The sequence below is a fragment of the Pseudomonas sp. GW458-11-26-14-LB4 genome (assembly GCF_059423925.1).
This window is the reverse complement of sequence record NZ_JBWKYU010000023.1, coordinates 1-114,306: the sequence shown is the minus strand read 5'-3', so window position 1 is coordinate 114,306 and position 114,306 is coordinate 1. Positions and strand designations below refer to the sequence as shown.

The window sequence follows — 114,306 nt, the reverse complement described above, 5'->3', positions numbered from 1 at the left end:
CAGCCTGGCCCGCCTTGACGGTGTCGCCTTCCTTGACCAGCACGTCGACGATGTTGCCCGGCATGGTGGTGCTGACGTGGCCCGGGGCCGAAGCCTGCTTGCGCTTGCTGCTGCCGCCGCCGACGAATTCGTTGAGCGGCTCGAACACCACTTCTTCCGGCATGCCGTCGATGGACAGGTAGAAGTGACGCTTGCCCTCAGCCTTGACGCCGACACCGGTGATGTCCACACGGTAGGTTTCGCCATGCACGTCGATGACGAACTCGGTCGGTACGCCTTCGCCGCCGGCCGAAGCCACCTTGCCCGCTTCCGGGATCGGCAGCAGCACTTCCGGAGTGAGGGTGCCGGCGGCACGCTCTTCGAGGAACTTGCGACCGATGTCCGGGAACATGGCGAATGTCAGCACGTCTTCTTCGGACTTGGCCAGTGCGCCGATATCGGCACGCAGCTTGGTCATTTCCGGCTTGAGCAGATCGGCCGGACGTACGTCGATCACCTCTTCGCTGCCGATGGCCTGGCGACGCAGCTTCTCGTTCACGGTGCCCGGCGCCTTGCCGTAGCCGCCTTGCAGGTAGAGCTTCACCTCGTTGGTAATGGTCTTGTAGCGCTCGCCGGCCAGCACGTTGAAGAACGCCTGGGTGCCGACGATCTGCGAAGTCGGGGTCACCAGCGGCGGGAAGCCAAGGTCTTCACGCACGCGCGGAATCTCCGCCAGCACTTCGCCCATGCGGTTCAGAGCGCCCTGCTCTTTCAACTGGTTGGCCAGGTTGGAAATCATCCCGCCCGGCACCTGGTTCACTTGAACACGGGTATCGACGGCGGTGAATTCGCTTTCAAACTGGTGGTACTTCTTGCGCACGGCGTAGAAGTACAGGCCGATTTCCTGCAACAGCTCCAGGTTCAGACCGGTATCGAACTCGGTGCCTTTGAGTGCAGCGACCATCGATTCGGTGCCAGGGTGGCTGGTGCCCGAAGCGAAGCTGGAGATGGCGGTGTCGATGTGGTCGGCACCGTTTTCAATTGCCTTGAGCTGGCACATGGCTGCCAGGCCGGCGGTGTCGTGGGAGTGGATAAACACTGGCAGCGACTGCTCGGCTTTCAGTGCACGCACCAGCTCACCGGTCGCGTATGGGGTCAGCAGACCGGCCATGTCCTTGATCGCCACCGAGTCGCAACCCATGGCTTCCATTTGCTTGGCCTGGGCGACGAACGCGTCGATGGTATGCACCGGGCTGGTGGTGTAGGCGATGGTGCCCTGGGCGTGTTTGCCGGCAGCCTTCACCGCTTCGATCGCCACGCGCAGGTTACGCACGTCGTTCATCGCGTCGAAGATGCGGAACACGTCGATGCCGTTGACTGCGGCCTTGGCGACGAACGCTTTGACCACGTCATCGCTGTAGTGGCGGTAGCCCAGCAGGTTCTGGCCGCGCAGGAGCATTTGCAGGCGGGTGTTGGGCAACGCAGCGCGCAGTTGGCGCAGACGCTCCCACGGGTCTTCTTTCAGGAAACGCACGCAAGCGTCGAAGGTCGCGCCGCCCCAGCATTCCAGCGACCAGTAGCCGACTTTGTCGAGCTTGTCGCAGATCGGCAGCATGTCTTCGGTGCGCATGCGGGTGGCGAGCAGCGATTGGTGAGCGTCGCGCAGGATGGTGTCGGTTACGAAAATCTTTTTAGTCATTGTTCTATTCCTCACAGGCCTGCGTGGGCGGCGATGGCGGCGGCGATGGCCAGGGCCAGCTCTTCGGGTTTGCGCTTGATCGAGTAGTTGGTCAGTTCAGGGTGGCTTTCAACGAAGCTGGTATTGAACTGGCCGCTACGGAATTCCGGGTTGCGCAGGATTTCCTGGTAATACGCGGCGGTGGTCTTCACGCCTTGCAGACGCATGTCGTCGAGGGCGCGCAGGCCACGGTCCATCGCCTCTTCCCAGGTCAGCGCCCACACCACCAGTTTCAGGCACATCGAGTCGTAGAACGGCGGGATGGTGTAGCCGGTGTAGATCGCCGTGTCGGTACGCACTCCAGGGCCGCCGGGGGCGTAGTAGCGCGTGATCTTGCCGAAGCTCGGCAGGAAGTTGTTTTTCGGGTCTTCGGCGTTGATCCGGAATTGCAGGGCAAAACCGCGGTGCTGGATGTCCTCCTGCTTCACCGACAGCGGCAGGCCGGAGGCGATGCGGATCTGTTCGCGGACGATGTCGATCCCGGTGATTTCTTCGGTGATGGTGTGTTCCACCTGCACCCGAGTGTTCATCTCCATGAAGTACACCTCGCCCTCGGCGAGCAGGAACTCCACGGTGCCGGCGTTCTCGTAGCCTACGGCCTTGGCTGCACGCACCGACAGGTCGCCGATGTAGGCGCGCTGTTCCGGGGTCAGTTGCGGGCTCGGGGCGATTTCGATCAGCTTCTGGTTGCGGCGCTGGATCGAGCAGTCACGTTCGAACAGATGCACGACGTTGCCGAAGCTGTCGCCGAGGATCTGCGCTTCGATGTGTTTCGGATTGACGATGCATTTTTCCAGGAACACTTCCGCCGAACCGAAGGCCTTGGTGGCTTCGGAAATGACCCGGGGGAAATTCTGTTCGAGTTCTTCGCGGCTGTTGCAGCGACGGATACCGCGACCGCCACCACCGGAAGTGGCCTTGAGCATCACCGGGTAACCGATGCGGTCGCCCTCGCTCAATGCTTCCTCGATGCCCGAAACGTTGCCTTCGGTGCCCGGCGTGACCGGTACGCCGGCCTTGATCATGCTGCGGCGCGCTTCGGTCTTGTCGCCCATGCGGCGGATGACTTCCGCCGACGGGCCGATGAATTTGATTCCGCGTTCGGCGCAGATGTCTGCCAGCTCGGCGTTTTCCGAGAGGAAACCGTAGCCGGGGTGCAGCGCATCGCAGCCGGTTTCCACGGCCAGGTTCACCAGCTTGCGCGGGTTCAGGTAACCGGCCAGCGGCTCGGCACCAATGCTGTGGGCCTCGTCCGCACGCTTCACATGCAAGGCATGCCGGTCGGCGTCGGAATAGATCGCGACCGAACGGATGCCCATCTCGGCGCAGGCACGCACGATTCGTACGGCAATCTCACCACGGTTGGCGATCAGGATCTTTGTTATCACTTGGAGGTTCCCTTGAGCCGGTGGCACCACGACCTGCTAGACCCAGGTCGGCACGTGACCAAATGTTTCAATCTGGTCTCGGCTCCACACTAGCGCTGACAAGGGATTAACAAAAATGAATAAAAATTGGGTCAGGCATAAGTAAAGACTTATAGTCAGTGCATCAGCCAATGGCCAGAGTCAGTAGAAAATGCGTAAGTCCCTGATGCGTATGACATTGCGTCAATTGCAGATCTTCAACGAAGTGTGCGATTTGCGCTCCTACAGCCGTGCCGCCGAGGAAATGTCGCTCACACAACCGGCCGTCAGCCTACAGATTCGTCAGCTCGAAGAGCTGATCGGCCAGCCATTATTCGATTACGTGGGCAAAAAACTCTACATGACCGAAGCGGCCGAAGCACTTCAGCGCGCCAGCCGGGACATCTTCGGCCGGTTGGAAAACCTCGACATGCAGCTCTCGGACATGCAGGGCTCGCTGCAGGGCCAGTTGAAGCTGGCGGTGGAATCCAGCGCCAAATACTTCGTGCCGCATCTGTTCGCGGCGTTCAAGCGTCAGCATCCGGAAGTAAATCTGCAACTGACGGTGGTCAACCGTGGCCAGGTGATCCGCCGGCTCTCCGACAACCGCGACGATCTGGTGATCATGTCGATGGTGCCCCAGGACATGGGCCTGGAATTCCTGCCGTTCCTCAACAACCCGATCGTTGCCGTGGCGCGGCCGGATCATCCGCTGGCGCACATGGGCCCACTGCGCTTGCAGGACCTTGAGCCGTACACCCTGCTGATCCGCGAACCCGGCTCGGGCACGCGACTGGCCTGCGAGGAGTATTTCAAGGAGAAGCGCGTGCACTTCACCCAGACCCAGGAAGTGGCGTCGGCCGAAGCCCAGCGTGAATGCGTGGTAGCGGGTCTGGGCCTGGCGCTGTTGACGCGCCACGCCCTGAACCTGGAGCTGGCGACCGGCGGCCTGGTCGAGCTGCCGGTCGAAGAATTGCCGCTGTTTCGCAGCTGGTGCCTGGTGCAAGCCAAAGCCAAGCGGCTGTCACCGGTGGCGCACGCCTTCCTGGCGTTTATCCGCAGCGAACGGGTGCAGATCAGCGCGCTGGTTGAGCGCTTCGACGGGAAGCTGCCGGTGCTGCCTGCCAGTGATTGATATCCTCGGGAAAATCGCCGATTTCGGCCTGAAGCTGGCGAAGTTCGAAGCGATCTTCGATGGCGCGGCGAAACTCCATGCGGCGCTGGTCTTCCTGCTGACGACGGGTTTTCGCGGCGCTGTTGCGTTCTTCGTAAGGCTGAGCCATTTCGAGTCTCCCAAGGCGTTTACGGGAGTTTCACGATAGGCGCGGTGGATGACGATTTGGCTGCGTCGGGGTTACAGGCAGATGAAGATTGCCATCACCCCACCACAATCAATCATCCAGCGCTTTCACCGATTTTGGCGACAGCCGCAAGCTGCGCAGGCTGCGCTTGACGCTCTTGAGGTGGTTGACCAGGCTCGGCCCGCGCGCCATGGCCACGCCCATCGCCAGTACGTCGATCACCACCAGGTGAGCGATACGCGAAGTCAGCGGCGTGTAGATTTCGGTGTCTTCGTGAACGTCGATCGCCAGGTTGACGGTCGACAGCTCGGCCAGCGGTGTCTGGCTCGGGCACAAGGTGATCAGCGACGCACCGCTCTCGCGAACGAGGTTGGCGGTGATCAGCAAGTCTTTGGAACGGCCGGACTGGGAAATGCAGATCGCCACGTCTGTCGGCTTCAGCGTCACCGCCGACATCGCCTGCATATGCGGGTCGGAATACGCCGCGGCGGTCAGCAGCAGACGGAAGAACTTGTGCTGCGCATCCGCCGCCACCGCGCCCGACGCACCGAAACCGTAGAACTCGACGCGCTGGGCCTGGGACATCAGCGTCACCGCGCGTTGCAGCTCCAGAGGATCGAGCTTCTCGCGAACCTCCATCAGCGTGTGCAACGTGGTGTCGAAAATCTTCAGGCTGTAGTCGGCGACGGAGTCGTCTTCATGGATCGCGAACTGACCGAAGCTGGCGCCGGCAGCGAGGCTTTGCGCGAGCTTGAGTTTCAGATCCTGGAAACCGGAACAACCGATGGCCCGGCAGAAGCGCACGATGGTCGGCTCGCTGATGCCGACGCTGTGAGCCAGGTCGGCCATGGAACTGTGCATCACTGCCGCAGGGTCAAGCAGCACGTGGTCGGCGACCTTGAGCTCCGACTTGCGTAACAGGTGACGTGACTGGGCGATGTGTTGCAGCAGATTCAAGGGGCTGGACTCTTGTTATGGAAAGATGTGCTTTGGCCAGATGCCGGGGATGTAGCAAGTTTGTAGTTATACTACATGAATCGGCTTTTTGCCTGCTCAATGCGTAACTCGATCCCCCCGGATCAGGCGACATGCGCTGCATGTAGCCCTTTACAGCGGTTTTTCCTGTTCACGCAGCAACGCGGCAAGGCCGACCGCCTCCACCGGACGGCTGATCAGATAGCCCTGCACCTCGTCGCAACCTTCAGCTTTCAGAAACGCCAGCTGCTCGGATCGCTCGACACCTTCGGCGACAACTTTCAGTGACAGCCCGTGAGCCATCGCAATGATCGCCCGGGTGATCGCCGCGTCCTCGCTGCCCTCGCCCAACCCGCGAATAAAGGCCTGATCGATCTTCACGTAGTCCACCGGAATCCGCTTCAGATAGCTCAGCGATGAATAGCCGGTGCCGAAATCGTCGATCGCCAGTTTCACCCCCAGATCCCGCAACTGCTGGAACGTGGCGATGATGTGTTCGACGCTGTCGAGCAGCTGGCTTTCGGTCAGTTCCAGTTCGAGGTAGTGCGGTGCCAGGCCGGTTTCCTCCAGCACCTGACGCACCAGACTGACCAGTTTGCCCTGGCGCAGTTGATGCACCGACAGGTTCACCGAAACCCGGATCGGCGCCAGCCCCTGACGCTGCCATTCACACGCCTGCCAGCAGGCCTGACGCAGGACGAATTCGCCGATCGGCCCGATCAGCCCTGTTTCTTCGGCCAGACCGATGAAATCCCCCGGCGGTACCCGGCCCATGGTCGGGTGATCCCAGCGCACCAGCGCTTCCGCCGCGTTGAGACGCCCGGTCGCCAGGCACAGTTTCGGTTGATAGAAGACGTTGAGCTGCTTTTCCTCGATGGCTTTGCGCAGCTGGTTTTCCAGTTGCAGGCGCTCCAGCGTGCTGGCCTGCAGACTGTCGGTGTAGAACTGGAAGTTGTTGCCACCCAGGTGTTTGGCATGTTGCATGGCCATATTCGACTGGCTGACCAGCGCGGAAATCTCCCGGGCGTTGTCCGGCAGCATGCTGATGCCCATCGAGGCGCTGACTACCAGCTCATGCCCTTCCACGGTCAACGGCAGGCGCAGCTTGCTCGACAGTCGCGTGGCGACCCGCGCCAGGCTCGACAGGTTGCCGTAGGCGTCGAACAGTACCGCGAACTCATCGCCGGACAGCCGGGCGATGGTGTCGGCTTCCGGCAGAGCATTGACCAGCCGCCGCGACATCTTTTGCAGCAACTGGTCGGCGATCTCATGACCGAGGCTGTCGTTGAGCAGCTTGAAGCGATCCAGATTGATATGCAGCAGCGCCAGACTCCGGCGCCCGCCCTGCCGCACGCGCTGATGGGCTTCGTGCAGGCGTTCGCGGAACAGCGAGCGGTTGGCCAGACCCGTGAGTTCGTCGTAGTGGGTCAGGTAGCGCATGCGCTCTTCGGATTCGCGGCGCGCCGACAGATCGGCGAAGAAGCCGACGATATGACTGACATTTCCCCGACTGTCGCGCACGGCATTCAATTGCAGCCATTGCGGATACAGCTCGCCGTTCTTGCGGGTTTCCACCAATTCGCCCTGCCAACTGCCGTGCTGCTCCAGCGCGTGGCGGATCGCGACGTAGTGTCGACGGGCGTCGCGGCTGCACGGCAGTTCGACGACGTTGCGCCCGAGCATGTCGTCGATGTCATACCCGGTGACCCGGCTGAAGGCCTGGTTGATGGCGATCAGCGAATAATTCGGGTCGAGAATCACGATGCCTTCGCTGGCGGCCTCGAACACCGTCGCCGCCAATTGCTGTTGGGCTTCCAGGCTTTTGCTGACGCTGATGTCACGGCGGGTGCCGACCATGCGGATGACCCGCCCGTTGTCGTCGCGCTCCACCGCTCGCCCACGGTCTTCGATCCAGACCCAGTGGCCGTCGCCGTGGCGCACGCGGTACTCGATCTGATAATCCTCGGTGCGCCCCTTCAAGTGCTCAATCAGTGCTCGTTTGAGCGGTGGCACATCTTCCGGGTGCAGGCGTGGCCGCAGATGCCTGAGCAGCCCGGTGACGTATTCCGGGTCAAGGCCAAACAATTCCTGAATCTGCGTGTGGTGAACTTCGTCGGTCTGCAGGTTCCAGTCCCACAGCCCCAGCTCACTGGCTTTCAACGCCAGGGCCAGGCGCGCCTCGCTTTTGCTCAAAGCCTGGTTGGCGACGTCCAGTTCCCGGCTGCGCTGGGCGACCCGGTCCTCCAGTTCAACTTGGGCTTCACGCAGTTTGCCCTCGGCGCAGCGCCGGTGTTCGATTTCCTTCGCCAGCTCCTGATTGAGCTGTTCGCTGCGGGTTTGCGCTTGTTGCAGGTGTTCGATCAGGTGCTGGTTCTGGAAGCGCCGCAGCAAACCGCGATCGATCAGCCGATTGACCTGCCACGCCACCACGCTCAGGGAGCCGAGCAGAATCAGCCCGAGCCAGCCCCAGCCGCGCGCCAGTTCGTCACCGCCCCAGAACAGATAACCGATGGCCGGCAGCAGGCACGGCAAGGTAAAGGAGAGAAAGGCCGGAATGCTCACGGCGTAGGCCACGCTGGCCGACAGGGTCGCGGCACCGATCAGGCCGAACACCCAGGCTTGCTGCATGAAGTTGTCGGCGGGGACCAACGCGATGCCGGCACCGGCCAGGGTCAGGCCGGTCATGGTCGAGCCGAGCAGGAACATCCGCCCCCAGATCGGCTGGGCCTGGCGATCGGGAATCGCCGAATCGAAGGCCGCGACCTGAATCACCCGCAACGCCACCAGCGACAGCAGCCACACCAGCCAGACGCTGACCACGAAGTAACGCTGCGGACTCCAGAGCAGACCGGCGCAGACCAGACCATTGATCAACATGAACAGGGTTGGCAACAGCGAACCCTGATAAAGAAGGCGCGTGCGCTCGACCGCCATCTGGGTGGCGTAAAGCTTGCGGATCACCCGAGGCTCCACGGAGGGGCCCGACAGGTCGAAGCTGAGGGTCATAGGCAACGTTCTTGTTCTTATAAGTGTGAGCATGCGCCCGGAAACGTGGACGGAGCATACACAAGCCGAACCACTTGCCAAACTGCCCCAGATCATAATTTCACCGAAACTTTTCAGCCTCCCGACACCCGCAAAAGCCCCCAAGCGAGGCGGGCCAACGCCTGTAGCCGGTGACCGACCGGTCGTCATCGGCAGGACTTTCATCGGCTAATGCAAAGCTCGGTTTGCCCGGGCCTGCGGCGCACCCTAGAATGCCCCGATGCGCGATGATCTCTCCCTTCTGCTGAACTCCCTCAACGATGCCCAACGCCAGGCCGTAGCGGCTCCCGTTGGTCGTCAATTGGTCCTGGCCGGTGCCGGCTCCGGCAAAACCCGAGTGCTGGTGCACCGTATCGCCTGGTTGATCCAGGTCGAGAACGCCTCGCCCCACTCGATTCTGTCGGTGACCTTCACCAATAAAGCCGCTGCAGAGATGCGTCACCGCATCGAGCAATTGCTGGGCATCAACCCGGCCGGCATGTGGGTCGGCACCTTCCACGGCCTGGCGCACCGCCTGCTGCGGGCGCACTGGCAGGAAGCCGGGCTGAGCCAGACTTTCCAGATTCTCGACAGCGACGACCAGCAACGGCTGGTCAAGCGGGTGATCCGCGAGCTGGGGCTGGACGAGCAACGCTGGCCAGCCCGTCAGGCCCAGTGGTTCATCAACGGGCAGAAAGACGAAGGTCTGCGTCCGCAACACATTCAAGCCAGCGGCGATCTGTTCCTGGCCACCATGCGCGGCATTTATGAAGCGTACGAGGCGGCGTGCCAGCGTGCCGGCGTCATCGATTTCTCCGAACTTCTGCTGCGCGCCCTCGACCTGTGGCGCGACCACCCGGGCCTGCTGGCGCACTACCAGAAGCGTTTCCGACATATTCTGGTGGACGAATTCCAGGACACCAACGCCGTGCAGTACGCCTGGTTGCGTCTGCTGGGCAAGGGTGGCGACAGCCTGATGGTGGTTGGCGACGACGACCAGTCGATCTACGGCTGGCGCGGCGCGAAAATCGAGAACATCCACCAGTACTCTTCTGACTTTCCGGATTCGGTGACCATCCGTCTGGAGCAGAACTACCGCTCCACGGCCGGCATCCTGAAGGCCGCCAACGCCCTGATCGCCAACAACACCGGACGTCTCGGCAAAGAGCTGTGGACCGATGGTGGCGACGGCGAAGCAATCAACCTTTACGCCGCCTTCAACGAACACGATGAAGCGCGCTACGTTGTCGAAACCATCGAAAGTGCGCTGAAAACCGGCCTGGCTCGCAGCGATATCGCGATTCTCTACCGCTCCAACGCCCAATCGCGCGTTCTGGAAGAAGCCTTGCTGCGCGAACGCATTCCGTACCGCATCTATGGCGGCCAGCGCTTCTTCGAACGGGCGGAAATCAAGAACGCCATGGCTTACCTGCGTTTGCTGGAAGGTCGCGGCAACGATGCGGCCCTGGAGCGGGTGATCAACGTCCCGGCTCGCGGCATCGGCGAGAAAACCGTCGAAGCGATCCGCGACCATGCGCGCCACAGCGATGTGTCGATGTGGGAAGCCATGCGCCAGCTGGTGGCCAACAAAGGTCTGACCGGTCGCGCCGCCGGTGCGCTGGGCGCATTTATCGAACTGATCGAAAACCTCGCCGCCAAGTGCGCCGAGATGCCGTTGCACCTGATGACCCAGACCGTTATCGAGCAATCCGGACTGATCGCCTACCACGAAGCGGAAAAAGGCGAGAAAGGCCAGGCCCGGGTGGAAAACCTTGAGGAACTGGTCAGCGCCGCGCGCAACTTCGAGAACACCGAAGAAGACGAAGAGCTGACGCCGCTGGCGGCGTTCCTCGGTCACGCTTCGCTGGAGGCCGGCGACACCCAGGCCGACGAGCACGAAGACAGCATTCAGTTGATGACCCTGCACAGCGCCAAGGGCCTGGAATTCCCTTACGTGTTCCTGGTGGGCATGGAAGAAGGCCTGTTCCCGCACAAGATGAGCCTGGAAGAACCGGGGCGCCTTGAGGAGGAGCGGCGACTGGCCTATGTCGGCATTACCCGGGCGATGCAGAATCTGGTGATGACCTACGCTGAAACCCGACGCCTGTACGGCAGCGAAACCTATAACAAGGTGTCGCGTTTCGTACGGGAAGTACCGAAAGGCCTGATTCAGGAAGTACGCCTGTCCAACAGCGTCAGCCGACCGTTCGGCGGCAACCAGTCGATGGGTGGCAGCAACCTGTTCAGCGGCAGCGAGATTCCGGAAACCGGCCTGAGCCTTGGCCAGGCTGTCCGTCACTCGATCTTCGGCGACGGCGTGATCCTCAATTTCGAGGGCGCCGGCGCCCAGGCGCGGGTGCAGGTGAACTTCGCCGAAGGCAGCAAGTGGCTGATGCTCGGGTACGCGAAGCTGGAAGCCATATAAGTCACCGTTCGTTTCCGCGCCCAACGCGGGAACGGGCACTGGAGGCAACATCGATGGGCTCGGGCTTCTTTTCTTCCTGGACGTTCTGGGCCCTGCTCTCGGCGACTTTCGCCGCGCTGACGGCCATCTTCGCCAAGATCGGCATCGAAAACGTCAACTCCGACTTCGCTACCCTACTGCGCACAATCGTCGTATTGGTCAGTCTGGCCTTGATTTTGTACGCCACGGGCCAATATCAGTCCTTGGGATCGATCTCCGCCAAAAGCTACCTGTTCCTGCTGTTGTCGGGCCTGGGAACCGGCGCTTCGTGGCTGTGTTACTTCCGGGCGTTGAAAGTCGGACCGGCATCGCTGGTCGCCCCGGTGGACAAGCTCAGCGTGGTCTTCGTGGCGGTGCTCGGTGTGATCCTGCTGGGCGAGAAACTCGACCTGCGCCAGTGGGGCGGCATCGGCCTGATCACCGCCGGTGTGGTGATGCTGGCCTTGCGGCGCTGATCCATTTCCTGCTGAACCTATCGCCTTTTCCTACAGACAAAAGTAAATGGCCTTATTGCCTCGACCGAGCTGAACGTAACCTGTCAGGCAAAAGCCCGAAACACTCTCTCGCTAGCCAGTAACACTTCAGCTGTGCAACATGGCGCGCGTGTCTCCACAAACGGGAATTCCCTTTATGAAACGTTTTCTTAGCATCGCCATGGCGTTGTGCATCGGCCTGACGATGAGCCTCGACGCCAACGCCAAGCGCTTTGGTGGTGGCAAAAGCGCCGGCGCTGCGCCGACGCACCAGACCAGCCAGATGGCTCCTTCTTCCCCAGGCATGGGCGGCGCTGCGGCGACCGCTGGTGCTGCCGGTGCCGCGGGCGCTGCGGCCAAGGCCGGCGGTGCTTCGAAATGGCTCGGCCCTCTGGCCGGCATCGCGGCCGGTGGCCTGCTCGCTTCCATGTTCATGGGCGGTGGCTTCGAAGGCATGCAGTTCTTCGACATCCTGATCATGGCCGTGATCGCGTTCGTGATCTTCCGCTTCATCGCCGCCCGTCGTCGCAAGCAGCAGGAGCAGTTCGCTCCGGCCGGCGCGCCGATGCAGCGTGAAGTGTTTGAACAGAAACCAGCAGCCATGGGTTCGATCTTCGGTGGTTCGGCCGCGCCTGCTGCCGCCCGTCCGGTGATCAACGCGCCGGCCTGGTTCAACGAACAGCGCTTCCTTGAAGCCGCCCGCAGCCACTTCCAGGCGCTGCAGCAGCACTGGGACGCCAACGAAATGGACAAGATCGCCGAGTTCGTGACTCCGCAAATGTTCGAGTTCCTCAAGCGCGAGCGTGCGGAACTGGGTGATGCGTTCCAGTCCACCTACATCGACAATCTCCAGGTGCAACTGGATGGCGTGGATGACCGTGCGGACAAGACCATTGCCACGCTGACCTTCAGCGGCGTGTCGAAGACTTCGCGTTTCGACCAGCAGGGCGAAGTGTTCAGCGAAAGCTGGAACATGGAACGTCCACAGGGCGACAACCAGCCTTGGCTGGTCGCCGGTATCCGCCAGAACGGCTGATCACCTCCGACGTTTTACCCGCAGTAATGAAAACCCCGGCCTCGGCCGGGGTTTTCTATTTCGCGGTTGCATCTATAGCGAGCTACTGTATAAACCGCCCCATATAAACCGCGCCATTCAAGCAAGAGGATCCCGGACGTGGAAGAAATCATCGAACAACTGCGCGAAGCCAACGAACCCGTACCGGTTCCCCTGGAGTTGCCCGACGAAGACCAGTTGGTGGAAATCGAAGAAGAGCTCTTCATCAACATCCCGTTCGTCTTCAAAGAGTTTCTGCTGACCGTCAGCGACGTGGTTTACGGCAGCCTGGAGCCGGTGACCGTCACCGACCCGCAATCCCACACCTACCTGCCGGACGTTGCCGCCAACGCCTGGGATGCCGGCGTGCCGCGCGACCTGATTCCGATCTGCCAGGACGGTGATGACTACTACTGCGTCGAAGAAGACGGCACCGTGGTGCTGTGGTCGGGCGAAGAAGAACTGATCACCGAAGAGTCCTGGGAATCGGTCTGGCACTGGGCTCGGGACGTCTGGCTGGAAAGCTGAAACGCCCCTCCCCATGGGTGGTCAGTGCCCCGACGGCTCCTTGTGGTTGTCGAGGGTTTCCAGCAAGGCCACCTGCATCCGCGTGTGCACCCGGATGAACCAGCGCCAGAGCAGCGCCGCCACGGCGGCCGCGACCACGGCGATCAGCACCAGCAACTTGTTGGTCGGCAAGATACTGGCCGACAAGGCTGCCAACAGCAGGAAAATCACCAGCAGCGAGATGATCGGGATCACTTCGGCGATCACCCGGCGCACTCGCTGCGTGTGACGCCCGGCCATTTCCGGCTTCACGCCCATCTCCGCCAGCAGCATCGACAGCGCCTTGAGCTTGCGATAGGCCGCGATCAGGAACGGCAACGACACCAGCAACGCCCCGCCCCAGATCAACGCCTTCTGCCAGCTAGGATCGCTGATCCAGTCCTGCATCCAGATCGAGAGGCGTCCGGCAAAGAAAGCGCCAGCAAAGAAAATCGCGATCACCAGCGCCAGATTGACCCCGACCTGCAGCAGGATCCGCCGGATCATCGACGCCAGCATCGCGCCCTCACCCTGCGGCTGAATGCTGCGCAGCCATTCGCCGTACATTCCGAACACTCGACCGAGGCGCTGCGGCATCGCGGCGGACAGCTTGATCGACAGCGGATCGGCAGCCCGGATCAGGTACGGCGTCAGCAACGTGGTAATCACCGAAACCGCCACGGCCACCGGATACAGGAAGTTGCTGGTGACCTGCAGGGTCATCCCCAGCGCCGCGATGATGAAAGAAAATTCGCCAATCTGCGAAAGCCCCATCCCGACCCGCAGTGATGTGCGTCCGTCATTCCCCGCGATAAACGCCCCGAGGCCGCAGGACAGCATCTTGCCCAGCACCACGGCCACAGTGATCACCGCAATCGGCCACGCGTACTGCAGAAGGATCATCGGATCGAGCATCAGGCCGATGGCGACGAAGAAGATCGCACTGAACAGGTCGCGAACCGGCTCGATCAGGCGCTCGATTTTCAGCAGTTGCCGCGACTCGGCCATGATCGCGCCGATCAGGAACGCCCCGAGCACCATGCTGTACTCGAGTTTGACCACCAGCAGGCAGAAGCCGAAGCACAGCCCGAGCACGGTGATCAGCAGCATCTCGTTGCTTTCGAATTTCGCCACGTAGGCCAACAGTCGCGGCACCAGCAGAATGCCGATTACCAGCGCGACGATCATGAACAGCGAGAGCTTGCCGACCGTGGAAAACACTTCGCCGGAGCTCACCGTGCCGCTGACCGCGATGCTCGACAGCAAGGCGATGATGCCGATGCCGAGAATGTCCTCGACGATCAGCACGCCGAAGATCAGCTGCGCGAAGCGCTCATTTTTCATCTTCAGATCGTTGAGCGCCTTGACGATGATGGTGGTCGAGGAAATCGCCAGGATCGCGCCGAGGAACAGCGAATCCATGGTGTTCCACTCGAACCAACGGCCGATTTCGTAGCCGATCCAGATCATCAGGACAATTTCGAGGAACGCCGCGATGAAGGCCGTGGCGCCGACCTTGAACAGCTTGCGCAGGCTGAACTCCAGGCCCAGGCAGAACATCAGGAAAATCACCCCCAGCTCGGCGAGGGTCTTGATGGTTTCTTCGTCGTGGATCAGGCCGAATGGCGGTGTGTGCGGGCCGATGATGAAACCGGCGACGATGTAGCCGAGTACTACCGGCTGCTTGAAGCGGTGGAACAGCACGGTCACCACACCTGCGACCAACATGATCACCGCCAGATCCTGAATAAAGCTGATGGCATGCATGGTGTGGGCTCCTTGAATGACGAGGCTCACGCAGGCATGGGAAATGTCTGGGCGAGCTGAGTAAAAATCCGCTTTGGGTGTAGGAATCGCCCTTGGGAAGGCGCTTTTGCAGGGTAACACCGCGACTTCCGGCTGAAAGGCGGTGCAATATATGGAAACAGATCGATTCGGGCGTGACGGCGGCCAGTTGCCTGGCGTCCCGATAACGGTGCTTTTGAAAAGCGACCAGGCACCCGCAGAGGTGTTTCTTCCAGCAACCCTGCCTTGACCCGTGAGAACGTTATGGAACCCGGAAACGCCCAGCTGTCGATGACGGTACTGATGACCCCCGACATGGCCAACTTCTCTGGCAATGTCCATGGCGGCACCCTGCTCAAATACCTCGACGAAGTGGCCTACGCCTGCGCCAGCCGTTATGCCGGCCGCTACGTGGTGACCCTGTCGGTGGATCAGGTGATTTTCCGCGAGCCGATCCATGTCGGCGAACTGGTGACCTTCCTGGCGTCGGTGAACTACACCGGCAACACCTCGATGGAAGTCGGCATCAAAGTGGTGACCGAGAACATCCGCGAGCGCTCGGTACGCCACACCAACAGCTGCTTCTTCACCATGGTCGCGGTAGACGATCAGCGCAAACCCGCCGCCGTACCGCCGCTGCAACCGCAGAACAGCGAAGACAAGCGCCGCTACATGCAGGCGCAACAACGCCGGCAGATCCGTCAGGAGCTGGAAAAGCGCTATCAGGAAATCAAGGGCGACGCCTGAGATTTTAGCGATCTGACGACCGCTATCGCGAGCACGCTCGCTCCCACAGGTGATGTTTTATCCGTGGGAGCGAGCCTGCTCGCGATTGAAGCCGACGCGGTATCAGAGGCTGATCGGCGTGGCTTCGAACTTCACCCGCGGATGCGCAATCCGGTCTTGCGCCCGCACCAGTTGCAGTTCGTAACTGGCGCAGGCCTGGGTTTCCAGCAGCACTTCATGCACCGCTGCTGCGGTGAATTCAAACGCCGCCACCAGGCTATCCCCGAGCAGCACGCGCGCCAGAAACAGTCCGGACGTCAGATCGCCCACTCCCACCGGCTGACGCGGAAACGCCAGCAGCGGACGCCGCAGATGCCAGCTGCCCTCGGCGGTCACCAGCAACATTTCAAAGCCATCCGCCGGTTTGCCCGGATAATCCAGATGTTTGACCAGCACCGCTTTCGGCCCACGAGCCAGCAGCGCCCGCGCCATCGCCAGGCAATCGAACAGCGACTGCGGCTTGCGTCCGGAGAAGCTGTCCAGCTCCAACTGGTTCGGGCACATGAAATCCGCAACGGCAGCGGCTTCGTCCAACAGAAAATCACTGACTTCAGCAGGAACGCTGCAGCCCTTTTCCGGATGCCCCATCACCGGGTCGCACAGATAAAGGGCTTTCGGGTTGGCTGCCTTGATCCGCTCGATGCCACTGAGAATCGCCCGCCCCTGCGCCGCACTGCCGAGATAGCCGGACAGCACCGCGTCGCAATTGCCCAGCTCACCGATCGCGGCGATGCCTTCGACCAGTTCGGGGATCCGCTGCGGCGCCAGCACTTCGCCGGCCCACTGGCCGTACTGGGTGTGGTTGGAGAACTGCACCGTATTGAGCGGCCAGACATTTACCCCGACCCGCTGCATCGGAAAAACCGCAGCGCTGTTGCCGGCGTGGCCGAACACCACATGGGACTGGATGGCGAGCAGATGAGGCGTACGTTTCATTCGGGTTTTTCCGTAAAACGATTGAAATTCAAGCCGCGCAGTATGCGACGAAACGCAGCCTGTACGACAGACCGGCGACGCAGTTAAGCTGACGCCATCATTTGGAGTTTCGTGTTGATGCTCACCCTGGAAAACATTTTCGTGCTGATGCTGTTCGCCGTCGCCGGTGCGTGGCTCTGGCACAACCACGGCTTGCGCGAGCGGGCGCTGGAGCGGGTCAAACAGCATTGCGTGAATGTCGGCGTCGAGTTGCTCGACGGTAACGTGGCGCTGAAGAAGATCGGTCTGATCAAGGACGCCAGTGGTCGGCGACGTCTGGCCCGGGTCTACAATTTCGAATTTACCGTGACTGGCGAAACCCGGCACAACGGCACCATCACCCAGTTCGGTGCGCACAGCGCGCAGATTGAACTGGCGCCCTACCCGGCGCCATTTGATGACACGCCGCCCGTAGTGGAAGTGACCAAGCCGCGTGGTGAAGTGATCGAGCTGAGCCAGTGGCGTCAGGAACACACCAAGTGGAAGCCTTGAATCAGCTCGCCTGAAGCCGACACCGGGCCAGTCCGGCCTGTAGTTCACCGACCGACTGCGGTTCATCGAAAATCAGCTCGATCCGGGAATCCTTGCACCATTCACTGGGCAGCCAGCTGGGCTCGGCATTGTCCAGGGCATTGGCTGACTGCCAGCCGTCCGGGCTGTGAATCACCAGTTTGGCCCGGCGCCAGTTCAGGCTTTTCAGCCATTGAGTTATTCCCGACACATCGAACACCTGGCTCGGATGCCAGCGCCAACCGATGCTCCAGCCACCCTCCTGGGCCTGACTCAGGCAGATCGGCAACGCCGGATCGCTCCAGATGGCCGGCATCTGCGCCAGCCCTTGGGGCACGATCAACTTATCCACACCTGCTTGCGCCTGCACCGCCAAACCCGGCAACTCGCTGAGCGGCAACGTCGCCTGCTGCGTCCAGATCAGCCGGACAGGCGGCAACTGTCGGATGATTCGCTCACGCGTAGGCTCGTCGAGGTTTTCTGCCTTGTTCAACAGCAGCAGGCCTGCGCTGGACAAGGTTTCCTGCTGCGCGTCCGGCAGCGGTTTGCCCGCGACGAGGGCCTGGGCGTCCAGCACCAGCACGCAAGGTTGTACGGCGAGAACGCCTTGCCACGGCGCCTCGCTCAGCTGCTTCAGCAACTGCGCCGGATGCCCGAGCCCCGAGGGCTCAATGAACAACCGGTCCGGCTGTGCCTTGCGCAACAAACGCCCCAGACCAATCTGGAACGGCGCACCATTCACGCAACACAAACAGCCCCCGGCCACTTCGCCCAGTGCGATACCATCGGCGTCGCGGGTCAGCAGCGCAGCGTCGAGCCCGATCTGGCCGAACTCGTTGATCAGCACCGCCCAGCGCTCACCCGCCGGTCGCTGGGCCATGAGCTGGCGGATCAGGCTGGTCTTGCCCGCGCCCAAGGGGCCGGCGATGACGTGGGTGGGAATGTTCTGCAACATGATCAAGGTTTTCTGGAGGTCGAAGATGCGGTGGACGGGATGGTCGTTGCTGCTGGCGCTGATGTCGGGCGAGGCGCTGGCACAGGCCTGCGTGGTGCGCAGCCAGGCGGAGCGGCTTGACGTGAAAGTCTGCCAGCAGAACCGCAACATCCCGGAAAAACTGTTCAACGACGGCTTCTGTCAGCCGACCCTGGCCGGGCAGAAAGTCGAGGTTCAATACGTCGACCAGTGCCCCGCCGGCGCATTCGGCGTGTGCAGCAACGCGCAAGTCGCCAATATGCCTTATCGCCAGGATATCCACTATTACGGCGTGGCCACCGATGCGGCGTATTTGCAGCCCTATTGCGAGGCCCAAAGCCAGGGGAAATGGCTCAAGCCCTGAGGCGCTATCCGAGCCAGTCGAGGGTCAGCATCAGCCGCCGCTCTCCCGGCGCCGGTTGCGGCGAGCGATGAATCAGGCCGAAACCTTCGTTGCCGTGCCATTTTTCGCCCTTGAGCAATGCCACTTCGCCGCGATTCAATTGCTGAATCCGTGACGCTTCCTGCGGCTCGGCTTGCGGCTGTCCCAGTTGCCGACGATCCATCTGCCCTTCCCTTAACCATTCACTGCCGACACCTGCGTATGTCGTGATCAACCGCACCGGCACATGATCGACGTGAAAACGCGGACACATGGCCTTGTCCAATACCCGCAGGCGCAAGCCGATCCGCCGCGCGCCCAGCAAGCAGGCGAAGGCACTGACCAGCCATTTCAGGTCGGCGATAAATCCTTCGTAGCCTTCCAGATCGCGAAAGCCGCTGGCCAGCCCCGTGAGATCCGGTTCTGCGTCTTCGTCCGGCAATTCCAGGCACAGCGCCTCGGCGTAAGGCTCGTTCAGAGACAACAATAAGTCCGCGAATTCGGCAATGTGCAGCGGAAGCTGTCGTTGCCAGACCGCAAGGTTGGTCTCGTCGTCAAGAATGCTCGCCAGCGCCTGCGGGGTCTGGCCGAATGACTGATGACGTGTGCTGCCTGGCAGCGGTTTCAGGGCAAGCATCAGGCGACCTCATCGTGCCAGGAGCCAAACGGATCTCGCAGTTGTAGCCAGCCTTGAGTACCGAGCGCCATTTCGTCATCGGTCAGCAGGCAATTATCGAGTTCCGACGACAGCTGTGCGAAATCGATGTTCTGCCCGATAAACACCAGCTCCTGGCGACAATCGCCTACGCTGGCGATCCAGTTTTCCATGATCGCGGCGGTACTTTCCTGATCCTGCGGCCACTGTTCCTTTGGCACGAAGCGCCACCAGCGCCCGGCGAAACCGTGGCGCATCAGGCCACCTGCCTGGGACCAGCTACCGGCGTCGGTGGGTTTGCTGGCCAGCCAGAAAAAGCCTTTGGAGCGCAGCAATTTGCCGTTTACCCAAGGACGATCGATGAAGTCGAAGAAACGCTGTGGATGAAAGGGCCGGCGCGCCCGATAAGCCGTCGATGCGATGCCGTACTCCTCGGTTTCTGGCACATGTTCGCCACGCAGTTCCTGTAGCCAGCCCGGGGCCTGGGCGGCCTTTTCGAAGTCGAAGCGACCGGTACTGAGAATCTTCGCCAGCGGTACTTCACCCATGACCATCGGGATGATCTCAGCCTGAGCATTGAGGCGTCTGAGAATGGCCATCAACTCCTCCCGCTCGCGGCTGCTGATCAAGTCGATCTTGCTGATCAACAGGACGTCGGCGAACTCGATCTGTTCGATCAGCAGATCGGTGATCGAGCGCTCATCTTCTTCACCGAGGAATTCACCACGAGAGGCGAGATTTTCAGCGGCCTGGTAGTCCGGCAGGAAATTCATACCGTCGACTACAGTGACCATGGTATCGAGCCGAGCGATGTCGGCGAGGCTTTGCCCCTCCTCATCACGAAAGGTGAATGTCTCGGCCACGGGTAACGGCTCGGAGATTCCCGTGGATTCGATCAACAAGTAATCGAAACGGCCTTCACGAGCCAGCTGGCTGACCTCTTCAAGCAGGTCTTCGCGTAACGTACAGCAGATACAGCCATTGCTCATCTCGACGAGCTTCTCTTCTGCACGATTCAGGCTGACATCACGCTGGACTTCGCCGCCATCGATGTTGATCTCGCTCATATCGTTAACGATAACGGCCACGCGCAGATCGTCTCTGTTACGTAGTACGTAATTCAAAAGTGTACTTTTTCCGGCGCCGAGAAAGCCGGACAAAACGGTCACGGGAAGTCGGGAAGACATTGGATAAACCTCATCAGACGGTCGCTAAACAGCGCTGGAGGCTCTCGGGGACCTGCGTTCTTGGGCTTCGATGAGATCACCAGGGAAGCGGACGCTTGAAATGGAAGCCACGGAAAGCCTTGTCCGATTAATGTTATAGTATAACAACAAAATCAATCCACTCTCTTCTTGCCCAAAGTGACAAAGGGCCCGAAGCTGTAATCAGATCGCCGCCGAGTTACGTCATGAAAACCGCGTTGAAATACTCGTTTATCTGCCTGGCATTGCTGACGCTGACTGCCGAAGCACAAGTGCCGGGGCTCGCCAATTGCACGCGCAGCGCGAACCTTCTGGCGTGCATCGATGGCAACGGCAACGCCTATAGCGTCAACACGGTCGGCAGCACGATTTACCTGCGCGGATTCGAGAAAGCGGGCAACCGCTATTGGGCACAAACCAACAGCCGCTACGGGCAACTGACGTTCTTCACCGGCATCGCTTCCGATGGGGAAGCCTGGGTTGGCTACAACCGGCGAGTGGGCTGGATGACGATCAATCGGTTCTCCAGCTCAGGCGGCAGCAGTGCGAAGTTCACCTGCAGCCGGATCACTGGCTGCTAAACCGGCGATCCTTTCTGCTCTTGTTGCCAGGCCATGTAGCTGTCGACAGGCGGATTCTTCTGGAAGTAGCGCTGCAAGCCCTCAAACAAACCGTCTGCCACGGCTTGCTGATGACGCGCCGTCACTAGGCGCTGACTGTCCCGTGCGTTGGAAATGAAACCGGTTTCCACCAGGATTGACGGCACATCCGGCGATTTCAGAACGGCAAATCCAGCCTGTTCCACGCGCTTTTGGTGCAGCGTGGTGATGCCGGCCAGGCTGCCCAGCACTGTGCTTCCGAGTTGCAAACTGGCAGCAATGGTTGCGTTCATCGACATGTCGAGGATCACGCCAGCGAGCATCGGATCCTTGTCCTTGAGATTGAGCAGGCTGGTCGCGCCGAGCAGACCCACACCGTTCTCACGCTGCGCCATGAACCGCGCTGTGGCGGATGTAGCGCCGCCCTCGGACAGGCAATACACCGACGCCCCAGAAGCCGTCAGACGCGGTGCAGCATCGGCGTGCACCGAGATGAACATATCGGCCTTGTGCTGACGCGCAATCTCCACACGCTTGCGCAACGGGACGAAGAAATCGTCGTTACGAACCAGCTTCACATCAAATCCTTTCTCTCGTTTAAGCCGACGTGCGAGTAGTTGTGCAATAGACAAAACCACATCTTTTTCCCGCTCGCCTTTGGCGCCGATTGCACCCGGATCTTTTCCGCCATGACCAGGGTCGACCACCACCATGATGTCGCGCTTGGGGTGGGATTTTTCCTGGGGTGTTTCACGTGGAACGCTCGGAGGCAGCCCCGATGATGCGCTCATCAAGTCCAAAACCAGGCGATGTCCTTGCCCATCTTGAGGCGCCAACAAAAATGAGTTGAGCTGAACCGGGCTGCTTAGATCCAGCACGATCCGGGTGTTCCCTTGGCCAAAATGGCCGGAGCGGATCGAATGAATAGGGGTGCCGGATAACGCTAACTGGCTGAAATCCCCACTCAGGCTGGCGCCGCTCAAATCGATGATCAACCGCTCCGGCGCACTCAAGGTGAAGGTCTTGTAGCTCACAGGACCACTCAGATCGAACACCAGCCGAAGCTTGTCATCCGAACGCCAAAGCCGCGCATTGCGTATCTGCGTGGCGGACGCCGAAAAAGGCAAAACAAAGGCCGCGCTGGCCAGCATCAGGTTGAGCAAGTGGCGTCTGTGCATATGAAAGCCTGTTCATGAAAAAGGCATCGTGGTTTGAATTGTTATAATGTAACATTAAATTCAATCACCATGATGGAACTGCTCATGAACGCGCTGACTTTGCCGGATGTTGCGGCTCAAGCCGCCCGCCAGGCCCTGCCTCTCGAATGGGTGGGGATGTGCGGCATCGCCTTACCTGTATTTATCGAAGGCCAACGTCTGGCTGCCAGAGCGGATGCAGGCGTCAGCCTGGATAATGGAGACGCACGCGGCATTCACATGTCGCGGCTTTATCTGGGGCTGGAAACGCTGGAGCAGCAGAATCTTTCTCCCGCTCTACTACACCGAGTTCTGCAGCGCTTTCTCGACAGCCACGAAGATCTGTCTGATGCCGCCTATCTCAATATCCACGCCGATTTACTCTTGAGAAGGCCCGCGTTGGTCAGTCCTCTGGCGGGATGGAAAACCTATCCCGTCACTGTTTCAGCCCAGCTAAAAAACAAAGTGTTCCACGTGGAACTGAAAATCGACGTCGCGTATTCCTCAACCTGCCCGTGTTCTGCGGCATTGGCGAGGCAGTTGATCCAGCAACAATTCGTCGACGACTTTGCCAACAAACCACTGCAACACGCCGACGTGTTGGCGTGGTTGAGTTCAACACAAGGCATCGTGGCTACACCTCACAGCCAGCGCAGTACCGCCCAGCTACATTTGCACCTGGATGAATTCGTCGACGAACTACCGCTGACATCCATCATCAACGACGCCGAAGCAGCCCTCGGCACCGCCGTGCAAACCGCTGTGAAACGCGCCGACGAACAAGCCTTCGCCCTCGCCAATGGCCAGAACCTGATGTTCTGCGAAGACGCCGCCCGACGCCTGAACCTGGCACTGCGCCGCTCACCCGGTGTCAGCGAATTCCACGTACGAGTCATCCACGCCGAAAGCCTTCATGCTCACGACGCCGTCGCCGAGAGTCATTGGCGCCGGGAGCAGCCATGATTCGCTGCCACAACCTGAGCTGGGGAATACCCGGCCAACCGCTCACTGCACCGCTCAACCTGAGGTTGGAAAGCGGCAGCCTGACGGCAATCATCGGCGTCAACGGCAGCGGCAAAAGCAGCCTGCTTAAAGTCATCGCCGGTCTACAGCGACCGCTGGCCGGCAAGGTCGAGTTGGGTGTTCCACGCCAAAGCGGTTTGTCCTTCCTGCCTCAGCAACAGCATCTGGATCGACAGTTCCCGATCAGTCTTCAAGAGTTGGTGGCCGCCGGTTTCTGGGGACGTCGACTGTCCTCGCAACTGAGAGCCCAACGTCTCGAATCCGCACTGGAAGACTGGCACCTGAGCGGACTGGAACATCGCCCCCTGATGGCCCTCTCCGGCGGGGAACTGCAACGCGCCCTGCTCGCCCGATTGAGTCTGGCCGACACACCGTTGCTGCTGCTCGACGAACCCCATGCCGCGCTCGACGAAATGGGACAGACACTGTTGTGGCAACACCTGCACGCCTGGCACGAACAAGGAAGAACCCTGGTCGTGGTTTGCCATGACCTTGCCGCCGTGCGCCAACACATTCCACAGACCTTGCTGATCAAACCGAGCGGCTGCGCATTCGGCAGCAGCGTCGACCTTATCCAGCAAACACCTCACACGCAGGTGGCCTGATGCTCACGCTGAGCCATTTATGGCAACCGTTCCACGAGTTCGTTTTCATGCGCCGGGCCCTGCTCGGCGGTCTGGTCCTGGCGTGCAGCACGGCACCACTGGGCGTGTTTCTGATCCTGCGCCGAATGAGCCTGATTGGTGACGCCGTTGCCCACGGCATCCTCCCCGGCGCCGCGTTGGGGTTCTGGTTCGCCGGGTTGAGTCTGCCGGCGCTGACCCTCGGTGGACTCGGTGCCGGTCTGAGCATGGCCGGACTCGCCGCGTGGATCACCCGACGCACCGGCCTGCGCGAAGACGCCAGCCTCGCAGCCATCTATCCCATCTCGCTGGCCAGCGGCGTGCTGATTCTGGGAATCGCGGGCAAGCGACTCGATTTGCTCCACCTGCTATTCGGCTCCGCACTGGCGGTTGACGGCCCGACCCTCAACGGCATGTTGTGGGTATCGGCGCTCAGCCTGATGGCCATGGCGCTGATCTATAAACCGTTGCTGCTCGACACCCTCGATCCGTTCTTCCTGCGCACAGTCAGCCGACTCGGCCCCGTCGCCCATGGCGTGTTCCTGACGCTGGTGGTGCTCAATCTGGTGATCGGTTTCCAGGCCATCGGCGCCTTGATGGTGGTCGGACTGATGATGCTGCCCGCCGCCGCTTCACGCTTCTGGAGCCGACGCCTGCCAATCCTGATCGCCATCGCCGCGCTCATCGGTTGCGCATCGGTATGGCTCGGCCTGTTGCTGTCGTTCTACTACTCGCTGCCCAGCGGCCCGGCCATCGTGCTGGTCGCCGGTGGCAGTTACCTGTTGTCCGTGGTGTTCGGACCGGTTCACGGTCTGTTGCGCCGCCCGCCTTTGCTCACATCCCAATGAGGTGTTTCCCGATGCGCGCTCTACTCGTGCTGTTCAGCCTGATGCTGTCGATGTCGTTATCGGCGGCGGAAAAACTGCCGGTGGTCACCAGCTTCAGCATCCTTGCCGACATGGTGCATCAGGTCGGCGGCGAGCATATCCAGATCACCAACATGGTCGGCCCTGACGCCGATGCCCACACTTACGAACCGACGCCGGATGACGCCAAGGCCCTGCTCAAGGCGAAACTGATCGTAAAGAACGGGCTGGGTTTCGAGCCCTGGCTGGATCGGCTGGTCGCCAGCACCGATACCAGGGCCACCGTGATCAGCGCCAGTCGCGGCGTGATTCCGCGCTCGCTGGATGAGGACGGCGAAACCGTCCCCGACCCACACGCCTGGCACAACCTGGCGAACGCCGAGCTGTACGTCGCCAATATCACCAAGGCGCTGATCGCCGCTGATCCTGCAAACAAAGCCGACTACGAGCGCAACAGCCAGGCCTACCTGAAACAGATCTACGCCCTCCTCGCCCAAGCGAAAGCCAAGCTCGGTTCACTGCCGCCGGGCAACCGCAAGATCGTCACCAGTCACGATGCCTTCGGTTATCTCGGTCAGGCCTACGGCATCGACTTCATGGCGCCACAAGGTCTGTCCACCGAGCGCGAACCTTCCGCTGCCGAAGTCGCCGCGCTGATCACCCAGATTCGCCAGGCCAAGGTCAAAGCGGTGTTCATGGAAAACATCAAGGACGCGCGCCTGCTGAAACAGATTGCCGACGAAAGCGGCGCACACATCGGCGGCACGCTGTACTCCGACGCCCTCGCCGCCAGTGGCCCGGCCAGCACCTTCACCGGGCTGTTCGAATACAACCTCAACACTCTTTACCAAGCCCTGAGCCAACCATGATCCGTAAAAATCCTTCCGGTGATTTGCCGCAGATTGCCGAGTCTGCCTACGTCGATAAAACCGCGATCATCTGCGGCAAAGTGGTGATCGGCGAAAACGTGTTCGTCGGCCCGTACGCGGTGATCCGCGCTGATGAAGTGGACGCCACGGGCGAGATGGAACCGATCACCATCGGCGCCAATTCGAACATCCAGGACGGCGTGGTGATCCACTCCAAATCCGGCGCGGCGGTGACCATCGGCGAATTCAGCTCCATCGCCCACCGCTCGATCGTGCATGGCCCGTGCACGGTCGGCGACCGGGTGTTCATCGGTTTCAACAGCGTGCTGTTCAATTGCGTCGTGGGCAACGGTTGTGTGGTGCGGCACAACTCGGTGGTCGACGGCCGAGATCTGCCGGACGCGTTCTACGTGCCCTCCACGACACGCATCGGCCCGGGCACCGACCTCTCGCAATTCCCGCCGGTGAGCGTCAGCGCTTCGGAGTTTTCCGAAGACGTGGCGCGTACCAACGTCGACCTGGTGCGCGGCTACAAAGCCCTGCAGAACGAGTTCTGAACCATGAGCAGTGTGCTGATTCGCAATGCGCGGCTGGTGAACGAGGGGCGTGAGTTCGACGCCGATCTGTTGGTCAGCAACGGGCGCATCGTCAAGATCGCCGGCAGCATCGAAGGTGAAAACGCGACCCGTGAAATCGACGCCACCGGCCAATGGCTGCTGCCGGGAATGATTGACGACCAGGTGCATTTCCGTGAGCCGGGTGCGCCGGCCAAGGGCAGTATCCACACCGAATCCCGTGCAGCCGTGGCCGGGGGCATCACCAGTTTCATGGACATGCCGAACACCAACCCTGCCACCCTGACCCTTGACGCGCTGGCCGACAAAAAGCGCCGGGCAGCGATCAATTCGGTGGCCAACTACGGTTTTCACTTTGGTGTCAGTCACGACAATCTGGACATTGTCGCGGCGCTCAATCCGAGCGAAGTGGCCGGTGTAAAAGTGTTCATGGGCGCGTCCACCGGCAACATGCTGGTGGACGACCCTCACACCCTCGAGCGCCTGTTCGCTGAAGTGCCGACGATTCTGCTGGCCCACTGTGAACACACGCCGAGCATCGAAACGAATGCCGCAAACCTTCGCGAACGCTTCGGCAACCAACTGCCACCCGACGCCCATGCGCAGATCCGCAATGCCGACACCTGCTTTCGCTCATCGTCGCTGGCGGTGGATCTGGCCAGACGTCACGGCACTCGTCTGCACGTCCTGCACCTGACCACGGCGCGCGAGCTGGCCCTGTTCGAAGATAAACCGCTGACGCAAAAACGCATCACCGCCGAAGTCTGCCTGCACCATTTACTGTTCGATGACCGTGACTATCCGAACCTCGGCAACCTGATCAAATGCAACCCGGCGATCAAGTCCCAGAGCGATCGTGACGCCCTGCGCCAGGCGCTGCTGAGCAATCGACTGGACGTTATCGGCAGCGATCACGCGCCGCACACCTGGGCGGAAAAACAGCAAGCGTATGAACAGGCACCGTCCGGGCTGCCACTGGTGCAGCACGCACTGCCGGCGTTACTGGAACTGGTGGCGGATGGCGTGCTGCCGATCACCACGCTGGTGGCGAAGACCAGTCACCGGGTGGCGGATCTGTTTGCCATTCCGGATCGCGGTTACTTGCGTGAGGGGTATTGGGCGGATCTGGTGTTGATTCAACCGGAGCCCAAGGGTGTCGCGGTGTCACGTCAGCCGGTTCTGTCGCAATGCGGCTGGACGCCCTTCGCTCAGCGCAGCTTTCGGCATCGGGTCAGCACGACGATGGTGTCTGGGCAGATCGCGTGGCATGACCATCGGATCCATGACAACTGCCAGGGATTGCCGCTGCGGTTCATGCGCTGAAAAAACCGCCTCCACTCGATGTGGAGGCGGTTTCGATGGTGACGTTACGCTCGCGGTTTGACCGTGCCGCAATCCTGACCCAGCCAGACTGCCCGGGTTTCCAGACTGCCCTTCTGGTTGATCCCGATGGCATTGAAGGTGCCATTGGCGACGGTGGTGAACTCACGGTCACTGAGGAACGTCGCGACGCCAGTGCCCTGGGCTTTCGGGCAACTGAAGCGGAATTTCCACTGGTTGCCGACACGCTCGGTGATCTGCTGTTTGCAGCCCGACTGCGGGTCCGCCAGCGGAATATCGTTGGTCGCCACCTGCTGCGGCGTCAGGCAGGCGCGGATGCCCTTGCCACCGATGTTGATCCCCTGCTTCTCCAGTTCCGCCCGCTGTTGCGGGGTGATCTGGCCTTGAATCTGACCGAGGATCGATTGCACATCCATCACCTGATCGTCGACCTTCACATTGCTCGACGTCATTTCCCATAACCCCGGCTGCAGCATTTGCGCCTGAGCAACCACCGGCAAGGCCAAACCCAGGCCCAGCGCCAAACCCAGCAGACGAACGTTCATTGAAAAACTCCTGATCAGTAGTGGCCGTTAGACGCCGGCCGCCTGTTTCGGTTCATGGCGGGCGCTGGCGGCTTGAAAACAAATAGCGACAATCGCCATGGAACATGGTCTGTTAAGCATTGAATCTTCAGGAGCAAGGTTGCCCCATGGATTATTTCGGACCGCACATTTTCGGTTATCTGATCGCCCTGATACACACCCTCGGCTCGATCGCCGCGATCCATGCCGTATTGACCGTACGCACCGCCCAAGGCTCGATCGCCTGGGCGCTGTCGTTGATCTTCATTCCCTATCTCACCCTCATCCCGTATCTGGTGTTCGGCCGCAGCACCTTCGATGGCTACATCAAGGCCCGCCGCCAGGCCAACGAACAGATGCGCCAGGCGATTTCCGAACTCAACTGGCGCCCGTGGGTGGAAGAAGCCCTGACCGCCCGCGCCTCGAATGCCTATGACTCGTTGCGCGCGATGCCGAAGCTGGGACGCATGCCGTGCCTGGCGAACAATGAAGTGCGATTGCTGATCAACGGCGCGGCCACCTTCGAGGCGATTTTCCACGCAATCGACCAGGCACGGGAAGCGGTGCTGATCCAGTTTTTCATCATTCACGACGATCGTCTCGGTCAACGCCTGCGTGACCTGCTGCTGAAGAAAGCGGCCGAAGGCGTGGTGATTCATTTGCTCTACGACCGCATCGGCAGCCACGCCCTGCCCCACAGTTATGTGCAGGCGCTGCGCGACGGCGGTGTCGAGGTAAAAGCATTCGCCACCCGCAGCGGCTGGCTCAATCGGTTCCAGGTGAATTTCCGCAACCACCGCAAGATCGTGGTGGTAGACGGGCTGATCGGGTTTGTCGGCGGCCACAACGTCGGCGACGAATACATGGGTGAAAAACCACCACTGGCACCGTGGCGCGACACTCACGTTCAGGTGCGCGGCCCGGTGGTGGCGTGCATGCAGGAGTCATTTGCCGAAGACTGGTTCTGGGCCGCGCGTTCATTGCCGCCGCTGATCCTGCCGGACGCGTACCCGGAGGACGGCGTGCTTTGCCAATTGCTCGCCAGTGGCCCGGCGGATGCCTACGAAACCTGCTCGCTGTTCTTCGTCGAAGCCATCCACGCGGCCACCGAGCGCGTGTGGATCACCAGCCCCTACTTCATTCCCGACGAAGCCGTGTTCGCAGCATTACGCCTCGCGGTGCTGCGCGGGGTCGATGTGCGCCTGCTGCTGCCTTCGCGTCCCGACCACCGCATCGTCTACGCCGCTTCCAGCCTGTACGCGTTCGAAGCGGTGCGTGCCGGCGTGCGGGTATTCCGCTACGAACCGGGCTTCCTGCATCAGAAGGTGGTGTTGATCGACAGCGAAATCAGCGCGATCGGCAGCGCCAATCTGGACAACCGTTCGTTCCGGCTGAATTTCGAAGTGATGCTGCTGACCGTCGACAGCGAGTTCGCCGCCAGTGTGGAACAGATGCTCAACGATGACTTCGCCCAAGCCTATGAAGTCGCCAAAGAAGAAAGCCGGGAGATCCACCGCCTGCAACAGGTCGGCATGCGGATCGCCCGGCTGATTTCACCGATTCTCTAGATTCAAGGGTGGTAGATGTCGTCCCTCGTCCACGGCAGTTCATGGCTGCCGTCGGCATGGGCCTTCACGGCGAGGATCTGGTGCAGGTTGATCCAGCCGCGAGCGAATGCATAAGCGCAGCCTGCCAGGTACAGACGCCAGATACGCAGCGCCTGGTCCGGCACCAGTTTCGCGGCGGCTTCAAGGTTGTCCTCCAGCCGTTCGCTCCAGTGGTCCAGGGTGCGCGCGTAGTGCAGGCGCAGACTCTCGACGTCGACAATCTCCAGACCCGCTTCGCTGATCTCGGCCGAGATCATCGCCAGGTGCGGCAGTTCGCCGTTGGGGAACACGTACTTCTCGATGAAATCCCCGGCACCGCGTCCCACCGGACGGCCATCGGTGTGCTTGGCAGTGATGCCGTGGTTCATCACCAGACCGCCCTCTTTCACCGCGCCGAACAGGGTTTTGCAGTATTCGGCGAGGTTGGCGTGGCCGACGTGTTCGAACATGCCGACGCTGACCACTTTGTCGAAACGCCCGTCCTGGGGCAGATCGCGGTAATCGAGCAGTTGCAGTTCGATCTGATCCTCCAGACCTTCGGCTTTGACTCGCTCGCGGGCCAGGGCCAGTTGTTCTTTGCTCAGAGTGATACCGAAGACCTTGGCGCCAAATTCGCGGGCGGCATAACGCGCCAATCCGCCCCAGCCGCAACCGACGTCCAGCAGATAGTCGCCGGGCTGCAAACGCAGCTTGCGGCACAGGTGCCGGAACTTGGCTTGCTGGGCTTGCTCCAGGGATTCACTGCCGGTTTCGAAATACGCGCAGGAATACGCCATGTCGCTGTCCAGCCACAGCTGGTAGAACGCGTTCGATAGGTCATAGTGATAGGAGATGGCTTTGGCGTCGGTTTCCTTGTCGTGGAGCGTGCGCACCGGCTGACTGTCATCGTCTTCATCGAGCAGCGCGGAGCTCAGCTCATCGCACACCCGGATGACTTCGCTGATCGAGCCCTCCAGTTCGAGCTTGCCCTCGACGAACGCCGCCCCCAGCGCGTCGAGACTTGGATGAGTCAACTGGGACACCATCAATGGGTCCTTGACCACAATGGTGACGCTGGGCGTCGGGCCCAGATTGAATTCATGGCCGTCCCAGAGTCGCAGGCGAAGCGGAAGCTGCAGATTCTGTAAGGCCGGTGGAAGTTGCGCGAGCATGGAATATCCCCCTGGTTTCAGACGTCTGATCTGAGGGTAGACCATCCTTGAAAATTAGCAGGCTATCGATTTGATAGTCGCCGACTATCAGCCACATCGGCTGTCACCGCGCTGTCATCCCTGTTTCAGTGCGCCTTTTCAAATGACTGCGAGAGCGGCGCACAGTTCGAAAAATGATCAATCCGACGCTTTCAGCTTCAGCAGTGGCTCTTGAAAACGGAGCAGGCGACCGGCATTGCCGAGCACCAGCAACGTGCTCAGGTTGTGCAGCAACGCAGCGATCATCGCCCCCGCAGCACCGAGCCAGCCGAAGGCCGCGAATACCACGATGGCCAGCGTCCAGCCCAGGCCGATGATCACGTTCACTTGCAAGGTGCGTCGGCACTGACGACTCAGGCGCACGCAGGTGCCGAGCCGACGCAGGTCACTGCCGATCAGCACGATGTCGGCGGAGGCCAGCGCGATATCTGCACCGCCCGCTCCCATCGCGACGCCCACGACGCCCGCTTTAAGCGCCAGCGAATCGTTGATCCCGTCGCCGACCACCATCGGCCGGAAGCCGTTGTCGATTTCCTTGAGCACTCGGTTCAGTTTGTCTTCGGGCAACGCCTGGGCTTCGACTTCGTGCAGGCCGACATCCTTGGCCAGAGTTTGTGCGACGCTTTGCCGGTCACCGGTCAACAGCAGTTGCCGCCCCAGCCCGAGGTCACGCAGTTCACTCAGGGCAAATCGCGCTTCCGGTTTGACAGTGTCGGCCAGTAACAGCCAGGCGAGGAATTCGCCGTTCAACGCCAGCCCGGCAATCGGGCCGTCGTGTTCGGGGATCGCCGTGGTCGGGATGCCCAACTGCGCAAACAGCTCCGGGCGCCCGAGCGCGGCCTCGCCTTGCGCGGTCTTGGCCACAACGCCCAACCCCTGCCGCTCATGGATATCGGTCAGCACCAACACCTCTTCCGCGCTGACCAGTCCGGCCAGCGCGCGGCTGACCGGATGGCTGCTCGCCGCCCCCAGGCTTGCAGCCAGCGCCATCACCGAACCGTGATCCGCTCGCGGGCTGTTGATCGACTGCAAGCGCAGCGTGCCGTAAGTCAGGGTGCCGGTCTTGTCGACGACCAGCGAGGTGAGATCGGCCAGCTCCTCAAGGAACGCCGAACTGCGGATCAGAATCCCGTGCCGCGCCGCCACCGCCACCCCGGCAATCGCCGTGGCCGGTGCCGACAACACCAGCGCGCATGGGCATGCCGCCACCAGCACCGCGAGCATCGCCTGTGCATCGTTGGTAATGAACCAGGTCACCGCCGCGAGCAACAACACCAGCACCATGTAACTGCCGGCATAGCGTTCGAGCAAACGAGTGATCGGTGGCTTGGAGCGTTCGGCGTTTTGCATCAGCGCGATGACTTTGCCGAGGGTGGATTCATCCCCGGTACGGGTCACTTCGATTCGCAGCAAACCGTCGAGGTTGATCGCACCTCCGAACACCGCCATGCCAACGCCCGCTTCCACCGGCACCGACTCACCGGTGATCGACGCCGTATCGAGGCTGGCCTGGCCGGACAAAACCCGACCGTCCGCCGGCACCCGATCACCGGCGCGCACTTCGACTTTGTCGCCGGCCTTGAGCGTGCCGTTGTCGACTTCGATGATCGAACCGTCCGCCTGCACTTTGCGTGCATGGCTGCGCGTGAGTTGGCCGAGGGCATGAATCGCTTCCTGGGAACCGATCACACTGCGCTCTTCCAGCACATGGCCAAAGATCATGATGATCGGCAACAACGCCGCGGTGAGCAGATCGCCCGTGGCCCAGGCCCCGATCATCGCCAGGGCGATCAACTGATCGGTGATGCCGTGCAGGCTCGGATAACGCAGGCTGAACCACGCCGAACGCATCACCGGCACCGCGACTAATAAAGAAGCGAATCCGAGCAACAGCTGACTGACGCCCGTCTGTTCCGGCATCAACCAGCGCCAGATCAGCCCCAGACCGAGCAAGCCGAGGGCGAGCATCGCCAGGGTCAACTGGCGGGCGGCGCGGCGTTGTTCGGCCGAGGACAACAGGCTCGGAGATGAGGTGGTAGCAGTCATTTGCTGGCTCCCTGAATGATCAGGCGTGAATCGTCTTTCGGATCGACCGTGGTCACCGAACCGGCCTGACCGAGAATCTTCGGCATGCGCTCGCGGTACAGACGCAGCAGCATTTGCGGGTCCGTGCCCTGCTGTTGCGCCTTGGCCAGGCTCAACACCGTCGCCGTGTCGGCGGAGGCTTTGGCCAGGCGCTCACCCGCCTGGGCATGAGCGACTTGCAGCGTGCGGTCAGCCTGTTCATTGGCGGACTGGGTAAGTTTCTCGGCCTCGGTGCGGGCATTGGCGACCGCTTTGTCGGCCTGCTGGCTGGCGGTAAGGACAGCGTTAAACGCACTGACCGCCGGCTCCGGCAGACTCGATTGCACATCGACCCGAGCCACTTCGATGCCGATGCCCTGACCGCTCGCCTTCAACTCGGCGAGACGTCGGTTGATGCCTTGCACCAGATCGCCGCGCAACCGTTCACGACGTTCGGCGGCCTGATTATCAGCGCCGATCAACTCCGGCCGCGCCACCAGAATCGTGTCCAGATCCCGCGCCGCCGTCAGCGCCACCGCGCTTCGCGTCACTAATCGATCCAGCGCCGGCAACACATGCTCGCCCTGCAGTACGAAGTCATACGGGTCGGTGACCTTGTAGAACACCCGCACATCCAGTTGCACCACTCCGGCATCACCCGTGAGCAGATAGCCGGAGCCGGCCAGCGCATCACTCAGCGGCGTGGCGAAGGTCGCGACGCGATCCGCCTGCAAGGCCTGATCACTGCGCAGCAGATTTTCTACCCTGCGTTCGATGACACGATCTGCCGCCGGCAACAAAACCACCTGCTCGAACGGCTGCGGCCAGGCCAATAACAACCCGGCATTCTGAATGCGATCCAGCGCTCCGAAATGCAAAACCACCGCGCGATTTTGCGGGTCGATCTGCCGGACATTGGAAAACGCCCAGGCCAATGCCGCGAGCACGGTTACCGCATACAGCGCGAAAAACGCCAGACGTCCCGCTTGAATCCATGGACTGTTCAGCGAATGTGTTCCACGTGGAACTTCATTCATGGCTGCGATCCGCTTTTGCTGTCGAGATTCGGCGGACCGTCGACCAACACCCGGAACGGCGCGGCGTCGGTGCGCAGGATCAGTTTGGTATCCGGCGAAACAATGGTGCCGAGGGTGTCCAGCGAGCGCAGCAAGTTGTACAGCTGCGGCGAACCGGCATAAGCGCGTCCGTAAATCTGCGCCGCTTCCACTCGCGATTGGGCTTCGATATCGGCGGCCTTCACCGTGGCATCGGCTTGCACGATGCGCGCATCGCGTTCGGCGGCGGAGCGGATTTGCGCTGCTTCACGTTTGCCAATGGCGGTGCGTTCGGTGGCGATGGTTTCACGCTCGGCACGCATCCGGTCAACCGTTGCGGTGAGGGTCACCGATGGCAAGGTCAGCCGTTCGATGCCCACTTGCACCACGCGCACGCCGTAAGTGGCGAGCAGCTGCTGATCGATTTGCTGACGCAACTGCGCTTCAAAATCGGCGATGCGAACCTGGCTGGCATCGGTGTTCACCAGATTGGCCAGATCGAAACTGCTGGCGGTTGTTTCCAGTGCCGAGCCGACAAACGTGCGAATCTGCCGGGCCGCTTCGTCCGGCTGGTTCTGCACAGCGCGCATGAAGCGCTGCACGTTGTCAGGATCGCCCTGCACCTGCCAGGCCACGTAAGCCTGAACGATGATGCGCAAACCGTCGCGGGTGCCGACGTCCTGCAAGCCGCTGGAGGTCGTGCGCAAACGCAGATCCACCGGAATCGCCGCTTCGAACGGCGCCGGCCAGCGCCAGCTCAGACCCGGATCCAGCAACACGCGGGATGGATTGCCGAACCGGGTGATGACAGTGGCTTCACCGGAGCGCACTTGCACCAGGCTCGCCGCCGCGATGGCGAACGCCACCAGTAGCGCTGCCCAGCCCATGCGTTTCCAAGGAAAAGGCCCCGCCTCTTCCGGCGCACCGTGGTGATGGTGATGATGCCCGTGATGGTGATGACCGCCGCCATGAGCATGATCATGGCCGCTGTGGTCATGGTGATCGTGAGTGTGCGACTGGCTCAATGGGTGGCTCCTGGCTGAGCGGTGGTGCGCGCCGGATCTGCCGGCAGCGTGAACGTACGCAGGTCGATGGTCGGTGCGTTACTGCTGCCGCCCAGACGATGGTCGAGTACCAGCAGTTTGGCTTTGCTCAAACCCTGGCTGAGTTGGCTGAGGTATTGCTCCAGCACGAAGGCCTGGCCGGCGCTGGCGTAGGCTTTTTGTTCGGCGCTGAATTTCAGATCCGCCGCCCGGGCCGTGGCGTTGATTTCGTGGGCGTTGGCACTGGCCTGGTCCCGCGCGAGGCTAGCCTGCAACTGCGCCTGATTACTCGCTTCGGCAGCGGCACCGCGCTCGCGGGAGATCAACGCCTGAGCACCGATCTGCGCCGCTTGCACGCTGTGATAGGCATTGGCCGCCCCGGCTGGCGGGTGTATCGCTTCGACCACTGTGGCGAGGATTTCCACGCCGCTGTCGAGTTTCTGCAGATCGCTTTGCACGGCGCGGCCGATTTCTTCGGCGAGCCCGGTCCTGTCCTCGCCAAGCAAACCGTCGAGTGTGCGCGAGGCAAAGTCATGCACCAGAATCCGGCTGGCGGTGCTGCGGATCAGCGTCGGCACATCGGCGCTGTTGTAAGTAGCGGCCAACGCCGCTTGATCGCTCAGGCCGATGCGATAGACGAAGCGCACGTCCATGTTGACGATCTGAAAGCTCTGCTGATCGCCCCGGCTGCTGGCGATAACCTGGGATTTGTCATTGACGTGGCTGGCATCCCACAAACGGTTGGCAGTAAATGGCGCCGGGCCTTCTGCCGGATCCAACTGCACGGCTGCCGGGTTCTCGCCGACACTGGTTGCCAGTTCATGCACCACACCGTTTTCAACGTTCAGCACACGCCCCAACGGCCAGGGCAAACCAGCGTGCAAACCCGGACCGAACACCTGCACCGGTTTGCCGAAGCGCTCGTAGATGCCACGGCTTTGCATCGGTATTTCGTGAAGGCCGGTGAGCAACCAGCCCACCGCTGCCACCAACACCAACACCGGCAAGAAGGCGCGGCGCATGTAACTGAAGGCCCAGATCTGACGCAGATCGATGCCGAAGCGGTTATGCAATTCATGCTGCAACGCGAGCAGAGGTTGTGGCGGCCAGCGCAGCAGATCGGCGACGAAACTGCGCGCCAGCAGCACCGGTTCGAGCTGTTCGCGGCGCGGGCTGAACAGCGACAGCAAGGCACGCAGCAGCAATTCCACAGCGACCAAACCCGGCAGAATGCCAATCAGCACAGCCAGCCGCACCGGCCAGATTGCACTGTCACTGGCGAACAACAGGCACAACGCGCCCAGCACCAGACTGATGATTGCCACCCGCGTCAGTTGCGCCAGCGCTCCGGCCTCGGGCCATTGCGCCGGGTTTTCCTGCGCCAGTTGCCGCTCCAGCACCAGCAGAGCGAACGCCAGCAGCAACGCGATGGCCGCGCCGACCGTGGCGGACAACCCCACTCCCGCCGCCGGCAGCGTCAGGCTCCACATTTGCTCGATGCTTAACAGCACCAGCAACGACCACCCGCCCAGCCACAATGTGGCCGCGCCGATCTGCCCTAGCAGGTGCAGACTGCGTTGACTCATGCGTTCCAGCAGTCGCTCGTACCAGCCATCCGGCGCAGGTTCTTCAGCAACCGTTACCGGCACCACGGGATTGATCACCCGCGCCCGCCATTGCGTCACCCACCACGCCGATTGCAGCCCCGTCACCAGCACCAGCAGCGCCGCGCTTTGATTGACCAGCAGCGCGGACCACAGCGATTGCGGCGCAAACAGCCCGACAAAAAATGCCAGCACCCACCCTGCACCGGCCAACGCAGCCAGACCGATCGCCAGGCGACGCAAGCGCCGGCCTTGCGCTGCCGCTTGCTGAAAGCGCGGCAACCCGGTGACCGGCGTGCCTTCATCCAGATCGACTTGCATATCCCCCCAAAACCCTTGGCTCACTGCACATATCGTTACGATATAACGAAAGTCGTGAAATATTTGTACTCATTTGCATCATTCAAAGATGCGCAACCTGTCGCTTGCCTGAAGCCTTGACCGAAATGTCGGGAAACGCTCATATTACGTTCGTAATTTTTAGCACGAACTACTTTTACTGATCCGCATCCTTCAGCCAGGAGCAAGAGCATGAGCAACTATGACGTGGTGATTCTGGGCGGTGGCCCCGGCGGTTATAACGCAGCGATCCGCGCCGGCCAACTGGGTCTCAAGGCCGCGTGTGTCGAAGGCCGCGCCACGCTGGGTGGCACCTGCCTGAACGTCGGCTGCATGCCGTCCAAGGCGCTTTTGCATGCGTCCGAGCTCTACGAAGCGGCCCTGGGAGCGGAGTTCGCCAACCTCGGCATCGAGGTCAAACCCACGCTCAACCTTGCGCAAATGATGAAGCAGAAAGACGAAAGCGTGAGCGGCCTGACCAAAGGCATCGAGTTCCTGTTTCGCAAAAACAAGGTCGACTGGATCAAGGGCTGGGGCCACATCGACGGCCCTGGAAAAGTCAGCGTGACTGGCGATCAGGGCAGCCGGATCGAACTGACTGCCAAGGACATCGTCATCGCCACCGGCTCCGAGCCCACTCCCCTGCCCGGCGTGGAAATAGACAATAAGCGCATCCTCGACTCGACCGGTGCGCTGTCCTTGAGCGAAGTACCCAAGCATCTTGTTGTGATCGGCGCAGGCGTAATTGGCCTCGAACTCGGCTCGGTCTGGCGCCGGCTCGGCGCGCAGGTGACGGTGGTGGAATACCTCGACCGCATCTGCCCCGGCGTCGACGGCGAAGCCGGTAAGACTCTGCAACGCTCGCTGAGCAAACAGGGGATCAGCTTCAAGCTGAGCTCGAAAGTGACCAGTGCCACTTCTTCGGCCACTGGCGTACAGCTCAGCGTCGAACCCGCCGCTGGCGGCAGCGCGGAAATCCTTGAAGCCGACTACGTGCTGGTGGCCATCGGGCGTCGTCCGTACACCCAGGGCCTGGGCCTGGAAAACGTCGGCCTGAGCACCGACAAACGCGGCATGCTCGCCAACAAACAGCATCGCACCGAAGCACCCGGCGTGTGGGTAATTGGTGACGTGACGTCCGGGCCGATGCTCGCGCACAAGGCCGAAGACGAAGCCATGGCCTGCATCGAACAGATCGTCGGCAAGGCCGGCGAGGTCAATTACGACCTGATTCCCAACGTGATCTACACCCGGCCAGAGCTGGCCAGCGTCGGCAAGACCGAAGAGCAGCTGAAAGCCGAAGGCCGGGCGTACAAGGTCGGCAAATTCCCGTTCACCGCCAACAGCCGGGCGAAGATCAATCACGAGACCGAAGGTTTTGCCAAAGTCATCGCTGACGAGCGCACCGACGAAGTCCTCGGTGTGCACCTGGTCGGCCCGAGCGTCAGCGAAATGATCGGCGAATTCTGCGTGGCCATGGAGTTCAGCGCCTCGGCCGAGGACATCGCGCTGACCTGTCACCCGCATCCAACCCGCTCCGAAGCGCTTCGTCAGGCAGCAATGAATGTCGAGGGGATGGCGACGCAGATGTAAGCACTGTGCGAATACTTCCCGCGCAATGCGGGAAGTATCAGGACGGCAGATGCCCCAGCGGCAACACGCCGGGCGTCTTTACCGTGTGGATCGCAAAATTGCTGCGGATGTCGCTTACCCCCGGCAGCTTCAACAGGCAACCGGTGAGAAAGCGGTCATAGGCGCGTAGATCCGGCACCACCACTTGCAGCAGAAAGTCCGACTCCCCGGACACCAGAAACGCTGAAATCACCTCCGGCAACGCCGTCACCGCCCGGTGGAACGCCTCGGCTTGTTCGTCGTTGTGCCGCTCGACCTTGACCCCGACAAACACCGTCAGACCCAACCCCACTTCATCGCGATCCAGATTGGCCTGATAACCGCGAATCACCCCAGCCTCTTCGAGCATCCGCACCCGGCGCAGACACGGCGATGCCGACAGACCGATCTCGTCGGCCAACTGCACATTGCTCAAGCGCCCGTCCCTTTGCAGCGCGGCGAGAATCTTGCGGTCGAAGGCGTCCAGTTTCATGGTTGGCAGATCCTGATGGTTTGAGCGGTGAAAGAGCGCAGGTTATGCCAATTCAGAGGCCTTTAGAAGCTGACTACGCAACCACCTGCCCTGCCCTTCGGCCCTAGACTGAGGCGACCGAATCGACAACGAAAGGGGTGCGACATGGCGAGTCTCTGGCTGTTTTTCCTGGCGCTGGCAGTGGTCTTTCTGTTGCCCGGCCCGGACATGATCCTGCTGCTGCAGACCGGCGCTCGCCAGGGGCGCGGTGCAGCGCTGGCCACGGCGGTGGGTCTGGCCATCGCCCGAGGCTGTCATGTAGCGCTCGCGGCGTTGGGGCTGGCGGCGCTGTTCAAGGCGGCGCCGTGGACGTTCGATGCCGTGCGGATCGCCGGGGCGGCGTACTTGCTGTGGATCGGCATTCAGTGCCTGCGCACCACGCTGCTGCCGGATCTGAACGCCGGCACCATCACGGACAGTCATGCGCAGTGCTACGCCGCCATCCGTCGCGGCCTGTTGACCAACCTGCTCAACCCGAAAGCGTTGCTGTTCTGCTCGGTGTTGCTGCCGCAGTTCATCGTGGCAAATGGCGCACCGGTGCTGACGCAGTTTGCGCTGCTCGGCGCGATGCTGGTGGGCGCCGGCCTGCTGTTCGACAGCGCCTACGCCCTGACCGGCGCCGCGCTGGGCCGCTGGCTGAAACACAGCCCGACGGCCCAACGGGTGCAACAGTGGCTGTTCGGCAGCCTGTTGATCGGCTTTGCGGTGCGCCTGACCTTCGTCCAGCAGGCTTAGGTTTTGCGGGCCTTGCGTTGGCGGCGGGTAATGATCACCAGCGCAATCACGGTTAACCCGACAATGGTTCCGATCTGCACCGCACGCTTGTAGGGTCGCAACACTCCGCGTACAGCATCGACAACCTGGGTGACGTAGCGTTTGTCTGCGTTGGCGAAATCCGGAGAAGGGCATTGCTGACCGAAATAGCCGCCCCAGCCCATGTACGGACCTTCTTTCACATATCGCTGATACAGCGCGCTTTGCTCTTGCAGGCTGCTATTGAAACCGGCTGCCGAGCACAACACAGCGGCGAACGCCTGACTGGTGTGCGGCAAGTTATCCGCCGCACGGCTGGCCAGCGCTGTGGCAACAAACCGATAGTGATAGCGCTCATCCGGCTGCGCTTCACTGGCCTTCTGGCGCTGCACTTCAGCCTCGCTCACCAAAGGCCCAACTTTCAGTTCGGTGGTTTCCAGGCTGTAGTTGCCGCCGAAGGTCGCGTAATCCGGGGCCATTTCGTAGCCCAGGATGTCCATGCCCCACTCACGGGCTGTCCACGCAGCATTGAACAGTGCGCTGGCACGTTTGGTCGGCCACCATGCCGAATCGGCTTTGAGGCGTTGCTCACCATAGAGCCGCGCCTTGTTCTGCAGATCCGCGCTGTCGAAATAGCCAACCGCTTCTTCGTAGTGCCCCTCACGCAACAAACGTCGCCCCAGCAGATTACGCAGACTGGCGGCCACCGGCAGCGGCACGTAATTGTCACGATCCTGCTGGCTCAGCGCGGGCGGTGCCGGGACATTGGTATCGACATAGTTTTTCAATTCTTCGACCGTCAGCACTCGCTCGGCCACGGTCGCCGCGTCGAACCAGTAAATGGTCTGGCTGCGATACAACTGGTCGAAGGCCTGCAGGTACTCGCCACGTTGCAACGCCAGAATCGCGCTTTCACCCTCGACCCGGCACTTGGGCTGCACGCTTTCGAGATTCCAGTCGGCAGTGCGCCGCTCGCCCCAGGATTCGTCCTGCGGGAACGCTCGCGCGGCTTTCGCATAAGCCGCAGCCGCCGCGTTCCTGTCGCCATCGCGCACCGCCAGTTTCGCTCGCAGCCACCACGCCAGACCGCTGTCGCCAGCGTGTTCGAGGAACGCCTTGGCGCTGGCGTAATCGCCCTGTTGATAATTCATCGCCGCCAGACGATCAGCGTTATCGGGGCTGCCGCGGGTGCTCGCTTGCAGGGCCTTGACCAGCTTCTTCTCGTTCGGCGGCTCATCACCGAACGACCAGCCGATCCGGCTGATCAGCGAGGCGGTCACCAGTTGCTGCACCGCTTCGCCGCGCAGCAATTTCGCCAGCCGGTCTTCGGGCTCCTCGGCCAGTTCGTTCATCAACTGCTTCAGAGAGGTGTAACCGACGTTCGAGCCGTGCAGGTTCTGCGCGGCATAGAGTTCGATGGCCTTGTCCCAACTGCCCGCCGTGCGCAGCGCTCGCGCCTCTTCGCCAAGGCTGGCCACGCCCAGTTCCAGCGGATCACTGAAACCGTCGATGCTCAGCTGCCGCGTCTGGCGGAAAGCTTCAATTGCGTTTTCCAACGCTTCAAGCGCGTCGCCCGCTTCGCTGCTCATGGCAAAGAACGCCCGGCCCAGCGAATAAGCGGCCCAGGTGCTGCGCAACGCCCGCTGATCGGCCGGCAACGCCAGCAACTGGTGGAAATACTCGACAGCCAATTGATGGTCACCGGCACCGAACGCCACGGCGCCCGCCACATACAGGCGCAGTTCCGCTGGCAGGCTCGCGCCCTGCACCTCGACCTGACGCGCGTCGGTCAGGCTGCGCAGTTGTTTGACCAGCGCTTGCTGTTCAGGCGTCAGGCCGATCTGCTCGGCCTTGTCGCGCACCTCGGCGGGTTCTGGGGCGTCGGCGTAGATGTCATCCGGATTGTGGGTGGCGGCGGTGACGTTCTTCAGCCCGGCAATGGTTTTGCCGAGGCGACTGATCTCGAACCTGAAGTTGCCCTCCGGCAGCTCCGCCAGCGATTGCCCGCGATCGTCGAGCAGACGCATCGGGAAATCCGGTCCGCAGGCCAGCGCCGAGCCCAGCGGCAGGCTGAGGCTCAGGCAAAGCAGATGGCGCGGCCAGTTACGGGTCAACATGCGAACCTCCTTGATCAATATTTGCGCAGCGTGCCCAACCGATCGCACGCTGCCCGTTCGCCGGCAATCGGCCGTCGCGCAGGCGGGTGAAGGTAAGCAGATCCGCCGTCTGTTGCAACGCATAACCGGCGAGCGCATCGGCACCTTCGCAGCCCCGGGCCTTGAGGGTGATGCGGGCGGGCCAGGCGCTGTCGAGGTTACCGACGTTACGCAGGGCGATGTCTTGCAGGCCGTTCTGTTCGGTGAACGTCAGTCCGAGCTGGCTGCTCAATGCATCGCCTCGGGCGACCGCACGTAGCGTGCTCAGGCTCCAGGCTCTGCGGTCGTTGGCCAACGGCAGGCGAAACCAGATCAGACCGGCCAGATGCGCCGGGCGATCCTCGCGTAACTCATTGGCCAGCCGGCCCAGTTGTTGCGGATCGGCGAGCAATTCGCGTCGCTGGCCACCGCGCTCGAGCGGCACTTCGCTTTCCACCACCGGGGCGCCGTCGGCAGCCGCCAACAACGCCACGCCATAGGCCGGCAATGCCAGATAAAACGGTTTGTCGGTCACCCGCCCCCAGGCCTTGGCCCAGCGCTGGGTCAGCTCGGGATCGAACAGACCGCGACGCGGATCGCTGACGGCATGCACCTGCAACACGCTGCTGTCGACGGTCGCCAGCAGCGCCGGCAATTGCGGGCTGTCGAGCCAGGCGGGCAACGCGGTGATGCTCAGGGGCAGATTGGCCGGCAATGCGCCGCGCAACTGAGTGAGAAATTCAGTGTAAGCAGGCAGTCGGGCATTGCCGGCGTCATGATCGATCTCGACGCCGCTCAGGTTCAGCCCCTGGCCTTGCCAGTCAGCGAGCACTTGAAGGATTTGCGCCGTGACCGCTTGCGTATCGAGCGCCTTGAGCTGGCCGTCGAGGCGAATCACCGCAATCAACGGCCGCGCATCGTGTTTCAGCAGCGCGAAATCGACGCGTGCGAGACTCCAGCCGTCATTCGGGAAAGCCTGCAACGCCAATACCCGCAACGTCGAAAAGTCGTTGCGACTGTCGTTCAAGGCACGTTCATGGGCTGGCGTCCATTGCCGTTGCCAGACGTAAAGCTGCTGATCGAGCGGCACCGCGTCCTGTCGTTCACAAGCACACAGCAACAACACAGCCACCAGGGCCAACCACCCGATGATAAAGCGCATACCTTGCAGATCCCTGAGACATCAAGCTGCAAGGTTACACAAAAGCGTTCAGGGCTTGCGGGCAATGATTACCTGACTCTTGGCCACCACCGCATCCAGCGCCTGCTTGATCTGCGCGCCGCGCGGCGAGTCGAGCACCGCTTGCCAGGTCTCGGCCCAATGGTTTAGCAACGGGTGATCCGGGTTGCTGAAATCGACCTTGGCCTCCCAGAACAGCAACATCCACATCGACCAGTAAAAGCCGTACTGGCTATGGCTGATGATCTCGAGTCCCGCCTCGCTGACCATCGCCTTGAACTGCTCTTCACTGATGATGCGAATGTGGTTGGGCTTCTGGAAATACTCCGGCGCGGCGATATCTTTCTGCAGGTCTTCGGAGCTCGGATGCGGCACGCTCAACAGGTACAGCGCGCCCGACTGACCGACGCGCACCAGCTCGGCAAGGAACTGCGCCGGGTCGTCGACGTGCTCGATGACTTCGGTGGACACCACACGAGTGGCGGTGCCATCGGCGATCGGCAGCGGATTGCAGTCGGTGACATGGCATTCGACCCCACGCGCCGGGGTATCGCTCAGGCGCTGGCGGGTCGCCTCGACCTTGGCGCCGTCGATGTCGGCAATGATGATCTTCGCCCCGCGCATGCCGCAGAAATGCACGTTGCCACCGTCGCCGCAGCCAACGTCCAGCAAGGTGTCATCGGCGGTCACCGGGAAGCCTTTGAACAGCTCACCGGTTTCCTGGTTGAACCAGCCGCTGAGCATCGCGTCGTGCAGGCCGAGCATGTACGAATCGACCTTCCCGGCAGCTGGCTGCTCGGGCATCAGTGCAGGCGTCGACGCCGTGAGTTTCTTCAAAAGGCTCAGCATGAGGTGGCTCCAGAGGATGGGACGGCGATTCGCGATGTACCGAGGCGCCGCACCAGGGCAGCGCCTCGATTGCGCATCGGCATTTCGATGAGACGGTAATTGAGCTCGCTGAGCAGCACGATCAGACCGAACGCCAGCAACAGCGTGATGATCGGGTGACCGGCAGGGCTGGACATTCCCGCCTCCTGCAAGCGGAAGATCAGCTCACGCACCAGTTGGTAAGCCGGAATGTGGATGAGGTAGATCCCGTAGGAACGGCTGCCGACCCATGCCATCAACTGTTGCAGCCTGCCGGCAGGCAGCAGGTAATCGCGGTTGTACGAAGCGATCCACACCAGCAGCGCACCGAGCACGGCAATCGAGCCGATGCGGTAAGAAACAAAGGTGAAACGGTCGGTGGCCATGTAGCTCAGCAGCAGCGCCAGCACGATCAGCGCGCCCACTCCGGCCCACGGGCGGCGCAGGAAAGTCGGCTCCCACCGGCGATAGCCCGGCTGCATGCTCCACATCGCCAGCAACACACCCAGGGCCAGCGCATCGGTACGGATGACCATCAGTATCGGCGTGCGCAGGGTGAACAATTGCACCGCAACCAGTGCCAGCAGCGCCCAGACCAGATGCTTGCGGCACACCAGAATCAGCAGCGGGAACAGCAGATAGAACTGCTCCTCCAGCGCCAGGCTCCAATACACGAAACTGCTGCCGTACTCGTAATGAAAGAAACTGTCGGCAAAACGGAAGTTAGCGTACTGCAACACGCCCGCCAGCGTCGCCTGCAGGTTGGCGTGCAGCGTACCGAACGCTCCGGAGCGATTGAGAAACAGGCACGCCAGCAACATCAGCGCCAGCCACAGCCACGCCGACGGCAGCAGACGAAAGACCCGGCGCAACCAGAAGTTGCGCGTCTGCTCCCAGTATTCCTGACGGGTCGTGCAACCTCGCAACGCCGGGATCAGGCTGCGGGCTATGACGAATCCGGAGATCGCGAAAAACAGATCGACGCCCCACCACGGCTGCGCCCAGGCGTGGATTTTTTCCAGCAGGGGTACCGGGTCGGTGAACAGGCTGCCCTGCAAATGATGAAACAGCACACCGAGCACCGCGATCGCCCGCAGCACTTCGATGTCCAGGATTCGTTTGTCACTCATGCCTGGGGCACCTCGGTGCCCGCGGATGCCTGATGCTCGAACAGTTGCGCGAGAAAAACCTGCAACCGCTGCTCCGCCACTGCCTGACTGCAGAAACCCTGCAGACTGCTGACGGCCCGGGCCGCCATGTGTGCGTAACGCTGCGGATCGTGTTTCGCCACTTCGTAGCTGTCGCGGTAGGCCACGCAGACCGACGCCCAGTTGGTCATGTAGCGCAGGGTACGGAAAGCCCTGCGCGGATCGTGAGGCCAGGCGGTAAGTTCATCGGAGGACTCGACCAGGAATGCGTTCTCGGCACTCAGGTAATCGATCATCGCCGTGGTCCGCGGCGCCACGGCCGGCTTGCCGCAGGACATGAATTCCATCAACGGCAGGCACTGGCCCTCACCGTAAGAAGTATTCACCACGTAACGCGTGGCCTGTACCAGACGCTCGTAGTCCGCGTCCGCGAGGTAGCCATAAATCAGCACGATGCGACAGCGATAGGACTGGTTCTTATACAGGTGATGAAGAATGTCGCTGAGCGCTTCCTCGGCATCGTGGTGCGTGAGCTTGAGTACCAGCGTCGCGTCTTCGATGTCGCGAAACGTCACGCAGAATGCGCTCAGCATGTCTTCCCAGTTCTTGCGGCCGTCACCGGGATTGAACACCGACGTGTAGACGACCCCGTCCAGCAACAACTCTTGCTCGCACACCGGTGCCTGGAAATCGATGCCCTCACCACGGCGCAAATGTTCCGGGCCGAAGGCGTCGAGGTCGAGCTGGCGACTGTCGGCGACCAGTCCCTTGATCGTCAGTCGCACCGGTCCGGTCGGAGACTGACCCTGAAGCTGCGCGCCTCGGGCTGCGAAGCGATCCCATACCGGCGCCGGGACCGCGACAATCGGGTAATCGGCGCCCATGGCCTCGCGCACGGCATTGACCGTGTAACCGGAATGGGTGATCGCCGCACCGCAGGCCCGGAGCACCGTGCGCCAGTCGTTGCGCGGCTCGTTGTCGAAGGGTTCGTTGGGGATGGTGCTGAATTCCCAGGCGAATACCGGCAGTGTCGGGCACGCGAGGTGGATCGGCGTGCGGTGCGGCGGCGAGAACGACAGAAACACGCAGGGCTCGCCACGGGCCAGGCATTCCAGATACAACGCATCGACTTCGCGAGCCGGATCAACGACTTCCACCACACGCCCAAGGCGTTCGAGCACCGGCCGGTACTCCTTGAGTACGAAGTAGTAGCTGTACTCCGAACGGCCGAGGTTTTGCGCGATGGTGTGCTGGTTGGTTTCCGAATGAATGATGATCAGCATGAGGCGTTGTCCGTCACAGGGGCGGCATCGGCGGCCAGTGGCTCGAGGCCGAAAAAGTCCGCCATGCGCCGTTGCACCGGGGCGAACGCGCAATACTCGTGCATGCGTTCGACAGCGGCGGCAGACATGCGCGCGTACTCCTGCGGCTGCGCCCTGGCCATCCGGTAGCTGTTCTCATAGGCGCTTTTGAGCGAAGCCCAGTCCGGCCGATAGCGCAGCGTGCGATAAATTATCCGGGTGTCCTGGGGCCAGATCGTCAGTTCTTCGCTGGACCGGACGACGAAGGCCACCGTGTCGTCGATATAGTCTTCCATGGCCGTATGGTCCGGGGCGATCACCGGTTTGCCGCTGGACATGAACTCCATCAGCGGAAGGCACAGGCCTTCGCAGCGTGAGGCGTTTACGTAAAAACTCGCAGCCTGGTAGAGCCGCGCGTATTGCGCGTCGTCCAGGTAACCGTGCATCACCAGCACCCGGCAGGCGAACGGTGTCAGTTGCGCGAGCAGGGTCATCAGTTCGCTGTAGTAGGACGCCAGATCGTTCTGGGTAATCTTCAGTACCAGCGTCGCGTCAGGCGTTTCGCGAAAGGCCCAGCAAAACGCGGTGATCAGGTGGTGCCAGTTCTTGCGGCCGTCTTTGGGGTTGAACACGGTGACGTAGATCACGCCTTCCACCGCGGTCTCGACCACCGAGGAGGTGTCCGGCAAATCCAGCGGGGGTGGCTCGACCACCGCCACCGCATGCGGAGCGGCGATGGCCGGGAAACGTTTTTCAAGCCAGGCGTGTGCGCTGTCCGACAGCAGATCCTGCACACCTTCCCAGTACCAGTGGTGCAGGAATTTCACCCGTTCTTCACCCGCGCCCAGCCTCCACAGACGCAGATAGTGACGGGCAATGACCAGGCGTCGTTTGACCGTCAGCGGTGGCGGGCGCAGTGCCTCGATTTCAGCCAGTTGTTCGGCGGTCAGCGGTTTGGGCAGCAAATCATCGGCAGACAGTCCCAGCGTGCGGCTGTCGAAAATGCAGCCCTTGATCGCCAGGGTCGCGCCTGGATTGATCGGCGCACTGACGTGCTGCTCACGAATGGCGGCGAAGTTTTCCCACAAGGGCGTCGGCAGCACGAGTACCGGAAAGTCCTCGCCCATGGCGCGGCGAATCGCGCGGGCGGTGTGGCTCGACAGCGTGATGACCCGTCCCTGTCGTGCGAGCATCTGCGTCCAGTCGTGGCGCGGATCATCGTTCCACGACTCGTCCGGGATCGAATCGAACTCCCATGCGATCACGCAGATCGTCGGGCATTCAAGATCGCTCGGGGTATTTTGCGGCGGAGTAAAAGACAGAAACACGCTGGACTCGCCGGCAGCAAGCAGCCGTCGATAGAGCGGATCGACCTCGGCGGTGGTGGACACCACATGCACCTGCCCGAGGCTTTCAAGCACCGGGCGATAGGCCTTGAGCACGAAGTAATAGCTGTATTCGGGACGCCCGAGACTCTGGCTGATGGAGCGGTCGTTGACGTCCGAGTAGAGAATGAAATTCATGGCATCCCACGGTGAAACCGCCATCCCGGCAACTTCACGCTATGACGGCCTGGCCATTGGATCGAGTCGGCAGGGCCGATGCTCGTCCAGTGTTCCGGGACACGTCTTCGTTCTTGTTTTAGTGGTCAGATTCACCCGGTTGCACACCCACTCCGGCAGCGTTCGGGGAACCGTGACGAGGGGCATTCTAAACACATCCGTTGAAGGTTCGGGAACCGCCCGACGAGAAAAACGCGACTACGCTGACGAGAACTGACCGGTCACGGTTTGGCCGGTTGAAATTGCTGCGCAATTGGCACAGATTGGCAGCCAAACAACTACAACAATGACTTCACCTGCCGTTCTGCCCGGTTTTACCAGGGGGCTGACAGACATTCCCTTAAAGCCTGTGGGAAGAGGTGAAAGTTAAAGACCAAGGGGTCGCTGTTTGAATAAAAGTCTGTTCATCACGGGCCTCAGTGGGTTCGTAGGACAACACATCCAGTCACGTCTGCAAGGGGAAGACGCGTCGTGGCAGCTGCTGCCTGCCGCCTCGGCCTACGACCTGACAAAACCGGACAGCCTTATCGATCTGTGGCCGCAGCTGCCCGATGCGATCATTCACCTGGCTGGACAAACCTTCGTCCCCGAAGCTTTCCGCGACCCGGCACGTACTCTCGACATCAACCTGCTCGGCACTCTGAACCTGTTGCAGGCCCTCAAGGCCCGCGGCTTCAAGGGCACGTTCCTGTATGTCAGCTCGGGCGACGTCTATGGCCAGGTCGAAGAACCCGCGCTGCCGATCACCGAACAACAACCACCCTGCCCGCGCAATCCCTATGCAGTCAGCAAGCTGTCGGCGGAGTTCCTCAGCCTGCAATGGGGGCTGAGCGAAGGTTGGCCGGTACTGGTCGCGCGTCCGTTCAACCACATCGGCACCGGGCAGAAAGACAGTTTTGTCATCGCCAGCGCCGCGCGGCAGATCAACCGTATCAAGCAAGGCCTGCAGGCGCCGCAACTGGAAGTCGGTGACATTGATGTCACCCGCGATTTCCTCGACGTCGGCGATGTGGTCTCGGCCTATTTCGCGCTGCTGGAAAAAGGCACGCCGGGGCAGGTGTACAACATTTGCTCAGGCCATGAGCAAAGCATCCGCAGCCTCATCGAACAGATGGGCGACCTGGCCCAGGTCAAGCTGCAACTGGTTCAGGATCCGGCACGTATGCGCCGCGCGGATCAGCGTCGCGTCTGCGGCAGCCACCGACGGCTGGCCCGGATCACAGGATGGACGCCGCAAATCACTACACAACAATCCCTGCGGGCGATCCTGTCCGACTGGGAGACGCGAGTACGACAAGAATGACAAAAAGTGCATTGATCACAGGGATCACCGGCCAGGATGGCGCGTATCTGGCCAGACTGTTGCTCGACAAGGGTTACAAGGTTCACGGCCTCGTGGCACGGCGCAGCAGCGACTCGCGCTGGCGTCTGCGCGAGATGGGCGTTGAAGCCGACATCGTTTACCTGGACGGCGACATGGCCGACGCCTGCTCGGTGCAGCGCGCGGTGATCAAGTCGGCGCCGGACGAGGTGTATAACCTGGCGGCCCAGAGCTTCGTTGCCGCCTCCTGGGACCAACCGGTAACCACCGGCATCGTCGACGGCCTGGGCGTGACTCACTTGCTCGAAGCGATCCGTCAGTTCAGCCCGCACACGCGTTTCTATCAGGCGTCCACCAGCGAAATGTTCGGTCTGATCCAGGCCGAGCAACAGGACGAGAACACCCCGTTCTACCCGCGCAGCCCGTACGGCGTGGCCAAACTCTATGGCCACTGGATCACCGTCAACTACCGCGAAAGCTTCAACCTGCACGCCAGCAGCGGCATTTTGTTCAATCATGAATCGCCCCTGCGCGGTATCGAGTTCGTCACCCGCAAGGTCACCGACGCTGCGGCCCGGATCAAGCAGGGCAAACAGCAGGAGCTGGCCCTAGGCAACATCGATGCCAAGCGCGACTGGGGCTTCGCCGGTGACTACGTCGAGGCCATGTGGCTGATGCTGCAACAGGACAAGCCCGACGATTTCGTGGTCGCCACCGGCGTCACCACCACCGTGCGCGAGATGTGCCGCATCGCCTTCGATCACGTCGGCCTCAACTATCGGGATTACGTGAAGATCGACCCGGCGTTTTTCCGCCCTGCGGAAGTCGAAGTGCTGCTCGGCAATCCGGCCAAGGCCCAGCGCGTGCTGGGCTGGAAACCGAAAACCGACCTCGACACCCTGATCCGCATGATGATGGATGCGGACATGAAACGCGTCGCCAAGGAGTAGGCCATGCTGATCCCCGTGATTCTGTCCGGCGGTGCCGGCACCCGTTTGTGGCCGGTGTCCCGGGAGGGCCATCCCAAGCCGTTCATGACCCTGCCCGACGGCCAGTCGCTGCTGGGCAAGACCTACCGGCGCGCCGCCGCGCTGCTGGACGGCTGGGGCGACATTGTCACGGTGACCAACCGCGAGTACTACTTCCAGAGCAAGGATCACTATCAGGCCGCGCGCCTTTCACGCCATCGCGGGCACTTTCTGCTCGAACCCACCGGGCGCAACACCGCGCCGGCCATCGCGGCGGCAGCGCTGTCGCTGCAAGCCCTGCACGGTGATGCAGCGATCATGGTGGTGATGCCTGCCGACCATCTGATCGTCAACGAAGACGCGCTCAAGAGCGCGGTCGAACATGCAGTCAATCTGGCAAAAGACGGTTATCTGGTGACCTTCGGTGTGGTGCCGACCGCCCCGGAAACCGGATTCGGCTACATCGAAACCGGCGCGCCACTGGACGCAAACGGCGCAGCCAAGGTGCAGCGCTTCGTGGAAAAGCCCGACCTGCAAACCGCGACCCATTATCTGGAGAGCGGCAACTTCCTGTGGAACTCGGGGATGTTCTGTTTCACCACCGCGACCCTGATCGCCGAGTTGGCGCTGCACGCCCCCGAGTTGCTGGAACAGACCCGCGCCTGCATGGCCGCCAGCGAACCGGTGGAAACCGTCGGCTGCCTGCAACAGGAACTGTCGCCGCAGCTGTTCGCCGAGATCACCGACATTTCCATCGACTACGCGTTGATGGAGCGTTCGGAGAAAGTCGTGGTGGTGCCCGCCGGTTTCGACTGGAGCGACATCGGTTCGTGGGGTGCCGTAGCGGCGCTGGTGCCGGCCGACGCTGACAACAACCGTGCGAGCGGCGAGGCGATCTTCATCGACAGCCGCAACAACTTCGTTCAAAGCGAAGGCCGGCTGGTGGCCGCCGTCGGTGTGGAAGACCTGATCATCATCGACACCGCCGACGCCGTGCTGGTGGCCCACGCCGACCGTGCTCAGGATGTGCGGCGCGTGGCCAAGCAGCTCAAGGACAAATCCCACGAAGCCTATCGCCTGCATCGTACGGTCAGCCGTCCGTGGGGCACCTACACCGTGCTCGAGGAAGGCCCGCGCTTCAAGATTAAGCGCATCGTGGTCAAGCCCGGCGGCAAGCTGTCGTTGCAGATGCACCATCACCGCAATGAACACTGGGTGGTGGTCGAAGGCATGGCCAAGGTCACCAACAACGGCAGCGGCACGACCCTGGTGGCGAAGAACGAATCGACGTTCATCGCCGCCGGTCACAAGCACCGTCTGGAGAACCCCGGCGTGATCGACCTGGTGATCATCGAAGTGCAAAGTGGCGAATACCTGGGAGAGGACGACATCGTCCGCTTCGAAGACCAGTACGGCAGGACGGTTTAAATGCTGCTTTCCCTGTATCGCTCGCTGCATGACTATCGAGGTTTCATTCTCGGCAGCGTGCAGCGAGAGTTTCAATCGCGCTATCGCAATTCACTGCTCGGTGCCTTGTGGCCCGTGTTCAACCCGCTGTCGATGATCATCGTCTACACCGTGATCTTTTCCCACATCATGCGCGCACGCCTGCCGGGCGTGGATGACAGCATGGCCTACAGCGTCTACCTCTGCGCCGGTCTGCTGGCCTGGGGGCTGTTCTCTGAAATCACCCTGCGCAGCCAGACCATGTTTCTGGACAACGCCAACCTGCTGAAGAAAATCAGCTTCCCCAGAATCTGCCTGCCGGTGATTGTGCTCTGCAACGCGGCAATCAACTTCGCCATCATCATCGGCCTGTTCCTCGGTTTTCTGCTGATCACCGGGCGCTGGCCGGGCATGGCGCTGCTGGCGCTGATCCCCCTGATCGCGCTGCAAATGATGTTCTGCGCCGGGCTGGGCATGATCCTCGGCGTATTGAATGTGTTCTTTCGCGATGTCGGTCAGCTCTTCGCCATCTGCCTGCAGTTCTGGTTCTGGCTGACGCCGATCGTGTACCCGATGAGCATCCTGCCGGAGTGGGTTCAGCGCCTGCTGCAACTCAACCCGTTGACCAACCTGATCGGCAGCTATCAGAACCTGTTCCTGTATGGGCAGTGGCCCGTCTGGAGTTCGCTGCTGCCGGTGTTCATCACCGCGCTGGTGATGTGCCTGATCGGCCTGCGGCTGTTTCGCAGGCGTGTCGGTGAAATGGTGGATGAACTCTGATGGGACATATTCGCGTCACCGGCCTGGGCAAGGCCTATAAGCAGTATCCCAATCGCTGGAGTCGCCTGGCGGAATGGCTGATCCCGTTTTCGCCCCTGCGCCACCACCAGCACTGGGTGCTGCAGGATGTCGCTTTCGAAATCGCTTCCGGCGAGGCGGTGGGCATCGTCGGCGCCAACGGTGCGGGTAAAAGCACCTTGCTGAAGATGATCACCGGCACCACTCAACCCACGTGCGGCAAGATTGAAATTGAAGGTCGCGTCGCCGCATTGCTGGAATTGGGCATGGGCTTTCACCCGGACTTTACCGGCCGCCAGAACGCAATCATGGCCGGGCAACTGCTGGGGCTGCAGGTCGACGAAATCGAAGCGATGATGCCCGAGATCGAACATTTCGCCGAAATCGGCGAGGCCATCGACCATCCGGTCCGCACCTACTCCAGCGGCATGCAGATGCGCCTGGCCTTCAGCGTCGCCACCGCACGGCGACCGGACATCCTGATCGTCGACGAAGCACTGTCGGTGGGTGACGCCTACTTTCAGCACAAGAGCTTCGATCGCATCCGCAGCTTCCGCAAGGCGGGCACGACATTGCTGATCGTGTCCCACGACCGCTCGGCGATCCAGTCGATCTGCGACTCGGCGATCCTGCTCAAGGACGGCCACATGGCCATGTACGACAAGCCGGAAGTGGTGCTCGATTACTACAACGCCCTGATGGCCGAACGCGAAGGCCAGATCGTGCGTCAGGAAATGCTCGCCGGCGGCGAAGTACGGACCGTGTCGGGCACAGGAGAAGCCGTCATCCTCGGGGTGCGCCTGCTGGATGAACAGGAGCGCTCCATCGAAGCAGCGGAGGTCGGTCAGCCGGTGGTATTGGAAGTACAGGTTGAGGTGCGCAGCGACATCGAACGAATGGTGCTCGGCTTTCTCATCAAGGACCGCCTGGGCCAGATGATGTATGGCATCAATACCCATCGCCTCGACAAAGCCCTGACGGATCTGCACGCCGGAGAACGTTTCACCTATCGCTTTGCCTTCGTGATGGGACTGGGCAAGGGCAATTACTCGGTATCGCTGAGCCTGTCGCGACTGGACTCTCATATGGATCGAAACTTCGAGTGGCGCGACTATGGCCTGGTGTTTCATGTGATCAACGGCCGGCAGGAAAATTTTGTCGGCTGCTCGTGGCTCGACGCCAAGGCTTCGATAACCCGCCATACCGCCGCTGCGCTGACTGAGCGCGCGCCATGACCCGGCTGCTGGTCGAATGCACCCACGTGTTCAAACACCCGAAGGTCAATTCGGGGATTCAGCGGGTGGTGCGCAACGTCATCAAACAGCTGCCGCCGAGCGCCGAAGGGGTCGAATGCGTGCCGGTGATCCTGCTCAAGGGCAGGCTGTACCGTGTGACGCGTCTGGCGCCGCTGGACTCACCGCTGTTCAATACCATCGCCACGCTTGGCGAACGCCTGGAACGACTGGCCCACCGCTTCTGGCAAGTGCATCAGCGGCTGGACACACGCTGCCGCACAAAACTGGCACGACGCCTGTTTTACGTCGGCTATCGCCTCACGTCGTTCGGTGTATTCGGGATACCACTGCGGTTGGTCGAGCAGATCAATCGCTATCAACTGGATCGACGCTGTGAGCCGCTGCAACACCAGCCCGGCGATCATCTGGTGTTGCTGGACTCGTCCTGGCATTCGGACTTTTTTCTGCACGCCGAGCGCCTCAAGCATGAAGGTCTGGGCATCGTCGCGGTGATCTACGACCTGATTCCCCTGTCCCACCCGCAGTTTTACGACACGCGGCTGGTCGAGGTGTACAGCGAGTGGTTCGACTGGATCGCCCACAACGCCGACGGTTTCATGGCGATTTCCGCCACCGTGCGCGATCAGGTGCGTGCAGAACTGCAACGTCGCCTCGGATCGGAACAGACCGGCAAACGCTGGTTCGACTATTTTCACCTCGGTTCCGAGCTGGATCTGCAGAGCGTTGAAGCTGCCGTCGAACCGCGTCTGCAACGGCTGTTCGCCACACCGGAGCCGGTGTTCCTGATGGTCAGTACCATCGAGCCGCGCAAGAACCACGACTATCTGTTGGATGCCTTCGACCATGCGTGGGCGAACGGCTCGAAAGCCCGGTTGTGCATCGCCGGGCGCATCGGTTGGAAGTGCGACGCGCTGCTTGCCCGGATTCGCCATCACCCCGAGCTCAACCGGCGCCTGTTCATGTTCAACGACTTGAGCGACACCAGCCTCGAACACGCCTACGCCCATGCCGGCGCGCTGGTGTTTCCATCGTTCGTCGAAGGTTTCGGCCTGCCGCTGGTGGAAGCCATGCAACGCGGGCTGCCGGCGATGGGCAGCGACATCCCGGTGTTCCGCGAGATTGGCGGTGAATTCATGGCGTATTTCGACCTGCAGTCGCCGCAAAGCCTCGCCGATCTGGTGCAGAGCTTTGAGCGCAGCGGTCGATTCCCCGCCGCCCGGGATGTCAGCGACTGGCAATGGATCGGCTGGCGCGAAGCCAGCGCGCAACTGGCCGAGCGTACCGCACGCCATGTGCTGGAGGCGCCTCAGGTGCCAGCGAGGCAACATGCGCATAGCCCTTAACGCCCGGATTCTCCAGGCACCGCGCACCGGCATCGGCCATTACGTCGCCGAGCTGGTAAATGCCTTGCACGCGGACACCGATATCGACGTGGCGCTCTTCCATGGCTGGGGCTGGAGTTCGCAGCTGCCGGAAGCAGCGATGCCCGGTTATTCGCGTCTGACGCCATTGCTGCGGCAGATCCCCGGCGCCTATCAGGCCCGCCGCTGGCTGGAGCAGAAACGCTTCGATCAGGGCCCGGCGCACCCGGTCGATCTGTATCACGAACCGAGCCTGTGGCCGCTGGCCTTCGATGGCCCGACCGTGATCACCCTGCACGATCTGACGCACCTGCATTTCCCCGAGACCCAGCCGCCGGCACGGCTGCGGGAAATCGAGCGACGACTCGCCGACGGCGTACGCCGGGCACGGATCATCCTGACAGACTCGCAAGCCATCGCTGACGAGGCACGGGAATATTTCGGACTGCCTGCCGAGCGTTTCGTGGTCGCGCCGCTGGGTGTTGCCGAGCGTTTCCATCCGCGCGAGCCGGAAGACATCGACACGGTGCTCAAGGCCCATGCGGTCGAGTTCCGGGAGTATTTCCTCTGCGTCGGCACTCTGGAGCCACGCAAGAACCTGAACCTGGCTCTGCGCGCCCACGCGCTGTTGCCGGATCTGGTACGCCAGCGTTTTCCGCTGTTGATCGTCGGCATGGCCGGCTGGCAGCGCGACCAGTTCAGTGATGAATTGCAGCAGGCGCTGGCTTGCGGGCACGTGTGCCTGCTCGGCTACTTGCCCGATGAGCAAGTCGCGCAATTGCTGTCCGGCGCCCGGGCGCTGATTTTTCCGTCGCTGTATGAAGGTTTCGGCCTGCCGGTGCTGGAAGCGATGGCCAGCGGCACGCCGGTGGTGCTCACCCGCTCTTCGGCCATGCCGGAAGTGGCGGGAGACGCCGGCAACTATATTGAAGCTGACGATGCAGACGGCTTGCGTGATGCGATGAGCCGACTGATCGAAGATCAAGCGCACTGGCAGGCATGCCGGAAAGCCGGATTGCAGCAGGCACGGCTTTTTTCCTGGAAGCGTTGCGCGCAGGCCACGGCCGGCGCCTACCTCCAGGCCATGGGAGGTTGAATGCGGGTTCTGCATTTTTTCAAGACGTACCTGCCTGACTCGGTCGGCGGTATCGAACAAGTGATCTTTCAACTCTGCGAGAGCGGCGCCCAGCACGGCATCGACGGCCAGGTGCTGACCCTTAGCGCCAATCCAGAGCCTGCTGTGGTGCGTCTCGGCCAGCACGAAGTGCATCGGGCAAAACTGGATATCCAGTTCGCCTCCACCGGTTTTTCCTGGAGCGTGTTCAAGCAGTTTCGCGAACTGGCCGCCGAAGCCGACGTGATCAACTACCACTTCCCGTGGCCGTTCATGGATCTGGTGCACTTCGCCAGCGGCGTGAACAAACCGACGGTGGTGACGTACCACTCGGACATCATTCGCCAGAAGCACCTGCTCAAACTCTATCGCCCGCTGATGAACCGCTTCCTCGCCAGCGCCGACCGGATTGTCGCGGCCTCGCCTAACTATCTGCACACCAGCGATGTGTTGCAGCAATTCCAGGACAAGACCCGCGTCATCCCTTATGGCTTGAACAAGGCAGGTTATCCACAGGCCGATGTCGAGCGCATGAACCGCTGGCGCCAGCAGCTTGGGGATAAGTTTTTCCTGTTTGTCGGGGTGATGCGCTATTACAAAGGCCTGCACATCCTGCTTGATGCCTTGAAGGACGTTGACTACCCGGTGGTGATCGTCGGCGCGGGCCCGCTGGAGCAGGAGCTGCACGCCCAGGCCGCCGCGCTTGGCCTGAAAAACATTCATTTCCTCGGCCGTCTGAGCGATGAAGACAAGGTCGCCCTGCTGCAACTGAGCTACGCCATCGTCTTCCCGTCGCACCTGCGCTCGGAAGCGTTCGGCATTTCTCTGCTCGAAGGCGCGATGTACGGCAAACCGATGATTTCCAGCGAGATCGGCACCGGCACCAGCTACATCAATATCCACAACGAAACCGGGCTGGTGGTGCCACCGAGTCATCCCCAGGCGTTTCGCGAAGCGATGCGCACCCTGTGGGAAAACCCGGCCCGCGCCGCCGAAATGGGCCTCAAGGCAGAGGCCCGCTATCGGCAGTTATTCACAGCCGACGAAATGGGCCGCAAGTGGACCGAGTTGTATCAGGAGCTGCTGGAGGAAAAGGCGTTGTCCTACGCCTGATCCCTTACAGATCCAGCACCAGCGGCTGGGCACTCTGCGCCGGCACCGCGCAGCAAATCAGCACCTGCCCCTCCTCCGGCACTTCAGCCGGAGGCTGTGGATAATTCACCGCGCCGCTGATCAGCCGGGTCTTGCAGGTGCCGCACGAACCACCGCGGCAACTGAATTCCGGACGCAGGCCACGGCTTTCCGCCAGCTCCAGCAAACTGCCGCCATCGGGCTGCCAGCGCGCTTCCTTGGCTGAACGTTCGAACACCACCGGCACCGACGTGGTCGCGGCCGGCGGTTGTTCCATCACGATCGCATCCGGATCGGGTTGGCGCTTGAGGGTCGAAGGGCCGAAGGTTTCGGCATGGATCTGCCCGTCCCGCACATCCAGTTCGCGCAAAGTGTCGTAGATGCCCTGGGTAAAACCGCCGGGGCCGCAGAGTACAAAGTCGACCTGATCGAAGTCCTCGTCGGTCAGCAGATTGCGCAATAGATCGCCATCGATACGGCCACGAATATCGTAATCCTCGCCTTGCACCAGATCGTCCTCCGGCTGGCTGAGCACTCGCAACACCTTCACGGCATCACCGGCGTCCTCCAGCAACCGATCCACCTCTGCGCGGAACGGCTGGTCGGCGAGGCTGCGGGAGCTTTGAACAAACAGGGTCGGACGAATCCGCCGCGTCCGCAGGCCCTGATACACCACCTCACGCAGCATCGAAAGCAATGGCGTGATGCCGACGCCCGCAGCCAGCAGCACCAATGGACGGCGTTCCAGCGCCGCTACAGTGAAATGCCCCTGGGGCAATCGCGCCTCCAGCACGTCGCCGACGCGAATCTTTTCGTGAAGGTGGGTCGATACCCGCCCTTCGCGTTTCACGCTGATCCGGAAGAAATCATCCGACGGCGCGCCCGACAGGCTGTAAGTACGGATGTGCACGTCACCGTCGAGGTTGAACCGAAGCGGCAGATGCTGGCCCGCCAAAAACACCGGCAGACCCGCGCCATCGTTCGGTTCCAGGTAAATCGAGCGAATGTGGCGGCTTTCCATTTCGATCCTTGCCACTCGCAATGGACGCCAGCTGTCACCCAATGCCTTGGCCTGCAACCGTGCATCGGCCTGGGCCCAGTTGCCGGTCAGCAGGCTGGTGGGCGACATGCCGTCGAAGCGCCAGCGCAGAGCCAATGCCGCCGGACGTCGAACCAGTTTCTCCACCTCGAAGGTCCACAACCGTTCGGCGCCCTGAAAGGCTTCGATCTGTGGTGCCTCGAGAATCACCTCGGTGCGACCGCTGAGCTGCAATACGTCGCCTGTGGAAAAGTCGATGAACAGCAACCCCGCCAAGGGATTGAGCAACAGATTGCCGAGGGTGTTGAAATGCAGGTTGCCGGCAAAATCCGGGATCGTCAGGCGATTGCCTTCGATCCGTACGAAACCAGGCTGGCCGCCGCGGTGGGAGACATCCACCGAACGCTCACCGTCGACATCGACGTAACTGGCGACGAAGAAAGTGTCGGCGCTTTCGATCAGTGCAATCGCGGCGTCATCGAGACTGTCACGGTGTTCGGCTTTGCGGGTCTGCGGATCCGTCAGGGGCACCCGTTGGAACTGGCGCAGCTGTATGTACTGCGGACAGTTGCCGAAGGACTGATCCACCGTCAGCGCAAAACCATCCGCCCCAAGGCTGCTGATGTGACCATTGAGCCGATTTCGCCGACGGGTGTGCAGCTCGATACCGAGCAGGCCGATCGCGGCGCCAGCCTTTAACTGTGCAGGATCATCAGCAGCCGGCAGACTTGCGAACTGCAGTTGCGTCGGCTCGGGAGAGTGAGCAAAGCCCGGCTCGCCCTCCAGCACACTGGCCCAGGGGCGACCTTCGGCATCCACCGCGCCGTACAGCATGAATGGCAATTGCTGATAGAACTGGCGGTGTTGATCCGGCATCCAGGTGCGAATCACCTTACGACCGAATTCCTCCATGCGCTCGGCAACGCCGACATGGGCCTGCAACTGTTGCTCGCCAGCGTGCCACGGTGAACGTTCCATCACGGTCTCTCCCCTGCGCCGTCGGCGCAGATTGAATGTCAGACGGTGGTTTGCAGGCCGGCAACGGTGCGTGGCATGCCGACAAAACCGGGCAGCGCCTCAATCCGCGAAAGCCAGGCGCGAACGTTAGCGTAGTCGTCCAGCGACACATTGCCTTCCGGCGCATGGGCGATGTAACTGTAGGCCGAGACATCGGCAATGGTCGGCTCAGTGCCGGTCAGGTACGGGGTTTTGCCCAGTTCCGCATCCATCACCTTGAGAAAATTGTGCGCACGGGTGATGACCTCCTCGGCGTTGAACTTCGCCCCGAACACCGTGATCAAGCGTGCGGCAGCGGGCCCGAAAGCAATCGGCCCGGCGGCGGCCGACAACCAGCGCTGCACGTGCGCGGCGCCGACCGGATCACTTGGCAGCCAGCGGCCATTGCCGTATTTCTGTGCCAGGTAGACAAGAATCGCGTTGGAGTCCGCGAGCACCACACCATTGTCATCAATGGCCGGAACCTGGCCGAAGCTGTTGATGGCCAGATATGCCGCCTGTTTATGTTCGCCCTTGGCCAGATCGACGAAGATCAGCTCGGTCGGCAGTTGCAACAGTGACAACATCAGCTCGACGCGATGGGCGTGGCCGGAACGCGGGAAGTTGTAGAGTTTGATCGCTTGCATGGTCGACTCCGCTGGATGATGGCGCCGTTCAGGATGGACGGTGGCCGTAGGAGCCATCTTCCCCTGATCGCGAAAACAACAGAATCACCAGCAAATGCAATCCATTATTTCTCTGGATGAAATAACGCAGCGTTTTTCAGCGCCGGATGCTCGCGCAGCGCCTGCACGATGAAGTCGACAAAACTGCGTATCCGCGCCGGTGCCTTGCGCCCGCCCTGATACACCACATGGATCGGCAGAGCAGGCAGTTCAAACTCGGCGAGGACGATTTCCAGTTCGCCGGAAGCCACCTTGCCGGCCACCTGATAAGACAGCACCCGGGTCAACCCCAGACCCAACGACGCCGCTGTGATCGCAGCTTGATTGGCGGTAACCACCAGACGCGGCTCCGGTTTTACGCCAATGAGCTCACCGTTTTCCATGAATGGCCAACTGCGCTGCTGGCCGATGGCCGACGTCGCCACCACCGGTGCCCCGGCCAGGGCCTGTGGATGAGTCGGCCGGCCATGAACCGCAAAGTACTCCGGCGAACCACAAATCACCCGCCGTACTTCGCCGACCCTGATCGCATGCTGATTGCTGTCCGGCAACTCGCCAATGCGCACCGCAACATCGACCCCCTCCTCGACCATGCTCACCACCCGGTCGAGCAACAGGGCGTTGATGGAAACGTCCGGGTATTGCGTCAGATAACGCGCCATTACCGGCGTGACGAACTGTTCTCCGAATAAAACTGGCGCCGTCACCGTCAACTGCCCACGGGGCTGGGTATGACTGCCGGCAGCGGAATCCTCCGCCTCCTGCACCTCGGCGAGAATTCTCCGACAGTCTTCCAGATAACGCAGACCCGCTTCGCTCAAATGCACGCTGCGGGTGGTACGGATCAACAACTGCGTACCAATTCGCTGCTCCAGCCCCGCCACCGCCCGGGTCACGCTGGCTGCCGACAAACCCAGGCGCCGCGCGGCAGCGGAGAAGCCCTGCTCCTGGGCGACGATGGCGAAGACCTGCATTTCCTGGAAGCGATCCATGGTGCCCTCGATCCGGATAAAAAAATCGCAGCCGAAGCTGCGATTTTATGGGGGTGATTCAACTGTGGATAACTTATTCCACCGTTACCGACTTCGCCAGGTTACGCGGCTGATCAACGTCAGTGCCCTTGAGCACAGCAACGTAGTACGACAGCAATTGCAGCGGAATGGTGTAGAGGATCGGCGACAGGATGTCGTGGATGTGCGGCATCTGCACCACGTGGGTGCCTTCGCCGTTGGTCATCCCGGCTTTCTCGTCAGCGAACACGATCAGTTCGCCGCCGCGGGCGCGGACTTCCTGCAGGTTGGACTTGAGCTTCTCCAGCAGTTCGTTGTTCGGTGCGACGGTGACCACCGGCATGTCGTTATCCACAAGCGCCAGCGGGCCGTGTTTCAGTTCGCCAGCCGGATAGGCTTCGGCGTGGATGTACGAGATTTCCTTGAGCTTCAAGGCCCCTTCCATCGCCACCGGGAATTGCGCGCCACGGCCCAGGAACAGGGTGTGGTTTTTCTCGGCAAACAGCTCTGCGATTTTTTCCACCGTGCTGTCCATGGCCAGCGCTTCGCCCAGGCGGGTTGGCAGACGACGCAGTTCTTCGACCAGCGTGGCTTCAACGCCTTTGCCCAATGTACCGCGCACCTGACCGAGAGACAGGGTCAGCAGCAGCAGACCAACCAATTGTGTGGTGAACGCCTTGGTCGAGGCCACGCCGATTTCACGACCAGCTTGGGTCAGCAGGGTCAGGTCGGATTCGCGTACCAGCGAGCTGATGCCGACGTTGCAGATCGCCAGGCTACCGAGGAAGCCCAGTTCCTTGGCGTTGCGCAGCGCAGCCAGGGTGTCGGCGGTTTCGCCGGACTGGGAAATGGTGACGAACAGGGTGTCCGGCTGCACCACTACCTTGCGGTAGCGGAACTCGCTGGCGACCTCGACCTGGCATGGAATGCCGGCCAGTTCTTCGAGCCAGTAACGGGCAACCATGCCGGCGTGGTAGCTGGTGCCGCACGCCACGATCTGCACGTTGCGCACTTTGGCGAACAGTTCGGCCGCTTGCGGGCCAAACGCCTGCACCAGCACCTGATCCGAACTCAATCGACCTTCCAGGGTGCGCTGCACCACGGATGGCTGCTCGTGGATTTCCTTGAGCATGTAGTGACGGAACTCGCCTTTGTCGGCGGCTTCGGCGCCATCGGTGTACTGGACGGTCTGGCGCTCGACGGCTTTGCCGCTCACGTCCCAGATCTGCACCTTGTCACGCTGGATTTCGGCGATATCGCCCTCTTCCAGGTACATGAAACGGTCGGTGACCTGACGCAGGGCCAGTTGGTCGGAAGCGAGGAAGTTCTCGCCCAGGCCCAGACCGATCACCAGCGGGCTGCCGCTGCGGGCTGCGACCAGTCGATCCGGCTGCTGTGCGTGGATAACCGCCAGACCGTAGGCGCCATGCAGTTCCTTGACCGCGGCCTTCAGGGCGTCGGTCAGGTCCGGCAGATTTTTGAGCTTTTCAGTCAGCAGGTGGGCGATGACTTCGGTGTCGGTGTCCGAGGTGAACACGTAGCCCAGCGCCTTGAGTTGTTCACGCAGCGCCTCATGGTTTTCGATGATGCCGTTGTGCACGACGGCAACGTCACCGGAGAAATGCGGGTGGGCATTGCGCTCGCTCGGCGCACCGTGAGTGGCCCAACGGGTGTGGGCAATGCCGAGACGGCCTACCAGCGGATGTTCGGCGAGCGCCGCGTCGAGTTCGCTGACCTTGCCCACACGACGGGTGCGTTCCAGAGTGCCGTCATTGGTGTACACCGCCACACCGGCGCTGTCATAACCCCGGTATTCGAGGCGCTTGAGGCCTTCGACCAGAATGGCGGTGATGTTACGTTCAGCTACCGCACCGACAATTCCACACATGCTTATTTCTCCTGACTGACAGTCGCGCAAATCAAGTTGATACCGCGAGCCTGAATCTGAGCGCGTGCCTCAAGGGGCAGGCGATCATCGGTAATTAGGGTATGGACGCTGCTCCATGGCAGCTCCAGGTTGGGAATCTTGCGGCCGATCTTGTCGGCCTCGACCATCACGATCACTTCCCGCGCCACTTCCGCCATCACCCGGCTCAGGCCGAGCAGCTCATTGAAAGTGGTGGTGCCGCGCACCAGGTCGATGCCATCGGCACCAATAAACAACTGATCGAAGTCGTAAGAGCGTAGTACCTGCTCGGCGACCTGGCCCTGAAAGGATTCCGAGTGGGGATCCCACGTACCGCCGGTCATCAGCAGTACCGGCTCGTGTTCGAGCTCGCTCAGGGCGTTGGCCACGTGCAGGGAATTGGTCATCACCACCAGGCCTGGCTGCTGGCCAAGCTCGGGAATCATGGCGGCGGTGGTGCTGCCGCTGTCGATGATGATGCGGGCGTGCTCGCGGATGCGTGTAACCGCGGCGCGGGCAATCGCCTGTTTGTATTTGGAAACGTTCTGACTGACGTCTGCCACCAACTCTTGAGGCATGGTGATCGCTCCCCCGTAACGGCGCAGCAACAGGCCATGACTTTCCAGGGCGGCGAGATCCTTGCGAATCGTAACTTCCGAAGTTTCGAAGCGCTTGGCCAGTTCGTCCACACTCACTTCGCCCTGCTCATTAAGCAAAGCCAGAATGTTGTGACGACGCTGAGGTGTATTGCGTTTCGACATGGGCTACTAAGTTTCGATTCGAAAGATAACGGAAGCAATCAAAACCTATCAGCTGCAAATCGTCAAGACGTGCCCAATAAAAAAGACCGCCGGCGGCGGTCTTTTTCATACATCGAGCATTGTGGATAACTCAGCTCTTCTTGATCTTCTCAGGCCGCTTCCAGCCATCGATGTTCTTCTGCCGTGCCCGACCAACCGCCAACTGCGCGTTATCCACATTCTGGGTAATGGTCGAACCGGCCGCAGTGGTTGCACCGGCGGAGATATCCACAGGCGCTACCAGCGAGTTGTTGGAGCCGATGAATACATCTTCGCCCAACACGGTTTTCCACTTGTTGGCGCCATCGTAGTTGCAGGTGATGGTGCCGGCGCCGATATTGGTGCGCGCACCAATCTCGGCGTCACCAAGGTATGTCAGGTGTCCGGCCTTGGCGCCCTCGCCCAAGCGGGCATTTTTCAGTTCGACGAAGTTACCCACATGGGCGCGGGCCTCCAGCACAGTGCCCGGACGCAGACGGGCAAACGGGCCGGCATCGCTGCCTTCACCCAACACTGCGCCTTCAATATGACTGTTGGCCTTGATCACCACGCCTTTGCGCAGGGTGCTGTCCTTGATCACGCAGTTCGGGCCGATGACCACGTCGTCCTCAATGACGACCTTGCCTTCGAGAATCACGTTGATATCGATCAGCACGTCGCGACCGACGGTCACTTCGCCACGTACATCAAACCGGGCAGGATCGCGAAGAGTGACACCCTGAGCCATCAGGCGACGACCGGCGCGCAACTGATAATGACGCTCCAGCTCGGAAAGCTGTTTGCGATCGTTGGCGCCCTGCACTTCCATCGGGTCGTGCGGTTGTTCGGTGGCGACAGTCAGGCCGTCGTTGACTGCCATCTCGATCACGTCGGTCAAGTAATACTCGCCCTGCGCGTTGTTGTTCGACAGGCGACTCATCCAGTCCGCCAGGCGATTGGCCGGCACAGCTAGGATGCCGGTATTGCCTTCGGTGATCGCCCGTTGTGCTTCGCTGGCGTCTTTGTGCTCAACGATGGCGGCCACCTTGCCGTCGGCGTCGCGCACGATGCGGCCATAACCCGTGGGGTCGTCCAGTTCGACGGTGAGCAGACCCATTTGCCCCGGTACAACGTGCTTGAGCAGACGCTGCAAGGTCTCGACCTCGATCAACGGCACGTCACCGTAGAGAATCAGTACGGTATCGGCCGTAATGAACGGAACAGCCTGGGCCGTGGCGTGGCCGGTGCCCAGCTGCTTGTCCTGCAACACGAAGTTCAGGTCGTCTGCGGCCAGACGTTCGCGTACTACATCCGCACCATGGCCGATGACGACATGGATGCGCTGTGGATTAAGTTGACGGGCGCTGTGGATAACATGACCGAGCATGGAGTCGCCGGCAATCGGGTGCAGCACTTTTGGCAGCGCGGAACGCATGCGGGTGCCTTGACCGGCCGCGAGGATAACGATTTCAAGAGACATGACTGGCTACCAATCCTGGGTGGTCAGCAACTGCGACCGGGGTTTCGGGAATTCTGAAAAGAAAAAAGGGTAGCCGAGGCTACCCTTTTTTATCAATCGCACAACAAGTGGCTGACGGATTAACCGCCAAACTTCTTGCGGATCTGCTGGACGGTGCGCAGCTGAGCTGCAGCCTCGGCCAGACGTGCGGATGCAGCTCCGTAGTCGAAATCTGCGCTCTTCTCATGCAGAGCAGCTTCGGCAGCCTTGAGAGCTGCTTGAGCCTGAGCTTCATCCAGGTCGGCGGCACGTTGCACGGTATCGGCAAGCACCTTGACCATGTTCGGCTGAACCTCGAGGAAACCACCGGAGATGTAGAACACCTCGGCTTCCCCGCCTTGCTTGATCAGGCGGATCGGACCTGGCTTCAGATTAGTGATCAGCGGCGCGTGGCCCAGAGCGATACCAAGATCACCCAGAGCACCGTGCGCAATCACCATCTCGACCAGGCCGGAAAAGATTTCTCCTTCCGCGCTGACGATGTCGCAATGGACTGTCATAGCCATCTGATTGCCTCAACCTAAATTAGCGCCCGTTGCCGGGCGCCTGGATTACAGTTTCTTGGCTTTCTCGATCGCTTCTTCGATGCCGCCGACCATGTAGAACGCTTGTTCTGGCAGGTGGTCGTAGTCACCGTTGAGGATGCCTTTGAAGCCAGCAATGGTGTCTTTCAGGGAAACGTATTTACCCGAAGCACCGGTGAAGACTTCAGCCACGAAGAACGGCTGCGACAAGAAGCGCTGGATCTTACGAGCACGGTTTACCAACTGCTTGTCGGCTTCCGACAGCTCGTCCATACCCAGGATCGCGATGATGTCCTTCAGCTCTTTGTAACGCTGCAGCACGTACTGAACACCACGAGCGGTCTCGTAGTGATCGTTGCCGATCACGTTCGGGTCCAGCTGACGCGAAGTCGAGTCCAGTGGGTCTACCGCCGGGTAGATACCCAGGGAAGCGATGTCACGGGACAGAACGACGGTGGCGTCCAGGTGAGCAAACGTGGTCGCTGGCGACGGGTCAGTCAAGTCGTCCGCTGGTACGTATACGGCCTGGATCGAAGTAATCGAACCTTGCTTGGTCGAAGTGATGCGCTCTTGCAGCACGCCCATCTCTTCTGCCAGGGTCGGCTGGTAACCTACTGCCGAAGGCATACGGCCCAGCAGTGCGGATACTTCGGTACCGGCCAGGGTGTAACGATAGATGTTGTCGACGAACAACAGAACGTCGTTACCTTCGTCACGGAACTTCTCGGCCATGGTCAGACCGGTCAGCGCTACGCGCAGACGGTTTCCCGGTGGCTCGTTCATCTGACCGTAGACCAGGGCTACCTTGTCGAGAACGTTGGAGTCCTTCATCTCGTGGTAGAAGTCGTTACCCTCACGAGTACGCTCACCCACACCGGCGAACACGGAATAACCGCTGTGCTCGATGGCGATGTTACGGATCAGTTCCATCATGTTTACGGTCTTGCCTACACCGGCACCACCGAACAGACCGACTTTACCGCCCTTGGCGAACGGGCAAACCAGGTCGATAACCTTGATGCCTGTTTCCAGCAGCTCGTTGCCACCGGCCTGTTCAGCGAAGGAAGGAGCGGCGCGGTGGATACCCCAGCGCTCTTCTTCGCCGATCGGGCCAGCTTCGTCGATCGGGTTGCCCAGTACGTCCATGATCCGGCCCAGAGTCGCTTTACCGACCGGTACGGAGATGGCTGCGCCAGTGTTGTTGACGTCCAGACCGCGCTTCAAGCCTTCGGTGGAGCCCATCGCAATGGTACGAACCACGCCGTCGCCCAGCTGCTGCTGAACTTCCAGAGTGGTTTCGGCGCCTTGAACCTTCAAGGCGTCGTAGATGCTCGGTACGCTGTCGCGTGGAAATTCCACGTCGATAACGGCGCCGATGATTTGAACGATACGTCCGCTACTCATAGCTGGATCCTCTGAATATTTGAACCGTTAAACCGCGGCAGCGCCGCCGACGATTTCCGAGATCTCTTGGGTGATCGCAGCCTGACGCGCCTTGTTGTAGATCAGCTGCAAATCGCTGATCAAATCACCGGCGTTGTCGGTAGCGTTCTTCATCGCGATCATCCGCGCAGCCTGTTCAGCCGCGTTGTTCTCGACCACCGCCTGGTACACCTGCGACTCCACGTAACGCACCATCAAGCCGTCAAGCAGCTCTTTGGCGTCTGGTTCGTAGAGGTAGTCCCAGTGGTGCTTGAGTTCCTGATCCGGGGTCGCCACCAGTGGAATCAACTGCTCCACGGTAGGCTGTTGCGTCATGGTGTTGATGAACTTGTTGGATACCACGGACAGGCGGTCAATACGGCCGTCCAGGTAGGCATCCAGCATCACCTTGACGCTGCCGATCAGATCATTGATCGACGGCTCTTCACCCAGGTGGCTGATAGCTGCAACGACGTTACCGCCGAAGTTGCGGAAAAAGGCCGCCCCCTTGCTACCAACGACACACAGATCGATCTCGACGCCGTTTTCGCGGTTTACCGCCATGTCCTTGACCAGGGCCTTGAACAGGTTGGTGTTCAAGCCGCCGCACAGACCACGGTCACTGCTCACGACGACATAACCGACGCGCTTTACTTCGCGATCGATCATGAACGGGTGGCGGTATTCCGGGTTGGCGTTGGCCAGATGCCCAATTACCTGGCGGATACGCTCCGCATAAGGACGGCTAGCAGCCATGCGCATTTGTGCCTTGCGCATTTTGCTGACCGCCACTTTTTCCATGGCGCTGGTAATTTTTTGCGTGCTTTTGATGCTCGCAATCTTACTGCGAATCTCTTTTGCGCCTGCCATGTAACACCTATCAGGTTAGCAAGCGGGAGCCTTGCGGCTCCCGCTGCGGCTTACCAGGTTTGGGTGGCCTTGAACTTCTCGATACCAGCCTTCAGGCCAGCGTCGATTTCGTCATTGAAGTCACCTTTAACGTTGATCTTCGCCATCAAGTCGGCGTGATCGCGGTTGAAGAAAGCAATCAGCGCTTGTTCGAAGCTGCCGATCTTGGCGATTTCAATGTCAGTCAGGAACCCACGCTCAGCGGCATACAGCGACAGCGCCATGTCAGCGATCGACATCGGTGCGTATTGCTTCTGCTTCATCAGCTCGGTAACGCGCTGACCATGCTCAAGTTGCTTGCGGGTCGCTTCGTCCAGGTCAGAAGCGAACTGGGCGAATGCCGCCAGTTCACGGTACTGAGCCAGAGCGGTACGGATACCACCGGACAGCTTCTTGATGATCTTGGTCTGAGCGGCACCACCCACACGGGATACCGAAACACCGGCGTTCACTGCAGGGCGGATGCCCGAGTTGAACATGGCCGATTCCAGGAAGATCTGACCGTCGGTGATGGAAATCACGTTGGTCGGAACAAACGCGGAAACGTCGCCAGCCTGGGTTTCGATGATCGGCAGTGCGGTCAGGGAACCGGTTTTGCCGGTCACTGCGCCGTTGGTGAACTTCTCTACGTACTCTTCCGAAACGCGGGATGCGCGCTCCAGCAGACGGGAGTGGAGATAGAACACGTCGCCTGGGTAAGCTTCACGGCCTGGTGGACGGCGCAGCAGCAGGGAAATCTGGCGGTAAGCCACTGCTTGCTTGGACAGATCGTCATAAACGATCAGCGCGTCTTCACCGCGGTCGCGGAAGAATTCACCCATGGTGCAACCGGAGTACGGAGCCAGGAATTGCAGTGCTGCAGATTCCGAAGCGCTCGCTGCAACGATGATGGTGTTAGCCAGTGCACCGTTTTCTTCCAGCTTGCGAACCACGTTGGCGATGGTCGATTGCTTCTGACCGATTGCCACGTAGACGCAGAAAATGCCGCTGTCTTTCTGGTTGATGATCGCGTCGATCGCCAGAGCGGTTTTACCGATCTGACGGTCACCGATGATCAGCTCACGCTGGCCACGGCCGACAGGGATCATGGCATCGACAGCCTTGTAGCCAGTCTGTACAGGCTGGTCTACCGACTTACGCCAGATCACGCCCGGAGCAACTTTCTCGACCGCGTCGGTCTCGGTGTTGCCCAGTGGACCTTTGCCGTCAACAGGGTTACCCAGTGCGTCGACAACGCGACCCAGCAGTTCCTTACCAACCGGAACTTCGAGGATGCGGCCGGTGCACTTGGCGCTCATGCCTTCAGCCAGACTGGTGTATGCGCCCAGTACAACGGCACCTACGGAGTCTTGCTCCAGGTTGAGGGCCATACCGTAGACGCCGCCCGGAAACTCGATCATCTCGCCGTACATGACGTCGGCCAGACCGTGAATCCGCACGATACCGTCAGATACGCTGACGACAGTGCCTTCGTTACGGGCTTGGGAGGTCACATCGAGCTTTTCGATGCGGCCCTTGATAATTTCACTTATTTCGGAAGGATTGAGTTGCTGCATTGCTCTGCTGCCCCTTCAAACTCAAGATTTCAATGCTTCGGCAAGTTTCGCGATTTTGCCGCGAATCGAGCCATCGATAACCAGGTCGCCGGCGCGGATGACCACCCCCCCGATAAGGGAGCTGTCTTCCTCGACTTGCAGGCGCACTTCCCGGTTGAGTCGTGCACTGAGAACCTTGGCGAGTTTGTCTTGCTGTTCTTGGTTCAATGCAAAAGCACTGGTCACTTCAACGTCTACCGATTTCTCTTGCTCGGCCTTGTACAGGTCAAACAGAGCGGCGATCTCCGGCAGAAGCGGGAGACGGTCGTTTTCGGCAACGACATTGATGAAGTTCTGTGCCTTGGCATCAAACTTGTCGCCGCACACGTCAATGAACGTGGCGGCCTTTTCTGCGCTCGTCAGTCGCGGGGCCTTGAGCACGCGCTGCATGGTGTCATCTTGTGACACCGCTGCTGCCAGGCCGAGCATGGCTGACCAATTGGCCAGTTGCTGGTGGGCCTGAGCGTGCTCGAAGGCCGCCTTAGCGTAAGGTCGGGCCAACGTGGTCAGTTCTGCCATGATCGCCCTCGCTTAGATTTCAGCAGCCAGTTGGTTAACCAGCTCTGCGTGCGCGTTTTGATCGATTGTGGCACCCAGGATCTTCTCGGCGCCGCCGACAGCCAGCAAGCCCACTTGGGCGCGCAGCTTGTCTTTGACGCTGTTCAGTTCCTGTTCGATCTCGGCTTGAGCCTGAACCTTCACACGGTCAGCGTCGATGCGGGCCTTTTCAACGGCCTCTTCGACAATCTGGTTACCGCGTTTCTTGGCTTGCTCGATGATTTCAGCTGCCTGAGCTTTCGCTTCGCGCAGTTGCTGACCCGCTTTTTCTTGGGCCAACTCCAGGTCGCGAGCTGCACGGCTGGCAGCGTCCAGACCATCAGCGATCTTCTTTTGACGTTCGTGCAGAGCTGCGATGACCGGAGGCCATACGAACTTCATGCAGAACAGTACAAAAATCAGGAACGCAACGGACTGGCCAATCAGGGTCGCATTAATGTTCACGCCAACACCTCGCAGTTACGTTGTCCATCACACCAAATCACTCGGAGATCCGAATGATTAGCCAGCGATCTGACCAACGAACGGGTTCGCAAAGGTGAAGAACAGAGCGATACCAACACCGATCATGGTTACGGCGTCGAGCAGACCGGCAACGATGAACATTTTAACTTGCAGCATTGGAACCATTTCTGGCTGACGCGCTGCGCCTTCCAGGAACTTGCCGCCCAGCAGGCCGAAACCAATTGCGGTACCCAGTGCGCCCAGGCCGATCAACAGTGCAACAGCGATAGCGGTTAGACCAACTACAGTTTCCATCTTTCCTCCCGACTTTTACGTCGTATGGTTTAGGTTTTTTAGATTAAAGCGGTAAAACAAATCGTTTCATGGTGCCCCGTGAGGAGCCCCTTCCCGTTTGACCGGGAAGGACATCAGACTAGTCGAGACTGGTCTTAATGGTTTTCTTCGTGCGCCATCGACAGGTAGACGATGGTCAGCATCATGAAGATGAACGCCTGCAGGGTGATGATCAGGATGTGGAACACAGCCCACGCCCACTGCAGGACAACACCCAGGCCGCTCAGCCAGAGCAGGCCGCTGCCGAACATCACAGCGATCAGGATGAACACCAGCTCGCCGGCATACATGTTGCCGAACAGACGCAGAGCCAGAGAGATCGGTTTGGCGATCAGGGTCACGAATTCCAGCAGGAAGTTCACCGGGATCAGCAGGGCCTGAACGAAGATGTTCTTGCTGCCGAACGGGTGCAGGGTCAGCTCGCCGATGAAGCCGCCGAGGCCCTTGACCTTGATGCTATAGAAAATGATCAGTGCGAAAACCGAGAACGCCATGCCCAGGGTCGCGTTCGGGTCGGTGGTCGACACGGCGCGGAACGGGATGTGGTGGTCGCCGGAGATCAGGATGGCCAGCTGAGGAATCCAGTCGACCGGTACCAAGTCGACGGCGTTCATCAGGAACACCCAGACGAAGATGGTCAGTGCCAGCGGTGCGATCACCGGGCTACGGCCATGGAAGCTGTCTTTCACGCTGCCATCGACGAATTCGACCAGGACTTCAACGAAGTTCTGCAATGCACCCGGCTGACCGGAAGTCGCCTTCTTGGCCGCCATGCGGAAAAGAAGAACGAAGATCAGACCCAGCGCGACCGACCAGCCGAGGGTATCGACGTGGAAAGCCCAGAAGCCCATTTCCTTGGCCTCTGCTGCGGTGTGGGCAAAGCCCCAGCCGCCGTTGGGTAGCTGACCGAAGGTCAGGTTCTGCAAGTGGTGCTGGATATAGCCCGAAGCGGTTGTTTCTGCCATGGTTGCCTCAAACGCCCTAAGGTCTCGAAAGTCTTGTTCTCATCAGCAGGGGAGCGAACCAGCTGACCGACTGAGTCAGCACGAAGGCGCCGAATACAGCGATCGGCGCCAGTGGCTTCACACCTGCAAACACCAGTGCAAACAGCACTGCCGTCAAAATCAGTTTGCCTGCCTCGCCGGCATAGAAAGACCGGACGATGGACTGGGCTGCTCGGGCGCCGGAAAACCGAAATGCCTTGTGAGCGAAATAAACATTGGGCAGCAAGGCTATCAGGCCTCCGCAAAGTCCCGAGTATCCGGCAACGACTCCGTGCCATTGCCAGAGCGCCAAAGCGGCAATGAGCAAAATGACAAATTGAGCCATCAACACCGGAAAAACCGCCAGGCGATGGAACGGCAGGCGGTTTGGCTTGCGGGTTTCCATCACTATTGCTCTCCAATGGTCGGCTGCCGAAATTCAATAACTTGGCATAATTTGTGCCGACAAAATGCGCGCAGAGTATAGGGGCGGTTCTGCCCCTATTCAACTGTCAGGTAGTGATTTCCGACTGCGCGCTACAAGAGGAATTGTTTCAGCGGATGTGTGCGAGCACACCTTGAAGCTCGTCGAGGGAGTTGTAACCGATCACCAACTGACCCTTTCCCTTCTTGCCGTGGCGGATCTGCACCGCAGAGCCTAGGCGCTCGGCCAGACGTTGCTCGAGCCGGGCGATATCCGGGTCGGGTTTGGACGGTTCGACCGGCTCCGGTTTGCCACTCAACCACTGACGAACCAGTGCCTCGGTTTGGCGCACGGTGAGGCCGCGTGCGACAACATGTCGCGCCCCTTCCACCTGCTGATTGTCCGGCAGACCGAGCAATGCACGGGCATGACCCATTTCCAGGTCACCGTGGGACAGCATGGTCTTGATGACTTCCGGCAATGCAATCAGGCGCAACAGGTTGGCTACCGTGACCCGGGACTTACCCACAGCCTCGGCGACCTGTTGCTGGGTGAGCTGGAATTCCTGCTGCAAGCGCTGCAGGGCCACCGCTTCTTCAATCGGGTTCAGGTCTTCGCGCTGGATGTTCTCGATCAGCGCGATGGCGATCGCGGTTTCATCCGGCACGTCGCGGACCATCGCAGGAATGGTTTCCTGGCCGGCCTGCTGACTGGCGCGCCAGCGGCGCTCGCCGGCGATGATTTCAAAACGACCACCGCCAATCGGGCGAACCACGATCGGCTGCATCACGCCCTGGGCCTTGATCGACTGCGCCAGCTCTTCCAGCGCCTGCGGATCCATGTCCCGGCGTGGCTGATACTTGCCGCGCTGCAGCAAGTCCAACGGCAGGTGCTGCAACTCACGGCTGTCAGCCTGCGCCGCTTGTTCTTCCAGCGAGCTGACAGTCGGACCGCTCAGCAGTGCATCCAGTCCTCGTCCGAGACCTCGTTTCTTGACGGCCATGGGGATTCCTTAAGTTGGCTGGGCAGCGGCGATGCGTGAATTTTTGCGCTGACGGCGAACCATCTCGCCCGCCAGGGCCAGATAGGCCAGCGCGCCACGCGATTGCTTGTCGTAGGCCAGCGCCGGCATGCCGTAGCTCGGGGCTTCAGCCAGTCGGATGTTGCGCGGGATCACCGTGTCGTACAGCTGATCACCGAAGTGTTCCTTGAGCTGGGCCGATACATCGTTCATCAGGCTCAGGCGCGGGTCATACATGGTCCGCAGCAGGCCTTCGACTTTCAGGTTCGGGTTCAGCAGTTTGGCGATGCGCTTGATGTTATCCACAAGGTCGCTCAAACCTTCGAGCGCAAAGTATTCGCACTGCATGGGGATAATCACCCCGTCAGCAGCGACCAGTGCGTTCAGTGTGAGCATCGACAGCGACGGCGGGCAGTCGATCAGGATGTAATCGTAGTTTTCACGAATCGGCGCCAGCGCGCTGCGCAGGCGACTTTCCTTCATCTGCATTTCCAGCAGCACCACTTCGGCCGCCGTCAGGTCGCGGTTGGCCGGCAGCAGTTGATAACCGCCGTGTTCGGAGTAGTGCATGGCCTGGGCCAGATCGCATTCGCCGATCAGCAGGTCGTAGACCGAGTTTTCCAGGCCATGTTTATCCACACCGCTACCCATGGTGGCGTTGCCCTGTGGATCGAGATCGATCAACAGCACCCGGCGCTTGGTCGCGACCAGGGATGCTGCGAGGTTGATGCAGGTGGTGGTCTTGCCCACACCACCCTTCTGGTTCGCTATCGCGAATACCTTAGCCATTCTTGCTTGTGTTCCCAATCATGCCGTGCGGCGCAGTATCAGCAGATGGCGTTGGCCTTGGCAACCGGGTACGGCCAGGGCGTGTTCGCTATCGAGTTTGAAGTCTGCCGGCAATGCTACCAGCTCATCGGCCGGATGGACGCCCTTCATTGCCAGCCAGCGCGTATCGGCGTCGCCGAGGTGGCGAGTCCAGTTGGTGAAGTTCTCCATGCTGCTGAAGGCCCGGGAAATGATCCCGTTGAACGGCTGTGCAGGCTGGAATGCTTCGACGCGGCTGTGGATAACTTGGAGGTTATCCAGTTTGAGTTCGAGTTTGACCTGAGTCAGGAAGCGCGTTTTCTTGCCGTTGCTGTCCAGGCAGGTCACTTGCGAGTCCGGATAAAGGATTGCCAAAGGGATCCCCGGCATGCCGCCGCCGCTGCCGACATCCAGCCAGCGACAGTTTTCGATGAACGACATCACGCTGAGACTATCGAGCAGGTGACGGGAAACCATTTCGTCCGGATCGCGAACGGCGGTCAGGTTGTAGGCCTGGTTCCATTTGATCAACAGGGCCAGATAACCCAGCAGCAATTCGTGCTGGGTTTCAGTGAGATTGACACCGAGCTCGCGGGCTCCTGTGGATAACTCTTCGGCGTGTTGCGAAGTGACCTTAGAACTCAAGCGCTTTGCTCCAACTGACGGCCCGCGCCGCGTTTTTTCAAATGAATCATCAACAGCGAAATCGCCGCCGGAGTCACACCGGGGATCCGCGAAGCCTGGCCAAGCGTCTCGGGACGCGTGGCGCCCAGCTTGCTCTGGATCTCCTTGGAGAGACCGGAAATGTTGGTGTAATCGATATCCACAGGCAGCTTCGTGTCTTCACTGGCGCGCAGACGGGCGATTTCGTCCTGTTGACGGTCGATGTAACCGGCGTATTTGGTCTTGATCTCGACTTGTTCGGCGACCTGTGGATCTTCGGCGCCCTGCCCGGTCACTTCGACCAGACCAGCGTAGTCGATTTCCGGACGGCTCAAGAGATTGAGCAGGTTGTATTCGTGAGTCAGCGGCGTACCGAATTTCTTGGCAATCGCATCGCCCTGCGGAGTGCCCGGGCGAACCCAGGTGCTTTTCAGACGCTGCTCTTCGAGTTCGATGCTTTCGCGTTTCTTGCAGAACGCCGCCCAGCGCGCGTCATCGACCAGACCCAGTTCGCGACCTTTTTCGGTCAGACGCAGGTCCGCGTTGTCCTCACGCAGGATCAGGCGGTACTCGGCACGGGAAGTGAACATGCGGTACGGCTCTTGGGTACCGAGGGTGATCAGGTCGTCGACCAATACCCCGATGTACGCCTCATCACGACGCGGGCACCAGGCTTCTTTGCCTTTCGCGCGCAGTGCGGCGTTCGCGCCAGCCAGCAAACCCTGGGCGCCGGCTTCTTCGTAACCGGTGGTGCCGTTGATCTGGCCAGCGAAGAACAGACCGCCGATGACTTTGGTTTCGAGGCTGTACTTCAGGTCGCGCGGATCGAAGTAGTCGTACTCGATTGCATAACCCGGACGCACGATGTGCGCGTTTTCCATGCCGCGGATCGATTGCACGATCTGCAATTGCACGTCGAACGGCAGGCTTGTGGATATCCCGTTCGGATAAAGCTCATGGGTGGTCAGGCCTTCCGGCTCGATGAACACCTGATGGCTTTCCTTGTCGGCAAAGCGGTGAATCTTGTCTTCGATCGACGGGCAATAACGCGGGCCGATGCCTTCGATTTCGCCGGCAGCGGAATACATCGGCGAACGATCAAGGTTTGCGGCAATGATTTCGTGGGTGCGGGCGTTGGTGTGGGTGATCCAGCAACTGACTTGCCGTGGATGTTGTTCCTTGTTGCCCATGAACGACATCACCGGGATCGGCGTATCGCCTGGCTGCTCGGTCATCACCGAGAAATCCACCGACTTGCCGTCGATACGCGGTGGCGTACCGGTTTTCAGGCGACCGACACGCAGCGGCAGTTCACGCAGACGATGCGCCAGGGCGATCGATGGTGGATCACCGGCGCGACCACCGGAAAAATTCTGCAAGCCGATGTGGATAAGTCCGCCCAGGAACGTACCGGTGGTCAACACCACGGAATCGGCGAAGAAACGCAGACCCATTTGCGTGACGACACCGCGTACTTGTTCCTGCTCGACGATCAGGTCGTCAGCAGCTTGTTGAAATATCCACAGGTTCGGCTGGTTTTCCAGAATTTCGCGGACAGCGGCCTTGTACAAAATCCGGTCGGCTTGCGCACGGGTTGCACGTACGGCTGGGCCTTTGCGGCTGTTCAACACGCGAAACTGGATACCGCCCAGATCGGTGGCCATGGCCATCGCGCCGCCGAGGGCGTCGATTTCCTTGACCAGATGGCTTTTGCCAATGCCGCCAATGGCCGGGTTGCAACTCATGGCACCGAGGGTTTCCACGTTGTGCGTCAGCAGAAGGGTTTTTGCACCCATGCGTGCTGAGGCCAGTGCTGCCTCGGTACCGGCATGACCGCCGCCGATGACGATCACTTCAAAACGGGAAGGGAAATCCACCACGCACCTCGTGCCTGCTTAAGTAGGTAATTCAGGAATAGTTTGAGATCAGGTTTCTGGACCTGGTCGGCAAGTATAGGGACTTCGCCCTTCCTAAAGAACCCTTTGCACAAAATTTAACCAGCTGTGGAGAACTCGCGGTTAAAAGAATAAAAAAGAGAGAAATTTATAAAACCTTTGTTTTAAAGCTTATTCTTACTGCCCATGGTTTCTGTGGATAGATTTCTGCAGGCCTTTATTTTCAATGTGTACAGAGATTCAAAACCCTGTGGCCATGTCGCCATGAGGCCCTTGGATAACCGGTGTAAGCCTGTGGATGAATGAGGTGGTTATCCACAGTGGCAGTTATGTTCAGTTTTCAGGCCCTGTTATCAACTGCCCTCAGCGGCAGTTATTCACAGGGCTTAATCCACAGAAATCGGACGAATGAAGGAATCGCGGACACGGGAAATCCGCTCAGGAACAGAAATCTGTCCGGCACTGGAGGAAGGAAAAACGAGGAAGGAGGACAGACAGGTCGCGAACGGACCTGTCTGTGGACAACGGGAGGTTTATTTACCGATGCAGAAGCTGGAAAAGATCCGTCCCAGCAGATCATCGGAGCTGAAGGCGCCGGTGATTTCCCCGAGAGACTGCTGGGCCTGACGCAGGTCTTCGGCCAACAGCTCACCAGCACCCGCCAAGGTCAGTTGGGCACGTCCATGTGCCAGGGCATCACTGGCATGACGCAGGGCTTCGAGGTGCCGGCGGCGTGCGCTGAAGCTGCTTTCCGATGTTTGTTCGTAGCCCATGCAGGCTTTGAGGTGATCACGTAGCAGGTCCAGACCTTCACCGGCAGACTTGGCGCTCAGGCTGATCGTCACGTGGCCATCGTCACTGACTTCCAGGGCAATGGGTTCACCGGTGAGATCAGCCTTGTTACGAATCAGAGTGACCTTCGCCGGATCTGGCCGGGTTTCAAGGAATTCCGGCCACAAGGCGAACGGATCGGCGGCCTCTGGCGCAGTGGCATCGACGACCAGCAGCACTCGGTCAGCTTCGCCTATGGCTTTCAACGCTCGTTCAACGCCGATCTTTTCCACATGGTCATCGGTATCACGCAGACCGGCGGTGTCCACAACATGCAGCGGCATGCCGTCGATGTGGATATGTTCACGCAGGATATCCCGAGTGGTGCCGGCGATTTCGGTCACGATCGCGGCTTCACGACCGGCCAGTGCGTTCAGCAGGCTGGATTTGCCGGCATTCGGACGACCGGCAATCACCACGGTCATGCCGTCACGCAGTAACGCACCCTGCCCGGCTTCGCGCAATACGGTGGATAACTCGTTACGAACCTTGTCGAGCATGCTCAGCACATGGCCGTCGGCGAGGAAGTCGATTTCTTCTTCCGGGAAGTCGATCGCCGCTTCGACATAGATCCGCAGGCCGATCAGCTGTTCGGTGAGGTTATGCACACGTTGGGAGAAGGCCCCTTGCAAGGAGCGCAAGGCATTGCGCGCGGCCTGTGCAGAACTGGCTTCGATCAGATCGGCGATGGCCTCGGCCTGCGCCAGATCCAGTTTGTCGTTGAGGAACGCTCTTTCGCTGAACTCACCGGGACGAGCCAGACGGCAGCCCAGTTCCAGACAACGCTTTAGCAACATGTCGAGGACGATCGGGCCACCGTGGCCCTGCAGTTCCAATACGTCTTCGCCGGTGAACGAGTTCGGCCCGGGGAAATACAGCGCCAGACCTTCATCCAGCACCTGTTGATCGTCACTGAAGAACGGGCCGTAGTGGGCAAACCGTGGTTTCAGCTCGCGGCCGCTGATGGCTTTGGCCGCAACGCTGGCCAGCGGCCCGGAAATTCGAACGATGCCCACGCCGCCACGGCCCTGGGCGGTAGCGACGGCTGCGATGGTTTCACGAGGTGCGCTCATAAACCGGTATCCAGACAAAAATGGCAGATAGCAAAACGCCCCACTAGGGGGCGTTTTGAGTGGTGTTATCCACAGAGTAAGTTACGCCTCGGCTTTTTTCGTCGCCGCTTCGATCTTACGCGTGATGTACCACTGTTGGGCAATCGACAGGCAGTTGTTCACAACCCAGTACAGCACCAGACCCGCCGGGAACCACAGGAAGAAGAAGGTGAAGATGATTGGCATCATTTTCATCACCTTGGCCTGCATCGGATCCGGAGGTGTAGGGTTCAGACGCTGCTGGATGAACATGGTCGCACCCATGATGATCGGCAGGATGAAGAACGGATCCTTGATCGACAGGTCGGTAATCCACAGCATGAACGGCGCCTGGCGCATTTCCACGCTTTCCAGCAGAACCCAGTACAGGGAAAGGAAAACCGGCATCTGCACCAGGATCGGCAAGCAGCCGCCCAGCGGATTGATCTTCTCTTTCTTGTACAGCTCCATCATGGCTTGCGACATTTTCTGCCGGTCATCGCCATGTTGCTCTTTCAGTGCAGCCAGTTTCGGAGCCACGGCGCGCATGCGGGCCATCGACTTGTAGCTGGCGGCCGACAGAGGGAAGAAGATCCCTTTGATCAGCATGGTCAGGAAGATGATCGACCAGCCCCAGTTGCCGACGATGCTGTGGATATGTTGCAGCAGCCAGAAGATTGGCTGGGCAATGAACCACAGAATGCCGTAGTCGACAGTCAGTTCCAGACCTGGGGACAACTCTTTCAGCACAGCCTGGCTTTTCGGACCGGCGTACAGAACAGCGCTGGTTTCGACTTTCGCACCCGGTGCAGCGGTCAGCGAAGGACCGGTGTAACCGATGATGTAGTTGCCTTTGCTGTCTTTACGGGTCTGGACGATGTTGTTTTCGCCCTTCGGAGCAACCCATGCAGTCACGAAGTAGTGTTGCAGCCAGGCTACCCAACCACCGGTGACAGTTTCCTTGAGCTGAGCTTTGTCCATGTCCTTCATGGACACTTTCTTGTACGGCTCGGAACTTGTCCACAGGGCGGCGCCCAGGTAAGTCGCGGTACCGGTAGCAGTGGTCGACGAAGGATCAGCGCTTGCATCGCGTTTCAGCTGAGCAAACATCGAACCGGACCAAGGCTGAGCGCTCTGGTTGTCGATCAGATAGGTCACGGTCACGTCATACAGGCCACGTTTCAAGGTGAAACGCTTGATGTAATTGACGCCGTCCTTGCTGAACTTCAGGTCGACGACCAGTTGGTTCTGACCGTCAGCCAGTTGATAAGTCTTCTTCTCCGAGGAGTAGACCGGACGACCGGCCGGGTTTGCATCCGGACCGTTGGTGCCAATCAGACCGCTCTGTGCCAGATAGGTACGTTCGCCACCGTTGTCGAACAGCTGGAACGGAACGTCCGGACGATCCTGACGACGTGGATACAGCGGCAAGGTCAGCTGGGCAACATCGCCACCTTGTGGATCGATCGCGAGATCGAGCACATCGGTTTTGATCTGGATCAGATCCTTGCTGACGGCGACCGGCGTTTCGGCAGGTGCGCTGGTATCGCTTGCGGCGCGCGGAATATCGTCACTGGCAGCAGCATTATTGCCAGTGGCGGTGTCCGGCAAACCGGATGTAGTCGTACTGGAAGCAACATTCTGAGTCGGCAGGGCAGCCTGGCCATAGTCCTGGTTCCATTTAAGGACCATGACGTAGGACACGATTGCCAGGGCGACGATCAGGATCGTGCGTTTGATATCCATGATTACTCGGCCATCGAAGAAGAACGGGAGGTAGGGATAGGTGGAACCGGGTCATAACCACCGGGATTCCACGGATGACAGCGACCTAAACGACGAAAGGTCAGCCAGCCACCGCGCAGAAGGCCATGATTTTCGATGGCTTCATACGCGTAGCAAGAACAACTGGGGTAGAAACGACAGTGACTGGCCATCAGGGGACTAATGGCGTAGCGATAAAACTGGATCGGAACGAGCGCCAGTTTACGCATCTGGACTGTCTACCCCTACAGTTTCGGTTTTGACTGCTGGTACCGGCTTGTTGCGTGCCAGACGTTTCCAGAGTTTGCCGAAATGCTGAATCAATTCGGGGTTTTCTACGTCACCCAAACCTTTGCGCGCGACGATAACGATGTCCCAGCCGACCAGTGAATCCTGGTGCAGGCGAAACGATTCGCGCATAAGACGTTTGAGGCGATTGCGCTCGACGGAGAGCTTGACGCTCTTTTTCCCGATAACCAGCCCGAGACGGGGGTGATCGAGATCGTTGTTGCGCGCAAGGAGCAGGAGATTTTTCCCCGGAACCTTGCCGGTAGGGGAGTCAAAGACTGCCTTGAAATGCCGGGGAGTAAGCAGACGCTTTTCCCGACTGAAGTCCTGACTCACCTCCAGTGCCGGATTATCAAACTGCCAGACGTGCGCGGCCTTTGGCGCGACGACGCGACAGTACGGCACGACCGTTCTTGGTAGCCATGCGAGCACGGAAACCGTGGGTACGAGCGCGTTTGATAGTGCTTGGTTGGAAAGTACGTTTCATGTCGTGTTACCTGGTTCGTCCACAACGGGCCGGAATGGCCCCCGTTTTAAGAGACCGGGGATTCTAGAGAAAGCAAGCCAATAGGTCAATTTCCAACCAACGTTTCCTTATAAATAGATCTTCGGAGCCGCCAGGACCTGTTTACCCGGTTTGCCAAAGATAAAAATAAAGAAGGGAATTATTTAAAGCTTTTCTGTAAAGCTTGTAAAAGCTAGGTACACCGTTATCTGTGGATAACTGGCTCAAGGCCTTGTTTCAAGCGATGTACAGAGAATGACAACTACAGTGGAAAACCGTGTTCAGCCTGTGCTGCGCTGTCGGATAACCTGTGTGTGGAATAGGTGGTTATCCACAGGCTGGTTATCCACCGACTTTCGCCCCCAGTTGTCCAGTGTGCTCAGATAGGGTTATCCACAGAGCTTATGCACACACCGTCGGTCGCCTTTTTCGCGTTTAACGCATTGATAAATCATGTCCACCGGGCAACCTGCATGTGGATAAGTGGACGACTGGCCGCTACAATGGCCGCTTGTTTTTGCCTCACCGGCTTTCAACTTAGGGGATATCCGTGTCAGTGGAACTTTGGCAGCAGTGCGTGGAGCTTTTGCGCGAAGAGCTGCCTGCCCAACAATTCAACACCTGGATCCGTCCACTACAGGTCGAAGCCGAAGGCGACGAGTTGCGCGTCTACGCACCGAACCGTTTTGTTCTGGACTGGGTCAACGAAAAGTACCTGGGGCGCGTCCTTGAACTGCTGGATGAGCATGGCAACGGTCTCGCACCGTCGCTCTCCTTATTAATAGGCAGCAAGCGCAGTTCGGCTCCTCGTGCCGCACCGAACGCACCGTTGGCTGCTGCGCAAGTGTCCCAGGCTCAGGCCAATGCCGCGCCGGCCAGTGCGCCAGCACCAGCTCCGACGCCTGCGCCGACCAAGCGCACAACGCAGAAAACAGAAGAGATCAGTGAAGAGCCGTCCCGCGACAGCTTCGATCCGATGGCTGGTGCCGCTTCGCAACAGGCCCCGGTTCGCGCAGAACAGCGCACCGTGCAGGTCGAAGGCGCGCTCAAGCACACCAGCTACCTGAACCGCACCTTTACCTTTGAAAACTTTGTCGAAGGTAAATCCAACCAGCTCGCCCGTGCGGCGGCCTGGCAGGTGGCAGACAACCCGAAGCACGGCTACAACCCGCTCTTCCTTTATGGCGGCGTAGGTCTTGGTAAGACGCACTTGATGCACGCGGTGGGTAACCATCTCTTAAAGAAGAACCCGAATGCCAAGGTCGTGTACCTGCATTCCGAGCGTTTCGTTGCCGACATGGTCAAGGCACTGCAACTGAACGCGATCAACGAGTTCAAGCGTTTCTACCGTTCGGTGGACGCCCTGCTGATTGACGACATTCAGTTCTTCGCCCGCAAGGAACGTTCCCAGGAAGAGTTTTTCCACACCTTCAACGCCCTGCTTGAAGGTGGTCAGCAGGTCATTCTCACCAGTGACCGCTACCCGAAAGAAATCGAAGGCCTTGAAGAGCGCCTCAAATCCCGCTTTGGCTGGGGCCTGACGGTTGCCGTCGAGCCGCCGGAACTGGAAACCCGCGTCGCCATCTTGATGAAGAAGGCCGACCAGGCCAAAGTCGAGTTGCCACACGATGCGGCGTTCTTCATTGCCCAGCGCATTCGCTCCAACGTCCGTGAGCTGGAAGGCGCGCTGAAACGCGTGATCGCCCACTCGCACTTCATGGGCCGCGACATCACCATCGAGTTGATTCGCGAATCCCTGAAAGATCTGTTGGCGTTGCAGGACAAACTGGTCTCTGTGGATAACATTCAGCGCACCGTCGCCGAGTACTACAAGATCAAGATCTCCGACCTGCTGTCCAAACGCCGTTCGCGTTCGGTCGCTCGTCCGCGTCAGGTGGCCATGGCATTGTCCAAGGAACTGACCAACCACAGCCTGCCGGAAATCGGCGATGTGTTTGGCGGCCGGGATCACACAACCGTGTTGCACGCCTGCCGCAAGATCAACGAACTTAAGGAATCCGACGCGGACATCCGCGAGGACTACAAGAACCTGCTGCGTACACTGACCACTTGATGAACACCAGCGCAGCTTATTAAGGCAAGGGACTAGACCATGCATTTCACCATTCAACGCGAAGCCCTGTTGAAACCCCTGCAACTGGTCGCAGGCGTCGTCGAGCGCCGACAGACCTTGCCGGTACTGTCCAACGTGCTGCTGGTTGTCGATGGCCAGCAACTGTCGCTGACCGGTACCGACCTGGAAGTCGAGCTGGTCGGTCGCGTGCAACTCGAGGAGCCGGCTGAAACAGGTTCCATCACCGTGCCTGCGCGCAAGCTGATGGACATCTGCAAGAGCCTGCCGAACGATGCGCTGATCGATATCAAGGTCGACGAGCAGAAGCTGGTGGTGAAAGCCGGCCGTAGCCGTTTCACCCTGTCGACCCTGCCGGCCAACGATTTCCCGACTGTGGAAGAAGGCCCGGGTTCGCTGACCACCAGCCTGGAACAGAGCAAGCTGCGTCGCCTGATCGAACGCACCAGTTTCGCGATGGCCCAGCAGGACGTGCGTTACTACCTCAACGGTATGTTGCTGGAAGTCTCGACCGGTGTGATCCGTGCTGTCGCCACCGACGGCCACCGTCTGGCCATGTGCTCGATGCAGGCCGATATCGGTCAGCAGGAACGCCACCAAGTGATCGTGCCGCGTAAAGGCATTCTCGAACTGGCGCGTCTGCTCACCGAGCCGGACGGTAACGTCAGCATCGTCTTGGGCCAGCACCACATCCGTGCGACCACCGGCGAATTCACCTTCACCTCGAAACTGGTCGACGGCAAGTTCCCGGACTACGAGCGCGTTCTGCCAAAAGGTGGCGACAAGCTGGTACTGGGCGATCGTCAGGCGCTGCGTGAAGCGTTCAGCCGTACCGCGATTCTGTCCAACGAGAAGTACCGCGGTATCCGTCTGCAACTGGCCAGCGGTCAATTGAAGATCCAGGCCAACAACCCGGAGCAGGAAGAAGCGGAAGAAGAAGTAGGCGTGGAATACAACGGCGGCTCCCTGGAAATCGGCTTCAACGTCAGCTATCTGCTGGACGTGCTGGGCGTGATGACCACCGAGCAGGTTCGTCTGATCCTGTCCGACTCCAACAGCAGTGCGCTGGTGCAAGAGTCCGACAATGACGATTCGGCTTACGTTGTCATGCCGATGCGTCTGTAATCAGCTGACTCTGGATGTCTTTAAGTCGCGTCTCGGTCACCGCGGTGCGCAATCTGCACCCGGTGACCTTCTCCCCCTCCCCCCGAATCAACATTCTTTACGGCGCCAACGGCAGCGGCAAAACCAGTGTTCTGGAAGCCATTCATCTGCTGGGGCTTGCCCGTTCGTTTCGTAGCACGCGACTGTTGCCGGTCATCCAATATGAGCAACTCGCTTGCACCGTATTCGGTCAGGTCGAACTCGCCGAGGGTGGCCACAGCGCATTGGGGATATCCCGCGACCGTCAGGGCGAGTTCCAGATTCGCATCGATGGTCAGAATGCTCGTAGCGCTGCACAACTGGCGGAAATCCTGCCGCTGCAGTTGATCAACCCCGACAGCTTTCGCCTGCTGGAAGGCGCGCCGAAGATTCGCCGGCAGTTCCTCGACTGGGGTGTGTTCCACGTCGAGCCGCGGTTCATGTCCACCTGGCAGCGTTTGCAGAAGGCCTTGCGCCAGAGAAACTCCTGGCTGCGGCATGGTACACTTGACGCCGTTTCGCAAGCGGTTTGGGACAGGGAACTGTGCCAGGCCAGCGCTGAAATCGATGAATACCGCCGCGCTTACATCAAAGCCTTGAAACCGGTCTTTGAACAAACCTTGAGCGAACTGGTTGAGCTCGAAGGTTTGACGCTCAGCTATTACCGAGGCTGGGACAAGGACCGGGAATTGAGCGCCGTACTTGCCGGATCCGTGCAACGGGATCAGCAAATGGGTCATACCCAGGCCGGGCCACAACGGGCTGACTTGCGTCTTAGATTGGGCGCACACAATGCCGCGGACATCTTGTCCCGGGGTCAGCAGAAGTTGGTCGTCTGTGCATTGCGGATTGCCCAGGGGCATCTGGTGAGCCAGGCCCGACGCGGCCAGTGTATTTATCTGGTGGATGACTTGCCGTCCGAACTGGACGAGAGCCACCGTCGCGCGCTGTGCCGCTTGCTGGAAGACTTACGCTGCCAGGTTTTTATCACCTGTGTAGATCACGAATTATTGAGGGAAAGCTGGCAGACGGAAACGCCAGTCGCTCTGTTCCACGTGGAACAGGGCCGTATCACCCAGACCCACGACCATCGGGAGTGAAGGCATTGAGCGAAGAAAATACGTACGACTCATCGAGCATTAAAGTGCTGAAAGGCCTGGATGCCGTGCGCAAACGTCCCGGTATGTACATTGGTGACACCGACGATGGCAGCGGTCTGCACCACATGGTGTTCGAGGTGGTCGACAACTCGATCGACGAAGCCCTCGCCGGCCACTGCGACGACATCAGCATCATCATCCACCCGGATGAGTCCATCACCGTTAAAGACAACGGCCGTGGCATCCCGGTAGACGTGCACAAAGAGGAAGGCGTTTCCGCCGCCGAGGTCATCATGACCGTCCTCCACGCTGGCGGTAAGTTCGACGACAACTCCTACAAGGTATCCGGCGGTCTGCACGGTGTAGGTGTTTCGGTTGTGAACGCGCTGTCCGAAGAGCTGGTACTGACCGTTCGCCGCAGCGGCAAGATCTGGGAACAGACCTACGTTCACGGCGTGCCTCAGGCACCGATGGCGATCGTTGGCGACAGCGAAACCACCGGTACCCAGATTCACTTCAAGGCTTCCAGCGAAACCTTCAAGAACATTCACTTCAGCTGGGACATCCTGGCCAAGCGCATTCGTGAACTGTCCTTCCTCAACTCCGGTGTCGGCATCGTCCTCAAGGATGAGCGCAGCGGAAAGGAAGAGCTGTTCAAGTACGAAGGCGGCCTGCGTGCGTTCGTTGAATACCTGAACACCAACAAGACTGCGGTCAACCAGGTGTTCCACTTCAACATCCAGCGTGAAGACGGCATCGGCGTGGAAATCGCCCTGCAGTGGAACGACAGTTTCAACGAGAACCTGTTGTGCTTCACCAACAACATTCCGCAGCGCGACGGCGGCACCCACCTGGTGGGCTTCCGTTCCGCACTGACGCGTAACCTGAACAACTATATCGAGCAGGAAGGTCTGGCGAAGAAGCACAAAGTCGCCACCACCGGTGACGATGCCCGTGAAGGCCTGACCGCGATCATCTCGGTGAAGGTGCCGGATCCGAAGTTCAGCTCCCAGACCAAAGACAAGCTGGTGTCTTCCGAAGTGAAGACCGCGGTCGAACAGGAAATGGGCAAGTACTTCTCCGACTTCCTGCTGGAAAACCCGAACGAAGCCAAACTGGTCGTCGGCAAGATGATCGACGCCGCCCGTGCCCGTGAAGCGGCGCGCAAGGCTCGTGAAATGACCCGCCGCAAAGGCGCGCTGGACATCGCCGGTCTGCCGGGCAAACTCGCTGACTGCCAGGAGAAAGACCCGGCGCTGTCCGAACTGTACCTCGTGGAAGGTGACTCCGCGGGCGGCTCTGCCAAGCAGGGACGTAACCGCAAGACCCAGGCCATCCTGCCGCTGAAGGGCAAGATCCTCAACGTCGAGAAAGCCCGTTTCGACAAGATGATCTCGTCCCAGGAAGTGGGCACCCTGATCACCGCGCTGGGCTGCGGCATCGGTCGCGAAGAGTACAACATCGACAAGCTGCGCTATCACAACATCATCATCATGACCGATGCTGACGTCGACGGTTCGCACATCCGTACCCTGCTGCTGACCTTCTTCTTCCGTCAGTTGCCTGAACTGATCGAGCGCGGTTACATCTACATCGCCCAGCCGCCGCTGTACAAAGTCAAGAAAGGCAAGCAAGAGCAATACATCAAAGACGACGACGCCATGGAAGAGTACATGACGCAGTCGGCCCTGGAAGATGCGAGCCTGCACCTGAACGAAGACGCCCCGGGCATTTCCGGCGAAGCGCTGGAACGACTGGTGAACGACTTCCGCATGGTGATGAAGACCCTCAAGCGTCTGTCGCGCCTGTACCCGCAGGAGCTGACCGAGCACTTCATCTACCTGCCGGCCGTGAGCCTGGAAATGCTCGGCGACCACGCCAAGATGCAAGACTGGCTGGCCCAGTACGAAGTCCGTCTGCGCACCGTCGAGAAGTCGGGCCTGGTCTACAAGGCCAGCCTGCGTGAAGACCGTGAACGTGGCGTGTGGCTGCCAGAGGTCGAACTGATCTCCCACGGCCTGTCGAACTACGTCACCTTCAACCGTGACTTCTTCGGCAGCAACGACTACAAGACCGTCGTCACCCTCGGCGCTCAACTGAGCACCCTGCTCGACGAAGGCGCGTACATCCAGCGTGGCGAGCGCAAGAAAGCGGTCACCGAGTTCAAGGAAGCCCTGGACTGGCTGATGGCCGAAAGTACCAAGCGCCACACCATTCAGCGATACAAAGGTCTGGGCGAAATGAACCCGGATCAGCTGTGGGAAACCACCATGGACCCAAGCGTGCGCCGCATGCTGAAAGTCACTATCGAAGACGCCATTGGCGCAGACCAGATCTTCAACACCCTGATGGGTGATGCGGTCGAACCTCGCCGTGACTTCATCGAGAGCAACGCTCTGGCGGTTTCCAACCTGGATTTCTGATCCCGGTCGGCGCTAACGAAAAGGCCAACGCACAAGCGTTGGCCTTTTTTATTGCCTGCGATTCACTCCCCTGCCGCCACACTCTCCAACCGATACCCATACCCATAAATCGTCAGCAACTGCCAACCCCGATCCGCCGTCAGCCCGAGCTTGTTGCGCAGGCGATAGATATGGGTGTCCAGCGGTCGCGATGTGGACATCTCTTCGTGGGGCCAGAATCGTTCGTACAGGTAATCCCGTGAAAGCGGTCGGCCAAGATTGCTGAACAGACAATGGGCGAGACGATACTCACGTTCAGTCATGACGATCGGTTTCCCGTCGCGGGTGACGGTCAGTTCGGCATCGTCGAACACCAGGTCATTGAAACGCAGAACCTCGGCCGGGGCGCTTCGTTGCAGGCTGTGCCGACGCAATACCGCCGCCACGCGGGCCTTCAGTTCATTGGGCCGAAACGGTTTGCTGACGTAATCGTCGGCCCCGGCATTCAGGGCCTGGACGATATCGCTTTCACCGTCGCGGCTGGTGAGCATGATGGCCGCCGGGGGGGCTTCCATGTGTTCGCGGGTCCAGCGCAGCAGCGCGAGGCCGGTGAGGTCAGGCAATTGCCAATCGAGGATCAGCAGGTCGAAGGTTTCCCGGCGCAACTGTCGCAGCAGGTCTTCACCACTTTCGAAGCTGTGCAGTGACCAGGGCTGTCCTCCGGCCTCGGCCATTTGTTGCAGGGTCTGCTCGACCCGGCGCAGTTCGGCGGGTTCATCGTCCAGTATCGCAACGCGCATACGCGGTGGTTCCTTGTCGCTCGGGCAATGGGTGCCGACCGGATCGGCTCACTCCATGCAGTGAAAGTAAGCGGCACGCCGTGGGGTGAGCCGCTATGATTCTTCGGGTCTACGTCCTCAGACCGGCCGCCTATGAAACCATTCAACCCACCCTGCCCTGTTTCCCATGAATAACCACCGCCGACACGAAAGCCGCGTCCCCAGCCAGGTTCAGCGTTTGTTCCGGCAACTGGTGCGCGAGTGGGTGTGGATAAGTCTAGTGCTGTTGCCGCTGACTGCACTGCTTTCCTGGCGTGCGCAGATCAATTTGCATGATCCGGCGCCGTTGATGGGCGCGGGACTTTCAGTTGCCTTGGTCGCGTGCGTACTTGGGTTGCTGCTGTGGCGCCCGCGTCTGGCACTCTGGCTGACATTGGGCGGGATGGCCTGCGTGCTGCTGACCAGTGCGGGGCTGGCGGAGATGAGGCGTTGGTGGTCACCCACGCCTGCGGTGCTGGGCATGTTGTTCGGTTATCTGATCTGGAACTGGCGACGCCTGAGTGTGGTGCTGACCTATTTCGGCTGGGAGCTGGCGCGGCTGGACAGTGAACCGAAAGTCTTTCCCGAACGGCGTCGGGCGCAGTTTCCCAGCGCCGACCGCTTGCAGGGGCAGATCATGGCGCTTGAGCAAGCCATGAGCCGCACCCGCGATACCCGCCGATTCATTGCCGACGGGCTGGAGTATCTGCCGGTCGCAACGCTGATCAGCGATCCACGGGGACAAGTCTTGTTGGGCAACCGCAAGGCCCGGAACCTGTTCGATCACAATCTGGTGGGCGAGGATGTGCTCGATCAACTCGCGAGCCTGGGCTATCCGGAGTTGTCCACAGAGTCGCGTCCGCCGCTATCCGAGCTTCCTCTGCTGGAATTTCGTGACCACAAGGAGCGTAGCCTGCGTCTGGAGCGCGCCGCTTTATTGCCGGTCGATGGCGACTTGCCGATCGGCTGGCTCCTGAGCCTCACTGACCTGAGCGCCGAACGCGCCGCCGAGGAACAGCGCGGTGTGTTGCTGCGCTTCCTTTCCCATGACCTGCGTGCCCCTCATTCGGCGATTCTTGCCCTGCTCGAGGTACACCGGCATCAGACGGGAACGGATTCGCCGCTGTTCGAACAGATTGAGCGCCAGGTACGCCGGGCGCTGGAGCTCACCGACGGCTTCGTTCTGCTGGCACGGGCCGAATCCGAGACGTATCAGTTTCAACCGAGCCTGTTCGGGATGCTGGTCATGGACGTGCTGGATCAGGCCTTGCCCATCGCCCAGCAAAAACGCATTGAGCTTTTGAGCGACATGGACGAACAATCACACGAGCGCCTGATCCTGGCCGATCAGGGCTTGCTGACCCGCGCACTGTTCAACCTGCTGGAAAATGCAATCAAGTACAGCCCGGCCGGATCAACCGTCGATCTGCGTGTCAGTTGCCACGACGACTGGCTGCGTTGTGAACTGACCGATCAAGGCAAAGGCATCGCTGCAGAGGAGCTTCCCGACCTGTTCAGCCAGTACCGGCGCTTTTCTTCTGCACAGGGCATCGACGGCGTGGGCCTGGGGTTGTCGATGGTCAAAGCCGTGGTCGATCACCATGGCGGTCGGATCGAGTGCCTGAGCGTGGTCGATCAAGGCACGACGTTCCGCCTGGAGCTGCCGCTGATCGCCGAAGAGCAGGCATAAAAAAACCGGCTATATCAGCCGGTTTCCTTACTTCCGAAAAAAACTTATGCACCTTTTACGGTGTTTTATCAGATTCGGAAATATATAAGTAAATCAGTAACTTAATCAGATAATTCGGGACTTTTCGAACAAACCGTACACAGGTTATCCACAAATCTCAGACAGCGATCTGATCGTTCGCAGCCGGTGCCTCAGGGGCCGGAGGCAGCGAGCCCATTTCTCGTTGCGTTTTCTCGTTCCACGCCTGCACCCGGTCATTCAGATCGGCGATGGCGCGCGGGCCGCTGCCCTCGGCGTACATCGGCTCACCGATGACCACGGTAATCACACCCTGCTTTTTACCCCAACCGATTTTCGGCCAGAACTTGCCGGCATTGTGCGCAATCGGCAGCACCGGAAGCGCCGCATTCACCGCCAACGCGCTGCCACTGCGGGAGAACTTGCCGATGGTGCCGTGGGGAACGCGAGTGCCTTCAGGGAAGATCAGCACCCAGACATTATCCTTGAGCAGCTCGTCACCCTTCGCAGCCACTTGCTTGAGGGCGGCTTTCGGGTTGTCGCGGTCAATCGCGATCGGCCGCAGCATGGCCATCGCCCAGCCGAAGAACGGCACGTACAGCAGTTCGCGCTTGAGCACCTGGCTCAAGGGCGAGAAATAAGCGGAGAGAAAAAACGTCTCCCACGTGCTCTGGTGGTTCGATTGAATCACGCAGGGCCGGTCAGGGACGTTTTCCGCGCCTTTGACTTCGTAACGGATACCGAGAAACACCTTGGTCAACCACAAGGCGCAGCGGCACCAGTACACGTTGATGAAACGATAGCGCGCCTTGAACGGCAGAAAGGGCGCGATAAAAAAGCTCAGGCTGCACCACAGCAGAGCGGTGGTGCCCAGCAGCAGGTAAAAGAGGAAGATTCTGATGGCCTGCAGTATCGACATGGCGACGTTTACCGTTACGGGCGATGCCCGACTGTTCAAGCGCACTCCCGATCAATCCCTGGTCAGGAACTTCAGAAGCACTCTAGTTGTGGATAAGTTCTGCGGCAATCGCCGCGAGATCGTCAAAAATCAGGGTGCCCACCGGCAAGGTCTTGGCCTGAGTCTTTTCGCCTTTCCCGGTCTTTACCAAAACGGGCTGTGAATCGACGGCTTTGGCGGCCTCCAGGTCACCAAGGCTGTCGCCGACGAACCAGACATTCGTCAGCGCGACGTCGTAATGCTGCGCGATGGTTTTCAACATCCCCGGTTTCGGCTTGCGGCAGTCGCAACCCTCGTCCGGCCCATGCGGGCAGTACACGATCAACCCGACTTCACCGCCCTGCTCCGCCACCAGTTCGCGCAGACGCGCGTGCATGGCATCGAGGGTGGCGAGGTCGTAGTAGCCGCGAGCAATGCCCGACTGGTTGGTGGCGACCGCCACCGTCCAGCCGGCCTTGCTCAACTGCGCAATCGCTTCGATCGAGCCGGGCAGCGGAATCCACTCCTCCACCGACTTGATGTAAGCGTCGGAGTCGTAATTGATCACTCCGTCCCGATCGAGAATCAGCAGTTTCAACAGCAATCCCTCAACCCAGCAGCGAAATGTCGGCAACGCCCAGGAACAGGCCACGCAGACGCGCCAGCAGCGCGTAACGGTTGGCCCGTACATTGGCGTCTTCGGCATTGACCATCACCGCGTCGAAGAACGCGTCGACCGGCTCGCGCAGGGCGGCCAGACGTGCCAGCGATTCGTTGTACTGACGCGCCGCGGCCATTGGCTGTACAGCCTGGTCCGCCTGCTGGATCGCCGAGTACAGTGAGAACTCGTTGGCGTTGTCGAAGTACTTGGCCTGAACGTCGGTCGGCACCGAGCCTTCGACTTTACTCAGCAGGTTCGAAACACGCTTGTTCACCGCCGCCAGCGCTGCCGCTTCCGGCAGTTTGCGGAAGGCCTGCACCGCTTGCACACGCTGGTCGAAGTCCAGCGCCGAACCCGGCTTCAGGGCACGTACCGACAGGTAAGTGGCAACATCCACGCCTTCGTCTTCGTAACGCGCACGCAGACGATCGAAGATGAACTCCAGCACCGCGTCGTTCAGGCCGGCAGCCTTGACCTTGGCACCAAACGCATTCACGGCGAACGCCACGGCGTCGTTCAGGTCCAGATCCAGTTGTTTCTCGATCAGGATCCGCAGCACGCCCAGTGCCGCACGGCGCAGGGCATACGGGTCTTTGCTGCCGGTCGGCAACATGCCGATGCCGAAGATGCCGACCAGGGTGTCGAGCTTGTCGGCGATGGCCACGGCCGCACCGGTCAGGGTGGCTGGCAGTTCAGCGCCGGCACCGCGCGGCATGTACTGCTCGTTCAGCGCCAGGGCGACGTCTTCCGGCTCGCCGTCATTGAGGGCGTAGTAGTAACCGGCGACACCTTGCATCTCCGGGAACTCGCCGACCATTTCGGTGGCCAGGTCGCACTTCGACAGCAACCCTGCACGGGCAGCCCACGAAGCGTTGCCACCGATGCGAGCGGCGATGTACGCGGCCAGTTTCGATACGCGCTCGGCCTTGTCGTAGACGCTGCCGAGTTTTTCCTGGAACACCACGTTCTGCAGGCGATCGTTGAACGCTTCGAGCTTCTGCTTCTTGTCCTGCTTGAAGAAGAACTCGGCGTCGGTCAGACGTGGGCGAACCACTTTCTCGTTACCGGCGATGATCTGCTGCGGGTCTTTGGATTCGATGTTGGCCACGGTGATGAAACGCGGCAGCAACTTGCCATCGGCATCCAGCAGGCAGAAGTACTTCTGGTTGTCCTGCATGGTGGTGATCAGCGCTTCCTGCGGCACGTCCAGGAAACGTTCCTCGAACGAGCACACCAGCGGCACCGGCCACTCGACCAGCGCAGTCACTTCGTCGAGCAGCGCCGGTGGCACGATCGCGGTGCCTTCCTGACGGGTCGCCAGCTCTTCGGTGCGCTTGCTGATGATTTCGCGACGCTCGTTGGCGTCGGCCAGCACGTAGGCGGCACGCAGGTCTGCCAGATAGCTCGACGGCGAACCGATGCGCACGCTTTCCGGGTGGTGGAAACGGTGGCCACGGGATTCACGACCAGCCTTTTGGGCAAGGATCGTGCAGTCGATGACCTGGTCGCCGAGCAGCATCACCAGCCACTGGGTCGGACGCACGAACTCTTCCTTGCGCGCACCCCAACGCATGCGTTTCGGGATCGGCAGATCGTTCAGCGAGTCTTCGACGATGGTCGGCAGCAGGCTGGCGGTCGGCTTGCCGGCGATGTTCTGGCTGTAGCGCAGTTTAGGACCGCTCTGGTCGATTTCACTCAGATCGACGCCGCACTTCTTGGCAAAGCCCAGTGCCGCTTGAGTCGGGTTGCCTTCGGCATCGAAAGCGGCCTGACGCGGCGGGCCGTCGAGGTTGATGCTGCGATCCGGCTGCTGGGTGGCCAGCGCGGTGATCAGCACAGCCAGACGGCGCGGCGCGGCGTAGACGGTTTTGGTCTCGTAATTCAGGCCGGCAGCTTGCAGGCCCTTGTCGATACCGGCCAGGAACGCTTCGGCCAGGGTGTTCAGGGCTTTGGGTGGCAGTTCTTCGGTGCCCAGTTCAACCAGAAAATCTTGAGCACTCATTGTGCAGCCTCCAGCTTGGCCAGTACTTCGTCACGCAGGTCCGGGGTTGCCATCGGGAAGCCCAGCTTGGCGCGGGCCAGCAGGTAGGCTTGGGCGACGGAACGCGCCAGGGTGCGAACGCGCAGAATGTATTGCTGACGCGCAGTCACCGAGATCGCCCGGCGCGCATCCAGCAGGTTGAAGGTGTGCGAGGCCTTCAGAACCATTTCGTAGCTTGGCAACGGCAGCGGCTGGTCGAGTTCGATCAGGCGCTTGGCTTCGCTTTCATAGAAATCGAACAGTTCGAACAGCTTGTCGACGTTGGCGTGTTCGAAGTTGTAGGTGGACTGCTCCACTTCGTTCTGGTGGAACACGTCGCCGTAGGTCACTTTGCCGAACGGACCGTCAGCCCAGACCAGGTCGTAGACCGAGTCCACGCCCTGCAGGTACATGGCCAGACGCTCCAGACCGTAGGTGATCTCGCCGGTCACCGGGTAGCACTCGATGCCGCCCGCCTGCTGGAAGTAAGTGAACTGGGTCACTTCCATACCGTTCAGCCAGACTTCCCAGCCCAGACCCCAGGCGCCGAGGGTCGGCGATTCCCAGTTGTCTTCGACGAAGCGGATGTCGTGGACCAGCGGGTCCAGGCCGACATGCTTGAGGGAGCCCAGGTACAGCTCCTGAAAGTTGTCCGGGTTCGGCTTCAGGACTACCTGGAACTGGTAGTAGTGCTGCAGACGGTTCGGGTTTTCGCCGTAACGGCCGTCAGTCGGACGGCGGCTTGGCTGCACGTAGGCGGCGTTCCAGGTTTCCGGGCCGATGGCGCGCAGGAATGTCGCGGTGTGGAAAGTGCCGGCGCCTACTTCCATATCGTAGGGCTGAAGTACCACACAACCTTGCTCGGCCCAGTATTGCTGGAGCGCGAGGATCAAGTCTTGGAAGGTACGCACGGCTGGCGTAGGCTGGCTCACGAAATTCACCTGTTTCTTGGGCTGCGATTTAAAGAGCGGGAGTATACCCGATTCAGTCGCACCTCCACCCCTGGAGCCTTATGCCACGCTGCTTTTGGTGCAACGAAGATCCGCTGTACATGGCTTACCACGATCAGGAGTGGGGCACGCCGCTACGCGATGCGCAGGGTTTGTTCGAGTTGCTTTTGCTCGAAGGGTTCCAGGCCGGGCTTTCGTGGATCACCGTACTGCGTAAACGCGAGCGGTATCGCGAGGTGTTGTTCGGCTTCGACGTACAGCGCGTGGCGCAGATGAGCGACGCGGAAATCGACGAATTGATGCTCGATCCGGGGATCATCCGCAACCGCCTCAAGCTCAACGCCGCGCGGCGCAACGCCCAGGCCTGGCTGGCGCTGGAGGATCCGGTGGCCTTCCTCTGGTCGTTTGTGGATAACCGCCCGGTGATCAATCATTTCAAGGATCGCAGCGAAGTCCCGGCGATCACCCCGCAGGCCGTGGCCATGAGCAAAGGCCTGAAAAAGGCCGGTTTCACCTTTGTCGGTCCGACCATCTGCTACGCGCTGATGCAGGCCTCGGGCATGGTCATGGATCACACCCAGGACTGCGACCGCTACGCGCAGCTCGTCAACGCCGGTTAGAATGGCCGCCTCGCGCACAGCACAAGATCAGGAGTGACCTGTGGAAAAGTTTAAAGGCGCCATGCTGGTTGGCGCTCTGCGGCTGTTTGCCCTGCTTCCGTGGCGGGCCGTGCAGGCCGTGGGTTCGGCGATCGGCTGGATCATGTGGAAAACCCCCAACCGTTCCCGCGATGTGGTGCGGATCAACCTCGCCAAATGTTTTCCACAGATGGACCCGGCCGAACGCGAGCGTCTGGTCGGCCAGACCCTGAAAGACATCGGCAAGTCCCTGACCGAAAGCGCCTGCGCCTGGATCTGGCCGGCCCAGCGTTCCATCGACCTGGTGCGCGAAGTCGAAGGGCTCGAAGTGCTGAAAGAAGCGCTGGCCTCGGGCAAGGGCGTGGTCGGCATCACCAGCCACCTGGGCAACTGGGAGGTGCTCAACCACTTCTATTGCAGCCAGTGCAAACCGATCATTTTCTACCGGCCGCCGAAGCTCAAGGCTGTGGACGAATTGCTGCGCAAACAACGCGTGCAACTGGGCAACAAGGTCGCTGCGTCGACCAAGGAAGGCATCCTCAGTGTCATCAAGGAAGTGCGCAAGGGTGGTCAGGTGGGGATTCCCGCGGACCCGGAACCGGCCGAATCCGCCGGGATCTTCGTGCCGTTCTTCGCTACTCAGGCCCTGACCAGCAAGTTCGTACCGAACATGCTCGCCGGTGGCAAAGCGGTTGGGGTGTTCCTGCATGCCCTGCGGTTGCCGGACGGTTCCGGCTATAAGGTGATCCTCGAAGCGGCGCCGGAAGCGATGTACAGCACCGACACTGAAACCTCCTGCGCGGCGATGAGTAAAGTCGTCGAGCGTTATGTGGCGGCTTATCCGAGCCAGTACATGTGGAGCATGAAGCGCTTCAAGAAGCGTCCGCCGGGCGAAGCGCGCTGGTACTGATCGGCAATGTGCGTTTGTGGATAACCTGACCAAACGGGTTATCCACAGCCGTCACGGCTTCTGCCGTTCGAGCTTCTTCAGAAACACCGTCATTTCCTTCTCGGCCTGCTTGTCGCCATGGGCCCGGGCCGCTTCCAGCCCCTGCTCCCACGCATGACGCGCAGCCGCCATGTCACCCAGCGCCACTTGCGCCTTGCCCAACAATTTCCACGCCGCCGAGTATTTCGGATCGAAGCCGACGCAACGCTGGAAATGCTCGGCTGCCTTCGCGTTCTCCCCCAGATCCAGATAACCCTTGCCGAGGCCGAAGCGCAGCAGCGAGTTATCCACACCCTTGGCGAGCATTTTTTCCAGGGATTCGATCATCGGTCTCGCCTCTTGGTCGGTCAGAAGAAACTCAGTCCTACATGGAACAGCTTCTCCACATCGCGAATATGCTTTTTATCCACAAGGAACAGGATCACATGGTCGCCCGCTGCGATCACCGTGTCGTCATGAGCGATGATCACTTCTTCATCGCGAATGATCGCGCCGATGGTGGTCCCCGGCGGCAGCGCGATGTTTTCGATGGCCTTGCCGATGACCTTGCTCGACTTCGAATCGCCATGGGCCACCGCTTCGATGGCTTCCGCCGCGCCCCGACGCAATGAGTGCACGCTGACGATATCGCCACGCCGCACGTGGGCCAGCAAGGTGCCGATAGTCGCCAGTTGCGGGCTGATGGCGATGTCGATGTCGCCGCCCTGGATCAGGTCGACGTACGCCGGGTTGTTGATGATCGTCATCACCTTCTTCGCGCCCAGACGTTTGGCCAGCAGCGACGACATGATGTTGGCTTCGTCATCGTTGGTCAGGGCAAGGAAGATGTCCGCGTCGGCAATATTCTCTTCCAGCAGCAAGTCGCGATCCGAAGCACTGCCTTGCAGCACAACGGTGCTGTCGAGGGTGTCGGAGAGATAGCGGCAGCGCGCCGGGTTCATCTCGATGATCTTCACCTGGTAGCGGCTTTCGATGGCCTCGGCCAGCCGCTCGCCGATCTGCCCGCCACCGGCGATGACGATGCGCTTGTAGGTTTCGTCGAGACGGCGCATTTCGCTCATGACTGCGCGAATGTTCTCACGAGCGGCGATGAAGAAGACTTCGTCGTCTGCCTCGATCACGGTATCGCCCTGGGGAAGAATCGGTCGGTCGCGGCGGAAAATCGCGGCGACTCGGGTTTCCACATTTGGCATGTGTTCGCGCAACTGGCGCAGTTGCTGACCCACCAACGGCCCGCCGTAGTAGGCGCGCACCGCGACGAGTTGTGCCTGGCCTTCGGCGAAATCGATCACCTGCAAGGCGCCGGGATGCTGGATCAGACGCTTGATGTAGTTGGTGACGACCTGCTCGGGACTGATCAGCACGTCGACCGGAATCGCCTCGTTCTGGAACAGTTGCTCCTCGCGGGTCAGGTACGACGCTTCGCGTACCCGGGCAATCTTGGTCGGGGTGTGGAACAGCGTGTGGGCCACCTGACAGGCGACCATGTTGGTTTCGTCGCTGTTGGTCACCGCCACCAGCATGTCGGCGTCGTCGGCACCGGCCTGACGCAGAATGTTCGGCAACGAGCCACGGCCCTGCACGGTACGGATATCGAGGCGGTCGCCAAGATCGCGCAGACGGTCGCCGTCAGTGTCGACCACCGTGATGTCGTTGGCCTCGCTGGCCAGATGTTCAGCCAGCGAACCGCCGACCTGTCCCGCACCGAGGATGATGATTTTCATCCAGTCACTCCATTGAATCCGTTTAGCCGCGCGCGGCAGCGATCTTGATCAGCTTGGCGTAGTAGAACCCGTCATGCCCGCCCTGCTGGGCCAGCAATTGGCGACCATGGGGCTGCTTGATCCCGGCGGCGGTGGCCAGATCCAGCTCCCGGGCACCCGGTGTGCGCTCAAGGAACGCGGCGATCACTTCGGTGTTCTCGGTCGGCAAGGTCGAGCAGGTGGCGTAGAGCAGGGTGCCGCCCACTTCGAGGGTTTTCCACATCGCGTCGAGCAACTCGCCTTGCAGTTGCGCGAGGGCGGCGATGTCGTCGGCCTGTCGGGTCAGCTTGATGTCCGGGTGACGGCGGATCACGCCGGTGGCCGAGCATGGTGCGTCGAGCAAGATGCGCTGGAACGGTTTGCCGTCCCACCACGCTGCGGTGTCGCGACCGTCAGCGGCGATCAGTTCGGCGTTCAGACCGAGGCGTTCGAGGTTTTCCTTCACTCGCACCAGACGCTTGGCTTCCAGATCCACCGCCACCACACCGGCCAGTGCCGGTTCGGCTTCGAGGATGTGGCACGTCTTGCCGCCGGGTGCACAGCAGGCGTCCAGCACTCGCTGGCCCGGCGCGAGGTCGAGCAGGTCGGCGGCCAGCTGCGCGGCCTCGTCCTGCACGCTGATCCAGCCTTCGGCGAAGCCAGGCAAGCTGCGCACGTCGGCAGCGGCCTCCAGCACGATGCCGTCGCGGCTGAAGGTGCACGGCTGCGCAGCGATACCCGCTTCAGTCAGCAGACCAAGGTAGGCGTCACGGCTGTGATGACGGCGGTTGACCCGCAGGATCATCGGCGGATGCGCGTTGTTGGCCTCGCAAATCGCTTCCCATTGCTCAGGCCAGAAGGCCTTCAGGGATTTTTGTAGCCAGCGCGGGTGGGCGGTGCGCACCACCGGATCGCGCTCCAGTTCGGCGAAGATCGCCTCATGTTCGCGCTGGGCATTGCGCAGCACGGCGTTGAGCAAGCCTTTGGCCCACGGCTTTTTCAGCTTGTCGGCGCAACCGACAGTTTCGCCGATCGCGGCGTGCGGCGGGACGCGGGTGTAGAGCAGTTGATAGAGACCGACCAGCAACAAAGCCTCGACATCGGCGTCCGCTGCCTTGAACGGTTTCTGCAGCAGTTTTTCCGCCAGCGCCGACAAGCGTGGCTGCCAACGGGCGGTGCCGAACGCCAGGTCCTGGGTGAAACCGCGATCGCGGTCCTCGACCTTGTCCAGTTGCGTCGGCAGGGAGCTGTTGAGCGAAGCCTTGCCGCTGAGGACAGCAGCGAGTGCCTTGGCGGCGGCCAGACGCGGGTTCATTGCGCATCCACCGCTGTACCCAGCACGGTGCCGGTGGCGAATTTCTCACGACGGCTGTTGAACAGATCGCTGAAGTTCAGCGCCTTGCCGCCGGGCAATTGCAGGCGGGTCAGACACAGCGCCTGTTCGCCACAGGCGACGAGCAGACCGTCCTTGCTGGCGCCGAGAATCGTGCCCGGTGCGCCTTTGCCTTCGGCCAGTGTCGCCGCCAGCACTTTCAGCGCTTCGCCGTTGAGCGTGCTGTGGGTGATCGGCCATGGATTGAAGGCGCGGACCAGACGCTCCAGCTCAACGGCCGGGCGGCTCCAGTCGATGCGCGCTTCGTCCTTGTTCAGTTTGTGCGCGTAGGTGGCGAGCTCGTCGTTCTGCACTTCGCCTTTCAGGGTGCCAGCGGCCAGACCGGAAATCGCTTGTACGACGGCTGGCGGGCCCATCTCGGCGAGGCGGTCGTGAAGGCTGCCGCCAGTGTCTTCGGCGCTGATCGGGGTCACGACTTTGAGCAGCATCGGCCCGGTATCGAGGCCGGCTTCCATGCGCATCACGGTCACGCCGCTCTCGGCATCGCCCGCTTCCACGGCGCGCTGGATCGGCGCCGCACCGCGCCAGCGTGGCAGCAGCGAGGCGTGACTGTTGATGCAGCCCAGACGCGGAATATCCAGCACCGCTTGCGGCAGGATCAGGCCGTAGGCCACCACCACCATCAAATCCGGTTTCAGCGCAGCGAGCTCGGCCTGAGCGTCAGCGTTGCGCAGGGTCGGCGGCTGCAACACCTGGATATTGTTTTCCAGGGCGAGCTGTTTGACCGGGCTCGGCATCAGTTTTTGCCCACGACCGGCCGGGCGATCCGGTTGGGTGTAGACCGCAACGATCTCGTAAGGGCTGTCCAGCAGGGCCTTGAGGTGTTCGGCGGCGAATTCCGGGGTGCCGGCAAAAACGATGCGCAGTGGCTCAGTCATGGGGGAGTCTCATAAAAAGAAAAAGGCTTGCCGCAGCAAGCCTTTGGAGAGGGGCATCAAGCGTTCTGGCGGTGCTGCTTTTCCAGTTTCTTCTTGATCCGGTCGCGTTTGAGCGTGGACAGGTAATCGACGAACAACTTGCCGTTGAGGTGGTCGCATTCGTGCTGGATGCACACCGCGAGCAGGCCTTCGGCGATCAGTTCGTAAGGCTTGCCGTCGCGGTCCAGAGCCTTGATCTTGACCTTCTGCGGGCGGTCGACGTTTTCGTAGAAACCCGGCACCGAGAGGCAGCCTTCCTGGTATTGCTCCATTTCTTCGGTCAGCGATTCGAACTCGGGGTTGATGAACACCCGCGGTTCTGTGCGGTCTTCGGAAAGGTCCATCACGACGATACGTTTGTGCACGTTGACCTGGGTCGCGGCAAGGCCGATGCCCGGCGCTTCATACATTGTTTCAAACATGTCATCGACCAGCTGACGCACTTCGTCGTCCACTACAGCCACAGGTTTGGCGATAGTGCGCAGACGCGGGTCCGGAAATTCGAGGATGTTCAAAATGGCCATAAGCTTGATTGCTGCACGTGTGAGGTAAAGTCGGGCGATGGCCTGGCGGGTCCGAAGATGCAGGCTACCGTTGTGAAACGTAGCTCCTTGATTTTCAGCATAGAGCAGGGAGCGAGCCACGGGGGCTCTGGCGTTTCACGCGAACGCACATAATAAAGGGATTCACCGCATGAGGAAATCACTACTCGCCCTGCTGTTTCTGGCCTCGGCCGGCGCCGCGCACGGGCAAGTGCAACTCAAGGAAGGTTTTCCACAGCAATACACGGTGGTTTCGGGAGATACGCTCTGGGACATCTCCGGTAAATATTTGCGCGAACCCTGGCAGTGGCCGCAGCTGTGGCGGGCCAATCCGCAGATCGAAAACCCCAACCTGATCTACCCCGGCGACACGCTGACGCTCAGTTACGTCAACGGCCAGCCGCGCCTGACCGTCAATCGCGGTGAGTCGCGCGGCACCATCAAGTTGTCGCCACGCATCCGCACCAGCCCGGTAGCAGAGGCGATTCCGAGCATTCCGCTCAAATCCATCAACAGCTTTCTGCTGAGCAACCGCATCGTCGACAAGGTCGAGGACTTCGACAAGGCGCCGTACATCGTCGCCGGCGATGCCGAACGGGTGCTCAGCGGCACCGGTGACCGGATCTTCGCCCGTGGCCATTTCGATCCTAACCAGCCGGTCTACGGCATCTTCCGCCAGGGCAAGGTCTACACCGATCCGCAGAGCAAGGAGTTTCTGGGGATCAACGCCGACGACATCGGCGGCGGTGAGATCGTCGCCACCGAAGGCGACGTCGCCACCCTCGCCCTGCAACGCACGACCCAGGAAGTGCGCCTGGGCGACCGCTTGTTCAGCGGCGAAGAGCGTTCGATCAACTCGACCTTCATGCCCAGCGCTCCCACCACCGACATCAACGGCCTGATCATCGATGTGCCGCGCGGCGTCACGCAGATCGGTGCAATGGACGTGGTGACCCTGAACAAGGGCAAACGCGACGGCCTGGCCGAGGGCAACGTGCTGGTGGTGATGAAAACCGGGGAAACCGTGCGTGACCGAATCACTGGCCAGCCACTGAAAATTCCCGATGAACGCGCCGGATTGCTGATGGTGTTCCGCACCTACGACAAACTCAGTTACGGCCTCGTGCTGAACGCATCGCGCTCGCTGGCGGTGCTGGACAAGGTGCGAAATCCTTAGCTGGCTTCACAAGTTACCAACAGAGTTATCCACAGCTTGTTCCGAAAGGTTCGGGCCTTATAACGATCAAGGATGATCCATGATGATGCCTGTCTCTCCATCGGTTTCCCCGGCGGAACTGGAAGCGCGCCTGCGCCTGCACCGCTTGCCGGAAATCGGTCCCAAGCGTTTCACCAAACTGTTCGAAGCCTTCGGCTGTGCCTCAAAGGCTATCAGCGCTCCCGCCAGCGCCTGGCGCTCGCTGGGCTTGCCGGCGGCTTGCGCCGAGGCCCGACGCTGCCCTGGAGTTCGTGATGGCGCCAGCCACGCATTGCGCTGGCTAGAGCGTCCGGATCAACATTTGCTGATGTGGGATCACCCGGATTATCCGGCCTTGCTGGCGCAGATTCCCGACCCGCCGCCCTTGCTGTTCGTCGCTGGCGACCCACGGATTCTGGAAAAACCGCAACTGGCGATGGTCGGCAGTCGCCGCGCTTCCCGCCCGGGTATGGACACTGCCGCTGCGTTTTCCCGCAGCCTCGCGGGGGCCGGATTTGTCATCACCAGTGGCTTGGCGCTGGGCATCGATGCCGCCGCGCATCAAGCTGCTGTCGACGTCGGCGGGCAAACGGTTGGCGTGCTCGGTACCGGTCTGGAAAACTTTTATCCACAGCGCAACCGGCGGCTGGCGGACGCGATGATTGCGTCTGGCAGTGCGGTGCTTTCGGAGTTTCCTCTGGACACCGGGCCAACGGCGAGCAACTTCCCCAGGCGCAACCGGATCATCAGCGGTTTGTCCCTTGGCGTGCTGGTTGTCGAGGCCAGCGTTGCGAGCGGTTCGTTGATCACTGCGCGGCTGGCGGCGGAACAGGGTCGCGAGGTTTACGCCATTCCGGGTTCGATTCATCACCCCGGCGCCCGGGGTTGTCATCAGTTGATCCGTGACGGAGCCGTGCTGGTGGAAACTATCGAGCACATTCTCGAAGCGCTGCGCGGCTGGCAGCACCTGCCGGTATCCACAGCTGCAGCGAATCCGGAGAACCCATTGTTGAGCCTGCTGCTCGCGGCGCCGCACACCAGCGAGGGGCTGGCCGACAGCAGTGGCTGGGCGCTGCCCAAAGTGCTGGCGGCGCTGACCGAACTGGAGATGGATGGCCGCGCGGTGTGCGAAAACGGCCGCTGGTTTGCGCGCGTGAGCTAGGTTTTACATTGAAGATCGGTAAACTGCGCGAAACCTGTTTGCGGAGAGTTTTTCATGGTTAACAGTTGGCGTGTGCAACAAGCCGCACGAGAGATTCGCGCCGGGGCGGTGATTGCCTATCCAACCGAAGCCGTCTGGGGGCTGGGGTGCGATCCTTGGAATGAAGAAGCGGTGGATCGCCTGCTGGCGATCAAGAACCGTTCGGTGGACAAGGGCTTGATCCTGGTCGCCGACAATATTCGTCAGTTCGATTTTCTGTTCGAGGATTTCCCCCAGGACTGGATCGACCGCATGGCCAGCACCTGGCCGGGCCCGAACACCTGGCTGGTGCCGCATCAGAACCTGTTGCCGGAGTGGGTGACCGGGGTGCATGACACCGTGGCGCTGCGGGTCAGCGATCATCCGCAGGTGCGGGATCTGTGCTCGCTGGTCGGGCCGTTGATTTCGACGTCGGCCAATCCACAGGGGCGACCGGCGGCGAAGAGTCGCTTGCGGGTCGAGCAATATTTCCGAGGTCAGGTCGATCTGGTGCTCGGCGGAGCGCTTGGCGGTCGCAAGAACCCGAGCCTGATTCGGGATCTGGCCACCGGCAATATCGTGCGCCCGGCCTGATACCACCCTTGGTTGATTTCGTGAGTACTCCTCGGCTTTCACGGCGAGGGGTACTACGCGTGCCTGCGATTTTTCCTTCATTTAGCTGAAGTTATAGCCCCGCGTTTTGTTTGAATTTTTCCTTTCTACGTCAGATGAATCTTTAAGTATTCAATTGTTGTAATTTTTCCGACGTTATTCTCAGAAGCCACACAGTGGCGATTTTTCTAAAACCATTCATTATTTCAATGCGCTCAGAAAACTTCGAAAAGTTAACGGCTGCGGAGAAGAAATGGATATCAGGGATTCGCAATTAACGGATTATCTGCAGGAGATTCAGGCGACCTTTAAAAGGCGTCATGAAAACTATCGCATCGTCATTCTTGAAGCAGGATCAGACACACGAGAGTTTGAACGGTTTGTTTCCCGTCATTTTCGATTGCGATTGCAACACTACATGTTGACACCCAGAGCCAGGTCACTTGAAACACGCCTGGCGATTATTTCGCGCAGTACCCACTTTCTGTTGTATCAGCACGACAGGCCCACGGCCGTATTGAGAGTGACCCCTGCGCCGTTCGAATGGGCCTCACTGGCGCAGCAGCAACTGTCTCCCGCCACGACGCTGTCGCGCCATGTCGAGTTCAGTCGCTTGATCAGTCACTCGCAAACTCAGTTCCCCATGTCGATCAACGGTCTGCTGGCCGCTGCCACGGAATGGGCGGTCACGCGGGGTTATGAGGGCGTTACCGCGCTGTGCCGATCACCGCAGCGGCGACTGTTCCAGCGCTTCGGCCTGACGCCCATCACCACCGACGCCCTTCGCATCGAACAGCGCCAACGCGGCGATTACTGGCTGCTCTCGGCTCAATGGCAGCAAATCCTCACAGCACTTCAACAGTCCGCCCACCTGCTCGCCAACCCATTGGAGACCCCCGTTGATGAATACGCCTCTCAGTTTTGAACAACAATTAAGCCTGCTCGATGAGCGAATCGAAAAATCATGGGCCGATATTCTGGAAAGTTCGCGGCTGGTGAATGCCATCCGCGAAGGCAGCGTTTCAAAAGCCTTGTATGCGATCTACATGATCCAGACTTTTCACTACACGGCGCACAATGCGCGAAATCAAGGACTGGTGGGTGTTAGACATGCGGATAATCCGGTGTATGCCAAGTTCTGCTTTGAACATGCGGCACAGGAAGTCGGTCATGAAAAAATGGCTCTGCATGATGTCATGAGTCTAGGTTTGAAGAATGAAATTTTCGATATTCCGCCAGCACTTCCGGCCACCGATGTGCTGATCGCTTATTTATATTGGATTTCCTTTACCGGTAACCCGTTACAACGGCTTGGTTATAGTTATTGGGCAGAAAATGCCTATCAGTTCATCACTCCGCTCATTAATAGCCTGAGTGAAACGCTGGCGCTCAAACCCGCGCAACTGACTTTCTTCATTGCGCATTCCGACATTGATATCGAGCACTTCAATGAAATCAAACTCATGCTGCAGCGCACCTGCAAGCGTCAGGATGACTGGGATGCGATTAGCACCGTCATGGAAACCAGTCTGCGTCTGACCGGCAACATGCTCGAGGCGGTTTATGAGCAGTTCGAGGCCTGGCAAAACGGGCTGGCGCCCCGTTATGACTTCCTCCATGCGCTGGACAACCAATGACAGCCTCACACCCATGTTCAGATCAGAAGGCTGGGGGCAGACATGGCTGATTATTTCGACCGGCTCAACTACACGCTCGGCGATGAGGACACCGCGCTTGAGTACGCGATCCTGCCCAGACATGCCGGGCACGTGCTGGGTATCGCCGGATGCGGCGGCCGGCTCTTGCCGTTATTGGCCGCCGCCCCGGCACGCATGACCTGTACCGATATCAGCGCGCCGCAACTGGCGTTTACCCGATTGCGTTTTGCCCTGCTGGAACAGACGGATCACGAGTCGTTCATGGCGTTCATGGGCTATCGAATGGAAAGTATGAGGGCGCGACGCCGCTCCATCTTCCAGCAACTGGTTTTACCGCCGGCGGATCGTCGCTGGCTGTCCGTGTTTTTTCAGTCCCGACGTTGGGAAGCGCCGATCTACATGGGCGCATTCGAGCAGACCCTGAAGCGCTTGGCGAAGATCACCGGACTGTTCACCGGCAAGGCCGGCCGGGGCATTTTTCAGTTCAGCCAGCTTGAGGAGCAAACGGAGTATTACCGAAACCGCTTTCCCCTCAAGCGCTGGAAAGCCGTGATCGCTTTGCTGGGAAACGCAGCAGTCCTCAATTCGCTGCTGTACAAGGGCGCGTTTCCACCCAACAACCTGGGAATCAGTTCCCGCGCGGCGTATCTGGAAATTTTCCATACGTTGTTCACCACTCAGGTGGTCCGCGAGAGCTTTTTCCTGCAAATGCTGTTTTTCGGTGAGCTGCGTTATCCACAGGGCTTTCCGCTGGAGTGCGATCCGCAGATTTTCCAGCGGGCCCGCGAGGGGCTTCAGCAGTGCGAGTTACGCGTGGTGCAGACCGACATCCTTGACTGTGTTGCCGGGGAAACAGCCATCGATTTCGTATCGCTGTCGGACGTGCCTTCCTTTATGCCCGAAGCGGCCGGCAAGAACGTTTTGCAGCGCCTGGCACCGGCCCTGTCGGAAAACGCACAGGTGGTCATGCGCGGGCATTTGCATGTGGTGCGACCCGATTGCGCAGGTTTCTGCGATATCACCCAGCAGTACCAGGCAGACATTGCGCGAGAAAAAACCCAGCTCTGGCATGTCCAGATCTATCGCCGCACACCCTCTTTGCAGGTATCCCGATGAACACTTTTCAACCGACCGTCAATTGGGTCAAAAACCGTGTCCGGCAAGCGCGTGACGATCAGCAACAGCTATTCGATGCCGGGCTCAATGGTCTGAAACTGGCTAAACGTGAAGGCAAAGAGATCGAGCTCGACAGCGGTGAACGGCTGACCGAGTTTCTCTCGTGTTCTTATCTGGGGCTGGAGTGTGATCCTCGCTTGATTCAGGAGGCGATGCACTCCGTCGAGTCCTTCGGCGTGCAGTTCGCCGCCGCACGAACCCGGGCGCTGTTGCCACCCATGCGTGAGCTGGATGAACTGCTGAACCGGATATTTCAGGGGCATTCGGTCACCTTCAACTCGGTGGGCAGTGCGCACCTTGGCTGTCTGCCGCTGCTCGGCTCCGGCGAGATGCCCTCATATTCCATGCGTCGTGGCCCCTGCTGGATTGTCGACCGTTCCGCTCATGCTTCGATGCAAGTGCTGCAAGGCATTCTCTGGCAATTCGGGCCGATACAGCGCCGCGATTGCAGCGATGTAGAGCAGGTGGAGGAAGCGTGCTCAACGGCGGTCGCGGCGGGTAATACGCCCATTATCCTGACCGACAGCATTGGCTCGATGCGCGGTGTTTACCCGATCAACCGGCTGCTGCAACTGGCGGAGCGTTTCGACGGTTATCTCTATGCGGATGACGCCCACGGCACCTCGATCCATGGCGTGGCTGGAGGTGGTTACGCACTGGACGCGGCGGATGAACGACAACGCGGCCGGCTGATCCTGGTGTCGTCGCTGTCGAAGGCGTTCGGTGCAACCGGTGGGGCGATCACTGTGCGCACCGAAGCGGATGCCGAAATGATCCGGCGTCATGCGTCGACCTACACGTTTGGCGGACCATTGTCAGTTGGCGGGGTGGGCGCGGCAGTTGCTTCGGGGAAAATTCATTTGTCGCCGGAATTGGGTCAGTTGCAGGTGGCGCTGTGGAGAAATATCGCCACGATCGACCGTTTGCTGGGGCCAGTGCTGGGTAATCATCACGTCGCATCCCCCATTCGTTTCGTCCGCGTCGGTGCCGAGAAAGATGCGATCAGCCTGGCGCAGCATTTGCGCCGGCAGGGTATGGCGGTCACCACCGCGCTGTTTCCGGTGGTGGCCAAGGGCGAGGCGATTCTGCGTCTGGCCATCAGCGCGAGTCACAGTCAGCGCCAGCTGGAATGTCTGGCGAACGCCGTCCGTAGCGGATTCGATGAGCTGGGCATTCGTCAGGGAGGGCGCGGCCATGAGCAATGAACTCGTCACGGATGTATCGGCCGAGGCTCTGACACACAAATTGGCTTACGCACGCTCACTGCCATGGTTTCGTGCGCTGTATCCGAAAATCCTGGAAGTACAGGGATTGGCCGATCTGCATCGACTGCCGGTTCTGGCGGTGGAAGACGAGTCCGGCGGCGGGCTGTTTTCCGCGCTCGGTGAAGCTTCACATCGAGCACTGGGTGGCGGGCTGACCCTGACCTCGGGAGGCAGCACCGGCAATCGCAAACAGATCACCCATTCCTGGGCGTTCAACGCTGCAATCGTACCCTTGGGGGCACGGATGTTCGGCGAGACGGACGAACGCCCTGAGGTGGTCATCAACTGCCTGATGGCCGGGGAAATGCAGGGCGCCTTTCAATACGCGTCGGCCATCGTCCAGCACATTGGCGCACGCCTGCTGCCTGGCGGTTCACAGATGGGCGTGCAGCGCGTTGCCGAGCTGATTCAGGCACACAAGGTGGATACGTTGATATGCACACCCTCCTTCGCCGCCGCGTTGTTCAATCATGAAACAGTCGGCGCTGTGCAATTGTGCAGCCTGCAGTGGCTTTACTACATTGGAGAATCCTGCGGTAAAACGCTGCAGGACCAGTTGGCCCGGGATTGGCCGACGCTGAAGATCCGCTCGCTGGGTTACAGCTCGACTGAGACCGGTCCCATCGGTTTTCAGTGTGCCCATCTGGACCACGGTTCTTATCACCTGCATGCCGATGCCATGTTGCTCGAAGTGGTTGATCCGCTGACCCTGCAAGCTGTGGCTGAAGAAGAAACCGGTGAGTTTTTACTGACGCCGCTGCTGCCCGATCATGTGCCGTTGCTGCGCTACCGGATCGGGGATCGTGGGCGAATCCTGCGCACAGTGACGAAGTGTGCCTGTGGCAGTCCCATGCCGGTGCTGGCGCTTGAGGGGCGGGTCGAGACATCGATCAAACTGGGTGGCGCGCTCATCACCCAGTCACAGGTATTGCACGTACTCCGGCAGCTTTTGCCGCAGTTGCAGGCCACCGATGTCCAGGTGCAGATTGATCGACGGCCCGAGGGGGCACGCATGCGTCTGGTCCTCGCCGAAGACTCACTGACAGCCGACACACGAAGCGTCATTGAAGATGCGTTGCAGGTTGAAGGACAAGCCAGCGCACTGTTCAGGTTGCCCGGTGTGCTGGGGCTGGAGGTGAAGCGTCTTGCTCGTCAGGAGTTCGAAACCACCCTGGCCGGCAAGACGCCGTTTTTTGTGACGTCTGAACAGACCCCGGCACCGTCATGAAGATGGGACGAGGTCATCGGTGGTCAGGGCAGCAGGACAGTCGAGCCCGTGGTGCGCCGCGCCGACAGTTCGGTCTGGGCTTTCGCCGCGTCAGCCAGTGGATAGCGCTGGCTGATATCCACTTTCAGCTTGTCGCTGGTGATCATCCCGAACAGCTCGTCGGCCATGCGCTGCAGGTTTTCGGCGTTGTTGGCGTAGGTCGCCAGAGTTGGCCGGGTGACGTACAGCGAGCCTTTCGCCGCCAGAATCCCCAGATTCACGCCGTCAACCGCGCCCGACGCATTGCCGAAGCTCACCAGCAGGCCACGGGGCGCCACGCTGTCCAGCGAAGCCGGCCAGGTGTCCTTGCCGACGCCGTCGTAGACCACCGGGACTTTTTTCCCGTCGGTCAATTCCAACACGCGCTGGGCGACGTTTTCGTGGCTGTAGTCGATGGTTTCCCAGGCGCCATGGGCCTTGGCGAGATCGGCTTTGGCTTTCGAGCTGACGGTGCCGATCAGCTTCACGCCCAGGGCTCTGGCCCATTGGCAGGCGAGCAAACCGACGCCCCCGGCCGCTGCGTGGAACAGAATGGTTTCACCACCCTTGAGTTCGTAGGTCTGGCGCAGCAGGTACTGCACGGTCAGGCCCTTGAGCATCACGCCGGCGGCGGTTTCGAAGCTGATGGCGTCCGGCAGGTGCACCAGATTCGCTTCCGGCAAGACGTGGACGTCGCTGTACGCGCCCAACGGGCCGCTGCCGTACGCCACACGGTCACCGACCTTGAACCGGGTGACCTCGCTGCCCACGGCCTCGACGATACCGGCGCCTTCCGCACCCACACCCGACGGCAAGGTCGGTGGCGAGTAAAGACCGCTGCGGTAGTAGGTGTCGATGAAGTTCAGGCCGATGGCCTTGTTGCTCACGCGAACCTGCTGCGGACCGGGTTCGGCGGGTTGATAGTCAACGTACTCGAGCACTTCGGGGCCGCCGTGGGCGCGGAACTGGATTCGCTTGGCCATCTGCCTACTCCTTGGGTCATTTGGGAAGGTCCCTATCGAACGCTCATGCTTGATCTTCGTCAACTGCGGCGTGCCGGTTTGCGATGGTATGCTACGCGCCCATTTGCGCGGGGCGCCGCGCAGTTCCGCCCGATCCAAGGTGAAGCCATGACGACCCGCACCGATGCCGTAAAGGCCTATCTGCTCGACCTGCAAGACCGCATCTGCGCCGCGCTGGAAATTGAAGACGGCGGCACGCGCTTCGTCGAAGACGCCTGGACCCGTCCGGCCGGCGGTGGCGGTCGGACCCGGGTGATCGAGAACGGCACGGTGATCGAAAAGGGCGGCGTCAACTTTTCCCACGTCTTCGGCAGTGGCCTGCCACCGTCTGCCAGCGCCCATCGGCCGGAACTGGCCGGGCGTGGTTTCGAAGCCCTTGGCGTGTCGCTGGTGATCCATCCGCACAACCCGCATGTGCCGACGTCCCACGCCAACGTACGTTTTTTCATCGCCGAGAAGGAAGGTGAAGAACCGGTCTGGTGGTTCGGCGGTGGCTTCGACCTGACCCCGTACTACGGCAACGAAGAAGACTGCATCCACTGGCACCGCGTCGCCGAACAGGCCTGCGCGCCGTTCGGCCCGGACGTCTACCCGCGCTACAAGGCCTGGTGCGACACCTACTTCCACATCAAGCATCGCCACGAGCCGCGCGGCATCGGTGGCCTGTTCTTCGATGACCTGAACGAGTGGGACTTCGACACCAGTTTCGCCTTCATGCGCGCCATCGGCGATGCGTACATCGACGCTTATCTGCCGATCGTGCAGCGCCGCAAGAACGATGCGTTCACCGCCAAGCAGCGTGAGTTCCAGGAATTCCGTCGCGGCCGCTATGTCGAGTTCAACCTGGTTTACGACCGTGGCACCCTGTTCGGCCTGCAATCGGGCGGGCGTACCGAGTCGATCCTGATGTCGCTGCCGCCGCAAGTGCGCTGGGCCTACGACTGGAAAGCCGAGCCGGGCAGCGAAGAAGCACGCCTGACCGAGTACTTCCTGCAAGACCGCGACTGGCTGGCCCAGGCCTGAGGACTTTTGATGGATCGTTACGTCGTTTTCGGTAACCCGATCGGCCACAGCAAGTCGCCGATGATTCACAAACTGTTCGCCGAACAGACCGGGCAAAGCCTCGACTACAGCACCCTGCTGGCGCCGCTCGAGGATTTTTCCGGCTGCGCCACGGCGTTTTTCCGGGAAGGTCGCGGCGCCAACGTGACCGTGCCGTTCAAGGAAGACGCCTATCGCCTGGCCAACAGCCTGACCGCCCGCGCCGAACGCGCGGGTGCGGTGAACACCCTGAGCAAACTGGCCGACGGCAGCCTGCTCGGTGATAACACCGACGGCGCCGGGCTGGTGCGGGATCTGACGGTCAACGCCGGGTTCAGCCTCACCGGCAAACGCATTTTGCTGCTTGGCGCCGGTGGCGCAGTGCGCGGTGCGCTGGAGCCGTTGCTGGCGGAGAAACCGGCCTCGGTGATCATCGCCAACCGCACGGTGGACAAGGCCGAGCTGCTGGCCGAACTGTTCTGCGACCTGGGGCCGGTGTCGGCCAGTGGTTACGACTGGTTGCGCGAGCCGGTGGACGTGATCATCAACGCCACCTCCGCCAGCCTCACTGGCGACGTGCCGCCGATTGCCCCAAGCCTGATCGAGCCCGGCAAGACGCTGTGCTACGACATGATGTACGGCAAGGAACCGACCGCGTTCTGCCGCTGGGCCAGCGAGCATGGCGCAGGCGTGGTGATGGACGGCTTGGGCATGCTGGCCGAACAGGCTGCCGAAGCGTTCTTCCTGTGGCGCGGTGTGCGTCCGGACACTGCGCCGGTTCTGGCGGAATTGCGTCGGCAGTTGGCGCTGTAAGGCGCCCTCAGTCCTCGAACCGGATCGGGCATTTCTCCGGCCCTTCGAGTTTGCGCAACTCCTCCACCACCTGCGGTCGCGCCTGACGCAAGGTCAGGCTGCGATCCTGGCGCAGAAGCCGCCGGGCTTCCTGATGGAGCATTTCCACGCCTGAATAGTCGATGAAGTTGATCTGCTGCGCCTCGATCACCACCCGCGCGCCATGCATCCGTTGCAGGCGTACTTGCAGGTAGTGGCTCGCGCCGAAAAAGATCGACCCGCCGACCCGCAACACATCGTCTTCACCATCGCGCCAATGCTGCACCCTCGGCTGCGAAGTGCGCTTGAGGTAAAAAAACAACGAGGCCAGCACGCCGGCATAGATCGCCGTCTGCAATTCCAGCAGCAACGTGGCGACGCAGGTCAGGCTCATCACCACAAATTCCGCCCGGCTGACCCGCAGCAACGCGCGAATGCCGCGATGATCCACCAGTCCCCAGGCGATCAGCAGAATGCTGCCGGCCATGGCCGGAATCGGAATGTGCGCGATCAGCCCGGCACCGAAGATCGCGAACAACGCCACCCACAACGCCGAAAACACCCCGGCCAGCGGCGAACAGGCCCCGGCCTCGTAGCTCAGCCCGGAACGGGTGAACGAGCCGGCCGACAACGATCCCGAAAAGAACGCCCCGACAATGTTCGAAAGACCCTGGGCGCGGACTTCCTGGTTGGCGTCGAGCAGCTGTTGCGAGCGTGCGGAAATTGAACGGGCAATCGACAGGCTGGTGACCAGCCCGAGCATGCCCACCGCCACGGCGCTGGGCAGCAGGCGCAGGATCAGGTCCATATCCAGCGGCAATCCACTGAACGGCGGCAAGCGCCCGACAAACGCGCTGACCAGTTGAACATGGCCGAACATCGCCGGCCACAGCCACACCACCAGACTGCCGAGGACCAAGGTCATCAACAGCGTCGGCCAGCGCGGCAGCCATTGTTTGAGCAACGCACCGACCACCACCGTCGCCACACCAAGAACCAGCGACGGTTGATCCACCGCCCCGAGATGGCGCAGCAGATCCATCAGGCTGGCCAGCGCCGTGGCCTTGGCCGGCAGATCCAGCCCCAGCAGGTTCGGCAATTGACCGATGGCAATCACCACCGCAGCGCCGAGGGTGAAACCCAGCACTACGGAATGTGAGACGAAATTCACCAGCGCGCCGAAGCGCAACAGGCCGAGCAGCCACTGGAAAATCCCGGCAAGGAAGGTCAGCAGCAGGATCAGGGTGATGTAGTCCTGTGACGCAGGCACGGCCAACGGACTGACACTGGCGAACAGCACAATCGAAATCGCTGCCGTCGGCCCGCAGATCAGATGCCACGACGAGCCCCACAGGCAGGCGATCAACACCGGGACGATGGCGGCATAGAGCCCGTATTCCGGTGGGAGACCGGCGATCAAGGCGTAGGCAATCGACTGGGGCAACGCGAGAATCGCCCCGCTGAGGCCGACGACCAGGTCCCGCCCGACGCTGGCGCGAGTCTGCCGAGGCAGCCAGGTCAGGAAGGGGAAAAGTGAGCGACGGCTGGGGAGGGCCATGGATCCTCTCGGTTTGGGATGGGTGGTGTGTGAAGGGTATCAGGGTGTCAATCAGGAACAGCCCCCTCACCCTAACCCTCTCCCGGAGGGAGAGGGAACTTACCGAGGTGTCTGTTCGAAATCCATCGACCTGAACGTCTTCAGTCGAACTCAGTTTCTGAAACCAACGACGGTCAGCTCCCTTTCCCCCTCGCCCCCCTTGGGGGGGAGAGGGTTGGGGTGAGG

Annotated in this window: 103 protein-coding genes (1 of these 103 only partly in view); 43 read left to right on the top strand and 60 right to left on the bottom strand. The window is 60.6% G+C overall.

The window, feature by feature from the left end:
* Positions 1 to 1,678 carry the 5' portion of a sodium-extruding oxaloacetate decarboxylase subunit alpha gene (gene oadA / locus AC07XZ_RS25185; protein WP_011336637.1) on the bottom strand. 131 nt of this gene lie to the left of the window's left edge, so 1,678 of the gene's 1,809 nt are visible here — the first part of the coding sequence; the start codon lies at positions 1,676 to 1,678; its stop codon lies beyond the left edge, outside the window.
* A gap of 11 nt (positions 1,679 to 1,689) precedes the next feature.
* Positions 1,690 to 3,105, bottom strand: a complete 1,416-nt coding sequence (locus AC07XZ_RS25180) for an acetyl-CoA carboxylase biotin carboxylase subunit (RefSeq protein ID WP_007954255.1) — start codon at positions 3,103 to 3,105, stop codon at positions 1,690 to 1,692.
* A 190-nt stretch (positions 3,106 to 3,295) separates the two neighbouring features.
* On the opposite strand from AC07XZ_RS25180, the gene AC07XZ_RS25175 reads away from it, so the two are divergent.
* A complete protein-coding gene (locus AC07XZ_RS25175) occupies positions 3,296 to 4,258 on the top strand; it encodes a LysR family transcriptional regulator (RefSeq protein ID WP_007954252.1) in 963 nt (320 codons plus the stop codon).
* On the opposite strand, the gene AC07XZ_RS25170 is transcribed toward AC07XZ_RS25175, so the two are convergent.
* The 3 genes from AC07XZ_RS25170 to AC07XZ_RS25160 form a co-directional block, all read right to left on the bottom strand.
* Positions 4,200 to 4,406 carry a PA3496 family putative envelope integrity protein gene (locus AC07XZ_RS25170; RefSeq protein WP_007954251.1) on the bottom strand — a complete coding sequence of 69 codons (207 nt, stop codon included), beginning with the start codon at positions 4,404 to 4,406 and terminating at the stop codon, positions 4,200 to 4,202. The genes AC07XZ_RS25175 and AC07XZ_RS25170 overlap by 59 nt on opposite strands.
* A gap of 108 nt (positions 4,407 to 4,514) precedes the next feature.
* A complete protein-coding gene (gene hexR, locus AC07XZ_RS25165; protein WP_007954250.1) occupies positions 4,515 to 5,381 on the bottom strand; it encodes a transcriptional regulator HexR in 867 nt (288 codons plus the stop codon).
* 150 nt (positions 5,382 to 5,531) lie between these two features.
* Positions 5,532 to 8,405, bottom strand: a complete 2,874-nt coding sequence (locus AC07XZ_RS25160) for a putative bifunctional diguanylate cyclase/phosphodiesterase (RefSeq protein WP_102687944.1) — start codon at positions 8,403 to 8,405, stop codon at positions 5,532 to 5,534.
* A 259-nt stretch (positions 8,406 to 8,664) separates the two neighbouring features.
* Between AC07XZ_RS25160 and uvrD the strand changes: the two genes are divergently transcribed.
* The 4 genes from uvrD to AC07XZ_RS25140 all read left to right on the top strand — a co-directional run bounded on the left by uvrD (position 8,665) and on the right by AC07XZ_RS25140 (position 12,942).
* Positions 8,665 to 10,848, top strand: a complete 2,184-nt coding sequence (gene uvrD / locus AC07XZ_RS25155; RefSeq protein ID WP_007954248.1) for a DNA helicase II — start codon at positions 8,665 to 8,667, stop codon at positions 10,846 to 10,848.
* Between the two features lie 53 nt (positions 10,849 to 10,901).
* Positions 10,902 to 11,342: an EamA family transporter gene (locus AC07XZ_RS25150; RefSeq protein ID WP_064379739.1), complete on the top strand. Its 441-nt coding sequence runs from the start codon at positions 10,902 to 10,904 to the stop codon at positions 11,340 to 11,342.
* Between the two features lie 175 nt (positions 11,343 to 11,517).
* Positions 11,518 to 12,396 (top strand): Tim44 domain-containing protein, encoded by an 879-nt coding sequence (locus AC07XZ_RS25145; RefSeq protein WP_085653924.1) that lies wholly within the window; start codon positions 11,518 to 11,520, stop codon positions 12,394 to 12,396.
* 138 nt (positions 12,397 to 12,534) lie between these two features.
* The gene (locus AC07XZ_RS25140; protein WP_007954245.1) at positions 12,535 to 12,942 is read left to right on the top strand and encodes an SMI1/KNR4 family protein; all 408 of its coding nucleotides are present in this window, start codon (positions 12,535 to 12,537) and stop codon (positions 12,940 to 12,942) included.
* 21 nt (positions 12,943 to 12,963) lie between these two features.
* On the opposite strand, the gene AC07XZ_RS25135 is transcribed toward AC07XZ_RS25140, so the two are convergent.
* Positions 12,964 to 14,727: a cation:proton antiporter gene (locus AC07XZ_RS25135; RefSeq protein WP_102687943.1), complete on the bottom strand. Its 1,764-nt coding sequence runs from the start codon at positions 14,725 to 14,727 to the stop codon at positions 12,964 to 12,966.
* 282 nt (positions 14,728 to 15,009) lie between these two features.
* Between AC07XZ_RS25135 and AC07XZ_RS25130 the strand changes: the two genes are divergently transcribed.
* On the top strand, positions 15,010 to 15,492 hold the full coding sequence (locus tag AC07XZ_RS25130; protein WP_003229693.1) for an acyl-CoA thioesterase: 483 nt from the start codon (positions 15,010 to 15,012) through the stop codon (positions 15,490 to 15,492).
* 102 nt (positions 15,493 to 15,594) lie between these two features.
* On the opposite strand, the gene pdxY is transcribed toward AC07XZ_RS25130, so the two are convergent.
* Positions 15,595 to 16,467, bottom strand: coding sequence for a pyridoxal kinase PdxY (gene pdxY, locus AC07XZ_RS25125; RefSeq protein WP_085653923.1), 873 nt, complete (start codon positions 16,465 to 16,467; stop codon positions 15,595 to 15,597).
* 117 nt (positions 16,468 to 16,584) lie between these two features.
* Here pdxY and AC07XZ_RS25120 point away from each other — a divergent pair, with 117 nt between their 5' ends.
* Positions 16,585 to 16,998 (top strand): DUF3301 domain-containing protein, encoded by a 414-nt coding sequence (locus AC07XZ_RS25120; RefSeq protein WP_007954242.1) that lies wholly within the window; start codon positions 16,585 to 16,587, stop codon positions 16,996 to 16,998.
* A gap of 1 nt (position 16,999) precedes the next feature.
* Here AC07XZ_RS25120 and AC07XZ_RS25115 read toward each other — a convergent pair whose 3' ends face one another.
* The gene (locus tag AC07XZ_RS25115) at positions 17,000 to 17,971 is read right to left on the bottom strand and encodes a CobW family GTP-binding protein (RefSeq protein WP_102687942.1); all 972 of its coding nucleotides are present in this window, start codon (positions 17,969 to 17,971) and stop codon (positions 17,000 to 17,002) included.
* A gap of 25 nt (positions 17,972 to 17,996) precedes the next feature.
* Here AC07XZ_RS25115 and AC07XZ_RS25110 point away from each other — a divergent pair, with 25 nt between their 5' ends.
* A complete protein-coding gene (locus tag AC07XZ_RS25110; protein ID WP_102687941.1) occupies positions 17,997 to 18,353 on the top strand; it encodes an NADH:ubiquinone oxidoreductase in 357 nt (118 codons plus the stop codon).
* 4 nt (positions 18,354 to 18,357) lie between these two features.
* Here AC07XZ_RS25110 and AC07XZ_RS25105 read toward each other — a convergent pair whose 3' ends face one another.
* Complete coding sequence (locus tag AC07XZ_RS25105; RefSeq protein WP_102687940.1) at positions 18,358 to 19,008, bottom strand: DUF1826 domain-containing protein; 651 nt, start codon at positions 19,006 to 19,008, stop codon at positions 18,358 to 18,360.
* On the bottom strand, positions 19,008 to 20,213 hold the full coding sequence (gene zigA, locus AC07XZ_RS25100; protein ID WP_102687939.1) for a zinc metallochaperone GTPase ZigA: 1,206 nt from the start codon (positions 20,211 to 20,213) through the stop codon (positions 19,008 to 19,010). The genes AC07XZ_RS25105 and zigA overlap by 1 nt, the downstream gene beginning before the upstream one ends.
* Before the next feature lie 224 nt (positions 20,214 to 20,437).
* Here zigA and AC07XZ_RS25095 point away from each other — a divergent pair, with 224 nt between their 5' ends.
* The gene (locus AC07XZ_RS25095; RefSeq protein ID WP_102687938.1) at positions 20,438 to 20,812 is read left to right on the top strand and encodes a glutamine synthetase; all 375 of its coding nucleotides are present in this window, start codon (positions 20,438 to 20,440) and stop codon (positions 20,810 to 20,812) included.
* On the opposite strand, the gene AC07XZ_RS25090 is transcribed toward AC07XZ_RS25095, so the two are convergent.
* Complete coding sequence (locus AC07XZ_RS25090) at positions 20,809 to 22,008, bottom strand: N-acetylmuramoyl-L-alanine amidase (protein ID WP_102687937.1); 1,200 nt, start codon at positions 22,006 to 22,008, stop codon at positions 20,809 to 20,811. The genes AC07XZ_RS25095 and AC07XZ_RS25090 overlap by 4 nt on opposite strands.
* Positions 22,009 to 22,092: 84 nt before the next feature.
* Between AC07XZ_RS25090 and folE2 the strand changes: the two genes are divergently transcribed.
* Genes folE2 through AC07XZ_RS25060 form a run of 6 tightly spaced genes read left to right on the top strand, consistent with a single transcriptional unit; the run spans position 22,093 to position 27,305 of the window.
* Positions 22,093 to 22,989 (top strand): GTP cyclohydrolase FolE2, encoded by an 897-nt coding sequence (folE2, locus tag AC07XZ_RS25085; protein ID WP_102687936.1) that lies wholly within the window; start codon positions 22,093 to 22,095, stop codon positions 22,987 to 22,989.
* Entirely contained in the window at positions 22,986 to 23,654 is a 669-nt protein-coding gene (locus AC07XZ_RS25080; RefSeq protein WP_102687935.1) for a metal ABC transporter ATP-binding protein, read from the top strand. The genes folE2 and AC07XZ_RS25080 overlap by 4 nt, the downstream gene beginning before the upstream one ends.
* Positions 23,654 to 24,520: a metal ABC transporter permease gene (locus AC07XZ_RS25075; protein WP_102687934.1), complete on the top strand. Its 867-nt coding sequence runs from the start codon at positions 23,654 to 23,656 to the stop codon at positions 24,518 to 24,520. Before AC07XZ_RS25080 ends, AC07XZ_RS25075 begins: the two co-directional genes overlap by 1 nt.
* A gap of 11 nt (positions 24,521 to 24,531) precedes the next feature.
* The gene (locus AC07XZ_RS25070; protein WP_102687933.1) at positions 24,532 to 25,407 is read left to right on the top strand and encodes a metal ABC transporter substrate-binding protein; all 876 of its coding nucleotides are present in this window, start codon (positions 24,532 to 24,534) and stop codon (positions 25,405 to 25,407) included.
* Complete coding sequence (locus AC07XZ_RS25065) at positions 25,404 to 25,964, top strand: gamma carbonic anhydrase family protein (RefSeq protein ID WP_011336655.1); 561 nt, start codon at positions 25,404 to 25,406, stop codon at positions 25,962 to 25,964. Before AC07XZ_RS25070 ends, AC07XZ_RS25065 begins: the two co-directional genes overlap by 4 nt.
* Positions 25,965 to 25,967: 3 nt before the next feature.
* Positions 25,968 to 27,305, top strand: coding sequence for a dihydroorotase (locus AC07XZ_RS25060; RefSeq protein ID WP_102687932.1), 1,338 nt, complete (start codon positions 25,968 to 25,970; stop codon positions 27,303 to 27,305).
* Positions 27,306 to 27,349: 44 nt separating this feature from the next.
* Here the strand turns inward: AC07XZ_RS25060 and AC07XZ_RS25055 are convergent, their stop codons facing one another.
* On the bottom strand, positions 27,350 to 27,868 hold the full coding sequence (locus AC07XZ_RS25055; protein ID WP_007954220.1) for a DUF3617 domain-containing protein: 519 nt from the start codon (positions 27,866 to 27,868) through the stop codon (positions 27,350 to 27,352).
* 146 nt (positions 27,869 to 28,014) lie between these two features.
* Here AC07XZ_RS25055 and cls point away from each other — a divergent pair, with 146 nt between their 5' ends.
* Positions 28,015 to 29,454 carry a cardiolipin synthase gene (cls, locus tag AC07XZ_RS25050; protein ID WP_011336657.1) on the top strand — a complete coding sequence of 480 codons (1,440 nt, stop codon included), beginning with the start codon at positions 28,015 to 28,017 and terminating at the stop codon, positions 29,452 to 29,454.
* A 2-nt stretch (positions 29,455 to 29,456) separates the two neighbouring features.
* On the opposite strand, the gene cfaB is transcribed toward cls, so the two are convergent.
* From cfaB to hflK (AC07XZ_RS25025), 5 genes are all read right to left on the bottom strand, one after another.
* Entirely contained in the window at positions 29,457 to 30,644 is a 1,188-nt protein-coding gene (cfaB, locus tag AC07XZ_RS25045; protein WP_085747978.1) for a C17 cyclopropane fatty acid synthase CfaB, read from the bottom strand.
* A 177-nt stretch (positions 30,645 to 30,821) separates the two neighbouring features.
* Positions 30,822 to 32,729, bottom strand: a complete 1,908-nt coding sequence (locus tag AC07XZ_RS25040; RefSeq protein ID WP_102687931.1) for a heavy metal translocating P-type ATPase — start codon at positions 32,727 to 32,729, stop codon at positions 30,822 to 30,824.
* Positions 32,726 to 33,784, bottom strand: coding sequence for a protease modulator HflK (gene hflK, locus AC07XZ_RS25035; RefSeq protein WP_064600576.1), 1,059 nt, complete (start codon positions 33,782 to 33,784; stop codon positions 32,726 to 32,728). The genes AC07XZ_RS25040 and hflK (AC07XZ_RS25035) overlap by 4 nt, the downstream gene beginning before the upstream one ends.
* Positions 33,781 to 34,827, bottom strand: a complete 1,047-nt coding sequence (hflC, locus tag AC07XZ_RS25030; protein ID WP_102687930.1) for a protease modulator HflC — start codon at positions 34,825 to 34,827, stop codon at positions 33,781 to 33,783. The genes hflK (AC07XZ_RS25035) and hflC overlap by 4 nt, the downstream gene beginning before the upstream one ends.
* A complete protein-coding gene (gene hflK / locus AC07XZ_RS25025) occupies positions 34,824 to 36,770 on the bottom strand; it encodes a protease modulator HflK (protein ID WP_102687929.1) in 1,947 nt (648 codons plus the stop codon). Before hflK (AC07XZ_RS25025) ends, hflC begins: the two co-directional genes overlap by 4 nt.
* Before the next feature lie 210 nt (positions 36,771 to 36,980).
* Between hflK (AC07XZ_RS25025) and lpdA the strand changes: the two genes are divergently transcribed.
* Positions 36,981 to 38,381, top strand: a complete 1,401-nt coding sequence (gene lpdA / locus AC07XZ_RS25020; RefSeq protein ID WP_085747982.1) for a dihydrolipoyl dehydrogenase — start codon at positions 36,981 to 36,983, stop codon at positions 38,379 to 38,381.
* 37 nt (positions 38,382 to 38,418) lie between these two features.
* On the opposite strand, the gene AC07XZ_RS25015 is transcribed toward lpdA, so the two are convergent.
* Positions 38,419 to 38,892, bottom strand: coding sequence for an Lrp/AsnC family transcriptional regulator (locus tag AC07XZ_RS25015; protein ID WP_085747983.1), 474 nt, complete (start codon positions 38,890 to 38,892; stop codon positions 38,419 to 38,421).
* 144 nt (positions 38,893 to 39,036) lie between these two features.
* On the opposite strand from AC07XZ_RS25015, the gene AC07XZ_RS25010 reads away from it, so the two are divergent.
* The gene (locus AC07XZ_RS25010) at positions 39,037 to 39,666 is read left to right on the top strand and encodes a LysE family translocator (protein WP_085747984.1); all 630 of its coding nucleotides are present in this window, start codon (positions 39,037 to 39,039) and stop codon (positions 39,664 to 39,666) included.
* Here AC07XZ_RS25010 and AC07XZ_RS25005 read toward each other — a convergent pair.
* From AC07XZ_RS25005 to AC07XZ_RS24980, 6 genes are read right to left on the bottom strand one after another with little or no spacing between them, the layout of a single operon-like run.
* Positions 39,663 to 41,801: a tetratricopeptide repeat protein gene (locus AC07XZ_RS25005; RefSeq protein WP_102687928.1), complete on the bottom strand. Its 2,139-nt coding sequence runs from the start codon at positions 41,799 to 41,801 to the stop codon at positions 39,663 to 39,665. The two genes, AC07XZ_RS25010 and AC07XZ_RS25005, sit on opposite strands and share 4 nt — an antisense overlap.
* Positions 41,788 to 42,981 (bottom strand): DUF3142 domain-containing protein, encoded by a 1,194-nt coding sequence (locus tag AC07XZ_RS25000; RefSeq protein WP_102687927.1) that lies wholly within the window; start codon positions 42,979 to 42,981, stop codon positions 41,788 to 41,790. The genes AC07XZ_RS25005 and AC07XZ_RS25000 overlap by 14 nt, the downstream gene beginning before the upstream one ends.
* A 48-nt stretch (positions 42,982 to 43,029) precedes the next feature.
* Positions 43,030 to 43,848 carry a class I SAM-dependent methyltransferase gene (locus AC07XZ_RS24995; RefSeq protein ID WP_102687926.1) on the bottom strand — a complete coding sequence of 273 codons (819 nt, stop codon included), beginning with the start codon at positions 43,846 to 43,848 and terminating at the stop codon, positions 43,030 to 43,032.
* Positions 43,842 to 44,996: an acyltransferase family protein gene (locus AC07XZ_RS24990; RefSeq protein ID WP_102687925.1), complete on the bottom strand. Its 1,155-nt coding sequence runs from the start codon at positions 44,994 to 44,996 to the stop codon at positions 43,842 to 43,844. Before AC07XZ_RS24990 ends, AC07XZ_RS24995 begins: the two co-directional genes overlap by 7 nt.
* The gene (locus AC07XZ_RS24985) at positions 44,993 to 46,297 is read right to left on the bottom strand and encodes a glycosyltransferase (protein WP_102687924.1); all 1,305 of its coding nucleotides are present in this window, start codon (positions 46,295 to 46,297) and stop codon (positions 44,993 to 44,995) included. Before AC07XZ_RS24985 ends, AC07XZ_RS24990 begins: the two co-directional genes overlap by 4 nt.
* Entirely contained in the window at positions 46,291 to 47,838 is a 1,548-nt protein-coding gene (locus AC07XZ_RS24980; RefSeq protein ID WP_256590579.1) for a glycosyltransferase, read from the bottom strand. The genes AC07XZ_RS24985 and AC07XZ_RS24980 overlap by 7 nt, the downstream gene beginning before the upstream one ends.
* Before the next feature lie 427 nt (positions 47,839 to 48,265).
* On the opposite strand from AC07XZ_RS24980, the gene AC07XZ_RS24975 reads away from it, so the two are divergent.
* Genes AC07XZ_RS24975 through AC07XZ_RS24940 form a run of 8 tightly spaced genes read left to right on the top strand, consistent with a single transcriptional unit; the run spans position 48,266 to position 57,254 of the window.
* Positions 48,266 to 49,180, top strand: coding sequence for a GDP-mannose 4,6-dehydratase (locus AC07XZ_RS24975; RefSeq protein WP_102687922.1), 915 nt, complete (start codon positions 48,266 to 48,268; stop codon positions 49,178 to 49,180).
* Complete coding sequence (gmd, locus tag AC07XZ_RS24970) at positions 49,177 to 50,148, top strand: GDP-mannose 4,6-dehydratase (RefSeq protein WP_007954189.1); 972 nt, start codon at positions 49,177 to 49,179, stop codon at positions 50,146 to 50,148. Before AC07XZ_RS24975 ends, gmd begins: the two co-directional genes overlap by 4 nt.
* 3 nt (positions 50,149 to 50,151) lie before the next feature.
* Complete coding sequence (locus tag AC07XZ_RS24965; RefSeq protein ID WP_102687921.1) at positions 50,152 to 51,594, top strand: mannose-1-phosphate guanylyltransferase/mannose-6-phosphate isomerase; 1,443 nt, start codon at positions 50,152 to 50,154, stop codon at positions 51,592 to 51,594.
* A complete protein-coding gene (locus AC07XZ_RS24960; RefSeq protein WP_085747994.1) occupies positions 51,595 to 52,392 on the top strand; it encodes an ABC transporter permease in 798 nt (265 codons plus the stop codon).
* Positions 52,392 to 53,645 (top strand): ABC transporter ATP-binding protein, encoded by a 1,254-nt coding sequence (locus AC07XZ_RS24955; protein WP_102687920.1) that lies wholly within the window; start codon positions 52,392 to 52,394, stop codon positions 53,643 to 53,645. Before AC07XZ_RS24960 ends, AC07XZ_RS24955 begins: the two co-directional genes overlap by 1 nt.
* Positions 53,642 to 55,009, top strand: a complete 1,368-nt coding sequence (locus tag AC07XZ_RS24950) for a glycosyltransferase family 4 protein (protein WP_102687919.1) — start codon at positions 53,642 to 53,644, stop codon at positions 55,007 to 55,009. Before AC07XZ_RS24955 ends, AC07XZ_RS24950 begins: the two co-directional genes overlap by 4 nt.
* Complete coding sequence (locus AC07XZ_RS24945; protein WP_102687918.1) at positions 54,993 to 56,123, top strand: glycosyltransferase family 4 protein; 1,131 nt, start codon at positions 54,993 to 54,995, stop codon at positions 56,121 to 56,123. Before AC07XZ_RS24950 ends, AC07XZ_RS24945 begins: the two co-directional genes overlap by 17 nt.
* Positions 56,124 to 57,254, top strand: coding sequence for a glycosyltransferase family 4 protein (locus AC07XZ_RS24940; RefSeq protein WP_085747997.1), 1,131 nt, complete (start codon positions 56,124 to 56,126; stop codon positions 57,252 to 57,254).
* Positions 57,255 to 57,258: 4 nt separating this feature from the next.
* Here AC07XZ_RS24940 and AC07XZ_RS24935 read toward each other — a convergent pair whose 3' ends face one another.
* From AC07XZ_RS24935 to rpmH, 24 genes are all read right to left on the bottom strand, one after another.
* A complete protein-coding gene (locus AC07XZ_RS24935) occupies positions 57,259 to 59,289 on the bottom strand; it encodes a 2Fe-2S iron-sulfur cluster-binding protein (RefSeq protein ID WP_102687917.1) in 2,031 nt (676 codons plus the stop codon).
* A gap of 38 nt (positions 59,290 to 59,327) precedes the next feature.
* Positions 59,328 to 59,954: a glutathione S-transferase family protein gene (locus AC07XZ_RS24930; protein ID WP_064379665.1), complete on the bottom strand. Its 627-nt coding sequence runs from the start codon at positions 59,952 to 59,954 to the stop codon at positions 59,328 to 59,330.
* Between the two features lie 104 nt (positions 59,955 to 60,058).
* On the bottom strand, positions 60,059 to 60,985 hold the full coding sequence (locus AC07XZ_RS24925) for a LysR family transcriptional regulator (RefSeq protein ID WP_102687916.1): 927 nt from the start codon (positions 60,983 to 60,985) through the stop codon (positions 60,059 to 60,061).
* A 73-nt stretch (positions 60,986 to 61,058) separates the two neighbouring features.
* Positions 61,059 to 62,891 carry a glutamine--fructose-6-phosphate transaminase (isomerizing) gene (gene glmS / locus AC07XZ_RS24920; RefSeq protein ID WP_102687915.1) on the bottom strand — a complete coding sequence of 611 codons (1,833 nt, stop codon included), beginning with the start codon at positions 62,889 to 62,891 and terminating at the stop codon, positions 61,059 to 61,061.
* Between the two features lie 2 nt (positions 62,892 to 62,893).
* Positions 62,894 to 63,670: a DeoR/GlpR family DNA-binding transcription regulator gene (locus AC07XZ_RS24915; protein ID WP_102687914.1), complete on the bottom strand. Its 777-nt coding sequence runs from the start codon at positions 63,668 to 63,670 to the stop codon at positions 62,894 to 62,896.
* 130 nt (positions 63,671 to 63,800) lie between these two features.
* Complete coding sequence (gene glmU / locus AC07XZ_RS24910; RefSeq protein WP_102719539.1) at positions 63,801 to 65,168, bottom strand: bifunctional UDP-N-acetylglucosamine diphosphorylase/glucosamine-1-phosphate N-acetyltransferase GlmU; 1,368 nt, start codon at positions 65,166 to 65,168, stop codon at positions 63,801 to 63,803.
* A 119-nt stretch (positions 65,169 to 65,287) separates the two neighbouring features.
* Positions 65,288 to 65,713, bottom strand: coding sequence for a F0F1 ATP synthase subunit epsilon (locus AC07XZ_RS24905; RefSeq protein ID WP_007954164.1), 426 nt, complete (start codon positions 65,711 to 65,713; stop codon positions 65,288 to 65,290).
* Positions 65,714 to 65,758: 45 nt separating this feature from the next.
* Positions 65,759 to 67,135: a F0F1 ATP synthase subunit beta gene (atpD, locus tag AC07XZ_RS24900; RefSeq protein WP_007954162.1), complete on the bottom strand. Its 1,377-nt coding sequence runs from the start codon at positions 67,133 to 67,135 to the stop codon at positions 65,759 to 65,761.
* Positions 67,136 to 67,162: 27 nt separating this feature from the next.
* On the bottom strand, positions 67,163 to 68,023 hold the full coding sequence (gene atpG / locus AC07XZ_RS24895; protein WP_007954161.1) for a F0F1 ATP synthase subunit gamma: 861 nt from the start codon (positions 68,021 to 68,023) through the stop codon (positions 67,163 to 67,165).
* Between the two features lie 50 nt (positions 68,024 to 68,073).
* On the bottom strand, positions 68,074 to 69,618 hold the full coding sequence (atpA, locus tag AC07XZ_RS24890) for a F0F1 ATP synthase subunit alpha (RefSeq protein WP_041073579.1): 1,545 nt from the start codon (positions 69,616 to 69,618) through the stop codon (positions 68,074 to 68,076).
* Positions 69,619 to 69,639: 21 nt separating this feature from the next.
* Positions 69,640 to 70,176 carry a F0F1 ATP synthase subunit delta gene (locus AC07XZ_RS24885; RefSeq protein WP_011336717.1) on the bottom strand — a complete coding sequence of 179 codons (537 nt, stop codon included), beginning with the start codon at positions 70,174 to 70,176 and terminating at the stop codon, positions 69,640 to 69,642.
* A 12-nt stretch (positions 70,177 to 70,188) separates the two neighbouring features.
* Entirely contained in the window at positions 70,189 to 70,659 is a 471-nt protein-coding gene (locus AC07XZ_RS24880) for a F0F1 ATP synthase subunit B (RefSeq protein ID WP_011336718.1), read from the bottom strand.
* Between the two features lie 57 nt (positions 70,660 to 70,716).
* On the bottom strand, positions 70,717 to 70,974 hold the full coding sequence (atpE, locus tag AC07XZ_RS24875) for a F0F1 ATP synthase subunit C (protein ID WP_003097235.1): 258 nt from the start codon (positions 70,972 to 70,974) through the stop codon (positions 70,717 to 70,719).
* Positions 70,975 to 71,108: 134 nt separating this feature from the next.
* Positions 71,109 to 71,978: a F0F1 ATP synthase subunit A gene (gene atpB, locus AC07XZ_RS24870; protein WP_007954148.1), complete on the bottom strand. Its 870-nt coding sequence runs from the start codon at positions 71,976 to 71,978 to the stop codon at positions 71,109 to 71,111.
* 16 nt (positions 71,979 to 71,994) lie between these two features.
* Complete coding sequence (locus tag AC07XZ_RS24865) at positions 71,995 to 72,402, bottom strand: F0F1 ATP synthase subunit I (protein WP_003229783.1); 408 nt, start codon at positions 72,400 to 72,402, stop codon at positions 71,995 to 71,997.
* Between the two features lie 148 nt (positions 72,403 to 72,550).
* Entirely contained in the window at positions 72,551 to 73,423 is an 873-nt protein-coding gene (locus AC07XZ_RS24860) for a ParB/RepB/Spo0J family partition protein (protein ID WP_064600630.1), read from the bottom strand.
* A 9-nt stretch (positions 73,424 to 73,432) separates the two neighbouring features.
* Positions 73,433 to 74,230: a ParA family protein gene (locus AC07XZ_RS24855; protein WP_102687912.1), complete on the bottom strand. Its 798-nt coding sequence runs from the start codon at positions 74,228 to 74,230 to the stop codon at positions 73,433 to 73,435.
* 18 nt (positions 74,231 to 74,248) lie between these two features.
* Entirely contained in the window at positions 74,249 to 74,893 is a 645-nt protein-coding gene (gene rsmG / locus AC07XZ_RS24850) for a 16S rRNA (guanine(527)-N(7))-methyltransferase RsmG (protein ID WP_102687911.1), read from the bottom strand.
* Positions 74,890 to 76,788 carry a tRNA uridine-5-carboxymethylaminomethyl(34) synthesis enzyme MnmG gene (gene mnmG, locus AC07XZ_RS24845; protein WP_102687910.1) on the bottom strand — a complete coding sequence of 633 codons (1,899 nt, stop codon included), beginning with the start codon at positions 76,786 to 76,788 and terminating at the stop codon, positions 74,890 to 74,892. Before mnmG ends, rsmG begins: the two co-directional genes overlap by 4 nt.
* A gap of 551 nt (positions 76,789 to 77,339) precedes the next feature.
* Positions 77,340 to 78,710 carry a tRNA uridine-5-carboxymethylaminomethyl(34) synthesis GTPase MnmE gene (mnmE, locus tag AC07XZ_RS24840; protein WP_102687909.1) on the bottom strand — a complete coding sequence of 457 codons (1,371 nt, stop codon included), beginning with the start codon at positions 78,708 to 78,710 and terminating at the stop codon, positions 77,340 to 77,342.
* Positions 78,711 to 78,791: 81 nt separating this feature from the next.
* Positions 78,792 to 80,474 (bottom strand): membrane protein insertase YidC, encoded by a 1,683-nt coding sequence (yidC, locus tag AC07XZ_RS24835; protein WP_102687908.1) that lies wholly within the window; start codon positions 80,472 to 80,474, stop codon positions 78,792 to 78,794.
* Between the two features lie 2 nt (positions 80,475 to 80,476).
* Positions 80,477 to 80,722 carry a membrane protein insertion efficiency factor YidD gene (gene yidD / locus AC07XZ_RS24830; protein WP_010465488.1) on the bottom strand — a complete coding sequence of 82 codons (246 nt, stop codon included), beginning with the start codon at positions 80,720 to 80,722 and terminating at the stop codon, positions 80,477 to 80,479.
* Positions 80,715 to 81,116: a ribonuclease P protein component gene (gene rnpA / locus AC07XZ_RS24825; protein WP_011336726.1), complete on the bottom strand. Its 402-nt coding sequence runs from the start codon at positions 81,114 to 81,116 to the stop codon at positions 80,715 to 80,717. Before rnpA ends, yidD begins: the two co-directional genes overlap by 8 nt.
* A 16-nt stretch (positions 81,117 to 81,132) precedes the next feature.
* On the bottom strand, positions 81,133 to 81,267 hold the full coding sequence (gene rpmH / locus AC07XZ_RS24820) for a 50S ribosomal protein L34 (RefSeq protein ID WP_003213577.1): 135 nt from the start codon (positions 81,265 to 81,267) through the stop codon (positions 81,133 to 81,135).
* 568 nt (positions 81,268 to 81,835) lie between these two features.
* Here rpmH and dnaA point away from each other — a divergent pair.
* The 4 genes from dnaA to gyrB are packed head-to-tail and all read left to right on the top strand — an operon-like array spanning position 81,836 to position 88,043.
* Entirely contained in the window at positions 81,836 to 83,359 is a 1,524-nt protein-coding gene (dnaA, locus tag AC07XZ_RS24815) for a chromosomal replication initiator protein DnaA (RefSeq protein ID WP_011331732.1), read from the top strand.
* 39 nt (positions 83,360 to 83,398) lie between these two features.
* Positions 83,399 to 84,502 (top strand): DNA polymerase III subunit beta, encoded by a 1,104-nt coding sequence (gene dnaN, locus AC07XZ_RS24810; protein ID WP_007954131.1) that lies wholly within the window; start codon positions 83,399 to 83,401, stop codon positions 84,500 to 84,502.
* Positions 84,503 to 84,516: 14 nt separating this feature from the next.
* Positions 84,517 to 85,620, top strand: coding sequence for a DNA replication/repair protein RecF (gene recF, locus AC07XZ_RS24805; protein ID WP_102687907.1), 1,104 nt, complete (start codon positions 84,517 to 84,519; stop codon positions 85,618 to 85,620).
* 5 nt (positions 85,621 to 85,625) lie between these two features.
* On the top strand, positions 85,626 to 88,043 hold the full coding sequence (gene gyrB, locus AC07XZ_RS24800; RefSeq protein WP_011331734.1) for a DNA topoisomerase (ATP-hydrolyzing) subunit B: 2,418 nt from the start codon (positions 85,626 to 85,628) through the stop codon (positions 88,041 to 88,043).
* A gap of 62 nt (positions 88,044 to 88,105) precedes the next feature.
* On the opposite strand, the gene AC07XZ_RS24795 is transcribed toward gyrB, so the two are convergent.
* On the bottom strand, positions 88,106 to 88,822 hold the full coding sequence (locus AC07XZ_RS24795) for a response regulator transcription factor (protein ID WP_064592400.1): 717 nt from the start codon (positions 88,820 to 88,822) through the stop codon (positions 88,106 to 88,108).
* Positions 88,823 to 88,988: 166 nt separating this feature from the next.
* Between AC07XZ_RS24795 and AC07XZ_RS24790 the strand changes: the two genes are divergently transcribed.
* Positions 88,989 to 90,530: a sensor histidine kinase gene (locus AC07XZ_RS24790; RefSeq protein WP_102687906.1), complete on the top strand. Its 1,542-nt coding sequence runs from the start codon at positions 88,989 to 88,991 to the stop codon at positions 90,528 to 90,530.
* 157 nt (positions 90,531 to 90,687) lie between these two features.
* Here AC07XZ_RS24790 and AC07XZ_RS24785 read toward each other — a convergent pair whose 3' ends face one another.
* The 4 genes from AC07XZ_RS24785 to glyQ all read right to left on the bottom strand — a co-directional run bounded on the left by AC07XZ_RS24785 (position 90,688) and on the right by glyQ (position 95,098).
* Positions 90,688 to 91,467 (bottom strand): lysophospholipid acyltransferase family protein, encoded by a 780-nt coding sequence (locus AC07XZ_RS24785; RefSeq protein ID WP_102687905.1) that lies wholly within the window; start codon positions 91,465 to 91,467, stop codon positions 90,688 to 90,690.
* 82 nt (positions 91,468 to 91,549) lie between these two features.
* Positions 91,550 to 92,089 (bottom strand): D-glycero-beta-D-manno-heptose 1,7-bisphosphate 7-phosphatase, encoded by a 540-nt coding sequence (gene gmhB / locus AC07XZ_RS24780; protein ID WP_165369524.1) that lies wholly within the window; start codon positions 92,087 to 92,089, stop codon positions 91,550 to 91,552.
* Positions 92,090 to 92,093: 4 nt separating this feature from the next.
* Positions 92,094 to 94,148 (bottom strand): glycine--tRNA ligase subunit beta, encoded by a 2,055-nt coding sequence (gene glyS / locus AC07XZ_RS24775; RefSeq protein WP_102687904.1) that lies wholly within the window; start codon positions 94,146 to 94,148, stop codon positions 92,094 to 92,096.
* Positions 94,145 to 95,098: a glycine--tRNA ligase subunit alpha gene (gene glyQ, locus AC07XZ_RS24770; RefSeq protein WP_003187265.1), complete on the bottom strand. Its 954-nt coding sequence runs from the start codon at positions 95,096 to 95,098 to the stop codon at positions 94,145 to 94,147. The genes glyS and glyQ overlap by 4 nt, the downstream gene beginning before the upstream one ends.
* Positions 95,099 to 95,178: 80 nt before the next feature.
* Here glyQ and tag point away from each other — a divergent pair, with 80 nt between their 5' ends.
* Together tag and AC07XZ_RS24760 are read left to right on the top strand one after the other, a co-directional pair.
* Positions 95,179 to 95,736, top strand: coding sequence for a DNA-3-methyladenine glycosylase I (gene tag / locus AC07XZ_RS24765; RefSeq protein ID WP_007954111.1), 558 nt, complete (start codon positions 95,179 to 95,181; stop codon positions 95,734 to 95,736).
* 40 nt (positions 95,737 to 95,776) lie between these two features.
* Positions 95,777 to 96,664: a lysophospholipid acyltransferase gene (locus AC07XZ_RS24760; RefSeq protein WP_085748012.1), complete on the top strand. Its 888-nt coding sequence runs from the start codon at positions 95,777 to 95,779 to the stop codon at positions 96,662 to 96,664.
* A gap of 51 nt (positions 96,665 to 96,715) precedes the next feature.
* Here the strand turns inward: AC07XZ_RS24760 and AC07XZ_RS24755 are convergent, their stop codons facing one another.
* From AC07XZ_RS24755 to def, 5 genes are read right to left on the bottom strand one after another with little or no spacing between them, the layout of a single operon-like run.
* On the bottom strand, positions 96,716 to 97,030 hold the full coding sequence (locus AC07XZ_RS24755; protein ID WP_085748013.1) for a tetratricopeptide repeat protein: 315 nt from the start codon (positions 97,028 to 97,030) through the stop codon (positions 96,716 to 96,718).
* Positions 97,031 to 97,050: 20 nt separating this feature from the next.
* Positions 97,051 to 98,427, bottom strand: coding sequence for a Trk system potassium transporter TrkA (gene trkA / locus AC07XZ_RS24750; protein ID WP_007954108.1), 1,377 nt, complete (start codon positions 98,425 to 98,427; stop codon positions 97,051 to 97,053).
* 22 nt (positions 98,428 to 98,449) lie between these two features.
* Positions 98,450 to 99,760 (bottom strand): 16S rRNA (cytosine(967)-C(5))-methyltransferase RsmB, encoded by a 1,311-nt coding sequence (gene rsmB, locus AC07XZ_RS24745; protein WP_102687903.1) that lies wholly within the window; start codon positions 99,758 to 99,760, stop codon positions 98,450 to 98,452.
* Positions 99,757 to 100,716, bottom strand: coding sequence for a methionyl-tRNA formyltransferase (fmt, locus tag AC07XZ_RS24740; protein WP_102687902.1), 960 nt, complete (start codon positions 100,714 to 100,716; stop codon positions 99,757 to 99,759). Before fmt ends, rsmB begins: the two co-directional genes overlap by 4 nt.
* Positions 100,717 to 100,772: 56 nt before the next feature.
* Positions 100,773 to 101,279 carry a peptide deformylase gene (gene def, locus AC07XZ_RS24735; protein WP_064116564.1) on the bottom strand — a complete coding sequence of 169 codons (507 nt, stop codon included), beginning with the start codon at positions 101,277 to 101,279 and terminating at the stop codon, positions 100,773 to 100,775.
* Between the two features lie 169 nt (positions 101,280 to 101,448).
* On the opposite strand from def, the gene AC07XZ_RS24730 reads away from it, so the two are divergent.
* The 8 genes from AC07XZ_RS24730 (at position 101,449) to AC07XZ_RS24695 (ending at position 109,611) form a co-directional block, all read left to right on the top strand.
* Positions 101,449 to 102,474 carry a LysM peptidoglycan-binding domain-containing protein gene (locus AC07XZ_RS24730; RefSeq protein WP_007954103.1) on the top strand — a complete coding sequence of 342 codons (1,026 nt, stop codon included), beginning with the start codon at positions 101,449 to 101,451 and terminating at the stop codon, positions 102,472 to 102,474.
* 79 nt (positions 102,475 to 102,553) lie between these two features.
* On the top strand, positions 102,554 to 103,654 hold the full coding sequence (gene dprA / locus AC07XZ_RS24725) for a DNA-processing protein DprA (protein WP_085748017.1): 1,101 nt from the start codon (positions 102,554 to 102,556) through the stop codon (positions 103,652 to 103,654).
* 54 nt (positions 103,655 to 103,708) lie between these two features.
* Positions 103,709 to 104,266 carry an L-threonylcarbamoyladenylate synthase type 1 TsaC gene (gene tsaC, locus AC07XZ_RS24720; protein ID WP_007954101.1) on the top strand — a complete coding sequence of 186 codons (558 nt, stop codon included), beginning with the start codon at positions 103,709 to 103,711 and terminating at the stop codon, positions 104,264 to 104,266.
* Positions 104,267 to 104,537: 271 nt separating this feature from the next.
* Positions 104,538 to 105,209, top strand: a complete 672-nt coding sequence (locus tag AC07XZ_RS24715; RefSeq protein WP_085748018.1) for a GNAT family N-acetyltransferase — start codon at positions 104,538 to 104,540, stop codon at positions 105,207 to 105,209.
* Complete coding sequence (locus AC07XZ_RS24710; RefSeq protein ID WP_102687901.1) at positions 105,187 to 105,921, top strand: iron-containing redox enzyme family protein; 735 nt, start codon at positions 105,187 to 105,189, stop codon at positions 105,919 to 105,921. The genes AC07XZ_RS24715 and AC07XZ_RS24710 overlap by 23 nt, the downstream gene beginning before the upstream one ends.
* Before the next feature lie 42 nt (positions 105,922 to 105,963).
* Positions 105,964 to 107,058: a DUF3419 family protein gene (locus AC07XZ_RS24705; RefSeq protein WP_102687900.1), complete on the top strand. Its 1,095-nt coding sequence runs from the start codon at positions 105,964 to 105,966 to the stop codon at positions 107,056 to 107,058.
* Positions 107,055 to 108,323, top strand: a complete 1,269-nt coding sequence (locus AC07XZ_RS24700) for an aminotransferase class I/II-fold pyridoxal phosphate-dependent enzyme (RefSeq protein ID WP_102687899.1) — start codon at positions 107,055 to 107,057, stop codon at positions 108,321 to 108,323. The genes AC07XZ_RS24705 and AC07XZ_RS24700 overlap by 4 nt, the downstream gene beginning before the upstream one ends.
* The gene (locus AC07XZ_RS24695; protein ID WP_102687898.1) at positions 108,313 to 109,611 is read left to right on the top strand and encodes a phenylacetate--CoA ligase family protein; all 1,299 of its coding nucleotides are present in this window, start codon (positions 108,313 to 108,315) and stop codon (positions 109,609 to 109,611) included. The genes AC07XZ_RS24700 and AC07XZ_RS24695 overlap by 11 nt, the downstream gene beginning before the upstream one ends.
* A gap of 23 nt (positions 109,612 to 109,634) precedes the next feature.
* On the opposite strand, the gene AC07XZ_RS24690 is transcribed toward AC07XZ_RS24695, so the two are convergent.
* Positions 109,635 to 110,612, bottom strand: a complete 978-nt coding sequence (locus tag AC07XZ_RS24690) for an NADPH:quinone reductase (RefSeq protein ID WP_102687897.1) — start codon at positions 110,610 to 110,612, stop codon at positions 109,635 to 109,637.
* A gap of 147 nt (positions 110,613 to 110,759) precedes the next feature.
* On the opposite strand from AC07XZ_RS24690, the gene hemF reads away from it, so the two are divergent.
* Positions 110,760 to 111,674, top strand: a complete 915-nt coding sequence (gene hemF / locus AC07XZ_RS24685) for an oxygen-dependent coproporphyrinogen oxidase (RefSeq protein ID WP_102687947.1) — start codon at positions 110,760 to 110,762, stop codon at positions 111,672 to 111,674.
* A gap of 9 nt (positions 111,675 to 111,683) precedes the next feature.
* The gene (aroE, locus tag AC07XZ_RS24680) at positions 111,684 to 112,505 is read left to right on the top strand and encodes a shikimate dehydrogenase (protein WP_007954078.1); all 822 of its coding nucleotides are present in this window, start codon (positions 111,684 to 111,686) and stop codon (positions 112,503 to 112,505) included.
* Between the two features lie 7 nt (positions 112,506 to 112,512).
* On the opposite strand, the gene AC07XZ_RS24675 is transcribed toward aroE, so the two are convergent.
* Complete coding sequence (locus AC07XZ_RS24675) at positions 112,513 to 114,081, bottom strand: SulP family inorganic anion transporter (protein ID WP_102687896.1); 1,569 nt, start codon at positions 114,079 to 114,081, stop codon at positions 112,513 to 112,515.
* Between the last annotated feature and the right edge of the window lie 225 nt (positions 114,082 to 114,306).

Coding starts and splice junctions, on each gene's coding strand:
- AC07XZ_RS25175 (WP_007954252.1), top strand. CDS start 3,296: ATGCGTAAGTCCCTGATGCGTATGACATTGCGTCAATTGCAGATCTTC.
- AC07XZ_RS25170 (WP_007954251.1), bottom strand. CDS start 4,406: ATGGCTCAGCCTTACGAAGAACGCAACAGCGCCGCGAAAACCCGTCGT.
- AC07XZ_RS25160 (WP_102687944.1), bottom strand. CDS start 8,405: ATGACCCTCAGCTTCGACCTGTCGGGCCCCTCCGTGGAGCCTCGGGTG.
- uvrD (WP_007954248.1), top strand. CDS start 8,665: ATGCGCGATGATCTCTCCCTTCTGCTGAACTCCCTCAACGATGCCCAA.
- AC07XZ_RS25150 (WP_064379739.1), top strand. CDS start 10,902: ATGGGCTCGGGCTTCTTTTCTTCCTGGACGTTCTGGGCCCTGCTCTCG.
- AC07XZ_RS25145 (WP_085653924.1), top strand. CDS start 11,518: ATGAAACGTTTTCTTAGCATCGCCATGGCGTTGTGCATCGGCCTGACG.
- AC07XZ_RS25135 (WP_102687943.1), bottom strand. CDS start 14,727: ATGCATGCCATCAGCTTTATTCAGGATCTGGCGGTGATCATGTTGGTC.
- AC07XZ_RS25130 (WP_003229693.1), top strand. CDS start 15,010: ATGGAACCCGGAAACGCCCAGCTGTCGATGACGGTACTGATGACCCCC.
- pdxY (WP_085653923.1), bottom strand. CDS start 16,467: ATGAAACGTACGCCTCATCTGCTCGCCATCCAGTCCCATGTGGTGTTC.
- AC07XZ_RS25120 (WP_007954242.1), top strand. CDS start 16,585: ATGCTCACCCTGGAAAACATTTTCGTGCTGATGCTGTTCGCCGTCGCC.
- AC07XZ_RS25115 (WP_102687942.1), bottom strand. CDS start 17,971: ATGTTGCAGAACATTCCCACCCACGTCATCGCCGGCCCCTTGGGCGCG.
- AC07XZ_RS25110 (WP_102687941.1), top strand. CDS start 17,997: ATGCGGTGGACGGGATGGTCGTTGCTGCTGGCGCTGATGTCGGGCGAG.
- AC07XZ_RS25105 (WP_102687940.1), bottom strand. CDS start 19,008: ATGCTTGCCCTGAAACCGCTGCCAGGCAGCACACGTCATCAGTCATTC.
- zigA (WP_102687939.1), bottom strand. CDS start 20,213: ATGTCTTCCCGACTTCCCGTGACCGTTTTGTCCGGCTTTCTCGGCGCC.
- AC07XZ_RS25095 (WP_102687938.1), top strand. CDS start 20,438: ATGAAAACCGCGTTGAAATACTCGTTTATCTGCCTGGCATTGCTGACG.
- AC07XZ_RS25090 (WP_102687937.1), bottom strand. CDS start 22,008: ATGCACAGACGCCACTTGCTCAACCTGATGCTGGCCAGCGCGGCCTTT.
- folE2 (WP_102687936.1), top strand. CDS start 22,093: ATGAACGCGCTGACTTTGCCGGATGTTGCGGCTCAAGCCGCCCGCCAG.
- AC07XZ_RS25080 (WP_102687935.1), top strand. CDS start 22,986: ATGATTCGCTGCCACAACCTGAGCTGGGGAATACCCGGCCAACCGCTC.
- AC07XZ_RS25075 (WP_102687934.1), top strand. CDS start 23,654: ATGCTCACGCTGAGCCATTTATGGCAACCGTTCCACGAGTTCGTTTTC.
- AC07XZ_RS25070 (WP_102687933.1), top strand. CDS start 24,532: ATGCGCGCTCTACTCGTGCTGTTCAGCCTGATGCTGTCGATGTCGTTA.
- AC07XZ_RS25065 (WP_011336655.1), top strand. CDS start 25,404: ATGATCCGTAAAAATCCTTCCGGTGATTTGCCGCAGATTGCCGAGTCT.
- AC07XZ_RS25060 (WP_102687932.1), top strand. CDS start 25,968: ATGAGCAGTGTGCTGATTCGCAATGCGCGGCTGGTGAACGAGGGGCGT.
- AC07XZ_RS25055 (WP_007954220.1), bottom strand. CDS start 27,868: ATGAACGTTCGTCTGCTGGGTTTGGCGCTGGGCCTGGGTTTGGCCTTG.
- cls (WP_011336657.1), top strand. CDS start 28,015: ATGGATTATTTCGGACCGCACATTTTCGGTTATCTGATCGCCCTGATA.
- cfaB (WP_085747978.1), bottom strand. CDS start 30,644: ATGCTCGCGCAACTTCCACCGGCCTTACAGAATCTGCAGCTTCCGCTT.
- AC07XZ_RS25040 (WP_102687931.1), bottom strand. CDS start 32,729: ATGACTGCTACCACCTCATCTCCGAGCCTGTTGTCCTCGGCCGAACAA.
- hflK (WP_064600576.1), bottom strand. CDS start 33,784: ATGAATGAAGTTCCACGTGGAACACATTCGCTGAACAGTCCATGGATT.
- hflK (WP_102687929.1), bottom strand. CDS start 36,770: ATGCAAGTCGATCTGGATGAAGGCACGCCGGTCACCGGGTTGCCGCGC.
- lpdA (WP_085747982.1), top strand. CDS start 36,981: ATGAGCAACTATGACGTGGTGATTCTGGGCGGTGGCCCCGGCGGTTAT.
- AC07XZ_RS25015 (WP_085747983.1), bottom strand. CDS start 38,892: ATGAAACTGGACGCCTTCGACCGCAAGATTCTCGCCGCGCTGCAAAGG.
- AC07XZ_RS25010 (WP_085747984.1), top strand. CDS start 39,037: ATGGCGAGTCTCTGGCTGTTTTTCCTGGCGCTGGCAGTGGTCTTTCTG.
- AC07XZ_RS25005 (WP_102687928.1), bottom strand. CDS start 41,801: ATGTTGACCCGTAACTGGCCGCGCCATCTGCTTTGCCTGAGCCTCAGC.
- AC07XZ_RS25000 (WP_102687927.1), bottom strand. CDS start 42,981: ATGCGCTTTATCATCGGGTGGTTGGCCCTGGTGGCTGTGTTGTTGCTG.
- AC07XZ_RS24995 (WP_102687926.1), bottom strand. CDS start 43,848: ATGCTGAGCCTTTTGAAGAAACTCACGGCGTCGACGCCTGCACTGATG.
- AC07XZ_RS24990 (WP_102687925.1), bottom strand. CDS start 44,996: ATGAGTGACAAACGAATCCTGGACATCGAAGTGCTGCGGGCGATCGCG.
- AC07XZ_RS24985 (WP_102687924.1), bottom strand. CDS start 46,297: ATGCTGATCATCATTCATTCGGAAACCAACCAGCACACCATCGCGCAA.
- AC07XZ_RS24980 (WP_256590579.1), bottom strand. CDS start 47,838: ATGAATTTCATTCTCTACTCGGACGTCAACGACCGCTCCATCAGCCAG.
- gmd (WP_007954189.1), top strand. CDS start 49,177: ATGACAAAAAGTGCATTGATCACAGGGATCACCGGCCAGGATGGCGCG.
- AC07XZ_RS24965 (WP_102687921.1), top strand. CDS start 50,152: ATGCTGATCCCCGTGATTCTGTCCGGCGGTGCCGGCACCCGTTTGTGG.
- AC07XZ_RS24960 (WP_085747994.1), top strand. CDS start 51,595: ATGCTGCTTTCCCTGTATCGCTCGCTGCATGACTATCGAGGTTTCATT.
- AC07XZ_RS24955 (WP_102687920.1), top strand. CDS start 52,392: ATGGGACATATTCGCGTCACCGGCCTGGGCAAGGCCTATAAGCAGTAT.
- AC07XZ_RS24950 (WP_102687919.1), top strand. CDS start 53,642: ATGACCCGGCTGCTGGTCGAATGCACCCACGTGTTCAAACACCCGAAG.
- AC07XZ_RS24945 (WP_102687918.1), top strand. CDS start 54,993: ATGCGCATAGCCCTTAACGCCCGGATTCTCCAGGCACCGCGCACCGGC.
- AC07XZ_RS24940 (WP_085747997.1), top strand. CDS start 56,124: ATGCGGGTTCTGCATTTTTTCAAGACGTACCTGCCTGACTCGGTCGGC.
- AC07XZ_RS24935 (WP_102687917.1), bottom strand. CDS start 59,289: ATGGAACGTTCACCGTGGCACGCTGGCGAGCAACAGTTGCAGGCCCAT.
- AC07XZ_RS24930 (WP_064379665.1), bottom strand. CDS start 59,954: ATGCAAGCGATCAAACTCTACAACTTCCCGCGTTCCGGCCACGCCCAT.
- AC07XZ_RS24925 (WP_102687916.1), bottom strand. CDS start 60,985: ATGGATCGCTTCCAGGAAATGCAGGTCTTCGCCATCGTCGCCCAGGAG.
- glmS (WP_102687915.1), bottom strand. CDS start 62,891: ATGTGTGGAATTGTCGGTGCGGTAGCTGAACGTAACATCACCGCCATT.
- AC07XZ_RS24915 (WP_102687914.1), bottom strand. CDS start 63,670: ATGTCGAAACGCAATACACCTCAGCGTCGTCACAACATTCTGGCTTTG.
- glmU (WP_102719539.1), bottom strand. CDS start 65,168: ATGTCTCTTGAAATCGTTATCCTCGCGGCCGGTCAAGGCACCCGCATG.
- AC07XZ_RS24905 (WP_007954164.1), bottom strand. CDS start 65,713: ATGGCTATGACAGTCCATTGCGACATCGTCAGCGCGGAAGGAGAAATC.
- atpD (WP_007954162.1), bottom strand. CDS start 67,135: ATGAGTAGCGGACGTATCGTTCAAATCATCGGCGCCGTTATCGACGTG.
- atpG (WP_007954161.1), bottom strand. CDS start 68,023: ATGGCAGGCGCAAAAGAGATTCGCAGTAAGATTGCGAGCATCAAAAGC.
- atpA (WP_041073579.1), bottom strand. CDS start 69,618: ATGCAGCAACTCAATCCTTCCGAAATAAGTGAAATTATCAAGGGCCGC.
- AC07XZ_RS24885 (WP_011336717.1), bottom strand. CDS start 70,176: ATGGCAGAACTGACCACGTTGGCCCGACCTTACGCTAAGGCGGCCTTC.
- atpE (WP_003097235.1), bottom strand. CDS start 70,974: ATGGAAACTGTAGTTGGTCTAACCGCTATCGCTGTTGCACTGTTGATC.
- atpB (WP_007954148.1), bottom strand. CDS start 71,978: ATGGCAGAAACAACCGCTTCGGGCTATATCCAGCACCACTTGCAGAAC.
- AC07XZ_RS24865 (WP_003229783.1), bottom strand. CDS start 72,402: ATGGAAACCCGCAAGCCAAACCGCCTGCCGTTCCATCGCCTGGCGGTT.
- AC07XZ_RS24860 (WP_064600630.1), bottom strand. CDS start 73,423: ATGGCCGTCAAGAAACGAGGTCTCGGACGAGGACTGGATGCACTGCTG.
- AC07XZ_RS24855 (WP_102687912.1), bottom strand. CDS start 74,230: ATGGCTAAGGTATTCGCGATAGCGAACCAGAAGGGTGGTGTGGGCAAG.
- mnmE (WP_102687909.1), bottom strand. CDS start 78,710: ATGAGCGCACCTCGTGAAACCATCGCAGCCGTCGCTACCGCCCAGGGC.
- yidC (WP_102687908.1), bottom strand. CDS start 80,474: ATGGATATCAAACGCACGATCCTGATCGTCGCCCTGGCAATCGTGTCC.
- yidD (WP_010465488.1), bottom strand. CDS start 80,722: ATGCGTAAACTGGCGCTCGTTCCGATCCAGTTTTATCGCTACGCCATT.
- rpmH (WP_003213577.1), bottom strand. CDS start 81,267: ATGAAACGTACTTTCCAACCAAGCACTATCAAACGCGCTCGTACCCAC.
- dnaN (WP_007954131.1), top strand. CDS start 83,399: ATGCATTTCACCATTCAACGCGAAGCCCTGTTGAAACCCCTGCAACTG.
- recF (WP_102687907.1), top strand. CDS start 84,517: ATGTCTTTAAGTCGCGTCTCGGTCACCGCGGTGCGCAATCTGCACCCG.
- AC07XZ_RS24795 (WP_064592400.1), bottom strand. CDS start 88,822: ATGCGCGTTGCGATACTGGACGATGAACCCGCCGAACTGCGCCGGGTC.
- AC07XZ_RS24790 (WP_102687906.1), top strand. CDS start 88,989: ATGAATAACCACCGCCGACACGAAAGCCGCGTCCCCAGCCAGGTTCAG.
- AC07XZ_RS24785 (WP_102687905.1), bottom strand. CDS start 91,467: ATGTCGATACTGCAGGCCATCAGAATCTTCCTCTTTTACCTGCTGCTG.
- glyS (WP_102687904.1), bottom strand. CDS start 94,148: ATGAGTGCTCAAGATTTTCTGGTTGAACTGGGCACCGAAGAACTGCCA.
- tag (WP_007954111.1), top strand. CDS start 95,179: ATGCCACGCTGCTTTTGGTGCAACGAAGATCCGCTGTACATGGCTTAC.
- AC07XZ_RS24755 (WP_085748013.1), bottom strand. CDS start 97,030: ATGATCGAATCCCTGGAAAAAATGCTCGCCAAGGGTGTGGATAACTCG.
- trkA (WP_007954108.1), bottom strand. CDS start 98,427: ATGAAAATCATCATCCTCGGTGCGGGACAGGTCGGCGGTTCGCTGGCT.
- rsmB (WP_102687903.1), bottom strand. CDS start 99,760: ATGAACCCGCGTCTGGCCGCCGCCAAGGCACTCGCTGCTGTCCTCAGC.
- fmt (WP_102687902.1), bottom strand. CDS start 100,716: ATGACTGAGCCACTGCGCATCGTTTTTGCCGGCACCCCGGAATTCGCC.
- def (WP_064116564.1), bottom strand. CDS start 101,279: ATGGCCATTTTGAACATCCTCGAATTTCCGGACCCGCGTCTGCGCACT.
- AC07XZ_RS24730 (WP_007954103.1), top strand. CDS start 101,449: ATGAGGAAATCACTACTCGCCCTGCTGTTTCTGGCCTCGGCCGGCGCC.
- dprA (WP_085748017.1), top strand. CDS start 102,554: ATGATGATGCCTGTCTCTCCATCGGTTTCCCCGGCGGAACTGGAAGCG.
- tsaC (WP_007954101.1), top strand. CDS start 103,709: ATGGTTAACAGTTGGCGTGTGCAACAAGCCGCACGAGAGATTCGCGCC.
- AC07XZ_RS24715 (WP_085748018.1), top strand. CDS start 104,538: ATGGATATCAGGGATTCGCAATTAACGGATTATCTGCAGGAGATTCAG.
- AC07XZ_RS24710 (WP_102687901.1), top strand. CDS start 105,187: ATGAATACGCCTCTCAGTTTTGAACAACAATTAAGCCTGCTCGATGAG.
- AC07XZ_RS24705 (WP_102687900.1), top strand. CDS start 105,964: ATGGCTGATTATTTCGACCGGCTCAACTACACGCTCGGCGATGAGGAC.
- AC07XZ_RS24700 (WP_102687899.1), top strand. CDS start 107,055: ATGAACACTTTTCAACCGACCGTCAATTGGGTCAAAAACCGTGTCCGG.
- AC07XZ_RS24695 (WP_102687898.1), top strand. CDS start 108,313: ATGAGCAATGAACTCGTCACGGATGTATCGGCCGAGGCTCTGACACAC.
- AC07XZ_RS24690 (WP_102687897.1), bottom strand. CDS start 110,612: ATGGCCAAGCGAATCCAGTTCCGCGCCCACGGCGGCCCCGAAGTGCTC.
- hemF (WP_102687947.1), top strand. CDS start 110,760: ATGACGACCCGCACCGATGCCGTAAAGGCCTATCTGCTCGACCTGCAA.
- aroE (WP_007954078.1), top strand. CDS start 111,684: ATGGATCGTTACGTCGTTTTCGGTAACCCGATCGGCCACAGCAAGTCG.
- AC07XZ_RS24675 (WP_102687896.1), bottom strand. CDS start 114,081: ATGGCCCTCCCCAGCCGTCGCTCACTTTTCCCCTTCCTGACCTGGCTG.